Below are 111,864 nucleotides of genomic sequence, written 5' to 3'. Positions count from 1 at the left end.
TGCGTTGAAGGAGCGCATCCGCGCATTGCTCAAGCGCGAGAAAGCGGTGCTCGTCGCGCACTATTATGTCGATCCTGAATTGCAGGAGCTGGCCGACGAAACCGGCGGCTGCGTGGCCGATTCGCTCGAAATGGCGCGCTTTGGCCGCGATCACGAGGCCCAGACGCTGGTGGTTGCCGGTGTGCGCTTCATGGGCGAGACGGCGAAGATACTGAGCCCGAACAAACGCATTCTGATGCCGGACCTCGACGCGACCTGTTCGCTCGACCTCGGCTGCCCGGCCGACGAATTCTCCGCGTTCTGCGACCAGCATCCCGACCGCACCGTGGTCGTTTACGCCAACACCAGCGCCGCCGTGAAGGCACGCGCGGACTGGATGGTGACGTCGTCGATCGGTCTCGAAATCGTCGCCGATCTGCACGCGAAGGGCGAGAAGATCCTGTGGGCGCCGGACCGCCATCTGGGTAGCTACATCCAGAAGAAGACGGGCGCCGACATGCTGCTCTGGCAAGGCTCCTGCCTCGTGCACGACGAATTCAAGGGCGTCGAACTCGATCTGCTGCGCGCCGAATATCCCGATGCCAAGGTGCTCGTGCACCCGGAATCGCCCGAAGGCGTGGTGGCGCTCGCGGACGTGGTCGGCTCGACCACGCAGCTGATCGACGCCGCCGTGAAGCTAGACGCGCAGCGTTTCATCGTCGCGACCGATCTGGGCATTCTGCACAAGATGCGTCTGGCGGCGCCCGGCAAGACCTTCATCGAAGCGCCCACGGCCGGCAATAGCGCAACCTGCAAGAGCTGCGCGCATTGCCCGTGGATGGCCATGAACGGCCTCGCGAATCTGGCCGATGTGCTGGAGCGCGGCCACAACGAAATTTTCGTCGATGCCGCCATCGGCGAACGTGCGCGTCTGCCGATCGACCGCATGCTGGCGTTCGCGGCCGAGCACAAGCGTCGCGTGCAGGCGAGCGGCGATCTCGCGCGTGACACCGCGCTGTTCTCTCAAGTGGGGCCGGCGTAAATGGGTGCTCTGGAATTGATGGCAGTGAACGCGGTCTCGACCGTGCTGCCCGAAGTGCGTGCGCAATACGGCGCGGCGTTCGATGACGCGATTGTGCGCAATGTGGCCGATGCGCTGGCGGAAGACGTCGGCAGCGGCGACCAGACCGGGCGTCTCGTGCCCGCCGACGATGTGCGCGACGCGCGCATCATCGTGCGCGAAGATGCGGTGCTGTGCGGCGTGCTGTGGTTCGACGGCGTGGTGAAGCAGGTCGATCCGCGCATCGAAGTGCGCTGGCACTATCGCGAGGGCGATCGCATGACGGCGGACACGCCGGTCTGCTCGCTGCGCGGTCCGGCGCGCTCGCTGCTCACGGCCGAGCGCAACGCGATGAACTTCCTGCAGCTGCTCTCGGGCGTGGCGAGCGCGACGCGTCGTTACGTCGATGCCATCGCGCACACGAAAACCCGCATCCTCGACACGCGCAAGACGCTGCCGGGCCTGCGCCTCGCGCAGAAGTACGCGGTGCGCGTGGGCGGCGGCGCGAATCAGCGTCTGGCGCTTTATGACGGCATCCTGATCAAGGAAAACCACATCGCGGCGGCGGGCGGCGTGGGCGCGGCGATGAACGCGGCGCTCGCGCTCGACGCAGGCGTGCCGATCCAGATCGAAGTGGAAACGCTCGAACAGCTCGACACGGCGCTCGCCCACGGCGCGACCTCGGTGCTGCTCGATAACTTCTCGTTCGAGATGATGCGCGAAGCGGTGACGCGCACGGCGGGCCGCGCGGTGCTCGAAGTTTCGGGCGGCGTGAACTTCGATACCGTGCGCACGATCGCGGAAACCGGCGTGGACCGCGTGTCGATCGGCGCGCTGACGAAGGACGTGCGCGCAACCGACTACTCGATGCGGATCGTCTGAGCGGCAAGTCCCGCTTGCGCTTGAAAAGCAAAAAGGCCGTCTCGCGAGAGATGGCCTTTTCTATTGTGCCGGGCGTTTGCGCGGGCGTTGCCTGAGCGCTTACGACACCGTGCGATTGCGCACGTGCTGCGGCGACAGCACGCTCGGCAGCGCCTTGGGCAGCGAATTCGGCCAGTCGCGGCTGTAGTGCAGGCCACGGCTTTCGCGGCGCGAACGCGCGCTTTCGACGATCAGCGACGCCACTTCCACGAGGTTGCGCAGTTCCAGCAGATCGCGCGTGACGCGGAAGTTGGCGTAGTACTCCTGGATTTCGTCGCGCAGCAGCGAAATACGATGCTGCGCGCGTTCGAGACGCTTGTCCGTGCGCACGATGCCCACGTAATTCCACATCAGGCGGCGCAGTTCGTCCCAGTTGTGGGCGACCACGACTTCTTCATCCGAGTCCGAAACGCGGCTCTCGTCCCAATCGGGCAGCGGAGCGTGCGCGCCCGCTTCGAAGCCTTCGGCCTCGATCGCTTCAGCCGCCGAGCGGCCGATCACCAGGCATTCGAGCAGCGAGTTGCTGGCCAGACGGTTCGCGCCGTGCAGACCCGTGTACGACGTTTCGCCGACGGCATAGAGGCCCGCGAGATCGGTGCGGCCCGCCAGATCGGTGACGACGCCGCCGCAGGTGTAGTGTGCGGCGGGCACGACCGGAATCGGCTCTTTCGTGATGTCGATGCCGAACTCGCGGCAACGCGCCAGCACGGTGGGGAAGTGCTCTTCGAGAAACGCCGCCGGTTGATGGCTGATATCGAGATGCACGCAGTCGATGCCGTGTTTCTTGATCTCGAAGTCGATCGCGCGCGCAACGATGTCTCGCGGCGCGAGTTCGGCGCGCGCATCGTGTTCGGGCATGAAGCGCGTGCCGTCGGGCAGACGCAGCAGGCCGCCTTCGCCGCGCACGGCTTCGGTGATCAGGAAGGACTTGGCGTGCGGGTGGAACAGGCAGGTCGGGTGGAACTGGATGAATTCCATGTTCGCCACGCGGCAGCCCGCGCGCCAGGCCATGGCGATGCCGTCGCCGGTGGCCGTGTCGGGGTTGGTCGTGTAGAGATAGACCTTGCCCGCGCCGCCGGTCGCCAGTACGGTGTGCGGCGCCTGGATCGTCACCGTGCGGTCGTTTTTCAGGTCGAGCGCGTAGAGACCGTGGCAGCGGCGGCCCGGCAGGCCAAGGCGGTCGGACGTGATGACGTCGATCGCCTGGTGATCTTCGAGAATCGTGATATTCGGATGCTGGCGCGCGCGTTCGAGCAGGGTCTGCACGACGGCGTGGCCGGTGGCGTCGGCGGCGTGAATGATGCGGCGATGGCTGTGGCCGCCTTCGCGCGTGAGGTGAAAGCCCAGTTCCGCGGCGGCGTCCTTCGTGAACGGCACGTCCTGCGCGATCAGCCATTCGATGGCGGCGCGGCCGTGCTCGACGATATAGCGTGTCGCGCTTTCGTCGCAGAGTCCGCCGCCGGCGACGAGCGTGTCATCGACATGGTTTTCCACGCTGTCGGCCGAGTCGAGCACCGCGGCGATGCCGCCTTGCGCACGATCGCTCGCGCCTTCCGTCATCGCGCGTTTGGCGATGATCACCACGCGGCGCGATTCGGCAAGGTTCAGGGCGACGCTCAATCCCGCCAGCCCGCTGCCGACGATCGCTACATCGAAATTCATGGTCCTGCTTCTCCGTCTCTTTTGTTCTGCGCTGACTGCTGTCCGCTGTCATGTGCGTGCCCAGGTTGCATGGTAGGCGCGTCGGCGGCGGGTGAAGCGGCAAGCATACTCCGAGAGGGGAGCGTAGGAAAAGCCGCACTTGCGGCGAGAGGCAGAAAAGGTACGGAAAAGCGGCACGCAAAAGCCTGTTACGCGATGTGCGAAAGAGGCATGACGAAATCTGGGCCGGAAAAGGAAAAGCCCCGCTGGAAGCGGGGCTTTTCTTGTCTTCGTCAGGCTCGAAACCGGATCAATTACTTGATCTTGGTTTCCTTGTACTCGACGTGCTTACGAACAACCGGGTCGAACTTCTTGATCGACATTTTTTCCGGCATGTTGCGCTTGTTCTTCGTCGTCGTGTAGAAGTGACCCGTGCCTGCGGTCGACTCGAGCTTGATCTTGTCGCGGATACCCTTGGCCATGATTTACTCCTTACAGTTCGCCGCGTGCGCGCAGGTCTGCGAGCACGGAATCGATGCCGTTCTTGTCGATCAGGCGCAGGCCTGCGTTCGAGATGCGCAGACGCACCCAACGGTTTTCGCTTTCAACCCAGAAACGGCGATTTTGCAGATTCGGGAGGAAACGGCGCTTGGTTTTGTTGTTAGCGTGGGAAACGTTGTTGCCGCTCATCGGCGCTTTCCCAGTGACTTGGCATACACGTGCCATGAGTGCACTCCTACGGAATTCGGAGTTCGAGAGCCGCTGAAGGTTTCCCAGGCGAGAAATGGCCGGAATAAGAGCGCGCTCACGTATGGATGAGAGACAACCTCGAACCCAGGCCGTATTTCCCCTGGAACGCCTCAAAGGGCTTCAGAACAGGGTTGGAAATAGGCAAACCGCGATTCTAGCAGAAAAAATCCAGGAAAATCAAACGCAATTTGCGGATATCGTGGTGGCGGTGTCGGCTGGACGCCTCAGTCCAGGCCATGGCGGGCAAACGAAAACGTCTCCTGCGTGCCGATGATCAGGTGGTCGCCCAGCTGGACATCCACGAGTGCGAGCGTTTCGCGCAGAACCCGGGTGAGGCGCCGGTCGCTCGCGCTTGGCTGGACCGCGCCGGACGGATGGTTGTGCGCCACGATCAGGTGCGCGGCGTTGAGCATCAGCGCCCGTCGCACGATTTCACGAGGATACACCGCCATGCGGGTGAGTGTGCCGCGCGTACTTTCCTCGGTGCGGATCAGCCGGTGCCGGATATCGAGAAAGAGGCAGATGAACACCTCATGGGCGCGCCCGCCGATCAGCAGGCGCAAATAATCGTCCACCGCGCCGGGCGAATCGATCAGCGGTTTTTCCTCGATCTGCTCGGCGAGCGCGCGCCGCGCCAGTTCCAGCACGGCCACGAGCTTCGACGCCTTGGCCGGGCCGATGCCGCGCAGCCCTTCGAACTCTTCGCGCTGGGCGTCGAGCATCGCGCGCAGCGAGCCGAAGTGCTTGAGCAGCGAGCGCGCGACATCGAAGACATCGTGGCCGGGCAGGCCGGAGCCGAGCAGCAGCGCGACCAGTTCGAGGTCGGAGAGCGAGCCGGGGCCGGCTTCGCGCAGCCGCTCGCGCGGCATGGCGAGGCGGCGCGGCACGCCGGGTTCGGGCGGCGCGAACGACACCGAAGGCAAAGGCGCCTCAGACCCCACTGGCGTCGCGGGTTTCAGGCCCGGCAAGGGCGGCAACGGCGGCAGGGGATTCGCGCTCGCGGCCTCGCTGCCCCGATGCGGTTTGTCACAGGCGATTTCGAACATTCGACCTCCTCAAGACCGGCGGGGCACGCCTTGCGCGCGGCGTCCGTCGATGATCTATGTGCCTTACAATAGGCGTTTTCCGACCGCTGGAACGCCAGGCGGCCGGGCCGGCCCTTTCGGGCGCTTGGGGCGAGCACGCGCGGCGGGCGCGCCCAGACGAAAATGAGTACCGCATGAGCATCATCGACATCTCCGAGGTGAAACCCGGTTCCCACGTCACGTTGCACTACCGGCTTTCGCTCGCCGATGGCACCGAGATCGTCAACACCTTTGTCGACCGGCCCGCCACGCTGTTGCTGGGCGCCGGCCAGCTCGCGCCGCCGCTTGAAGACATTCTGCGGGGTCTGAAGGTTGGGCACCACTCCACCTTTCAGCTAGAACCGGGTGTCGCCTTCGGTCAGCGCAATCCCGACCTGATCCAGCGCATCTCGCTCAAAACGCTGCGCGACAATGCGGTGATCGGTGAAAGCTTCCGCCCTGGCGACCTCGTCGAATTCAACGCACCTAACGGCGACCGTTACGCCGGCGTGCTCAAGGAAGTCAACGAGACTTCCGCGCTCTTTGATTTCAATCACCCGCTCGCTGGCCAGGCGGTTGCGTTCGAAGTGCAAATCATTGGAATCCTGTAAAGAAAGCCCATGACCACGGATACGTCCTTTCTCGCCAACGCTGAAATTCTGCTAGCCCAGCCGCGCGGTTTCTGCGCCGGTGTCGACCGCGCCATCGAGATCGTCGAACGGGCTATCCAGATCCATGGCGCGCCGATCTACGTGCGCCACGAAATTGTCCACAACGCGTATGTCGTCGAAGACCTGCGCAAGAAAGGGGCGATTTTCATCGAGCAGCTCGATGAAGTGCCGTCCGGCAACACGGTGATCTTCAGTGCGCACGGCGTCTCCAAGGCGGTGCGCGCCGACGCCGAATCGCGCGGCCTGCGCGTCTACGACGCGACCTGTCCGCTCGTGACCAAGGTGCACGTCGAAGTCGCGAAGATGCGCGACGAAGGCCTCGACATCGTCATGATCGGCCACAAGGGCCATCCTGAAGTCGAAGGCACGATGGGCCAGGTGGGCGAGGGCATGTATCTCGTCGAAGATATCGCCGATGTCGCGGCGCTCACGCTGCGCGATCCGCAACGCGTGGCGTTCGTCACGCAGACCACGCTTTCCGTGGACGATGCGGCCGACATCATCGCCGCGCTCAAGACGCGTTTCCCGGCGATTCGCGAGCCGAAGAAGCAGGACATCTGCTACGCCACGCAAAACCGTCAGGACGCCGTCAAGTTCATGGCGCCACAGTGCGACGTCGTGATCGTGGTGGGCAGCCCGAACAGCTCGAATTCGAACCGTCTGCGCGAAGTCGCGGAAAAGCGTGGCATTCCTGCCTATATGGTGGACGCGCCCGACCAGATCGATCCGGCCTGGCTCGAAGGCAAGCGCCGTATCGGCCTGACGGCTGGCGCTTCGGCGCCCGAGGCGCTCGCGCAGCAGATCATCCAGCGTCTGAACGAGCTGGGCGTGCGCAACGTGCGCGCGCTCGATGGCATCGAAGAGAACATCGCGTTCCCGTTGCCGCGCGGCCTGGGTCAGCCTGCCTGAGGCAGGCAGATCGACAGGCGCTTTGCCGCTCCCCTAAAAGCGCGCCGATGGCGCGCTTTTTTATTGCCCGCGCACCAGGAAGGCGAAGCGCGGGCCGCTCAATAAATGGGGCTCCATCATCGGAAATGTGCGGTGAACCGCGTTGCTACACCCTGTTCGTATTAGTGTTTTCGCTATAGGGCAGGGTGGATTTCGGTGGTGTGACCCCTTTTAATGGGGTCATCGGAGTCCTGAATAATTCATCTGCACCAAAGCGGTGCTGTCACTCAATACCCATTTAAATGCTCACCCTCAGACAGGCGATGCCCGCCCCATAAGGCGTAGCGGCGCACGCCCGCAACACTTGATGCGAATTGCGGCGAATTCTGGTGCAACTGATGCACGAAAATGCGGCGCAACCAAAGGTGCAACCTCTGACGGCTTCTTCTTTCAGGGAGTGGTTGCAATGCAGGAAAACCCTGTCGGTTCAACAATATTGCCGGCTGCATAATTGGAGTTACAATGCGCGCGTTCTGAGGGCCGGACATCCGTGCGAGGCCCACCAGACAAGCATTTCGGAAGGCGCAGGAGACCTGTTTAATGCAATTCGAGTTTGCTTTTGCCGCGTCGTCGGCACCTGCGGTTGCGCCACGCCTCGCGTGGTTCTCCTGTGGTGCCCGAACGGGCATGAGTGCGACATCGATGACCGTTGCGCTCCCGGAGGAAACCGATATGCGATCCGGAAACGACGATGACAACGGACGGAAGCGCCTTGGGGAAAGGCGCTTCAGCCACATGGGCCTGAAGCAGGGCCATGCTGCCGAGCCGACCGGAATCGCAATCGCCTCTGTAGTCATGAAAACTGGCACGCATGTTGCATGTAGCAGCAGCGCCGCGAAACCCGCAAAAGTGGATTTCGTAACGGACCCAAAAGTTGTCGCCGATGTTGCCGTAAAAGGTGGCGCGGCTTCGACTCAAGATCTGTCAGCCGGTTTGCCCGCCGTACTGCGCGGCTCCACAGCGTCGCTTGACGCCGTGTCCGCAGGTGCAGTGGGCCGCCCGGGAAAGGGAGTCATGACGCATGGTGCAAACGTGGCTGGCCGCAAGGCTCGTAACGTGCGCGTCGCAGCGAACGTGACAGGTAGTTGAACCCGACGGCACCGAACCATCCGACGGTGCCGTTTTTGCATCCGCCCTGGCGAGCCTGCCGCTGCAACACAGCGGCAACGCGAACCGGAGGTGGCCAACCGTTACCGGTCTTTTACTTCAGTACCCGAGAGTGTCGTTGCGGTTCCGTAAAACATCGCCCACCGGCCGATGACAAGCGCGAATCCGGTCGCACGGGCAAAGGAGCATTAAATGGATATTTTCATCCAGCAGATCCTGAATGGGCTGGTGCTTGGCAGCATCTACGCCATCATCGCGCTGGGCTACACGATGGTGTACGGGATTCTGGGCATCATTAACTTCGCGCACGGCGACGTGCTGATGGTCGGCGCGATGGTTGCGCTGTCCGCGATCACGGTCCTCCAGAATCACTTCCCGGGCCTCGGGAACATCCCCACGCTATGTATCGCGCTGGTCATTGCCGCCGTGGTCTGTGCGTTCGTCGGGTACACGATCGAACGGATCGCCTACCGGCCGCTGCGCCGCGCGCCGCGTCTCGCGCCGCTGATCACCGCCATCGGCGTGTCGATCCTGCTGCAGACGCTCGCGATGCTGATCTGGGGCCGCAATCCGCTGCCGTTCCCGCAGCTCATCTCGACCGATCCGCTCAACGTCATCAAGCCGACCGAAACCGGCGTGGGCGCGGTGATCTCGCCGACTGAAATCGTCATCATCATCGTCGCGTTCCTGGTCATGGCCGGCCTGCTGCTGCTCGTGCACAAGACCAAGCTCGGCCGTGCGATGCGTGCGATCGCCGAGAACCCGAACAACGCTTCGCTGATGGGCGTGAACCCGAACTTCGTGATTTCGGCCACCTTCATGATCGGCTCGGCGCTCGCAGCGCTGGCTGGCGTGATGATCGCCTCGGAATACGGCAACGCGCACTTCTACATGGGCTTCATCCCCGGTATGAAGGCGTTCACCGCAGCGGTGCTGGGCGGGATCGGCAACCTCGGCGGCGCGATGGTCGGCGGCGTGGTGCTCGGTCTGATCGAGCAGCTGGGTGCGGGCTACATCGGCAATCTGACCGGTGGGGTGTTCGGCAGTAACTATCAGGACGTCTTCGCATTCGTCGTGCTGATCGTCGTGCTCGTGTTCCGTCCGTCGGGGCTGCTGGGCGAACGTGTCGCGGACCGCGCATAAGAGGGGGTAGAACAACATGACTTCCATTCAACCGATCGAGCCGTCGACGACGCTCATCCCCGAAAAGAACATGACGAAGACGCTGACCGTGGGCATTCTCACGGCGGCTTTCGTGATCGCCCTGCCGATGGTGGTGGGCGCAACGGGCGGCAACTACTGGGTGCGCGTGCTGGACTTCGCGATGCTCTATGTGATGCTCGCGCTGGGCCTGAACGTGGTGGTGGGCTTCGCCGGTCTGCTGGACCTGGGCTATATCGCGTTCTACGCGGTGGGCGCCTACGTTGCCGCGCTGCTGTCCTCGCCGCACCTGACCTCGCAGTTCGAGTGGATCGCGCACATGTTCCCGAACGGCCTGCATGCGCCGTTCTGGGTCATCATTCCGTGCGCGATGGCGCTCGCGGCCTTGTTCGGCGTGCTGCTCGGCGCACCGACCTTGCGACTGCGCGGCGACTACCTCGCGATCGTGACGCTGGGCTTCGGGGAAATCGTTCGTATCTTCATGAACAACCTCGACCGTCCGGTGAACATCACCAACGGCCCGAAGGGCATCACGGGGATCGATCCGCTGACGGTGGCGGGCTTCAATCTCTCGCAGACGCACACCTTCTTCGGCTTCTCGTTCCCGTCGGTGTACATGTACTACTACGCGTTCGTGGTGTGCGCGCTGTTCGTGATCTGGGTCTGTACGCGTCTGCAACACTCGCGTATCGGCCGCGCATGGGCCGCGATCCGCGAGGACGAAATCGCCGCCAAGGCAATGGGCATCAACACGCGTAACGTCAAGCTGCTGGCCTTCGCGATGGGCGCGTCGTTCGGCGGTCTGTCGGGCGCGATGTTCGGTTCGTTCCAGGGCTTCGTGTCGCCGGAATCGTTCACGTTCTGGGAATCGGTCGTGGTGCTGGCCTGCGTGGTGCTCGGCGGTATGGGCCACATTCCGGGTGTGATTCTGGGCGCCGTGCTGCTCGCCATCTTCCCCGAGTTCCTGCGCTCGACCATGGGTCCGCTGCAGAACGCCATCTTCGGTCACGAGATCGTCGATACGGAAGTCATTCGCCAGCTGCTCTACGGTCTCGCCATGGTCGTGATCATGCTGTACCGCTCGGAAGGCCTCTGGCCCGCGCCGAAGCACGAAGACAAGATCGCGAAGATCGCCAAACGCGGCAGCAAGAAGCCGGTGCGCGCTTAAGGGGGCCACACATATGAGCAACAAGCAAATCCGCCTCTCCGTGAGCGGCGTGAACAAGCGCTTCGGCGGCCTGCAGGCGCTGTCCGATGTGGGCCTGCAGATCGAGGAAGGCACCATTTACGGCCTGATCGGCCCGAACGGCGCCGGCAAGACCACGTTCTTCAACGTGATCACGGGTCTCTACACGCCAGATTCGGGCGAGTTCAAGCTCGACGGCACGGCCTACACGCCGACCGCCGTGTACCAGGTCGCGAAAGCCGGTATCGCGCGCACCTTCCAGAACATCCGTCTGTTCGGCGGCATGACGGCGCTCGAAAACGTGATGGTCGGCCGTCACGTGCGGACGAAGCACGGCCTGCTGGGCGCGGTGTTCCAGACGCCTTCGGAGCGCAAGGAAGAGCGCGAGATCAAGGAACGCGCGCTCGAACTGCTCGAATACGTGGGCATCGCGCAGTACGCGGATTACACCTCGCGCAATCTCTCATACGGCCACCAGCGCCGCCTGGAAATCGCGCGCGCGTTGGCCACCGATCCGAAGCTGCTCGCGCTCGACGAACCGGCCGCCGGCATGAACGCGACCGAGAAGGTCGAACTCACGCGCCTGCTCGACAAGATCCGCGCCGATGGCAAGACCATCCTGCTGATCGAGCACGACGTGAAACTGGTGATGGGCCTGTGCAACCGCATGACAGTGCTCGACTATGGCAAGGTGATCGCCGAAGGTCTGCCGCAGGACGTGCAGAAGGACCCGAAGGTTATCGAAGCATATCTGGGCGCGGGAGTTCACTGATGTCTACACCGATGTTGAAAATCAAGGGCCTGCAGGTCAATTACGGCGGCATCCAGGCAGTGAAGGGCGTGGACATGGAGGTCCAGCAGGGCGAACTCGTCACGCTGATCGGCGCGAACGGCGCCGGCAAGACCACCACCATGAAGGCCATCACGGGCCTGAAGGCTTACTCGGCCGGCGACATCGAGTACATGGGCAAGTCGATCAAGGGCATCCCCGCGCACGAGCTGCTGAAGAAAGGCCTGGCGATGGTGCCGGAAGGCCGCGGCATCTTCGCGCGCATGTCGATCGTCGAAAACATGCAGATGGGCGCGTATCTGCGCAACGACAAGGACGGCATCCAGAAGGACGTCGACCGCATGTTCGGCTTCTTCCCGCGCCTGAAGGAACGCGCCACGCAGCTCGCGGGCACGCTCTCGGGCGGCGAGCAGCAGATGCTGGCGATGTCGCGCGCGATCATCAGCCGTCCGAAGCTGCTGTTGCTGGACGAGCCGTCGATGGGTCTCTCGCCGATCATGGTCGAGAAGATCTTCGAAGTAGTGCGCACGATTTCGAGCGAAGGCATCACCGTGCTGCTGGTCGAGCAGAACGCGCGTCTGGCGCTGCAGGCGGCCAATCGCGGCTACGTGATGGACTCCGGTCTCGTCACGATGGAAGGCGACGCGAAGCAGATGCTCGACGATCCGAAGGTGCGGGCAGCGTATCTGGGTGAATGATCTGAAACGGTCTTTTTGACCCGAGCGCCAGAAGTACAAAAGCCGCATGAGCGTAATGCTCATGCGGCTTTTTTATCGCGTGCGTACTGCCGACGCTTGCCTCAGGCGATCGCTTCGGGCTCCTGCACGCCCAGCCGTTTGCCCAGACTCACGACGGCATCGGCCCGATAACCGAGCGCGTCATAGAACGCGATCACTTCGGGCTTGTCGCTGAGCACCTGGAGATTGAGCTTGAGGCAGCCCATCGCCGCCAGCGTGCTTTCGGCATGGCGCACCAGCCGTGTGCCGATGCCCAGACGCCGCGCCTGCGGCGCCACGGCCAGCGAGTAGAGCCAGCCGCGATGTCCGTCGTAACCCGCCATCGCCGTGCCGACCACCGCACCGTTGTCATCGACCGCGACGAAAAACAGCTCCGGCTGCGTGCCGAGCTTGTTCGCAATCGACAGACGCGGATTGCGATGCGGCCGGCTCGCGTCGTTGTACTCCGGGAAAGCGAGGAGCCAGAGCGCGAGCACGGCGTCGGTATCGGCCGGCTCGAACGCGCGGATCGTCATGGACGTCATCGGCGTGGCGGACATCGCGTGGATTTCCCTGGCTTACAGCGAATCGAGGATGTTGCGCAGCATCGCCATCATCTGGTCGATTTCCTCGTTCGTGACGTTGAGCGCCGGCATGAAGCGCAGCAGGTTCGGGCGCGCCGCGTTGAGCAGCAGACCGTCCGGCTGCATGACGCGTGCCTTTTCGACGATTTCCGGGCCGATGTCCTTGCCGAGCATCAGCGCGCGCAGCAGACCTTCGCCGCGCTCGCCCTGGAAGCCGCGTTCGGCCGACAGTTCGAGCAGCTTTTCGCGCAGGTATTCGCCGCGGGCGCGCACGCCTTCGAGGAAGCCCGGCGCGACCAGTTGCGAGATCACCGAGTAGCCGACCGCCGTCATCAGCGGATTGCCGTTGTAGGTGCCGCCCTGATCGCCCGCTTCGAACACGCAGACTTCCTTCTTCGCGCACAGCGCCGCGAGCGGCACGCCGCCGCCGATGCCCTTGCCGAGCGTCATGATGTCCGGCTCGATGCCCGAGAGTTCGTAGGCGAACAGGGTGCCCGCACGGCCGCAGCCGGTCTGCACTTCGTCGACGATCAGCAGGATGCCGTGCTTCTTCGTGAGCGCGCGCAGTTCCTGCATGAATTCGCGCGTGGCGGGAATCACGCCGCCTTCGCCCTGGATCGGCTCGAGCATCACGGCAACGGTCTTGCCGGTGATGAGCTTTTCGACCGAAGCGATGTCGTTCAGATCGGCCTTGGGGAAGCCCGGCACTTGCGGTGCGTAGATCGTGTCCCAGCCCGGCTTGCCGCTCGCCGACATCGTCGCGATCGTGCGGCCGTGGAAGCTGTGGTCGAACGTGATGATCTCGAACGCGCCGTCGCGATGCTTCTTGCCCCACTTGCGGGCGAGCTTGATCGCGCCTTCGTTGGCTTCCGCGCCGCTGTTGGCGAAGAACACCTTGTCGAAGCAGCTATGTTCGGTGAGCAGACCGGCGAGCTTCGCCATCGGCTCGTTGTAGAACGCCGGCGACGGGTTGATGATCAGGCGCGCCTGCTTTTCGAGCGCTTCGATCATGCCTTCGTTGCCGTGCCCCAGGCTGTTGACGGCCCAGCCCTGGATGAAGTCGAGGTAGCGCTTGCCTTCGTTGTCGTAGAGCCACGACCCCTTGCCATGCGTGAAAACGATTTCGGGCCGGTTGGTGATGTACATCAGCGACTCGATCGGGTACTCGGAAAAATTCATGGCAACGGGCTCCGCGGTGAGGCTGCAGTTGAGGCTGCAAAAAGGGGTGGATAACGATACGGCAGAAAAACAAAAAGCCACGGGCTGGCCGTGGCTTTCGTGATTCGAACTTCCTGTGCGCTGTGGGGATGAAACCCTTTGCAACGCGCGTCCGCGACTAAGCCAGGCCCTAAAGATGGGGCGAGCGGCGACGTCGGAGTTCGGACAGGATGCGGTTCATGGGCGCAAGAATACGACAAGCGGATCGGCGATGTAAACCGTCAATGTGCCGCGCGGCGAAGAAATTTTCGTGACGGCGGGGCGCGGCGGCTGGTTATTGCGGGGTATTGCCGGTTATGGCGGGGCATTGCGCGCGCAACGACCCGCCTCGCCGTGTCTTAAACCGGATTCGCCAGATCGGCGGCGCTCGTGAACGAGTCCGCGTAGAACTCGTCTTCGGGCAGGCCGTGATGCTGCGTGAAATCGCGCTGGGCCGACTCCACCATCACCGGCGCGCCGCATGCGTAGACCTGATAACCCGACAGATCGGGCAGATCCTCGATCACCGCGCGATGCACGAAGCCTGTGCGGCCGCTCCAGGCGTCGTCGGCGGCGGGCTCGGAGAGCACCGGCACAAAGCGGAAGTTCGGGATCTCCTTCGCCCATTGTTCGGCGAGTTCCATCAGGTACAGATCCTTCTTCTGGCGCGCGCCCCAGTAGAGCGTCATGGGGCGGTCGAGCTTCTTGTGGACCGCATGCTCGACGATCGCCTTGAGCGGCGCGAAACCGGTGCCCGACGCCAGCAGCACGATGGGTTTAGCCGAATCCTCGCGCAGGAAGAAGGTGCCGAGCGGCGCCTCGAAGCGCAGGATGTCGCGCTCCTTCATCTGCGTGAAGACGTGGTCGGTGAACTTGCCGCCCGGCATGTGGCGGATGTGCAATTCGAGCGGACCTTCCTCGTGCGGGGCGCTGGCCATCGAGTAGCAGCGGCGCGTGCCGTCCTTGAGGATGAATTCGAGGTACTGGCCGGCGAGGTACTGCAGACGCTCGTTGGCGGGCAGTTGCAGCTTGAGGACGACGACATCGTCGGCGCGGCGCTCGATCGCGGCGATGCGGGTGGGCAGCTTGCGCACCTGCATGTCGCCGACACCGGCGACTTCGCGGATGTCGACTTCGAGGTCGGTCTGCGCCGTCGCGCAGCACAGCAGTGCCATGCCGCGGGTTTTTTCGTCGTTCGACAATGCCGATGCCGCGTGCGCGCGCTGCTCGACTTCGCCGCTGCAGATCGAGCCCTTGCACGAGCCGCAGGCGCCGTTCTTGCAGCCGTAGGGAATGCCGACGCCCTGGCGCAGCGCAGCGTTCAGGACGGTTTCGTCGGGTTCGACCTGGAATTGCCGGCCGCTTTGCTTAAGCGTTACGTTGAAAGCCATATTCGAAAAAACGTGAGTCTGTGATTCGGGGTGAACCGGCTTGGGGCCGGTTCGGGCCGTCGCCGGTAGGGGCTCTGCAGGTCGCGGGCGTCATCGGCCGCTAAAATGGGTCCATTATGATTGCCACACGAACCTTGCGCCGTGCGCGCATCCTTATCGTCGGTTGCGGCGACGTCGGCCTGCGCTGTGTCGCGCAGTTGCAGGCGCGCCGCGCCAAACCGCGCGTATTCGCGCTGACGCGCCGCCCGGAACGCGTCGATCTGTTGCGTGCCGCAGGCGCCGTGCCGGTAACCGGCGACCTCGACCAGCGCGCGCGCATGAAGCGTCTCGCGGGTCTCGCCAATACCGTGCTGCATCTCGCGCCGCCGCAGAAAGACGGCAACGACGATCTGCGTACCCGCCGGCTGATCGCCGCGCTCAAGACGCGCCGCGGTGGCGCTTCGCGCGTGCGGGCAGGGGGCCTAACCAGCCGTCTGATGCGCCCGGCATTGCGCCCTGATCTGACGCCAAAACCCTTCGCGAAAACCTCCGCTATTGTACCCGAGCGCACCTGGCGAGCCCGGCCGGCCCACAGCGCTGCGCCGGGTCGCCCGACGCTCGTGTACGCCAGCACGACGGGCGTCTACGGCGATTGCGGCGGCGCGCGCATCGACGAAACGCGCACGCCGCGTCCCGCCAACGTGCGCGCAAAACGCCGCGTGGCCGCCGAGCGTCAACTGCGCCGCGCCACCGCGCGCGGCGCGCTCAAGGCAACCATCGCCCGCATCCCCGGCATCTACGGGGCCAGCCGCCTGCCGCTTGCGCGGCTGGAAAAGGGCACGCCCGCGCTCGCGGCCAGCGACGACGTCTACACGAGCCACATCCACGCCGACGATCTCGCCGCCATTCTGCTGCGCATGGCCACGCACGGCCGGGCCGCGCGCATCGTGCACGCAAGCGACGACAGCGAACTGAAGATGGGGGAGTATTTCGACCACGTGGCGGATGCCTTCGGCCTGAACCGCGCGCCGCGCGTGAGCCGCGACATCGCCGAGCGCGAACTCGACCCGGTCCTGCTCTCGTTCATGCGGGAATCGCGCCGGCTCGACAACACGCGGCTCAAGCGCGAATTGCGCGTGAGCCTGCGTTACCCGGATGTGGATGCGTTCTTGCGCACGCTGCCCCCGCGCCCGTAAGCCCGGGCGGGCGGCGCGGCGCAAAGCGTGCCGTTCACGTGATTGCCGGCAGCGCCTCGATAAGGAGGAAGCACAACAGCGCCCCGATGAGTGCGCCGATCAGGTTCGGATGGTATTGATGCCGAAAATGCATCGAGGCCAGCAGGCCGCCGATCAGAATCACCCCTAGACCCATGAAAGCCATCAGCACGAATGGGATCTCGAATGTGCCGTTGATGTCCATGATGCCCCTCCTTGAAACTTGTAATCGTTGTTTAAACGAGTATAGGGCGGAACGTCAGGCAGGGCATGCTGCGGCGCGGCATAAAAAGGGCGCATTCATGCGTTGAATCGGGCGCCGGCCCGGCGGGACAAGCCCGCGCGCGATGCGTGGTGGTTTACCCCGTGTTGCGCAGCGCGTCGAGGGCGGCCGCGTCGAGCCACTTCCACTGGCCCGGTTCGAGGTCCGCTGGCAGCGAATATCCGCCGATGCGCTCGCGATGCAGCGCTTCCACGCGATTGCCCGCCGCCGCGACCATGCGTTTGACCTGGTGATATTTCCCTTCGAGCATGCTCAGCTCAAGTTCGTGCTCGCCGCGTGCATTCGCCGCGAGCGCCACGCTCGGCACGCGTTCGCCGTGCAGCAGGACGCCTTCGCGCAGCGCCTGCAACTGCGTATCGTCGATGGGGTGCCGCGTGGTCGCCACGTAGATCTTCGGCACCTTGCGTTTGGGCGAGGTGAACGCGTGGACGAACTGGCCGTCGTCGGAGAGCAGCAGCAGGCCGGTGGTGTCCTGATCGAGCCGGCCGACGCACTGCACGTTGCGCTCGGCGAACTGCGGCGGCAGCAGATGAAACACGCTCAGATGATGCTGCGGATCGCGCGAGCACTCGTAGCCCGCAGGCTTGTTGAGCACCACGTAAGCGCGCTCGTGGAACGGCCAGGACGCGCCGTCGACGCTGAACACGAGAGCGGCGGTGTCGAAATCGGCGTGCGGATCGGTGCAGGTGTCGCCTGCGACGGCAACGCGCGCATCGGCGATCAGCCCGCGGCACTGGCGGCGCGTGCCGAAGCCTTGCGAGAAAAGAATACTTTCGAGATTCATGGCGGAACGCCGATGGCGTGAAAACCGCAGCATTTTAGCGAACCGCGTCGCGGCAGGCGTACGACGGCCTGGCCCGCTTGACGATCGGCTTGCTGTTTCCATCCATTCTCGTTGCGGTTAAGCGCTGTTCGCGACGTGTTTCGCGAGGATGGCGTAACGTAGCGCGATGCAGCGGCGATGGACTGTGTTCGGTGCCGCTCGCTTCCCCTTTCATCGCGCGCAGCGTCGCGTGCCGCCGCCATGCGGTGCGCGCTGCGCCTGACCGCTTACGTGGAGGACAGCATGGCGAAGACGATCGCGGATTTTCTGGCGAAAACGCTCGAAGCAGTGGGTGTCGAACGCATCTGGGGCGTGACGGGCGATAGCCTGAATGGGCTATCGGCGAGCCTGCGCAAGCTCGGCACCATTCGCTGGATGCATACGCGTCACGAGGAAGTGGCGGCCTTCGCGGCCGGTGCGGAAGCCGCGGCGACCGGCCGGCTCGCCGTCTGCGCGGGCAGTTGCGGCCCGGGCAACCTGCACCTGATCAACGGTCTCTACGATTGCCATCGCAATCACTCGCCGGTGCTGGCGATTGCCGCGCATATTCCGTCGACGGAAATCGGCCTCGGTTATTTTCAGGAAACGCATCCGACCGAACTGTTTCGCGAATGCGCGCACTACGTCGAACTGGTGACGAACGCCGCGCAGTTTCCGCGCGTGCTGGCCACGGCGCTGCGCACGGCGATCGACCAGAAGGGCGTGGCGGTGATCGTGCTGCCCGGCGACGTGGCGCTGCTCGACGCGCCCGACGAAGAGCCGGCGTGGGCGCAAGCCGCGCGCCCCGCGACGCTGCCGGCGGCGGCGGACCTCGACCGGCTGGCGGACCTGCTCAACCAGTCGAAGGCCGTGACGCTTCTGTGCGGCAGCGGCTGCAAGGGCGCCCACGACGAAGTGGTGGCATTCGCCGACACGCTCGGCGCGCCGACCGTGCATGCGCTGCGCGGCAAGCAATACGTCGAATGGGATAACCCGTTCGACGTGGGCATGACGGGGCTGATCGGCTTCAGTTCGGGCTATCACGCGATGATGTCGTGCGACACGCTGGTGATGCTCGGCACGGATTTTCCGTATCGCAATTTTTATCCCGATCACGCGAACATCGTGCAGATCGATCGCGATGCGGCGGCGCTCGGCAAACGTGCGCCGCTCGCGCTCGGTCTGATCGGCGACGTGCGCGAAACCTTGCGCGCGCTCGCGCCCAAACTCACGCGCAAGACCGATCGCCAGTTCATCATGCATGCGCGCGGGCATTACGCCGAGGCGCGCAAGGGACTCGACGATCTCGCACGCCCGGCGCCGGCGGGCAAGCCGCTGCATCCGCAATATGTGACGGCGCGCCTCGACGCGCTGGCCGCCGACGACGCGATTTTTGCCGTCGATGTCGGCACCCCCACGCTCTGGGCCGCGCGCTATCTGACGATGAACGGGCGGCGGCGTCTGCATGGCTCGTTCAACCACGGCTCGATGGCCAATGCGATGCCGCAGGCGCTCGGCGCGCAGGCTGCGCACGTGGGGCGGCAGGTGATTTCGCTATCGGGAGACGGCGGCCTTTCCATGTTGCTCGGCGATATTCTCACCGCGCGCCAGCTCGATCTGCCGATCAAGATCGTCGTCCTGAATAACGGTTCGCTCGGTTTCGTGGCGATGGAGATGAAGGCGGGCGGCTACGTGGAAACCGGCACCGATCTCGCCGCGACCAATTTCGCGGATATCGCCAAGGGCGCGGGGCTATTCAGTGTGCGGGTGGAGACCTCCGAGGAGCTGGACGATGCGCTGCGCGAAGCGTTCGCGCATCCGGGGCCGGCGCTCGTGGACGTGGTCACCGCGAAGCACGAACTGGCGATGCCGCCCAAGCTGCAATGGGCGCAGGCGAAGGGTTTCAGCCTGTATATGCTGCGCGCCGTGCTGAGCGGCCGCGGCGACGAAGTGGTGGAATTGGCAGAGACGAATTTGCGCTGACTCGGCCGCGCGGCTGGATGCGCAGAGCGTAGGAAGGACAAAGCCCCGCGAATGCGGGGCTTTGTACGTGGGGTTTGCTGGAAAGCAAAGGCTGGTGGCCCGGTTGACAGCAAAGGTCCTCGTCTGCGGGAGAGGAAACCATGGACCACTACACAGAGATCGGGCTGCAAAACGGGTGGCTGGCCAATGGCTGCTACGTCAGGAAGACATCGTGCGGCCGATCTGCTGGGCACGTCCGAGCAGACCGTGGCACTTTGGGAGAAGAGCGGCAAGATCTTCAAGACCGCTGACCGGATGTTTCGCGCTATTTATGTCGAAACGATCGACGGCAACGTCAAAATGAAAGAGCTGATCGAGCGGGTGGCCGATGTCGATCGAAAAGCTGATGAGCGTCTGGTCTTTGAAGACAAGGAAGGTGTCTGGCTGAAGGCGGCTTGAGAACGGAGACCGCTTGAGCGTCCAGAAAGCAAAAAGCCCAGCCTGTGAAGGCTGGGCTTTTTGCTTGAATTCGTTTTGGTGCCTCGGGCCGGAATCGAACCGGCACTCCTTTCGGAACCGGATTTTGAGTCCGGCGCGTCTACCAATTTCACCACCGAGGCAGCTCTCGCAACCCGTCAGACAAATGGGCGCTCGAAGTAGCCGTAAATTATGACGTAAAACCGCAGCCTCGGCAAGCCGTGCTCAGACGGTGCGCGAAAAGCGCTCGGCCTGCTGCGTGCCGAGGTAGCGGTCGAACACCATGGCGATGTTGCGCACGAACATGCGCCCGGCGGGCAGCACTTCCAGCCGGTTGGTGCTGCGCGCGACCAGCCCGTCGGCTTCGAAGGCGCGCAGGCGCTCGAGCTCGGGCGCGAACGTCGTCAGAAAGCGCACGCCATAGGCCGCCTCGAACTCGTCGAAGCGCAATTCGAGATTGCACATCAGCTCGGTGATGATGTCGCGGCGCAGGCGGTCGTCGGCGGTGAGGCGCACGCCGCGCGAGATCGCCAGCCGCCCGGCGTCGATGGCCGCGCCGTAACCCGGCAGATCCTTCGCGTTTTGCGCATAGACATCGCCGACCTTGCCGATCGACGACGCACCGAAGCCAATCAGATCGCAATCAGCGCGCGTGCTGTAGCCCTGGAAATTGCGATGCAGCGTGCGTTGCTGCTGGGCGCGCGCGAGTTCGTCGGTGGGCAGCGCGAAGTGATCCATGCCGATGTACACATAGCCGGCGTCGGTCAACTGCTCGACCACGAGTTGCAGCAGCGCAAGCCGCGTGGCGGGCGTGGGCAGCGCGCTGGCATCGATATGCCGTTGCATCTTGAAAAGCTGCGGCATGTGCGCGTATCCAAACACCGAAATGCGCTCGGGCGCGAGCAGCAGCATGGTGTCGAGCGTGCGCCGGAAACTGGTCACGTTCTGATGCGGCAAGCCGTAGATCAGATCGACGCTGATCGATTCGAAGCCTTGTTCGCGCGCGGCGTTCATCACATCGACGGTCATTTCCAGCGGCTGCACGCGGTTGACGGCGTGCTGCACGACCGGATCGAAATCCTGCACGCCCAGACTGAGCCGGTTAAAGCCGAGGCCGCGCAGATGCGCGATCGTCTCGGCCGAGGCTTCGCGCGGGTCGATTTCGATCGAGTACTCGCCTTGATCGCCGGGCAGCAGCGCGAAGTGTTCGCGCGTGGCTGCCATCAGCGTGCTCATTTCGTCGAGCGAGAGGAAGGTGGGCGTGCCGCCGCCCCAGTGCAACTGCGACACCGGGCGCTTCGTGTCGAACAGCGCCGCCTGCAATTCCATTTCGAGCACGAGTTGCTTCACGTATGGTTTCGCGCGCCCGCGGTTTTTTGTCGCGATCTTGTTGCAGCCGCAATAGAAGCAGACGGTGTCGCAGAACGGAATGTGGAAGTAGAGCGAGAGGTCGGTGTCGGCGGCGCCGGCGTCGCCCGCTGCGCGGCGGTAGTGGTCGACGTCGAAATCGTCGCGGAACTGCAGGGCGGTCGGATAGGACGTATACCGTGGGCCGTTGGTGCCGTATCTGGCGAGCAGGTCGGGGCGGAAGAGGAGGTCGGCGTCGCTCATGCGGGGCTCTCTGGGATGGGGCGCGGGCGGCGTCGCGGTACGCATCGCAATCGCATCACTTCGCATCGTGAGAGCGGGCGTGGCAGGCAGCTCCGACAGCGCCGGATAAACCCAGTGTAAGAGGCCGATGGGCCGCACCGTTTGTGTAAAAAGGTCGCAGCGGGGGCCGTGCAGCGCGAAATGGCACAATGCGGGGTGACTGGCGCCGCGCCTCCTTCGCGTTGCCGCGCGCCCTGTTTTGAATCCGTAACAGTCCCGTTTCAGGAAGCCGATGTGAGTGCCGTTTCCCCCTCCAGCGCCTCTGCGCACGCCTGCCGTCCCGGTTGCGGCGCGTGCTGTATCGCGCCCTCCATCAGCTCGCCGATCCCCGGCATGCCGAACGGCAAGCCCGCCGGCGTGCGCTGCGCACAACTCGGCGACGACCTGCAGTGCAAAATATTCGGCTCGCCGTTGCGGCCGGCCTGCTGCTCGGGCCTGCAGCCTCAGGCAGACATGTGCGGCGAAACGCGCGAAGCGGCGCTGCTCTGGCTCGACCGGCTCGAAGCCGCCACGCAGCCTGTGCCGCAAACGCCGCTTGCGCACTAGACGCGCTTCACCGTATCCCGCTGTTCTTCAAGGAGATTTCGCATGATCCGACGCGCGCCGCGCGCCCCCCAGATCTCGCGCAGCCCCGATGCGCCCCGCGCCACGCGGCGCGCTTTCCTGCTCTCGGCCTGCGCTGCGGCGGGCGCGGCCATGTCGCTCGGCGCGTGCGCGACGGGCACGTTTCCGTTCATCCCCGATCACTACACCTTCTCGCAGCAGCAGGTGCAGGACGCGGTGCAGCGCAAGTTCCCGTATCACCGCTCGGTGCAGCAGTTGTTCGAAGTCGCGCTGGCGAATCCCGTCGTCACCTTGCTGCCGGATCGCAACCGCGTGGCCGTGCATGTCGATGCGCACCTCGAAAGTCCGCTCATGCAGCAGCCCGTGAACGGCGCATTCACGCTGTCGAGCGAACTGGCCTACGATGCCGCGAGCCGTTCGGTCGTGCTGCGCTCGCCGAGTGTGGATAGCGTCGATATGACGGGCAATGCCGCCGCCTACGCGCAGCAGGTCAACGCCGTGGCCGCGCTGGCCGCCACGCAGTTGCTGACCAACTATCCCGTCTATACCTTCAAGCCCGATCAGCTTCAGTTTGCCGGCGTGAATTACGAACCCGGTACAATCACCATCCTTACAAACGGCATACGCGTGCAGATCGTCGAGAAATAGCGACATCAGCCAGGTCAGGCCCGGCACGCGCGGCGCCACTTCAGCAAGGAGCAGGGATGGACTGGATCGTGACGTGCAAGGCCCTGATTCTGGGCATTGTCGAAGGGCTGACGGAGTTTCTGCCGGTTTCCAGCACGGGGCACCTGATCGTGGCCGGCAGCGTGCTCGGTTTCGACGGCGAGTACGAAAAAACCTTCGACGTGGTGATCCAGTTCGGCGCGATCCTCGCGGTGTGCTGGGAATTTCGCCGCAAGATCGGCACGGTGGTGGGCGGCTTGCCGACCCGACCCGATGCGCGGCGCTTCGCCCTCAACGTGATCGTCGCGACGATTCCCGCCGTCGTGCTCGGGCTGATGTTCGAGAAGGCGATCAAATCGGCATTGTTCTCGCCGGTGCCGGTGGCCTGCGCGCTGGTTGTCGGCGGCTTGATCATCCTTTGGGTGGAAGGGCGCATGCGCGCGGCGGCCGGTGTTGCCGGAAGCGCGGCGGGCAGTGTCGCCGTGTCAACCGCACGCCCCGCGCGCGTGAATTCGCTCGACGAAATCACGCTGCTCGACGCCTTCAAGGTGGGCTGCGCGCAGTGCTGCGCGCTGATTCCGGGCATGTCGCGCTCGGGTTCGACGATCATCGGCGCGATGCTGTTTGGTGTCGAACGGCGCGTCGCCACCGAGTTTTCGTTCTTTCTCGCGATTCCGGTGATCTTCGGCGCGACGCTCTACGAACTGCACAAGACGTGGCAGACGCTGTCCGCCGACTGGCTCGGCCTGTTCGGCGTGGGCTTTATCGCCGCGTTCGTGAGCGCGTTCGCCTGCGTGCGCTGGCTGCTGCGCTACGTCGCCTCGCACGATTTCACTGCGTTTGCCTGGTATCGCATCGTCTTCGGCCTGGTGATCCTGCTGGTCGGCTATGGCGGCGGGCTCGACTGGGGCGATTGACGCCGGTTTTTCGATATTCCAGAAATGCAAAACGGGCGCCGCGGGGCGCCCGTTCTGTTTGCTGGCGGTGTGCGCAGACGGCTGTCAGACCACGCGACGCTTGAACACCAGATCCCACACGCCATGGCCGAGGCGCAGACCGCGGCGCTCGAACTTCGTCACCGGACGATAGTCGGGGCGCGGCGCGTAATCGGCGGCCGTGTTTTCGAGCGCGGCTTCGGCGCCGAGCACTTCGAGCATCTGTTCGGCGTAGTTCTGCCAGTCGGTCGCGCAGTGCAGATACGCGCCCGGCTTCATGCGCGAGATCAGCAACTGGACGAACTTCGGCTGGATCAGGCGGCGCTTGTGATGGCGCGCCTTGTGCCACGGGTCGGGGAAGAAGATGTGCACGCCGTCGAGGCTGTCGGGCGCGATCATCTGTTCGAGCACTTCGACCGCGTCGTGCTGGATGATGCGGATGTTCGTGAGTTCCTGCTCGCCGATCAGCTTGAGCAGCGCGCCCACGCCCGGCTCGTGCACTTCCACGCCGAGAAAGTCGTCGTTCGGACGCAGCGCGGCGATTTCCGCCGTGCTCGCGCCCATGCCGAAGCCGATTTCCAGAATACGCGGCGCCTGGCGGCCGAACGTGGTGTCCCAGTTGGCGGCTTCGGGCGTGTACGGCACCACGAAACGCGGACCGAGTTCGTCCATCGCGCGGCGCTGGCCGGTCGACACGCGGCCGGCGCGCGTCACGAAGCTGCGGATGCGGCGATGGTGCAGGGCGTTTGCTTCGGCACCTTCTTCGGTACTGTCTTCAGCACCTTCTTCGGCACTGGTTTCTGCATCGGCAGCGGCCGGTGCTTCGTGCGTCTCGTCCGCAGGGTCGGACGGCGTGCAGCCAGGACGGGCTGCGTCGTTCGGATCGTGGTTCATCTTCGAGGATGGCAGGTGAAGGCAGCGCAGGGCGGCTGAACTCGCAGGCCCGACAGGCTGGCGGTCATGCCCGGTTTATTCAGTCGCAGGCGGCGCTTGACGGACGCAATGCCGCCGATGATCGCTGTTGATCGCTGCAAGCGGGCTCAAGGCGACAAAGGCCAAAGGCCGCGGATTCGGGCAGGTCGGTGTCCACTGGCAGTCAGCGGGGCACGACCGGGCGACGCGCATTATATCAGTGCGGCCGGTGAGGCCAGGCGCGTGCGGCGTCGGCGCGAGGTCAGTCCGACGTCAGTCCGAGGAAATGGTGACGTGCATCCGCGTGGGATCTCTCAGCTCGAATTCGCCGATGCGGCCCGCGCGCACGTCGAACAACAGGCGCGTGAGATCGGCGGCGCGTGCCTGCTGACGCTGCACTTCGGCAGGCGGGCGGTCGTCTTTATTGGCGAGCAGTGACGTGCGTATTTTCACAATCAACGCAACGGCACTGCGGCGGGACATGAAGAATCGTTCCATCGATGAAGTCCTGCGCGCGGGCACGCAGGGGAAAAGCGCGGGTGATTTGCGGGTATTTTGCGGGCGGGTCGATCGCCGAGGCACAGATGCTAGCGCAACGACCCCGACCCACGCAGCGAAGCGCGCAGGCGCAACGACGGCTGAACGCACGAAGGCAGCAGCGCGACACGACAAAAGAGGGGAACGGTGCAGCGAAGGCGCGGCCAGCGTGGCGCTTGATGCCGACCTGCTGCGTGCTGACTGCGGCAGGAAACGGCGTGAAAATCAGCGTGAAATTCTGGAGCGGGCGATGGGAATCGAACCCACGTCATCAGCTTGGGAAGCTGAGGTAATGGCCATTATACGACGCCCGCAGAGCGCGCCATTTTACGCGGATTTCGCCGGGTTGCGCAAATATGGGCAACCCGGCGCAGTGATTTCACTGGGTGTTACGTCAAACCCGGACGTCAAACCCGGCTTCGATTGCGCGTCGGATCAGCCGTCAGATCCCGAACAGCGTCAGCGACACCGCCGCGCGCGTGACGACCATCAGCAGCACCTGCACGATCACGAACAGCAGGATCGGCGAGAGATCGAGGCCGCCGAGGTTCGGCAGGATGCGTCGCAGCGGGTTGAGAAACGGCGCGGTCACCTGGAACAGCACGGGCATGGCGGGCGAGCGCGGATTCAGCCACGACAGCAGCGCCATCAGAATCGTCAGCCAGATCAACAGGTTGAGCGCCCACTTCACCAGCGTGAGCACCGCAACGATCAGCAGCGTAGGCAGCAGGCCGATCGGGTCGACGCCCACGAGCCAGACCATCAGCAGCACGTACACCACGGACGCGAGCAGCGCCGCGACCACGCTCGCCCAGTCGATGCCGCGCACGCCAGGAATCACGCGGCGCAGCGGCAGCACGAGCCAGTTGGTGACCTGCTGGATGGCGTGCGTCACCGGGTTATACGGTGGCACGCGCACGTACTGGAGCCAGGCGCGCATCAGCAACGCGGCGCCGAACAAGGTGAAGACGGTATTGAGCAGAAAACGGGCGATATCGCCGAACATCGGTGTCTTTTCCTTCTTGTGGTGAATGACGGCACGCGGCGACGCGTGCGGGCGAATCAGACCTCGATCTTGATCTCGCTGATCAGGATCGTGCCGTTGCCGCCGTCGGTGTAATTGGGAATATCGTCGATGAGCACCTTGTCGTGCGCTGCGAACACCTCATAGAAGGCGTCGAGCGTTTCGAACAGGAAGTGCCCGGCCGCCACGTAGGGCGGCGGCGTGCCCGGCGGGCCCGCGTTGATGCCGATGTCGACCGACCAGCCTTTGCAGGCTGCCCCGAACAGCTGCGCAGCGAGCGGCATATGCCGCGTGGTGTAGTACTCGCTGTCGAACCGGCCGTTTTCCCGATACGGATAAAGGATGCTGACCTTGATCATTGTGCGTTCTCGTCGATGAATCCTGAAGCGTATAGCGCTGTGCGGTCCTGTGCCGGCCAATACGCGCCGGCCACTGGCGTTGCCACATTACCACGGCTTACGCCTCGTCAGTATGGGCGCAGGACGCGGCCGCCCGTGCCAGCGTATTGGCGCCGCGCACACGATTCTGACAGTGTTTTTGGTAAACCGTTACAGTGGTTCGGACGATCGCAGCGTCGCGCAATGTTCGCTGACGAACCGAAGCGATCCGCATACTGCAGTTAAAAAGAGTGCGTGGGCAAATGGCGGCGCGCCAGAACGACAGATAGCGCCGGATAGCGGCAGTCAGCCGCTGACAGAATTCATGAAAGACCCGTGGCACGGATTCTGCTGCGCGAACGTGGGCGCGCATAGTTGAGGTGACGATCGCAGGACGCAGCCGGCAGGCGCAGATCGAACGATCCGCGCGAGTGCCAGGCGCGCGCGGTCGAAGCCCCGGGGCGCGGGCGGCGAATCTCAAGGCCGCCCATGCTTGTCGGCTGTATCAAGCCGATAAGTATCCGCAAGTATCCGCCAGCACCCGCGAGCGCCAGCACGGCCGGCGCGCCACGAACAGGTGTCCAGCGATATGTCCGGTGTGCCCGGCTATCTCGCCACAGCGCGGTCGCGGTTCGCCGACCTGCGCACAATGATTTCCATGACTGCGGTTTTCCTGTTGCTGTCGTGCAATTGGGCTGTTTCCTGGCGGTAGTCCGATTCGGGAGGTCACCATGAGCATCTTCGCTTACCGTAAACATCTGCGGTTTCTCACGCCCCATCAACGCCGTCGTTGGTGGGATCAGAAGAAGCGCCTCACACCCCGCGTGCAGATCAGTGGCGCGTATGTGCCGCCAAGCGTCTCGCGTGAATTTGCCTATGTGAAGGTTGGCTAGTACGCGACAGCCCGTTTGATCGACATGCTTGAGACGCAGCCCGGCCGTTGCGCCGGGCTTCGTCGTTTCCGGGCGCCGATGCGCGTTCGCGACACGCCGGGCCGCGCTTCCCCCAGTCAATTTGTAATCAAACATTACCTGAGTATCAGACGCCTCGACGCGCGGGTCCGGTAACTCTGACCGGGCGTGCGGCCTGCGCCGTCTGGATGGCGCGATGCGGCGCCTTTTGTGTCGATTCGTAGCAGAAATTTTCCTGTTTGCCTTGATGCGTCGCACTGAACGCACTTTAAGCAATTGCAATTTGCAACAAATGCTGACCTTTGGCGACGTCCGATTTAGATAGAGTAAGGACGTGGGCACTGCCCGTTATGTGGAGCGACGCTGTCGTCGGCCGCCAGGAGAAGAGAAGTGAAAAAGACCGTTCCGTTTATCGTTGCTGCTGCGCTGGGTTTGGGGTTGGTTAGCGCGGCGCAGGCACACGTTTCGGTGGGTATCGGCATTGGCATTCCGGTCGCACCGGCTTATCCCGTCTACGCCGCGCCGGTGTATGCACCGCCGCCGCCGCCCGTGTACTACGCACCGCCGCCGCCGGTGGTCTATGCGCCGCCACCCGCCGTTGTCGTGGGCGGTTACGGTGGCTATGGCTACTACGGCCGTCCGTACTATCACCATGGCTATGGCTACCGCGGCTATCACGGCGGCTGGTATCGCCACTAAGGTTTGAGGGTGAGGCGGCGGATGGCGGGGGCCATCTGCCCGTCTTGATCACCTGATTTGCAAAGGCGCAATGCCGGTTCATACCGCGTTGCGCCTTTGTCGTTTTTGCGTCGTTTTTGCGTTGATTCAGCGTACTTCCCGCCGCCACGCTTTACGACGCGCCTGTGCCGTGCAGGATCAGATCGCGATAGCCGTGCACGATCACGCTATAAGAAAACCACGCGAACAGCAGCGCCGACAGCACGTGACACGCGCGCAGCAGCCCGGTGCCGGCGCGCTTGCGCCCATGGCTCGCCAGCCCGCACAGAAACAGCGTCCAGCCCAGCCCGCCGAGAAAAAATCCCGACAGAAATAGCGCGGCCGAACCGGCGCTCGTCGCGCCCGATTTGGCGATCAGCGCGCCGCCGACCGCCGCGAACCACAAAATCGCGCTGGGCGATGAGATCGCCAGCAGCACGCCGCGCATGAAAATGCGCCACGGGTGCGGCAGCGGCGAAGCGCTGTCTTCCTCGCCCTCGACGGGCGGCGCCTTGGCGGGATTGAGCGCCTCGCGCGCCATCTTCCAGGTGAGCATGAGCAGCACCGCCGCGCCGCCGATCCACACGATCCAGCGCACCGGCTCGAACTGCAGCAGCGCGGCCATGCCGGCCAGCGCGAGCGCGGCGTAAATCAGATCACCGAAACACGAGCCGAAGCCGAGCCAGAAGCCCGGCCGGAAACCATGCGAGAGCGTGAGCGAGAGGATCGCGACGTTGACGAGACCAATATCGAGGCACAACGAAAGCGACAGAAAAAAGCCGTCGGACAGCAGAGAAACGTGAGACATAAAACCCGGTTTGTTGTTGTCGTGCGCCGCGTGCCGTCATGGCGGTCACGCGGCGGTTGCGTCATCGTGCGGTCGCGCCTTCAGGCGCCGATGCACAGATACTTCAGTTCGACATATTCGTCGATGCCGTACTTCGAACCTTCGCGCCCGAGTCCCGACTGTTTCACGCCGCCAAACGGCGCGACTTCGTTCGAGATCAGCCCGGTATTGATGCCGACCATGCCGTATTCGAGCGCTTCGGCCACGCGCCAGATGCGGCCGATGTCGCGGCTATAGAAATAGGAGGCAAGGCCGAATTCGGTGTCGTTGGCGAGTTCGATCACCTCGGCTTCGTCCTTGAAACGGAACACGGCGGCGACCGGCCCGAAGGTTTCCTCGCGCGCGATCAGCATGTCGCGCGTGACCTCGGCGAGCACGGTCGGCTCGACGAAACGGCCCGCGCTGGCCTGGCCGCCCGCGATCAGTTTTGCGCCTTTCGCGGTGGCGTCTTCCACGTGTTTCGCGACCTTGGCGACGGCGTCGTCGTCGATCAGCGGGCCCTGATTCACGCCCGCCTCGAAGCCGTTGCCCACCTTGATCTTGCGCGTGGCCGCGGCCAGTTTGTCGACGAACGTGTCATAGACCGAATCGTGCACATAGAAGCGGTTCGTGCACACGCAGGTCTGCCCGGCATTGCGATATTTCGAGATCATCGCGCCTTCGACGGCGGCTTCGATATCGGCGTCGTCGAACACGATAAACGGCGCGTGACCGCCCAGTTCCAGCGCGATTTTCTTCACCGTCGGCGCGCATTGCTGCATCAGGATGCGGCCCACCGGCGTCGATCCCGTGAACGAAAGATGGCGCACGACATCGCTTTCGCAAAGCGTTTTGCCGATCTCGATCGAGTTCGCCGAATCGGCGGTAATCACGTTGAACACACCCTTGGGCACGCCCGCGCGCTGCGCGAGTTCGGCGAGCGCGAGCGCACACAGCGGTGTCTGTTCGGCAGGCTTGACGACGATCGTGCAGCCCGCCGCGAGCGCAGGCGCGACCTTGCGGGTGATCATCGCGATCGGGAAATTCCACGGCGTGATCGATGCGCACACACCGATCGGCTGCTTGAGCACGACGAGCTTGCGGTCGGCGGCGGGGCTCGCGAGCACGTCGCCGTTCACCCGCTTGGCTTCTTCTGCGAACCATTCGAGAAACGATGCGCCGTAGATCACTTCGCCGCGCGCTTCGGCGAGCGGCTTGCCTTGCTCGGCGGTCATGATCGCGGCGAGATCGTCGGCGTGTTCGATCACGAGGTCGTACCAGCGGCGCAGCACGGCGGCGCGTTCCTTGCCGGTCCTGGCGCGCCACGCCGGCAGCGCGGCATGCGCGGCGCCGATCGCGCGGCTTGCCTCGGCCGCGCCGAAGTCCGGCACGCGCGCGATCTCCGAGTTATCGGCGGGATCGAGCACGGCGAAGGTCGCGGCGCCGCCGCTCCACTCGCCGTCGATCCAGGCGCGCGTCTTGAAGAGGGCAGGATCGTTTAGCTGCGTCAGGCGTTCGGATGCCAACTGGCTCATCGTCGTTACTCCTCAATGCATGAGCGCTGCGGCTCACGGCGAGCCGCAGCGGGCGCGGCGTCGCAAAGGCGTCGCGGATGAAGGGCAGGGCGCGCCGCGGCCCGTTGCGGGCCACGACGCTTCGCGCCTCAGGCGCGGCCGAGTCCGAGTTCGTCGTAGAGACGGTCTACGCGCATTTTTACGTCCTGACTCATCTCGATGGCCTGGCCCCACTCGCGGTCGGTTTCGCCGGGCCATTTGTTGGTCGCGTCGAGGCCCATCTTCGAGCCGAGACCCGCCACCGGCGACGCAAAATCGAGATAGTCGATCGGCGTGTTTTCGACGAGCACTGTATCGCGCGCCGGGTCGATGCGCGTCGTAATCGCCCAGATCACTTCCTTCCAGTCGCGGATATCGACATCTTCATCGACCACGACGATGAACTTCGTATACATGAACTGGCGCAGGAAGCTCCAGACGCCGAACATCACGCGTTTGGCGTGGCCGGCGTAGCTCTTCTTCATCTGCACGATCGCCATGCGATAGCTGCAACCTTCGGGCGGCAGATAGAAGTCGGTGATCTCCGGAAACTGCTTTTGCAGCAGCGGCACGAACACTTCGTTGAGCGCGACGCCGAGCACGGCCGGCTCATCGGGCGGCTTGCCTGTATACGTAGAGTGATAGATCGCGTCGCGGCGCATCGTGATGCGCTCGACCGTGAAGACGGGGAACCACTCCTGCTCGTTGTAATAGCCGGTGTGATCGCCGTACGGACCTTCGAGCGCGTGCTCGTACGCGGCGCTCGCGCCTTTGACCGGACGCGGCGGCGCGCCGGCCGGGGCGGGCGACGGTGCGCCTTCCTGCGGATAGATGAAACCTTCGAGCACGATCTCGGCGCGCGCGGGCACCTGCAGCGTGTCGACGCCGGGCGTCAGGCACTTGGCGAGTTCGGTGCGGCCGCCGCGCAACAGGCCGGCGAACTGGTATTCGGAGAGCGTGTCGGGCACCGGCGTGACCGCGCCGAGGATCGTCGCGGGATCGGCGCCGAGCACCACGGCCACGGGGTAAGGTTTGCCAGGATTACGCAGCGCAAACTCGCGGAAATCGAGTGCGCCGCCGCGATGCGCGAGCCAGCGCATGATCAGCTTGTTACGGCCGATCAGCTGCTGGCGGTAGATGCCCAGGTTCTGGCGCGTCTTGTTCGGCCCGCGCGTGACCGTGAGACCCCAGGTGATCAGCGGACCGGCATCGCCGGGCCAGCAGGTCTGGATCGGCAGCTTCGCGAGATCGACATCGTTGCCTTCCCACACAATTTCCTGGCAGGGCGGCGCGCTCACCGTCTTCGGCGCCATGTCCCAGACGGCCTTGGCGAGCGTGAAGAGCTTGCCCGCGTCCTTCAGGCCGCGCGGCGGTTCGGGCTCTTTCAGCGCGGAGAGCAGGCGGCCCACGTCGCGCAGCGACTCGAGCGCGGCGCTGTCACCGTCGCTGCCGGAAGCCGGCGCGTCGATACCCATGCCGAGCGCAACCCGCCGCGGTGTGCCGAACAGATTGCCGAGCACGGGGAACGCATGGGTCGAGCGGTTCTCAAACAACAGGGCCGGGCCACCGGCGCGCAGCACGCGGTCGCACAGCTCGGTCATTTCCAGTACTGGAGAGACGGCCTGCGGCACGCGGCGCAGTTCGCCCATCGTCTCCAGGCGACCGACGAAGTCGCGCAAGTCTTTGTATTTCATCAGGATAGGGTCGGAGCCGCAGCGCGCGGCAGTGCAGATATCAAAGCGGGGCTTTTAAAAGGGACTTAACAGACTGAAGAGCGTCCCAAACCAGCCGGATTCGATTGTCGATTTTACCTGCGTTACCTGACGCACGTTGGCAGGCAGATCCGGCAACTGGCCGCAGACGCGCGTACCACGCGGGTCTGCCCGGATTGAACACTGTTCATTATTACAATTAGTTATAGATTTGACATTCTATAGTGTTGACGGTCTATAAATCCCTGCTAGAATTCGCCCACATTGGTTGCAGGGCTTGCAATTTTTAACCACCGTCCCGGTCCTTCAGACGCAACGCGTCACCGTTAGCCGATTCCCTGCACGGCTTTTTCACGGTCTAGATTGGCTGTCCTCGCCGGCGCCTCTGCGCCGGCTGTTCGCGTGAGAACCCCCACGCGCCGCTCACGGCGTGTCAGTTGTTCCTGAGGGGTTCCACCCACGGCGTACTTTGCCGTTTTCCCGACGTCGCTGCCGCACCAGCCAGGGCGCGCGGCGTCTTGATCCTGCGATTGGCCTTCGGCCTCGCGCCGACTTCGGTCGTCGGATCATGCACCATGGGGAGATCTGTTAGATGAATACCTGGTTATCGTGGTGGCGCGCCGATGAGCGTCTCGCTCTTGGCTTGCGTGCGCTGCTGCGGCGTGGCACGCGTCTGAGTCATCACCTGTTCAGCATCGTCGGCGGTTGCGCCGTCGTACTCGCGCTCGCTGTGTGGCTTCTGCCCACGTGGCGCGGCACGCTGGCCGCACGCATGATGCCTTTCGTTTCCGCCGCCGTGCAGGCTGGTCCCGCCCGCCTGCTGCAAGGCAATCCGCTGCCTTCGTTGATGCCCTCGGGCACGGCGTCCAGCGACGACAACAACCCAGCCGATGGCGCGACCCTGCCCACGGCGCTCGTCCCGGATACCGGCCTGCATGGCGCGGGTATCTCGCCGGCCGGCTCGAACGGCGCAGTCGCCCATGTGGCGAGCAGCGTCTCGAACGGCGGCATGGCCACGCTCGACGCGGTCACGCTCAACGGCCTCGATCCGCGTTCGCTGCCGAGCGTCGGCACGCTGGCGCGCATGATTCCGTCGCAACGCATCACGCCCGACGCTCGCGACGACCGCGTGCTGGTCTCGGCGCGTGAACAGGCGATGGTCGCCACCTATATCTCGCGCCGCTACCGCGTGGCGCAGGAGCCGGTGGGCGAACTCGTGAAGGCCGCCTTCGACACGGGCCGCGAAGTGGGTCTCGATCCGCTGCTGCTGCTCGCCGTGATGGCGATCGAATCGGGCTTCAACCCGTACGCCGAAAGCGGCGTGGGCGCGCAAGGCCTGATGCAGGTCATGTCGAAGGTGCACTCGGACAAGTTCCAGTACTTCGGCGGGCAGAGCGCGGCGCTCGATCCGCTTGCCAACATCAAGGTTGGCGCGCTGGTCCTGAAGGACTGCATCGCGCGCGGCGGTTCGCTGCCGGGCGGTCTGCGCCTGTACGTCGGCTCGACCTCGCAGGACGACGGCGGCTACGGCGCCAAGGTGATGGCCGAACGCTCGCGTCTGCGTGATGTCGCGCACGGCCGCAATGTGCCGATCAACGGGCCGCAAGCGCCCACCACGACGGCCAGCACCACGGGCACGCAGAAGGTGGCGAGCATCAACGGCACGAACGGCGACAAGCGCGTGCACATGACGCTCGAAGGCGCCCACGCGCTGATCGAAAAGACCTCGGCTTCGACTGCGCCTTCGCAGGACGATGCCAGCACCAGCGGTGCGGCGGCCCAGAAGCGCGGCCAGCCCGAGCTTGGCGCTTAAAGTCTGAGCATCAAGCCCAGCCACTGGAAAGACCGGACGTAACGAAAAAGGCACCCTTGGGTGCCTTTTTCCATTGGTGAACCGGCGGCGGATCAGCGCTCGAACAGGGTGCGCAGCCGCGCGACGGCTTCTTCCAGCCGCTCGTAGGCCGTGGCGTAGGAAAGCCGCACATATTCGCGCGGCCAGGCCACGCCGAAGTCCATGCCCGGCACCATCACCGTGCCGGCGTCGTGCAGCATCGCGCGGGTGAGCGCGTCGCTGTCGCCGGCGGCGGGATGGTTGACCTTGGTGCAATCGGCGTAGACATAGAACGCGCCGTCCGGCATCACGGGCACCGTGAAGCCGAGCGATTCGAGCGCGGGCGCGATGAAGTCGCGGCGGCGCTTGAACTCCAGCCGGCGCGCTTCGTAGATCTTGAGTGTGTCGGGCTCGAAGCAGGCGAGAGCCGCGTGCTGCGCGAGCGCCGATGCGCAGATAAACAGGTTCTGCGTGAGCTTTTCAAACGCGCCGACCAGCGAAGGCGGCACCACGAGCCAGCCCAGACGCCAGCCCGTCATATTGAAGTACTTCGAAAAGCTGTTGACCGTCACCACGTCGTCGCCGAACGAGAGGGCCGAGACCGGCGGTTCGCCGTACGACAGCCCCTGATAGATCTCGTCGACGATCGTAAAGCCGCCGCGCGCGCGTACGGCGTGCACGATGCGCTTGAGTTCGTCGGCTTCGATCGAGGTGCCGGTGGGATTGGACGGCGAGGCCAGCAGCACGCCACGGGTGCGCGGCGTCCACAGACGCTCGACATCGTCGGCGGTCAGCTGGAAACGCGCTTCGGGGCCGCTCGGCACGAGTACCGGCTTGCCTTCCGCGGCGGCCACGAAGTGGCGGTTGCACGGGTAGCACGGGTCCGGCATGAGCACTTCGTCGTCGCGATCGACGAGCGCCGTGCAGGCGAGCAGCAGCGCAGCCGATGCTCCAGCCGTCACCACAATGCGCGCCGGATCGATCGTCAGCCCATAAGCGTGCTGATAATGCGCGGCGATCGCTTCGCGTAGCGGATGAATGCCAAGCGAGTTGGTGTACTGCGTGATGCCCTGGCGCAACGCGGCGGCCGCGGCTTCTACGACAGGCTCGGGCGCCGTGAAATCCGGCTCGCCGATACCCATGTGGATGATGTCGCGTCCGGCGCGTTCGAGCTTCGCAGCTTCCTTCGCCAGTTCCATGACGTAGAAGGGCTGGATCGCGTCGACGCGCGCGGCAAGCCGCAGGAGCGGTTCGGCAACGGTGTTCATGCGGGAAATTCCAGTGCTGGCGCGCATGGCGGGCCGCTGGGCGGGCGCGGGCCTCAAGGCCCGGCACCACGCCAGCTACGCCATGTCACGCAATGACGAACTGCGACGGCTTACGACTTGCGGGCGTTCTGCGCTTCGGTGGCGCGCAGTTGCGCCGCGAGCTTGTCGAGCACGCCGTTGACGTACTTGTAGCCGTCCGAGCCGCCGAACGTCTTCGTGAGTTCGACCGCTTCGTTGATGACGACGCGATACGGGATATCGACGTGATGCTTGAACTCGTAGGTCGCCACGAGCAGCACCGCGCGTTCGACGGGCGAAAGCTGCTCGATCGGACGGTCGAGGCAAGGCGCGATCGCGGTGGACAGTTCGTCCGCTTCGCGAATCACGCCGTGCAGCAGCGCGTCCAGATGCTCGTGGTCGGCCTTGTCATAGCCCTGCGAACCGCGCAGTTGCGCATCGACTTCACCGGCGGGCACACCCGACAGTAGCCACTGATACAAGCCCTGCGTGGCCAGTTCGCGGGAGCGGCGGCGCGCGCTCTTCATTGCTGTTCCTCTTCGTCTTCTTCCTCGTCGTCGTCACCGCCGTCGAGTTGTTCCAAGGCGACCGTCAGGTTCGCCATTTCGACTGCGACGCGTGCGGCGTCACGACCCTTTTCGGTCATGCGCGCGACGGCCTGCTCGTCGTTTTCGGTCGTCAGGACCGCGTTTGCGACCGGCACGCCGAAGTCGAGGCCGATGCGCGTGATGCCCGCGCCGCTCTCGTTCGAGACCAGTTCGAAGTGGTACGTTTCGCCGCGCACGACCGCGCCAAGCGCGATCAGGGCGTCGAACTGGCCGCTTTCGGCGAGCTTTTGCAGCGCCAGCGGGATTTCGAGTGCGCCCGGCACGGTGACGAGCAGCACGTCTTCGCCCGTCACGCCGAGGCGTTCGAGTTCTTCGATGCAGGCGTCGGCCAGGCCGTTGCAAACGGGTTCGTTAAAGCGCGACTGGACGATGCCGATGCGCAGGCCGTCGCCGTCGAGGTTCGGTTGGTATTGTCCGATTTCCATGTGATATCCGTAGGTTCGGTTGAGCGTGGTGACGCGTGAAAGTGTGCGTGCGACGCGGCGTAGTGTATCGGGCTTTGCCGGCCAGGCCGATTTCGCGGCCTGACTTCGACAGACTGGGCTTGCCTTACTGCGCCGTGCGCTCGGCCGTTTCCGGCGGGCAGGGCGCTTCGGCGCCACCGCCCGGCATCGGCACGAAGCCGGTGACTTCGAGACCGTAGCCGGACATACTGCCCAGCCGGCGCGGCTTCGAGAGCACCTGCATGCGGCCCACGCCGAGTTCGCGCAGGATCTGCGCGCCGACACCGTAGGTCTTGAAGTCCACGGGCCGGCGTGCGAGCGCCTCCGCGCGCTCTTTCTGGTCGAACGCCTTGAAGACGTCGACCAGATGTTCCTTGCTCTCGCCGCAGTTGAGCATGACGATCACGCCGAGATCGCGTTCGGCGATCTCGCGCATGGCGGCGTCGAGCGTCCACGAGTGCGTGGACGAGCCCGTTTCCAGCAGATCCAGCAGCGACAGCGGTTCGTGCACGCGCACCGGCGTTTCCGTATCCGGCGAGGGCGTGCCGCGCACCAGCGCGATGTGCGGCGTGCCCGTCGGGCGATCGACATACATGATCGCGCGGAAGGCGCCGTGAGCCGTGTGCATGGTGCGTTCGGCCACGCGCTCGACGATCGATTCGGTGCGGCTGCGATAGTGGATCAGGTCGGCGATAGTGCCGATCTTGATGCCGTGTTCCTGCGCGAACTCCATCAGGTCGGGCAGGCGCGCCATCGTGCCGTCATCCTTGATGATCTCGCAGATCACCGAAGCCGGCGTCAGACCCGCGAGCGCCGTGAAGTCGCAGCCCGCTTCCGTGTGGCCCGCGCGCACCAGCACGCCGCCCGGTTGCGCCATGATCGGGAATACGTGGCCCGGCTGCACGATATGCTCGGCGCGGGCGTCGTGCGCCACGGCCGTCTGGATCGTGCGCGCGCGGTCCGCGGCGGAAATGCCCGTGGTGACGCCTTCGGCCGCCTCGATACTCACCGTGAACGCCGTGCCGTACTGCGTGCCGTTGCGCGAGGTCATCAGCGGCAGGTTCAGCAGCTTGCAGCGCTCCTGTGTGAGCGTGAGGCAGATCAGCCCGCGGCCGTACTTCGCCATGAAGTTGATGGCTTCGGGCGTGACGAATTCCGCCGCGATGACGAGGTCGCCCTCGTTTTCACGATCTTCTTCGTCAACGAGGATCACCATCTTGCCGGCTTTCAGTTCGGCGATGATCTCAAGGGTGGAGGCGAGCGTCATGGTGGGATTCTGACTGGAAAGCGCACATTTTACGCCAGGCGGGCGGGCGCGTCGCCCAGAACGGGGGCGATGCGGCGGGTTTTCGGCGCCGCGCACGCTCCCGACGGGCTGTGCCCGAGCAACGGCGGCGTGGCCTCACGGGCCGCCGCCCGCGCCAGCATTGGCCGAACGGCTAGCGCGTCGAGGCGTGGCGCGGTCGCGACAATCGTAACGTTTTGCGTTATTAACGCAGAGCGTTACTATTTATGTCGATGACATGACAGGCGGCGCGGCCTTGCAGGCGCGCTTTATCGACTATCACGAGGGAGGTTGAACATGGCTCGGGACGTTCCGCTCGCCACGCCGGGCGCGATCCTCAACGAAGACTGGCTCAAGCCTCTGGGCATCAGCCAGTACGCGCTCGCCAAGGCGATTGGCGTGCCGCCGCGCCGCATCAACGAGATCGTGCTCGGCAAGCGCGCGATCACGGCCGATACGGCGGTGCGTCTCGCCGTCTACTTCGGCACCGATGCGCATCGCTGGATGGAACTGCAGACGCACTACGACACGGAACGCGCGCGCGAGGCGCTGGCGGACGTGCTCGCCGGCATCCAGCCGCACGTGCGCGCCGAAGCCGCCTGACGTATCGCGCGGCTCCGGCTGCGCGATTAGCGCAGGATCACATCGTCGTCGGCGAGACCCTTCGTCAGCTCCAGCGCCTGGCGCTCGAACAGGCGTCGATACAGCCCGTTCTCGCGGCGCACGAGCGCGTCGTGCGTGCCTTCTTCGGCCACGCGTCCGCGCTCCAGCACCAGCAGTCTGTCGAGCGAGCGCACGGTCGACAGCCGGTGCGCCACCACCACGGTCGTGCGGCCTTCCATCAAGCGCTCCATGGCGTGCTGGATCAGCACTTCGCTTTCGCTGTCGAGGCTCGACGTGGCTTCGTCGAAGATCAGGATCGGTGCATCCGCAAGGAACGCGCGCGCAATCGCCACACGCTGGCGCTCGCCGCCGGAAAGCTTCACGCCGCGCTCGCCCACCAGCGTGTCGTAGCCGCGCGGCAGCGCCATGATGAAGTCGTGCGCGCTCGCCAGCTTCGCGGCGTTGACGATTTCGGCATGCGTCGCGCCCGGCCGCGCGTAGGCGATGTTCTCCGCGAGCGTGCGGTGGAACAGCACCGGCTCCTGCTGGACGATGGCGATCTGCGCGCGCAGCGAAGCCTGCTGCACGCGCGCGATATCCTGAGCGTCGATCGTGATGCGGCCTTCCGATGCGTCGTAGAGGCGCTGGATCAGCTTGATCAAGGTGGTCTTGCCCGAGCCCGAATGGCCGACCAGACCGACGCGTTCGCCCGGTGCGATCCGCAGATTCAGGTTCGCGTAGAGCGGCCGCTCCAGCGCGCCGTAGCGGAACGTCATGTTTTCGAAGCGGATATCGCCGCGATCGATCGCGATGGGCGGCGCGCCCGGCACATCCTCGATACCGAGCGGCTGCGCGTCGAGCATCACCAGCTCTTCCATGTCGTTGACCGAGCGCTGCAGATTGCGCACGTGCATGCCCACATCGCGCAGATAACCCTTGAGCAGGAAGAACAGCGTGAGCGCGAACGTGATGTCGCCGACGCTCGCCAGCCCGCGCGACCACAGCAGCAGCGCCGAGCCGAGAATCGCCGCCTGCATCGCCACCAGCAGCGCGCCCTGCACGCCGCCGTTGAAGGTGCCGCGCCGCCACGTGCGCCGCGTGCGGCTATCCCACTTGTCGATCACGCGCGCGAGCCGGGCTTCTTCGCGCGACTCGGCGCCGAAGGCCTTCACGACCGGATTGCACGAGACCGCATCGGCGAGCGCGCCGCCCATCTTCGTGTCCCACTGGTTCGCCAGCCGCGCGGAAGGCGCCACGTAGAACAGCGACAGCGAGACCGTAATCGCCAGATAAAGCGCCGAGCCGATCCCCACCACGAGCCCCATCAGGTGCCACTGCACCGCGAGCAGCACCGTCGATCCCACCAGCATCACGAGCGACGGGAAGAGGGCGACCAGCAGCGTGTCGTTGAGCAGATCGAGCGCCCACATGCCGCGCGTGATCTTGCGCACGGTCGAGCCCGCGAAGCTGTTGGCGTGCCAGTCGGTCGAGAAGCGCTGCACGCGATGAAACGCGTGCGTGGCGACTTCGCCCATCATGCGCAGCGTGAGCACGATGATGTTCTGGAACGCAGCCTGACGCATCAGCGTGCCGGCGAGCCCGAGCGCGGTGAGCGCCCAGAACGCGAAGACGGCCGCATGCCAGGCGACATCGTTGCCGCTGGCGGCGTCATGTGCCAGAGCATCGACGAGCTGGCCGGCGTAGTGCGGCGTGAAGACATCGGCGAGCGCGCCGAGCAGCGCGGCCAGCGCCACCGCGCTCACGCGCCACGGCTGGCGCGACCAGTGCCGGAAAGCAAAGCCGAGCACCTTGCGGAAGGTGTGCCCGCCGGAAACGGAGTGTTTGACTTGATCTGTCATGGACAGCGTGCCCCGGCCAAAAGACCCGGAGACTTCCCTGAAAGAGAGGAAAAAACGAAGAGCGACGGCAACGCATTCCGGCAGGAATGCACCGGACGCCAAGCCACAAAAAATCGCTGGAAAATGACGCGGCGGGAACAAGCCCGCTGCGCCGCGACAACCTACGGCTGCGGTCGACCCGCTCGACGGAGGATGCCGGCGCCGATAGCGCCACGAGACATCACCCAAACCGGCGGCATGACAGCAGCCATCTCGATCGTTGCCATCTGTGCCTCCTTGCGAAGTTCGGGTGAATAAGAGTGCGGCATGCTGGCGCATACCGCGAGAGGAATAGTCCGAATATTAGCAGCGCGATCGATCTTGCGCTTGCTGGCTGCGCGCCGCGTGAGACACGGCGCGCGCGCTTCAACTAACCGTCAATCAAGCACCAACCAGGCCGCGATCAATCCTGCGCCGCGCCGGTCTTCGCGCCGGCCGAGAGCATCCGCTCCACGTAGCGCGCGATCAGATCGATCTCCAGATTGACCTGGGTGCCCGCCGCGAGATGCTTGAGCGTCGTGACTTCCACCGTATGAGGAATCAGGTTGATCGAGAACTCGCAGCCGTCGCCGCGATCGTCGACGGAATTCACCGTCAGGCTCACGCCGTTCACGGTGACCGAGCCCTTGTAGGCCAGGTAACGGCCGATTTCCACCGGCGCGAGAATGCGCAGTTCGTGCGACTCGCCCACCGGCGCGAAACGCGTGACCGTGCCCAGACCGTCGACGTGGCCCGACACGATATGGCCGCCCAGGCGATCATGCGCGCGCAGCGCCTTTTCCAGATTCACCTCGCCCGTTTGCGCGAGGCCCACGGTGCGGTTCAGGCTTTCGCGCGAGACGTCGACGTCGAAGGTCGTCGCGGTCTTGGCGATCGCGGTCATGCACGCGCCCTGGATGGCGATGCTGTCGCCCATCTGCACGTCGTCGAGGTCGAGGCCGCCCGCGTTGACGGTGAGGCGCACGCCGGCATCGGCGTCGGCGCCGAGGGGCTTGATCGATTCGATGCGGCCCACGGCCGCGACGATTCCGGTAAACATCTGGCTGTCCTTTGACGGTTCGTTCAGTACGTTCAAGAGATTCATTGTGCGTCCTCGCCGGCGTCCTGCGCGGCATCGTCGGCGCCGGGGTTCGGCACGAGGCGCGCGAGAATGCGCAGATCGTCGCCGACGCGATCGATCGTGTGGAAGTTCAGGCGCGTGCGCGCGTCGAGCGAGCCCGGCGCGGCCAGATCGACCATGCCGAGCGACTGCGTGCCGAGCAGCGAAGGCGCGAGATACACCAGCAACTCGTCCACGCAGCCTTCGCGCAGCAGCGAGCCGTTGAGCTTGTAGCCCGCTTCCACGTGCAGTTCGTTCACGCCGCGTGCGGCGAGTTCGCCGAGCATCGCGGGCAGATCGACCTTGCCGTGCTCGTTGCCGAGCGCGACGATTTCCGCGCCGCGTGCGCGCAGCGCTTCGGCGCGTTCTTCGGTGCTGGCGTCGAGCTTCGAGCAGAACACCAGCGTAGGCGCGCCCACGAAGATCTGCGCGAGCGGCGAGGCGTCGAGACGGCTGTCGATCAGAATGCGGCGGGGCTGGCGCGGCGTGTCGATCGCGCGCACGGTCATGCGCGGATCGTCTTCCTTCACCGTGCCGATGCCCGTGAGAATGGCCGAAGCGCGGGCGCGCCAGGCATGACCGTCGGCGCGTGCGGCTTCGCCGGTGATCCACTGGCTTTCGCCCGAGGGCAGGCCGGTGCGGCCGTCGAGCGTGGCGGCCACTTTCATGCGCACCCACGGACGCTTGCGCGTCATGCGCGAAACGAAGCCGATGTTCAGCTCGCGCGCTTCGTTGGCGAGCAGCCCGCAGCGCACGTCGATGCCCGCATCGCGCAGGATCGACAGGCCGCGCCCGGACACCATCGGGTTCGGATCTTCCATCGCCGCAATCACGCGTGCGACTTTCGCCTCGATCAGCGCGTTCGCGCAGGGCGGCGTGCGGCCGAAGTGGCTGCACGGTTCGAGCGTCACGTAGGCGGTCGCGCCGCGCAGGTCGTGGCCGCGCGCACGGGCATCTTTCATCGCCTGGATTTCGGCGTGATCGAAACCGGCGGGCTGGGTGAAACCTTCGCCGATCACCACGCCGTCCTTCACCAGCACGCAGCCGACGCGCGGGTTGGGATCGGTCGTGTAAAGGCCGCGCACCGCGAGGGCGAGCGCGCGCTCCATATGGACGAAATCGGATTGCGAGAACATCGTCGAACTTTCTCCGCGGCGGCGGTCGGGGGGAACCGGCGAGGCACGCGCCTCGCCTGCGGCTGATTTGTTACGGCGCTTCGAGCTTGCTGTTCAGCTTACTTCTCGGCGAACGCGCGGCGTGCGGCGGCGATCGTTTCGTCGAGGATCGCGTCGTCGTGGGTGCTCGACACGAAGCCCGCTTCGTATGCCGACGGCGCGAAGTACACGCCCGCGTCCAGCATCTGATGGAAGAAGCGGTTAAAGCGCGCGACGTCGCTCTTCGTGACTTCGGCGAAGCTGCCCGGCACCTTCTCGGCGAAGTAGAGGCCGAACATCGCGCCCACGGAATCGGCGACGAACGGCACGCCGGCTTCGCGCGCGGCCTGCGACAGACCTTGCGCGAGGCGCGTGGTCTTTGCCGTCAGGTTCTCGTAGAAGCCCGGCGCCTGGATCAGTTGCAGCGTCTTCAGACCGGCGGCGACGGCGATCGGGTTGCCCGAGAGCGTGCCCGCCTGGTAGACCGTGCCGTTGGGCGCGAGATGATCCATGATTTCGCGACGACCGCCGAAGGCCGCAGCCGGCATGCCGCCGCCGATCACCTTGCCCAGACAGACGAGGTCGGCTTCGACGTTGTAGAGCGCCTGCGCGCCGCGCAGACCGACGCGGAAACCGCACATCACTTCGTCGAAAATCAGCACGCTGCCGTGCTTCGAGGTCAGCGCGCGCAGCGTGTTGATGAATTCGGGCGTGGCCTTCACGAGGTTCATGTTGCCGGCGACCGGCTCGATGATCACGGCGGCGATCTCGTCGCCGAACGCCTTGAACGCTTCTTCCAGCGCCGCGACATTGTTGTATTCGAGCACCGTGGTGTGCTTCGCGATATCGACGGGCACGCCCGCCGAAGTCGGGTTGCCGAACGTGAGCAGACCGGAACCGGCCTTCACCAGCAGGCTGTCGGCGTGACCGTGGTAGCAGCCTTCGAACTTCACGATGCGGTCGCGCTTGGTGTAGCCGCGCGCCAGACGCAGCGCGCTCATGGTCGCTTCGGTGCCGCTCGACACCATGCGCACCTGTTCCATCGACGGGACGATCTTGCAGATTTCCTCGGCGATCTCGATTTCGGCTTCGGTCGGCGCGCCGAACGAGAAGCCGTTGGCCAGCACGCGCTGCACGGCTTCGAGCACTTCCGGGTGCACGTGGCCGAGGATCATCGGGCCCCACGAGCCGATGTAGTCGATATAGCGTTTGCCTTCCGCGTCCCACATGTACGGCCCTTGCGCGCGCTCGATGAAGCGCGGCGTGCCGCCCACCGAACGGAACGCGCGCACGGGCGAGTTCACGCCGCCCGGAATGGTGCGCTGGGCGCGATCGAAGAGGGCTTGGTTCGTGGTCTGGGTGCTGGACGTGGAAGACATGAGTGCTGGACCTGCGAGAGTGGTGTCGGATGTCGGTTGCGGCGCGCGGGGCGAACGGGTCGGCGGCGTGCCGACGCCCGGCGTCGTGCGGTTGCGCTCGGGCCTGCGAGAGAGCGGGCCGGCGCGGGCCGCGGGCGAGGGGCGTTGCGTCTGAAATTGTACCGGACTCACGCCGAACGGGCCGGGGGCCGGACTGGACGGCGCGCCGCGCGTTGCCGGCTCAGGTTGCGCCGCGCGTTCGGGCGGGGGCGGCGCGTTTGCGGGGTTTCGCTGGCGGCGCTTTGGCGTGGGCTTGTGTCTGGGCTTGCGCTTCGGCCTGTTCCTGCGCCATGCGCGCGTTTTCCGCCGCATGCATCGCCGCGACCGCCAGCGCGGGCATCGGCCGCTTGCCGGTCAACTCGGCCCAGCGCTTTTCCAGCGCGCCCAGTGCGATCGGCTTGATGACGGTGCCCGAGCTTTGCGCGTCCCAGGTCTGTACCGACCACGGATGCACGCGCATCGCGTCACGCGCGATCACCACTTCAGCCGACGCATCGACCAGCCAGTCATAGACGAAGTCGATACAGAGCCGATAGCCGCGCTTATACGCCGCATCGGGCACTTCATACGGCCCGCGCGTGACGTAGCCGGAGCCGAACAGACCGCGCGGCTCGGCGGCGACGCGATGCACGAACACGCGGTCGCCCGGCAGGATGCCGCGCGCGAAGCCGCAGCCCCAGGTATCGGTGACGGTTTCGCCTGCCTGCACGCGGCGCGCGAAGTCGGGCAGTTCGGGCCAGGGCCACTTTTTGGGGCTCCAGATCAGCAGATAGGCGCTCATGGGTTTCCGATGATGTATTTCGATGCGGCGTGCCGCGAGGCAAAGCGCGCAGCTTAGCGCATGGCGGGCCTGCGCGGTCCGGCCCACGTAAGCGGGTTGAAACCCTCGGGTACAATGTTCGCGCTACGTTGGCGCCGCGCTGCGCCGGGCTTGACGGCCCGCACCGCGCGATCCGGCCAATGACATCGAACCATCCAGAGCGCGCCTCACGCGCGTTCCGCTCCCAGCCGACTCCCATGTCCCATTCCCCGCGACGCCGGCCCGATGGCCGGCTGATCCTGCTGCTCGGCGCGCTCGCCGCCTGCGGCCCGCTCGCCACCGACATGTACTTGCCGAGTCTGCCCGCCATCGCCCAGTCGTTCGGCGTGTCGGCGTCGGCGGCCGCGGCCACGCTCACGAGCTTCATGGCCGGTTTCTCGATCGGCATGCTGCTGTACGGTCCCGTTTCCGATGCCTATGGCCGCCGTCCCGTGCTGCTCGGCGGCATCGCGCTGTTCACGCTCGCGAGCATCGCGTGCTGGCTGTCGTATTCGGTGGGCGAGCTGACTTTCGTGCGCTTTTTGCAGGCGCTCGGCGCGGGCGCGGCTTCGGTGCTCGCGCGGGCCATTGCGCGCGATGCGCACGAACCGTCGGATGCGGCCAAGGTGCTCTCGATGGTGGCCATCGTCACGTCGATCGGGCCGCTGCTCGCGCCGTTGATCGGCGGACAGTTGCTGCTGCTGGGCGGCTGGCGCATCGTGTTCGTCGCGCTGACGCTGTTCGGTCTCGCGTGCGGCGCCGCCGCGTGGTGGCGCGTGCCCGAAACCTGGCCGCGCGAAAAACGCGAAAGCGCCGCCGTGCTGCGTTCGTTCGCGGCCTATGGCCGGCTGCTGCGCGATCCGCTGGTCTGGGGGCACATGCTCTGCGGCGGCATGGCGTTCGCGTCGATGTTCACCTATATCTCGGCCACGCCCTTCGTGTATATCGAGTACTTCCACGTTTCGCCGCAGCATTACGGGCTGTTCTTCGGCATGAACGTGTTCGGCATCATGCTCGGCAACTTCCTGAACACGCGCTTTATCGGCCGGCTCGGCACGCTGAAGATGATCTCGATGGCGTCGACGGTCAGCATCGTCGCGTCGTTCTTTGTCGCGCTGATGTGCGTGACGGGGTGGGGCGGGCTGTGGTCGATCGTGTTCGGGCTGTTCTTCGTGGTGAGCGTCGTCGGTTTGCTGGGCGCGAACTGCGCGACCGATCTGATGTATCGCTATCCGAAGAATGCGGGCGCGGCGGCGGCCGTGTTCGGTGCGGCGCAACTCGGGCTGGGCGCGTTTGCGAGCGCGGTGGTCGGCTGGTTTCCGGGCGTGTCGCCGCTGGGCATGGGCATCACGATCGGCAGTTGCGGCGCGCTCACGTGGGTGGGCCGCGTGCTGGTCGTGAAGTGGCACGCGCATCCGGCGCCAGGTGCGCCGGTGGCTAGTTCCACGCAGGCCTGACCGAAAACGCGTCGAGATCGGCCGGAAAGCGGCTGGAAAACAAAACGGGACGTCATGCGACGTCCCGTTTTCACAGGTGCAGCGCGAACGATTATTCGCGCGGCGAAGACGACGCCCCGTGGCTCAGCCAGTCGAGCACGGCCGATGCATCGTCGTCGGCCTGTTCGCGCGCCTGCGCGACCGCATTGCTCACGTCGTTATCCGGCGAGGCGCGACGGATCGCGACGCCCACGGCGAGAATGTCGATCATCAGCAGATGCAGGATGCGCGAGATCATCGAAAGCTGCGACTCGCGCATTTCGATGTGATCGGTTTCCAGCGCCACGGTTGCGCGCTTGGCGAGCGGCGTGTTGCTCGACGTGATGGCGATCACCTTCGCGCCCGACTGCATCGCCACATCGAGCACGCGCAGCAGTTCCGGCGCGCGGCCCGACTTCGACACGGCCACAATCACGTCGCCCTTGCCGAGCAGCGCAGCCGACGCCGCCTGCATGTACAGATCGCCATAAGCGATCGTCGGGATGCCGAAGCGGAAGAACTTGTAGTGCGCGTCCTGCGCGACGATGTGCGAGTTGCCGAGCCCATAGAACTCGATGCGTCGCGCGCCGTTGAGCAGCGTGATGGCCTGCTCGACCTGCTCGAAGTTCAGATGCTCGCGCAGCTGCAAAATGGCGGACACGGTGTTGTCCAGCACCTTCGCGCCGAAGTCGGTGGCCGTATCGCCCAGATGCACCTGGCTGTGGCTGACCGGAATCGTGCCGGTCAGGCCGGTCGCGAGCTTGAGCTTGAAGTCCGACAGACCCTGGCAGCCCAGCGAGCGGCAGAAGCGGATCACGGTCGGCTGGCTCACATCGGCCTTGCGCGCGATATCGACGATCGGATCGTTGATGATCGAGCGCGGATGATTCAGCGCGAGATCGGCCACGCGTCGCTCGGCGGGCGTGAGCGCGTCGCGCATCTGGCGGATGCGCTCGAACACCGCCGACGATCCACCGCCCGCGCGGTTCGACAACTGTTCCGCGAGAATCGCGGAAACGCCCAGAAACGCGGGGTATTCCGCGGTGATCACGTACGTGGGCACGTTCGACAGATAGACGTCGAAGCGGCCCTTGGCTTCGAAACGCTGACGGAACGACGAGCGCATGAACAGCTCGCCCAGACGTCCCACCACGCCGCCGCCAATATAGATACCGCCGAGCGCCCCGAGCGTCACGGCGATATTGCCCGCGAAGCTGCCGAGAATGCCGCAGAAGCATTCGACCGTTTCCAGCGCGAGCGCTTCGCCGTCATGCGCGCGCTTGGCGACTTCGGCGGGGTTGAGATCGGCGGGCACTTTCTTCTTGTCGCGCGCAGACAGCGCGCGATAGATCAGCTCGACGCCAGGCCCCGCGCACACGCGCTCGAACGACACATGCGGCCATTTCGTGCGCGCGTACTGCAGCACGATGTCTTCGCGTTCGTCCTGCGGCGAGAAGCTCGCGTGGCCGCCTTCGCTACCGAGCGCGATCCAGCGGTCGTCGGCGGGAATCAGACCCGACACGCCCAGACCCGTGCCCGGCCCGAGCAGGCCGATCACGCTGTTCTGGCGGCGCTGGCCGCCGCCCACCTGAACGCGCTGCGCGTCGGTGAGACCCGGCAGCGCCATGGCGAGCGCGGTGAAGTCGTTCACGACCAGCAGCGTATCGAAGCCGAGCGCGCGGCGCGTCGCTTCGATCGAGAAGGTCCAGTCATGATTGGTCATGCGCACCTGGTCGCCGTCGACCGGGTTCGCGATGGCGATCGCCGCATGGTTCACGCGGCCGATCTTCGTATCTTTCAGATACTGCTGGATCACCTCGGCGACGCCCGGATACTGCGCGCACGGATAGACGCGCACCTGGCCGATATCGCCGGGTGCGGTTTCCAGCGCAAAGCGCGCGTTGGTGCCGCCGATATCGGCGAGCAGCCGTGCTCCGTCGGCGTGCTGGCCCGCGCCAGGGGCGGATTTGTTAGGCGCACCAGTAGACATCGAGTCTCACTCCCTTGTCGTTCGCCAGCTTCGAGATGGCGTTGTTTTGTTCTGTTGCAGCAGCCTGTTGCAGCACGTCGAGCTTGCGTTGTCCCGCGATCAGCAGGAACAGGCGATCGACCTGGCGCAGCGCCTGCATCGACCACGACACGCGCGCGTGCGGCGCGGCCTGCGGATGCACGGCCACGAACGGGCGCGCGGTGGTGATGGCTTCGTGCCACTCGGGGGCATCGGCGAAAATCGAGGCCGTGTGGCCGTCCTCGCCCATGCCCAGCACGGCCACGTTCGGCACAAAGCGCCGCGGATCGGCGTTGAGCGCGGCGACGTGCGCGTCGAGATCCTGATTCACGTCGACGAGCGGCAGGAAGTGCGCATGCGCAGCTTCGTGCTGCAGCAGCGTGTCGCGCACGAGACGCGCGTTGCTGGCGGCATCGCTTTGCGGCACCCAGCGGTCGTCGACCAGCGTGACGTCGGTATGCGCCCAGTCGAAGCGATGCGTCGACAGATTCTCGAGAAACGGACGCGGGCTCGTGCCGCCGGAGACGGCGAGCGTCGCACGGCGCGCACCGGTGCCGGGCGCGGCTGCAAGAGCGGTGAGCGACGCATGTAACGCGTCGCCCACGGCTCGCGCCAGCGCGTCGGATTGGACGCGCGGGTCGTCGAATACGTGAAGCTCGATCACTTCTCCTCCAGGCTGCTTTTTTGTAGGTCTTCGGGGTCGTTCATCTGTCCGTTACGGTGTGCGCCGATGTCCTGCATCGATCCATCCTGGCGCGGCTAACGCCTACGAAAACCTGCCGCGCCTTGCGCACTTACCGCTGCGTCTGCATCAAGGCGTCAATTCTCTTCTTCGAGCCAGCAGGTGCCGTGCTGCGCGAGCATCGCGCTCGCCGCCGCCGGTCCCCACGTGCCCGCCGCGTACGGCTTGGGCGGTCTCGTGGACGCGTTCCATTCGTTGAGAATGGGCTCGACCCATTTCCACGCGGCTTCCTGTTCGTCGCGGCGCACGAACAGCGCCAGGCGACCGTTGATGACGTCGAGCAGCAGACGCTGGTACGCCTCCATCTGCCCTTCGCGGAAGAAGCGATCGAAGGCGAGATCCAGATGCACGCTCGCGAGGTTCATGCCTTCGCCGGGCTGTTTGGCGAGGCAATAGAGGCGAATCGTTTCGTTCGGCTGCAGGCGGATCACGAGGCGGTTGGAGCCCGGACGCAGCGCCGTGGGCCCAAGCGCCGAATGCGGCACCGGACGGAAGTTCACGACGATTTCCGCGACGCGGTCGGCCAGACGCTTGCCCGTGCGCAGGAAGAAGGGCACACCGGCCCAGCGCCAGTTTTCGATTTCCACCTTCAGCGCGACGAAGGTGTCCGTGCGGCTGTCGGGCTTGACGCCTTTTTCGGTGGCGTAGGCGGGCACCGGCGTGCCGCGGATCACGCCCGCGTGATACTGGCCGCGCACCGCGACCTTGCTGATTTCGTTGGGATCGATGGGCTTGAGCGCGCGCAGCACGCGCAGCTTTTCGTCGCGCACCGAATCCGAATCCATCGAGTGCGGCGGCTCCATCGCGACGATGGAAAGCAGCTGCAGCAAGTGGTTCTGCACCATGTCGCGCAGCGCGCCGGTGTTGTCGTAGAAGTCGCCGCGCGCTTCCACGCCCAGTTCTTCGGCGATGGTGATCTGGATGCTTTCGACCCATTCGCGGCGCCACAGCGGCTCGAACAGTGCATTGCCGAAGCGCAGCGCCAGCAGATTCTGCACCGGCTCTTTACCGAGGTAGTGGTCGATGCGGTAGATCTGTTCTTCCGCGAAGATTTCGCCGACCGCATCGTTGATCGCATTCGACGACTTCAGGTCGTAGCCCAGCGGCTTTTCCAGCACGATGCGCGAGTTCTCGTTCAGGCCGACCGCGGCGAGCGCGCGGCAGATCGGCACGAACAGCGACGGGCCGGTGGCCAGATAGAACACGCGGATGCCGGGCAGCCCGGCGATGCCGTCGCGCAGCGTGCCGAAGTCTTCGGCGCGCGACAGATCGAGCTTCACATAGACGATGCGTTCCAGAAAGCTCGCCCACGCGGCTTCGTCCAGACCGTTCTTCGAGACGTGCGGCTTGACGTGTTCCTCGACCCACTGGAGATAGTGATTGCGGTCGTCTTCATGACGCGCGACGCCCACGATCTTGCCGGACTCGGCGAGCATGCCCGAGCGGTGCGCTTCGAACAGTGCCGGAAGGATCTTGCGCATCGCCAGGTCGCCGGTGGCGCCGAACAGCACGAACGTGAAGCCTGAATCGGTAGGGAATTGCATAGTCTCCGTCACAGTCCAGATGGGCCGGAAGCGGTCCGCGGAAGCCGCGCCAGCCAGGCGCGGGCGAGGGTCCGTCGAGCGGCCGTAGTCCGATAAAATTTTTTTTGACACTGAATTGTAGTTTAACTACAATCCAAATCAAGAGGTAACGTTCATTCGATGAAAAAAGCGTGGGGAAGCGCGGCCCGGTGAGGGTTTGCGGCGGTCTTCAGGCGAATTTCGAGAGTGGGACGGAACGTCTCCCATGTTAATGGACAATGAAACCGTCCATCGGCGAGCCCGGCGAACCACGCGGGCAAGCGGCAGGGAAACGTTGGGCTGCACGCGCATGAAAAATGCGGGCGGCACCTCGACTGGTCGCGCATCAACCTGGCGGGCGCGACCGGAGAAAATCAAAAGAGGAGACAGTCAGTTGCATCCCGAACCACTCATCTCTTGAGCGTCCAGCGGCCGGACACCGGCCCGCGGCCCGCGCGCATCCAAAGACAACACGCGCGCGTGGTACTCCGGCGCCAGTCCGTCCAGTGTTTTGCCTGTTTGAACTACACCGCACCCTGGGTATCAGGGGCCAACCGTCTTTTTTGTTCAGGTGTCTGGAGGAGATAAGCAATGAAATTCCGAGCGATCATGGGCGCCCTGTGCGCAGCAGGTCTGATGGGCGGCGTTGCCACGGCGCAAGCTGCCGAGTCGATCGAAGTGCTGCACTGGTGGACGTCGGGCGGCGAATCGAAGGCCGTCGGCGTGCTCAAGGACGACATGCAGAAGCAGGGCTACACCTGGAAGGACTTCGCCGTTGCCGGTGGCGCGGGTGCGGCTGCAATGACCGCACTGAAGACCCAGGTGATCTCGGGCAATGCGCCGAGCGCAGCCCAGATCAAGGGTCCGCTGATCCAGGAATGGGCGGAGCAGGGCGTGCTGGTGCCGATCGACTCGGTCGCCGGCGACTGGAAGGCCAATCTGCCGCCGCAGATCGACAAGATCATCCACGCAGACGGTCACTATGTTGCCGCGCCGTTCTCGGTGCACCGCGTGAACTGGCTGTGGATCAACAAGGCTGCACTCGACAAGGTTGGCGCCAAGCCGCCTGCAACGTGGCCGGAATTCTTCGCACTGGCTGACAAGCTCAAGGCCGCTGGCATCCAGCCGGTCGCCGCTGGCGGCCAGCCGTGGCAGGACCTGACGCTGTGGGAAGACGTGGTGCTCTCGCAAGGCGCGGACTTCTACAAGAAGGCCATCGTCGATCTGGACCAGAAGACGCTCACGTCCGCGCAGATGGTCGGCGTGTTCGACACGGTCCGCAAGATCGAGTCGTACATGGATAACGGCCGCACGGGTCGCGACTGGAACCTCGCCACGGCCATGGTCATCAACGGCAAGGCCGGCATGCAGTTCATGGGCGACTGGGCCAAGGGCGAGTTCGCCAACGCGAACAAGAAGCCGGGCGCGGACTACATCTGCGCACCGGTGCCGGGCACCTCGAAGGGCTACACCTTCAACGTCGACTCGTTCGTGTTCTTCCAGCAGAAGGGCCAGAAGACGGCGACGCCGGGTCAGCTCGCGCTCGCCAAGACCATCATGAGCCCGGCTTTCCAGGAACAGTTCAGCCTGTACAAGGGCTCGATCCCGGTGCGTCTGGGCGTCGATATGAGCAAGTTCGACGATTGCGGCAAGCAGTCGTACGCGGATGAGCAGACGGCCATCAAGGCCGGCGGCTACGTGCCGTCGCTGGCTCACGGCATGGCGCAAGCCGATGCCACGGCCGGTGCGATCACCGACGTCGTCACGAAGTTCATGAACTCGACGCAGGATTCGAAGAGCGCGGTCGAAGCGCTCGCGAAGGCTGCGAAGACGAAGTAAGAACGCAGTGAGCGTGTGAAGCAAGACGGGGTGGGCCGCTCAGGCGGCGCACCCCGGGCATGACGGTTCAACCCGAACCCCATCATCGTGCGCAGAATCCCCTTCGATTTTTCGCACCGTAACAGGAGTTGCGCAGTGACTGCTTCTCTTAGCGGCAACGGCAAGGCGGCATCGCCTGCTGAATCGCGCCGCGCGTCGCCGATGGCGGCGCTTGCAGACCGCTGGATTCCGAAGCTGGTGCTTTCGCCCAGCATTCTGATCAGCCTTGTGTTCGTCTACGGGTTCATCGCCATCACCGGCTATATATCGCTGTCCAATTCGCGATTGATGCCGCGTTACGATTTCGCAGGCTTCGACCGTTACAGCGAGCTGTTCTCGAACGACGTGTGGTGGACGTCGGCGCAGAACCTCGGCTGGTTCGGCATTCCGTTTATCGCCATCTGCGTGTTTCTCGGGCTTTTTCTCGCGATCCTGCTCGACCAGCAGATTCGTCAGGAAGGCGCGCTGCGCGCGGTGTTCCTCTATCCGATGGCGCTCTCGTACATCGTGACGGGCACGGCCTGGCAATGGATCTTCAATCCCGATCTGGGCATCCAGCAGGTGCTGCACGACTGGGGCTGGACGAGCTTCCAGCTCGGCTGGCTCAACGACCCGGACAAAGCCATTTTCTGTATCGTGGTCGCGGCCGCATGGCAGTCCACGGGCTTTTGCATGGCGCTGTTCCTCGCGGGCCTGCGCGGCGTGGATAGCGAAATTTTCAAGGCCGCCCAGGTGGACGGCGCGACGCTGCCCACGATCTATCGCAAGATCGTGATTCCGAGCATGCGTCCGGTGTTCTTCTCGGTGCTGCTGATTCTCTGCCACATCACGATCAAGACGTTCGACCTGGTGGTGGCGCTCACCGCGGGCGGCCCGGGCACGTCGTCGTCGCTGCCGGCCATCTTCATGTACACGTTTTCGTTCAACCGCGGGCAGCTTGGCGTCGGCGCAGCGTCGTCGATGATGATGCTCGCCACCGTCGTGGCCGTGCTCGTGCCGCTGATGTACCTGGAATCGAGGAGCACGCGCAATGCAGCCTAAGATGACGGTGAGCCGCGTGTTTATCTACGCGGTGCTGATCCTGTTCGCGTTGTACTTCCTGTTCCCGCTCTACGTGATGCTGTCGACGTCGTTCAAGACGCTCGACGAACTGCACACGGGCAACATGCTCACGCTGCCCGCGCACCCGAGTTTCGCGCCGTGGGTGAAGGCGTGGAGCGAAGCCTGTACCGGCGTGCGTTGCGACGGCATGCAGCCGTTCTTCATGAACTCCGTGAAGATGGTGATTCCGGCCGTGCTGATCTCGTCGATCATCGGCGCGTTCAACGGTTATGTGCTCACGCACTGGCGCTTCCGTGGCGCGGACGCCCTGTTCACGATGCTGCTGGTGGGCTGCTTCATCCCGTTCCAGGCGATCCTGCTGCCGATGGCGCGTCTCGAAGGCATGCTCGGCCTGTCGAACACGATCGGCGGTCTGGTGGTCGTGCACGTCGTCTACGGGATTGCGTTCACCACGATGTTCTTCCGCAACTTCTACGTGAGCGTGCCGGCTGAACTCGTGAAGGCCGCGCGCATCGACGGCGCCGGCTTCTTCATGATCTTCACGCGCATCATGATGCCGATCTCGCTGCCGATTTTCATGGTGTGCCTGATCTGGCAATTCACGCAGATCTGGAATGACTTCCTGTTCGGTATCGTGTTCTCGGGTGTCGATTCGATGCCGATCACGGTGGCGCTGAACAATCTCGTGAACACGTCCACGGGCGTGAAGGAATACAACGTCGACATGGCCGGCGCGATCATCGCCGCGCTGCCCACGCTGCTCGTCTACGTGATCGCCGGCCGCTACTTCGTGCGCGGCCTCACGGCGGGCGCGGTGAAGGGCTAAGAAGCTCTATTCGATTAAAAGGATTCATAGCATGGCAAGCCTTTCCATTCGCGACGTCTACAAGACCTACCCGAACGGGGTGCCCGTCCTCAAGGGCGTGAACATCGACATCGAAGACGGCCAGTTCCTGATTCTGGTCGGCGGCTCGGGCTGCGGTAAGTCGACGCTGCTCAACATGATCGCGGGTCTCGAAACCGTGACCAAGGGCGAAATCATGATGGACGGCAAGGTGGTGAACAACCTCTCGCCGAAAGATCGTGACATCGCCATGGTGTTCCAGTCGTACGCGCTCTATCCGTCGATGACGGTGCGCGAGAACATCTCGTTCGGCCTGAACATCCGCAAGGTGCCGAAGCAGGAACAGGCGCAGATCGTCGATCGCGTGTCCAGCATGCTGCAGATCCAGCATCTGCTCGATCGCAAGCCGGGCCAGCTGTCGGGCGGCCAGCGCCAGCGTGTGGCGATGGGCCGCGCGCTTGCACGCGACCCGATCATGTTCCTGTTCGACGAACCGCTCTCGAACCTCGACGCCAAGCTGCGTATCGAGATGCGTTCGGAAATCAAGCTGCTGCATCAGCGTGTGGGCAAGACCATCGTCTACGTGACGCACGACCAGATCGAGGCGATGACGCTCGGCGACCGCATCGCGGTCATGAAGGACGGCATCGTGCAGCAGTTCGGCGCACCGCAGGAGATCTACGATTCGCCGTCGAACCTGTTCGTGGCGGGCTTTATCGGCGCGCCGCCGATGAACTTCATCAACGGCCGGCTGGTGGAGCAGGGCTCGGGCGTCGGTCTCGAACTCGACACGGGCGTGGCGCGCAACGTGCTGAACCTGCCGTTCGAGGCGAACAAGGTGCGCGGCCATATCGGCCAGGAAGTGGTGCTGGGCCTGCGCCCGGAACGCATCACCGACGCGCGCAGCTCGCACGACGGTCACGGCCACGAACTGCAACGTCACACGGTCAAGGTCGATGTGATCGAGCCGACCGGCCCGGACACGCTGGTGTTCGCGCAGGTCAACGGCAAGCGCGTGGTGAGCCGCGTGCACCCGGGCGCGAATCCGCAGCCGCTGAACAACATGGAACTGCTGTTCGACGTGTCGAAGGCCGTGCTGTTCGATCCGAAGACGGAAGAGCGGATTGCCTGATCGCGCTTGATCGCGATCGATCCGGCTTGATCCAGCGGTTGCTGTAATAGAAAAACCCGTTCGCTGCGCAAGCAGGCACGGGTTTTTTGTCGGGCTGACGTCAGGTCGAACGTCGAACGTCGAAGATCAGGGATGACCGTGCTGGCCGTGCCCATGCGTGTGCGGCTGCAGCAGCACGAGCACCGCGCCGGCGCCGCCGTCATGCGGACGCGCCTGGCAGAACGCGATCACTTCTTCCTTCTGCACGAGCCACGCGCGCACCTTGCCCTTGAGCACCGGTTCCTTGCCCGCGGAGCCCAGCCCCTTGCCGTGAATCACGCGCACGCAGCGCAGCCCGCGCTTGCCGGCTTCGCGGATGAAATTCTGCAGTGCCTCGCGCGCTTCTTCCCGGCGCATGCCGTGCAGGTCGAGTTGCGCCTGCACGATCCACGTGCCGCGGCGCAGCTTCTTGACCACTTCCTCGCTGATGCCGGGGCGGTGGTAGTACAGCGAATCGTCGGTTTCGAGCAGCGCTTCGGGATCGAATTCGTCGGAAATCGCTTCGTGCAGGACCGCTTGCTCGTCGAGTTGCGTCTGCAACGGCAGCGGCACGGGCGCCTGGCGGCGCGGCTGGGCGCGCGGCGGCGCGTTGAGCGGCGCGACCGAGCCGATCTCGCGGCGGAACAGATCGCTGTCGGCGGCGGCTTCGACGCGCGCGGCCTGGGCGACGACGCGTTCGCGCTCGCGCTGGCGCGTCTGGGTCTTGAGCGCGTCGCGCAGGCTGCCGAGGCCCGAAAAGCCGCTGGCCGGCTTGCCGGGTTCGAGCACGGGCGCGGGCGCGACGGGCGCCGCGACCGGACGGGCAGAAGCGGGGCGCTTGGGTTCGCCCGGATGGGGGACGTTCTTGGGCATGACGAATGAAACGCGAGGCGCTGGTTGAATCGGACCGTCGAGCGTGTCCATGCACGCTCGCGGCAAATGAAAAAGGGCCGCCGGCTGGCTGGCCGCGGCCCTCTTGCGAAGCGCCGCCGGGCTAGATCTAGCCGCAGCGCGCTATTTTACCGGTTGACTGGCGAGTGGCCAGGCGACTGGCTGAACGGCTTAACGATCCGCTTCGGCGCTCATCACGTGCGCCTGGCCCAGTTCGTTCACCGTTTCGAGGTAACGCTGCGCGTCGAGTGCGGCCATGCAGCCCGTGCCGGCGCTGGTGATCGCCTGGCGATAGACGTGATCCTGCACGTCGCCTGCCGCGAACACGCCCGCCACGCTCGTGCCGGTGGCGTTGCCGTTCAGGCCGCCATTCGTGATGATGTAGCCGTTCTTCATCTCCAGCTGGCCTTCGAAGATGTCGGTGTTCGGCTTGTGGCCGATCGCGACGAACACGCCTTGCAGATCGAGATCGGTCGTTTCGCCCGTCTTCGTGCTCTTGATGCGCAGGCCGTTCACGCCGCCTTCGTTACCCTTGACTTCGTCGAGCACGTGATCCCACTTGATCTCGACCACGCCTTCCTTTTCCTTCTCCAGCAGACGGTCGATCAGGATCGGTTCGGCGCGGAACTTGTCGCGGCGATGGATCACCGTGACCTTCTTCGCGATGCCCGAGAGGTACAGCGCTTCTTCGACTGCCGTATTGCCGCCGCCGATCACGGCGACGTGCTGGTTACGGTAGAAGAAGCCGTCGCAGGTCGCGCAGGCCGACACGCCGCGGCCCATGAACAGCTCTTCGCTGGGCAGGCCGAGGTATTGCGCCGATGCGCCGGTGGCGATGATCAGCGAATCGCAGGTGTACTCGCCCGAATCGCCGATCAGGCGGATCGGCTTTTCGTCCAGCTTGGCCGTGTGGATGTGATCGAACACGATTTCCGTGTTGAAGCGCTCAGCGTGTTCGAGAAAACGCTGCATCAGTTCCGGGCCCTGGACGCCGTTCGGGTCGGCGGGCCAGTTTTCCACGTCGGTCGTGGTCATCAGCTGGCCGCCCTGGGCGAGACCGGTGACGAGCAGCGGCGAGAGGTTCGCGCGTGCCGCATAAACGGCTGCCGTGTAGCCGGCGGGGCCGGAACCGAGAATCAGGACTTTGGCGTGTTTGGTTGCGGACATGGTCGAATTCCGTAGAAGGCGCTGCGCGGCGGGTAAGCCTGCGCGGCTGCCGGGGTTCGCGTGGGCCGCCCGCAGTGCGGCGGGGCTCAGGCAAGGTAGTTGGGTATCAGCCCGCAATTATAAAGGCCGGGGGAGTTCGATGCGTCATGAGGGTTTCTCATCGCGGCGATAGCCTGGCGGGGCCGCGCCTGCGTCGTAAAGCCCGCGCCCACGCCGTTGTCAGTTACCGTCATTTACAGCGTGGGGCCGCCGGGGCCGAAACAACGCGTTTACAATAGGCCGCATCGGACGGCCGCCGCGCCCGTCTGCCGGGGCGTTCCGGCAGCGCGCCCGCGCCGCGCAAGCATCAAGAATCACCGGGATTCAATGGCCAAAGCTCCCTTTTCCGCGCAGGCGCAGGCATTGCCTCACCGCATGTCGCGTCTTTTCACCGAAATCCGCTGGATCCTGCAGGTCGCGCTAGGCGTGTTCCTGCTGATGGCGCTCATCAGCTACAGCCGGCGCGATCCGAGCTGGACCCATGCCGCCCAGGTCGACCATATCTCGAACTGGGCCGGGCGCGTCGGCGCCTGGACTTCGGACATCCTGCTGCTGCTGTTCGGCCTGTCCGCCTATTGGTGGGTGGTGATTCTCGCGCGCCACATCTCGAAGAACTACCGGCGCATCACGCGCCACGAAGCGCTGCCCGACGACGATGAAGACAAGCCGCGCGACCATAGCTGGGTCGCCGAAGCCTTCGCCTTCGTGCTGGTGCTGCTCGCCTGCGATGGCATCGAAGCGCTGCGGATGTGGTCGCTCAAGGTGCAGTTGCCGCGCGCGCCCGGCGGCGTGGTGGGCGAGGCCGTCGCGCGCGGCGTCTCGCATGCGCTCGGCTTTACGGGCGGCACGCTCGCACTGCTGCTGGCGCTGGGCATCGGCCTGTCGCTGTACTTCCGTTTCTCCTGGCTTTCCGTTTCCGAGAAAGTCGGCGAATCGATCATCAATGCCGTGACGATGGCGCGTCTGCGCCGCGAAGCGCGCAGCGACCGCAAGCTCGGCGAAGCCGCGGCGGTCAAGCGCGAAGGCAAGGTCGAGCGCGGCCGCGTGAAGATCGAGGAGCACGAGCCGGTCACGATCGTGCCGCCGGTGGTCACGCCGCAGCGCTCAGAGCGCGTCGAGAAAGAGCGCCAGGTGCCGCTTTTCACCGACCTGCCGGGCGATTCCACGCTGCCGCCGATCTCGCTGCTCGACCCCGCGCCGGCCGCCCAGGAAACCATTTCGGACGACACGCTCGAATTCACCTCGCGCCTGATCGAGAAGAAGCTCAAGGACTTCGGCGTCGATGTCGCGGTGATGGCGGCTTATCCCGGCCCGGTCGTGACGCGCTACGAAATCGAACCCGCGACCGGCGTGAAGGGCAGCCAGATCGTCAATCTGGCCAAGGATCTGGCGCGCTCGCTGTCGCTGGTGTCGATCCGCGTGGTGGAGACGATTCCGGGCAAGAACTGCATGGCGCTCGAACTGCCGAACCAGCGCCGCCAGACCGTGCGCCTGTCGGAAATCCTCGGCTCGGCGGTGTATGCCGATGCGTCTTCGGCGCTCACCATGGGGCTGGGCAAGGACATCGGCGGCAAGCCGGTGTGCGCCGATCTCGCCAAGATGCCTCACCTGCTGGTGGCCGGCACGACCGGCTCGGGCAAGTCGGTGGGTATCAACGCGATGATTCTCTCGCTGCTCTACAAAGCCAGCGCCGACCAGGTGCGCATGATCCTGATCGATCCGAAGATGCTCGAAATGAGCGTCTACGAAGGCATTCCGCATCTGCTTTGCCCGGTCGTGACCGACATGCGCCAGGCCGGCAACGCGCTGAACTGGACCGTCGCCGAGATGGAGCGCCGCTACAAGCTCATGAGCAAGATGGGCGTGCGCAATCTCGCGGGCTACAACAACAAGATCGAGGAAGCGAACAAGCGCGAGGAGAAGATTCCGAACCCGTTCAGCCTCACGCCGGACGACCCGGAACCGCTCCAGAAGCTGCCGAATATCGTCGTCGTGATCGACGAACTGGCCGATCTGATGATGGTGGTCGGCAAGAAGGTCGAAGAGTTGATCGCGCGTATCGCGCAGAAGGCGCGCGCGTCCGGCATTCACCTGATTCTGGCGACGCAGCGGCCTTCCGTGGACGTCATCACCGGTCTGATCAAGGCCAACGTGCCGACGCGGATGGCCTTCCAGGTGTCGTCGAAGATCGACTCGCGCACGATTCTCGACCAGATGGGCGCGGAATCGCTGCTCGGCATGGGCGACATGCTCTATCTGCCGCCGGGCAGCGGCCTGCCGGTGCGCGTGCACGGCGCGTTCGTCGGCGACGATGAAGTGCATCGCGTGGTCGACAAGCTCAAGGAGCAGGGCGAGCCGAACTATATCGAAGGCATCCTCGAAGGCGGCGTGTCGGGCGAGGGCGACGAGGGCACGGCAAGTGCTTCCGGTACGGGCGACGAGTCCGATCCGCTCTACGATCAGGCCGTCGAGGTGGTTATCAAGAACAAGCGCGCGTCGATCTCGCTTGTGCAGCGGCATCTGCGCATCGGGTATAACCGTGCTGCGCGGCTGCTCGAACAGATGGAGCAGTCGGGGCTGGTTTCGGCGATGTCGTCGAGCGGCAACCGTGAAATCCTCGCGCCCACGCGCGACGCCGACTGAAGACGCCCCCTATTTCGCTATTGGAGAACGATAGATGCAGTTTTTCGCAGGACATACGGCTCGTTTGAATGTTTCGACGCTGGGCCGCGCGGCGCGTGCCGTGACCGTCGCGCTGGGCACGACGCTCGTGATGGCGGGCCACGCCTACGCCAGCGGCACCGATCAACTCAAGCAGTTCGTCAGCCAGGTGCACGCCGCGCGCGGCGCGTTCGTGCAGCGCGAACTCAAGACGCCGTCGAACGCCAAAAACACCAGCGACGCCATCGCCACGGCCACGCTCAACGCCAAGGTGTCGAGCGGCACCTTCGTGTTCTCGCGTCCGGGCAAGTTCGTCTGGTCGTACGAGAAGCCGTACCAGCAACTGCTGCAGTCGGACGGCGACAATCTCTACGTCTACGACAAGGACCTGAACCAGGTCACCGAGCGCAAGCTGGGCGGCGCGCTGGGCGCGAGCCCGGCGGCGATCCTGTTCGGCAGCAACGATCTGGACAAGAACTTCACGCTGTCGGATGCGGGCGTGAAGAACGGCATCGACTGGCTGCAACTGATTCCGAAGTCGAAGGACACGCAGTTCAAGAGCGTCGGCATTGGTTTTCGTGACGGCAATCTCGAAGCGATGGAACTGCACGACGTATTCGGCAACGTGACGCTGCTGACTTTCTCGAACATCGAAAAGAACCCGTCGCTGCCGGCTTCGACGTTCAAGTTCGTGCGTCCCAAGGGCGCCGATCTGATCACGGGCGGCGCGAACTGATACGCGTAACCTGCGGATGACATGCAGAGGGGCGGCTCGAAACGAGTCGCCCCTTTGTTTTTAGCCGCCGTGAATCAAGCGGAAAAACGGATCACGCCGTCTTCGCCGATACGGCGCGTGAGCTGGCCTTCGAACCACAGCAGATGCAGATGCGCGAGCGCTTCCCCCATCGCAAAGGTGAGCTGGTGCATGTCGAGCTTGCGCTTGAACATCAGCGGCACGATATCGGCGGCGCTTTGCGGCGCGTTCGTGCAGGCTTCCAGCACTTCGGCCAGCCGCGCCACGTGGTGCTCGCGCAATTGCGCGATACGCGTGCGCACGCCGCGGAACGGCTTGCCGTGCGAGGGCAGCACGAGCGTGTCGGCGGCCATCGTTTCGTAACGGCCCAGCGATTCGAGGTAGAGGCCGAGCGGATTGCCTTCCGGCTCCATGTCGAACACGGACACATTGGTCGAGATGCGCGGCAGCACCATATCGCCGGAAATCAGCACGCCGGTTTCCTCGCACAGCAGCGCGCAATGCTCGGGCGAATGGCCGAAGCCCGTCACCACGCGCCAGTCGCGCCCGCCGATCTTCACGACATCGGCTTCGCGCAGACGGCGATATTGCGACGGCAGCGCCGGCACGAGATTCGAGTAGTAGTTGCGGCGCGTGCGCAGTTGATCGAGCGAGGCTTCGTCGGTGACGCCGTGGCGCGCGAAGTGGCGCGCCGCGCCTTCGCCGCCCGCGTTCGAGCCGTTGCCCGATGCCAGCACCGCCGCGCTCATGTATTCGCCGAGCGTCGTCCACAGGCGCACGTCCCAGCGCTTTTTGTCGCCGCCCGCGCAGATCCAGTGCGCCAGCCCGATGTGGTCGGGATGGCTGTGCGTGACCAGCACGCGCAGCACCGGCAAGCCTTCGAGCTGGCTGTCGAACACCTTTTCCCAATGCGCCTTGATGGTGTCGTCGGTGATGCCGCAGTCCACCACGGTCCAGCCCGGCTGACCGTCGATCTCATCGCGCAGCAGCCACAGATTGATGTGATCGAGCACGAACGGCAGCGGCATGCGCAGCCATTTCACGCCGGGCGCGACATCGAAGGCGATGCCCGAATCGGGCAGGGTATCGGCGAAAGGGTAGTCGAGCTGGTGTTCGAGGGCGTTCATCGTGGAGGGTGTCTCGTGTCGTTATGTGGGTTCGGCTGTCATTGTCGCCGCATTGAGCCATTTCTGCTGGCGGACCGGCGGACTGTTCCGGCTGGCGGAACAAAGGCCGGCGCGCGGGCGCTTTTCATCGACGGTTGCACAAGCTTGCGCTTGACGATAACGTAAACGTCGATTCCAACGAAATAAAGCCAGGCTGCCCGGCCAGAATCTCTGGCCCGCGCGAGCTGCGCCTCCCGACATGAACCAGTACACGATTACCGAACTCGCCCGCGAATTCGACGTGACGCCGCGTGCGATCCGTTTCTACGAAGACCAGGGCCTGCTCGCGCCGAGCCGCGAAGGCGCCGGCGGCCTCAAGCGCGTGTTCTCGGGCCGCGACCGCACGCGCCTGCGGCTCACGCTGCGCGGCAAGCGCCTGGGCTTCACGCTCAACGAGATTCGCGCGCTGCTCGATCTCTACGAATCGCCCACGGATACCTTGCCGCAGCTTCAGGCCTTCCTCGACACCGTCGTGCGCCACCGCGAAATCCTGGAGCGCCAGCGCGACGACCTCGACGCCACGCTCGAAGATCTCGCGCAGTACGAAGCGCAGGCGCGCGTGCTGCTGGAAAAGAACGCGCCGGGCGATCCGCGCAAGGCCGCCGAAGCCGTGCCGGCCAGCACCGCCGACACGAAGTAAGCGACCCCGCACGCCATCGACACACGAAGCCAGGATCGCGCCATGAGACATTTCCCGAAACTGCTCTCTTCGCAGATCGGCTTCGACGTGGCGCAGACCATCCTCGACGGTTTCAACCTGCATTACCGCAGCTTCGGTGCGGTCGCCGTGCAGGCGCAGGCGTGTTTCGAAGCGGCGGACTGGCGCGGCCAGCAGCAACTCGCGCGCGAGCGTATCGCCTCGTATGACCAGCGCGTGCGCGAATGCGTGCATGCGCTCGAAGACGAATACGACGCCGAAAGCATCGACGACGACGTCTGGGAGCAGATCAAGCTGCACTACATCGGCCTGCTGACCACGCACCGTCAACCCGAATGCGCCGAGACGTTTTTCAATTCGGTGTGCTGCAAGATCCTGCATCGTTCGTACTTCAAGAACGCGTTCATTTTCGTGCGGCCCGCGATCTCGACCGAATATATCGAGAACGACGAACCGGCCGCGCGGCCGACCTATCGCGCGGATTACCCGGCCAAAGACGGGATGGCTGTCACGCTTGCGCGCATCGTCACGAACTTCCAGCTGGAGACGCCGTTCGAAGATCTCGAACGCGATGTCGCCTGCGTGATGCAGAGCATGCGCGACACCTTCGGCGTGGTCGAGCCCAAGGCCAATCTGCAGATTCACACGCTGGCTTCGCTGTTCTTTCGCAACCAGTCGGCGTATATCGTCGGGCGCATCATCAACGGCGATATCGTCGTGCCCTTTGTCGTGCCGATCCGGCATGTCGCCGAAGGTGCCGGGAAGGGCAAGCTCGCGCTCGATACCGTGCTGCTGCGCTCGGACCCGGTGCTGATCATGTTCAGCTTCGCGCACTCGTATTTTTTCGTCGATATGGAAGTGCCGTCGGCGTATGTGGCGTTTCTGCGCAGCATCATGCCGCGCAAGGCGAAGGGCGAAATCTATACCTCGCTCGGGCTGCAAAAGCAGGGCAAGAATCTGTTCTATCGCGATCTGCTGCATCACCTTTCGCATTCGAGCGATCTGTTCGAGGCGGCGCCCGGCATTCGCGGCATGGTGATGATCGTGTTCACGCTGCCGTCGTTTCCCTATGTGTTCAAGGTCATCAAGGACCGTTTTCCCGCGCCGAAGGAAACCACGCGCGAGCAGGTGGTGGCGAAGTATCAACTGGTGAAGCGGCACGATCGCCTCGGGCGTCTGGCCGATACGCTCGAATATTCGAGCGTCGCGCTGCCCATCGCGCGGCTGGACGCAGCGCTCGTGAAGGAGCTGGAAACGCACGCGCCTTCGATGATCGAGTACGACGGCGACAAGCTCGTGATCCGCCATCTCTACATCGAGCGGCGCATGGTGCCGCTCAATCTCTGGCTGCAGAACGGCAGCGACGAGCAGGTGGAGCACGGCATCCGCGAATACGGCAACGCGGTGAAAGACCTGATGCGCGCGAATATTTTTCCGGGCGACATGCTCTACAAGAATTTCGGCGTGACGCGCCATGGCCGCGTGGTGTTCTACGACTACGACGAAATCGAATATCTCACCGACTGCAACGTGCGCGCCGTGCCCGCGCCACGTTATGAGGACGACGAACTATCGGATGAGCCGTGGTACGCCGTCGGACCGCGCGATATTTTTCCGGAAACGTACGGCACGTTTTTGCTCGGCGATCCGCGTGTAAAGCGCTATTTCCTCGCGCATCACGCGGATTTTTTCGAGCCCGCGATCTGGCAGGACAGCAAGACGCGGCTGCTCGCGGGCGATGTGCCCGACTGTTTGCCTTATGAAGAAACGGAGCGTTTTTGTATGCGCTTTCCGGAGCGGTTTTTGAGCGCATAGCGGGCGGCAACCGATCATCGAACCGAATACAAGGAGGATGGACATGAGCGAGACAAACACACAGACGCAGACACAGACGCAGCAGGACGCAATCGTGATCGTCGCGGCGGCACGTACGCCGATGGCTGGTTTTCAGGGCGAACTCGCTGCATTGACGGCGCCGCAACTCGGCGCGGCGGCGATTGCGGCCGCTGTCGAGCGCGCGGGCCTCAAGCCCGAACAGATCGAAGAAGTGGTGATGGGCTGCGTGTTGCCCGCGGGCCAGGGACAGGCGCCCGCGCGCCAGGCGGCTCTGGGCGCGGGCTTACCGCTCGCCGCGGGTGCGACCACGGTGAACAAGATGTGCGGCTCGGGCATGCGCGCGGCGATGTTCGCGCACGACATGCTGCTGGCCGGTTCCGCCGATGTGATCGTCGCGGGCGGCATGGAGAGCATGTCGAATGCGCCGTATCTGTTGCCGAAAGCGCGTGCGGGCATGCGCATGGGCCACGGCCAGGTGCTCGATCATTTGTTCCTCGACGGTCTGGAAGACGCCTACGACAAGGGCCGTCTGATGGGCACGTTCGCCGAGGAATGCGCGGGCGAATACGACTTCTCGCGCGAACGCCAGGACGCCTTCGCCATCGAATCGCTCAGGCGCGCAAAACGCGCCAACGAAGACGGCTCGTTCGGCTGGGAAATCGCGCCGGTGAAAGTGGCCTCGCGCGCGGGCGAGACGACCATCGAACGCGACGAGCAACCGTTCAAGGCCAACATCGACAAAATCCCCACGCTCAAGCCCGCGTTCAGCAAAACGGGCACGGTGACGGCGGCGAATGCATCGTCGATTTCGGATGGCGCGGCGGCGCTCGTGATGATGCGCGAATCGACGGCGAAGCGCCTGGGCGTGCAGCCGATCGCGCGCGTGACCGGCCACACGACCTTCGCGCAGGAACCCGCGAAGTTCACGACCGCGCCGGTGGGCGCGATTGCGAAGCTGTTCGACAAGACCGGCTGGAAAGCCGAAGACGTCGATCTTTTCGAAATCAACGAAGCCTTCGCCGTGGTCACGATGGCGGCGATGAAAGCGCACGATCTGCCGCACGAGAAGGTCAACGTGAACGGCGGCGCGTGCGCGCTCGGCCATCCGATCGGCGCTTCGGGCGCGCGCATTCTCGTCACGCTGATCGGCGCGTTGCGCGCGCGCGGCGGCCGGCGCGGCGTGGCGAGCCTGTGTATCGGCGGCGGCGAGGCGACGGCAATGGGCGTCGAACTCATGTAGGCTCATGCCTGACGTGCGCCGCAGGGAGGCGGCGCATCGCAACACCCGCATGCGGCGCTGGGCAAAGGCCGCGGCACACCAGACAGGTGCAAGATGAAGACAGCGTTGATCGTGGGTGCGTCGCGCGGGCTCGGGCTCGAGTTCGCGCGCCAGTATGTGAAAGCCGGTTGGCGCGTGCTGGCCACGGCCCGTTCGGAACAGGCGCTCGCGGATTTGCGCGCGCTCGGCGCGCAGACTTATCCGTGCGATATCGCGCGGCCCGAGGACATCGCGGCGCTCGGCTGGAAGCTCGACGGCGAGCGGCTGGATGTGGCGCTGATCGTCTCGGGCGTTTACGGGCCGCGTACCGAAGGCGTGGAAACCATCACGGCCGAAGACTTCGAATACGTGATGAACACCAATGTGCGCGGGCCGATGCAACTGATCCCGATCCTGCTGCCGCTCGTCGATGCGGCGCATGGCGTGCTGGGCGTGCTGTCGAGCCGCATGGGCAGCATCACGCAGACCACCGGCACGACCGGCTGGCTCTATCGCGCGAGCAAGGCCGCCGTGAACGACGTGCTCAAGATCACGTCGCTGCAGACGCGCCGCGCCACCTGCATCGCGCTGCATCCGGGCTGGGTGCGCACCGAGATGGGCGGCGCGCATGCGGCCATCGATCCGCAGGCGAGCGTGGCGGGCATGCGCGAAGTGGTGGCGGAAGCCGCTGCCGCGCGCGAAGTGTTCAACGGCCGCTTCTTCCAGTACGACGGCACCGAACTCGACTGGTAAGCCGGGCAGTGGATAATCAGGGCCGCCTCGCGTGAGCGGGCGGCTTTTTTATTTTGTAGAAGGAATGGTTTTTCCATGAGCGCAGACAACACACGTCCCCTCGAATGTCCGTGCGGCGGCGCGGTGCCCAATCAAAAATCGGGCGCAAAGACGCCGCGTTTTGCCGACTGCTGCGGCCGCTTTATCGACGGTGGGGCGCTGCCGGCGAGCGCGCTCGAATTGATGCGCTCGCGCTATTCGGCTTACGTGCTGGGCGATGTCGCCTATCTGCGCGCGACGTGGGCCAGCGAGACCTGTCCCGCCGATCTCGATGTCGATCCCAACGAGCCGGGCGCGCCGCGCTGGCTCGGTCTTGCGGTGAAGCGCCATGAGCCGCTCGACGAAACGCATGCGCGCGTGGAATTCGTCGCGCGTTACAAGAGTGCGGGGCGCGCGTACCGGCTGCATGAATTGAGCCGTTTCACGCGCGGCGACGATGGCCGCTGGCGTTATGTGGACGGCGACATCATCGAAGGCTGAATGCGTGGGCGCCGAAGCAAAAGCGCGCCGGATGGCCTGAATCCGCGCTTTTGCAAACACGCGCTTACTGAAAAAGCACCGCGAAAACCCTGCAATCACGCCGCAAAAAACGGGGACGTTGGCGCTGCGCGACACGTCGCATCCGTCATTATTTTCGCCTTCCGTTACCTCGCATTACCTCGAAATCCGCCGATCCGCCGTGGCTCAAGGGCTGCGCGCGCCTGGCACGTGTTATGCCGGGTTACCCCTGAATTGCACAACAATTATTTGTCGTGCGAGTATCCAATCACGGTGTCCGTTTCACCATTAAGAGCTTGTTGAAAAACATCTTCACGGCGACTTCAAAAGCGGATGCTGGCGGCGAGTCTGATCGATGACAGAAAGGCGCCGCTAAGGTGTTCCGATCGGTTTTACTTCCCTGCAACGGGTCATGCCACGCCAGGCTTTCGGGCCAGGCGCGCCAGTGTTCCGTTGTGTCCGCAAAGGACGGGGACAGTTGCTCGGTAGTCAGATTCACAGCGGGATTTTCGCAGGCGGGTGTAGCGCATGGCGTTCAGGAAGCTTCTTACCGGATTTGCGGTGGCCAGCACGGCATGTGTGCTGTCGGTGGCACACGCAGCCTCACTTTCGGATCAGGCCGCTGTGGCGGGTGCTCAGGTTCCCGCTCAGGTTTCCACGCAGATTTCAAACGCTGCGGCGCGCGCCAGCACCGCTTCGCAATCCTCGCTCGCCAGCAACGCAAGCGGCCCGCTCGGCAGCGCACGCGTGCCGCGCCTCGCGCTCGACGACGCGTATCTGCCCATGGTGCACGCGGGCATGAACGCCCAGATCATCCAGATTCCGGTTCCCGGCGAATCGGACGTCACGCTCGAAACCACCGTGTATCGCCCGGACGGCCCAGGCCCGTTCCCGATGGTGATCTTCAACCACGGCAAGATTCCCGGCGATCCGCGCATGCAGCCGCGTAGCGACCCGATGTCGTTCGCACGCGAATTCGTGCGTCGCGGTTACGTCGTGGTCGCGCCGAATCGCCGCGGCTTCGCGGGCTCGGGCGGCACCTACGAACAGGACGGCTGCGATGTGGCGAGCAACGGCATGGGCCAGGCCGCCGATGTCGCCACGACGGTCGATTACATGTCGAAGCAGCCGTATGTGGACGCGAACCACATCGCCGTGGCGGGCACCTCGCACGGCGGCCTCGCGACCATGGCCTACGGCACCGAAGCCGCGCATGGCGTGCGCGCGCTCATCAACTTCTCGGGCGGACTGCGTCAGGACGCCTGCACGGGCTGGCAGGACAACCTGAGCCAGGCGTTCGGCGATTACGGCGGCAAGGCCCGCGTGGCCTCGCTCTGGCTCTACGGCGACAACGATTCCGTGTGGACGCCGGAACTCGTCACGAAGATGTACGCGGCGTTCCGCACCGCTCAGGCGGGCGACGCGCATACGGGCTCGGCTGCAAAGCTGGTCGATTTCGGCGCCTACAAGAACGACGCGCATCGCCTCGTGGGCGACCGCGACGGCGTGCAGGTCTGGTGGCCGCAGGTCGAAGCCTTCCTCGCGAATCAGGGCATGCCCACTTCGGTGCAGTACCGCGTGGAAACGCCGGCCGCGCCGCGTGCGAGCGGCTATGCGTCGATCGATTCGGTGGGTGCGGTGCCGTTCCTCGATCAGTCGGGCCGCGACGGTTATCGCAACTTCCTCAAGCAGTACCCGAGCCGCGCGTTCGCGGTGTCCGATTCGGGCGCCTGGTCGTGGGCCGAAGGCGGCGACAACCCGATGGACGTGGCGATTGCGAACTGCCAGAAGCACAGTTCCGATCCGTGCCGCCTCTACGCGGTGAACGGCAACGTGGTGTGGGCGAACGAGAACGCCACGACCGCACAGAACGATGCTCGCGACGAAGGCCATGCCGTGGCCGACAACAACGGCAGCGGCGCCAGCAACGCAATCAACGCCGCCGATACCGCGCACTCGTTGGCGAGCCGCTAAGCGCGTCCGGCTCGTTCGCGATCACCTCGAAAGGCGCCACGCGGCGCCTTTTTTCATGCCCGATCCTGCGGCGATCTCATGTTCAATCCCCAATTAATCAGGTCGATGCCGCCCGCGAACCGCTGGTTCGCCCGCGCGAGCGCATATTTTTTTGCATAAGCGCGCGTCACTTTGTCGTCGTCATCTACGCGCATTTCCGCACTTTGCAAACGAAGTGCGCGTAGCTGCCGCAAACCCCGCCGAACCCCGCTGCCACGGGCCTCGAAAGCCCATTTTGGGGGTAGTGCATTGCGCGAACGAACGCGCTAAATTCGGCTGCGCTGTCGTATCGGGAGCCGTAATTGGACTCGCAAAACAAGAACTTGCAAAACAAACCAGGCAACGATGACTGGATCGCGCGCAGCCTGCGCGCCGTCTGGCACCCTTGCACCCAGATGAAACACCACGAGCGTCTGCCGCTCGTCGCCGTCTCGCGCGGTGAAGGCCCGTGGCTCTACGACCACGAAGGCCGGCGCTATCTCGACGCGATCAGCTCGTGGTGGGTGAATCTGTTCGGCCATGCCAATCCGGCCATCAACGCCGCGCTCAAGGCGCAGCTGGACATGCTCGAGCACGTGATGCTCGCGGGCTGCACGCACGAGCCCGCCGTCGAACTGGCGGAACATCTCCAGGCGCTCACCGACAATGTGCTCGGCCACGCGTTCTTCGCTTCGGACGGCGCGTCGGCGGTCGAGATCGCGCTGAAGATGAGCTTCCACGCCTGGCGTAATCAGGGCGCGAGCGACAAGCGCGAATTCGTCTGCCTCGCCAACAGCTATCACGGCGAGACCATCGGCGCGCTCGGCGTGACGGATGTGAAGCTCTTCAGGGATGCTTACGATCCGCTGCTCACGCACGCGCACGTAGTCGGTTCGCCCGACGCGCGCCTCGCGCGCGAAGGCGAAAGCGCCGCCGATGTCGCCCGCCGCGCGCTCGCCGATGTCGAAAAACTCTTCGCCGAACGCGAAGGCCGTATCGCCGCGCTGATCGTCGAGCCGCTGGTGCAGTGCGCCGCCGGCATGGCGATGCATGATCCCTCGTATCTGCGCGGCCTGCGCGCGCTGTGCGACCAGTACAAGGTGCACCTGATCGCCGATGAAATCGCCGTCGGCTGCGGGCGCACCGGCACGTTTTTCGCCTGCGAGCTGGCCGGCATCTGGCCCGATCTGCTGACGCTCTCGAAGGGCATCAGCGGCGGCTATCTGCCTTTGTCGATCGTGCTTTCGCGCGACGAAATCTACGCGGCGTTCTACGACGACGACACCACGCGCGGCTTCCTGCATTCGCACTCGTACACCGGCAATCCGCTCGCGTGCCGCGCGGCGCTCGCCACGCTCGACCTGTTCGCGCGCGAAGGCGTGCTGGAGTCGAACGCGCGCAAATCCGCGCAACTGCGCGCGGCGTTCGCGCCGCTCGAAACGCATCCGCTCGTGCGCAATCTGCGCCAGTGCGGCACGATTCTCGCGTTCGACGTGGCGCTCGACGATCCCGCACGCGCGAGCACGTTCTCGCGCCGCTTCTTCGAAAACGCCTTGCAGCGCGAGTTGCTGTTGCGCCCGATCGGCACCACGGTCTACGTGATGCCGCCATATATTCTGGACACCGAAACGCAGGCGCTGCTCGCGGCGCGCACGCGCGAGACTTTCGACGCGACCGTCGCGGAGGACCTCTGATGCATTTGCTGGACACGCTCGAAGCGAGCCTGCGCGAGATCGACGCGCACGGCCTGCGCCGCCGCCGCCGCACCATCGATACGCCGTGCGACGCGCACATGACCGTCGATGGCCGCGAGACGATCGGCTTCGCGAGCAACGATTACCTGGGCCTCGCCGCCCATCCGCAACTGGTTGCCGCGCTGGCCGAAGGCGCGCAGCGCTACGGCGCGGGCAGCGGCGGCTCGCATCTGCTGGGCGGCCATTCGCGCGCGCACGCGCGACTCGAAGACGATCTGGCCGCGTTTGCGGGCGGTTTCGTCGACGCGCCGCGCGCGCTGTATTTCAGCACCGGCTATATGGCGAACCTCGCCGTGCTCACCGCGCTCGCGGGCCGCGGCACGACGATCTTTTCCGATTCGCTGAACCACGCTTCGCTGATCGACGGCGCACGTCTGTCGCGCGCCGAAATCCAGATCTATCCGCATTCGGATATGGACGCGCTCAGCGCGATGCTCGACGCCAGCGACGCTAGCGCCAAGCTGATCGTGAGCGACACCGTGTTCAGCATGGACGGCGATGTCGCGCCGCTCGCGCGTCTGGTCGAACTGGCGGAGCAACACGGCGCATGGCTGGTTGTCGACGATGCACACGGTCTGGGCGTGCTCGGCCCGCAAGGGCGCGGCGCGATTGCCGAAGCCGCGTTGCGCTCGCCGTATCTCGTGATGGTGGGCACGCTCGGCAAGGCGGCGGGCGTGTCGGGCGCATTCGTCTGCGCGCATGCCACTGTGATCGAATGGCTCGTGCAGCGCGCGCGTCCGTATATCTTCACGACGGCGTCGTCGCCGGCGGTGGCGCATGCGGTGTCTGCGAGCCTGCGCCTGATCGCCAGCGAAGAGGGCGACGCGCGGCGCGCGCATCTGAATCATCTGATCGCGCGCACGCGTGCGATGCTCAAGGCCACCTGCTGGATGCCGGTCGATTCGATCAGCGCCGTGCAGCCGCTCGTGATCGGCTCGAACGATGCGACGCTGGCGCTGCAGGCCACGCTCGAAAGCGATGGCCTGTGGGTGCCGGCCATTCGTCCGCCGACCGTGCCGGTGGGCACGTCGCGGCTGCGCATTTCGCTTTCGGCCGCGCATGCGGATGGCGATCTCGACCGACTCAACGAATCGCTGCAACGCGCAAGCCGCGCGGCACAGGAGGGCGCGTAATGAGCCAGGCCAAGGTTTCTTTCTTCGTCACCGGCACCGATACCGAGATCGGCAAGACCTTCGTGAGCGCGGCGCTCTTGCGCGGCCTCACGCACGCGGGCCTGCGCGCCGCGGCGCTCAAGCCGGTCGCGGCAGGCGCGTATGAACGCGACGGCGTCTGGCACAACGAAGACGCCGATCAGCTCGACGCCGCCGCCAGTGTGCTGCTGCCGCCCGACATGCGCACGCCTTTCCTGCTCAAGGAGCCGGCCGCGCCGCATATTGCCGCCGCGCTGGAAGGCGTGACGCTCGATATGGCGCGCATCGTCGATTGCCATCGCGCCGCCTGCGAGCGCGCCGATGCGGTCGTGGTCGAAGGCGTCGGCGGATTCCGCGTGCCGCTCACGCCGCGCGAGGATACGGCCGATCTGGCCGTCGCGCTCGGTCTGCCGGTCGTGCTGGTGGTCGGCATGCGGCTGGGCTGCATCAGCCACGCATTGCTCACGGCCGAAGCCGTTGCCGCGCGCGGGCTGAAGATCGCGGGCTGGGTCGCGAACCGCATCGACCCGAACATGACTTTCCCCGAGGAAAACATCGATACCTTGCGCACGCTGCTGGCGGCGCAATTCGACGCGCCGCTGCTCGGCGTCGTGCCGCATATGCGCGGCGCGAGCGCCGACGACGCGGCCGGACATCTGAACATCGATCTGTTGCTTGCACGCCTGTCCGCTGTGGCGGCGCGCTAAAAAAGCAGCAAGACGAAGCGAACAACACAGTCAAACGTCACGAAGGACTTCGACACCATGACGCAAACCCACATCGACCTCACCTCGCTGAAGGCCACCGCGCCGAGCGCCCACGCCGCCGCTGAAGACGCTGCACGCTGGAAAGTCGCCGACGTCGCGGCGCTTTACGAGCTGCCGTTCAACGACCTGATGTTCCGCGCCCAGCAGGTCCATCGCGAGCACTTCGACGCCAACGCCGTGCAGCTTTCCACGCTGCTGTCGATCAAGACCGGCGGCTGCGAGGAAGATTGCGCGTACTGCCCGCAGTCGTCGCATTACGAAACCGAACTCGAAGCCGGCAAGCTGATGGCGGTCGACGCCGTGCTCGACGCGGCCCGCGCCGCCAAGTCCAACGGCGCGACGCGCTTTTGCATGGGCGCGGCGTGGCGCAATCCGAAGGATCGCCACCTCGAGCCGATCAAGGACATGATCCGCGGCGTGAAGGCGATGGGTCTGGAAACCTGCGTGACGCTCGGCATGCTGGAAGATCACCAGGCGAAGGAACTCGCCGATGCGGGCCTCGACTACTACAACCACAACCTCGATACCTCGCCGGAGTACTACGGCAAGATCATCACCACGCGCACGTACGAAGACCGTCTGGAGACGCTCGAGCGCGTGCGCGACGCGGGCATCAACGTGTGCTGCGGCGGTATCGTCGGCATGGGCGAGTCGCGCCGCGAGCGCGCGGGCCTGATCGCGCAGCTGGCGAACATGGAGCCGTACCCGGAATCGGTGCCGATCAACAATCTCGTGCAGGTCACCGGCACGCCGCTCGAAGGCACGGAGCCGATCGATCCGTTCGAATTCGTGCGCACGATCGCGGTCGCGCGTATCACGATGCCCACGGCGATGGTGCGTCTGTCGGCGGGCCGCGAGCAGATGGACGACGCGCTGCAGGCAATGTGCTTCATGGCTGGCGCGAACTCGATTTTCTACGGCGACCAACTGCTGACGACCAGCAATCCGCAAGCCGAAGCCGACCGCAAGCTGCTGCAACGTCTGGGGATCTCGGCGCAGGCTGCGCAGCATCTGCCGTCGGACGATCATGGTCACGCGCATGGTCACGCGCATGGTCACGATCACTCGCACGGCGGCTGCGGCCACTGCGAATGAAGCGCGAATAAGCCTTCGTTTAAGGCCTGAAAGCAAAAACGCCACGCTGGTTGTCTCAGCGTGGCGTTTTTTATTGCGCTTTTAAAGCGTGCGCATCAAGCGTAAGCCGCGCGGCTGCGCCCCGCGAGCACGAGATAGCAAAGCGCGCCGATCACGAGCGAAGGCAGCGTCGCGCCCAGATTCGGCAGCCACTGGTTGAGTGCCTGATACGCGCCGAAGCCCACCACCCACGCGGCGAACGCGCTCACGTGCCAGCCGCCCGAGTAGCCGTAGACGCCGTTGATATCGGCGAGCGCCTGGGTGTCGATGCGGCGGCGGCGCACGATGAAGTGATCGGCGAGCACCACGCCAAACAGCGGCGCAAACACCGAGCCGATAAACAGCAGGAAGTTTTCGTACTTCGCCATCGGCACGATCAGGGCGATCAGCGTGCAGATCGCGCCGAACGCAGCCGAGAGAAACGGCACGCCCGCGCGCGTCCAGACCGTGCCGGTCGACACAGCCGCCGAGTGGATATCGGCGAAAGCGTTGTCGATTTCGTCGATCAGCACCAGCAGCAGCGCAAGGCCGCCACCGGCTTGCGCGAGCGCCGTGGTCAGCAGCGCATCGCCGCCACCGGCCGCGAGACCGTAGATCGCGCCCAGCGCGTAGAACCACAGATTCGCGATGCCATAGCCGAACAGCGTGCCGCGGAAGGTTTCGCCGGCTTTGCGGCCGAAGCGCGTGTAGTCCGCGATCAGCGGCAGCCACGAGAGCGGCATCGCGACCACGAGGTCGATGGCGCTGCCGAACGGCATGTCGCCGGTGCCGGGACGCTTCATCAGCGCGCCGATGTCGTGCTGCGCCAGCAGGCTCCACGTGAGCCAGGCGGCGCCCGCGAGCAGCAGCCAGATGCCCCAGGTGCGCAGGAAGCGGCGCACGAACGAGAGCGGGCCGCTCACGGCCAGCAGCGTCGCCAGCACGCCGAAGATCACGGTCCAGACCAGCGGCATCGAGAGATTGAAGGCCTGTTTGGCGAGCGCATCGGCGGAATCGCGCATCACGATGATCTCGAACGAGCCCCAGCCCACCAGCTGCACCATGTTGATGACGGCGGGCACCGAAGCGCCGCGAATGCCCAGCGTCGGGCGCAGCGAGGACATCGCGGCGAGACCCGTGTCCGTGCCGATCACGCCCGCGAGCGAGAGCAGCACCACGCCGATCACGCTGCCGATGCCGATGGCGAGCAGCGCGTGCGGCAGCGACAGGCCCGGCACGAGCAGGGCGCCCGCCTGCGCGACCAGCAGGCCGATGCCGAGGGAGAACCAGAGCGCGAAGGCGTCGCCGGTGCGGAACTGGCGGCGCGCGTCGGGCACCGGCACATTGGGCGCGTAGGCCGAACCGGCTTGCGTGTTTTCAGTCATGGGAAAAGCTGTCCTCTGCGTTGTCTATATTGAATCTGTATTGAATTCGTATGGTGTGCGTAGGGTTCACGCAAAGTTCGAGCTGACCCCAGACATCGCGCGGCGGCGCGGACTGTCATAATGCACGACTACATCCGGCGCGGCGGGCCGTTTTCAGGGGCGCGAACAGGCTGTTCATGGCGCTGCCCAGACCCACCCGCCGGAAAAGCCGACATTATCGCGAAAACGACATGTTTGAAGAAACCCGTGGCAACGTTCCGCTCGCCGAACGGTTGCGTCCGCGCACCATCGACGAAGTCATCGGCCAGAAGCATCTGCTTGGGCCCAACAAGCCGCTGCGCGTCGCCTTCGAGTCGGGCGAGGCGCATTCGATGATCCTGTGGGGGCCGCCGGGCGTGGGCAAGACCACGCTCGCGCGCCTCATGGCCGACGCGTTCCACGCCGAATTCATCGCGCTTTCCGCCGTGCTGTCGGGCGTGAAGGATATCCGCGAGGCCGTCGAGCAGGCGCAGATGCACCGCGCGCATGGGCATCAGACGCTGGTGTTCGTCGACGAGGTGCATCGCTTCAACAAGAGCCAGCAGGACGCCTTCCTGCCGCACGTGGAGTCGGGCCTGTTCGTGTTTATCGGCGCGACCACGGAAAATCCGTCGTTCGAGGTGAACAGCGCCTTGCTCTCGCGCGCGGCGGTCTACGTGCTGCGCAGTCTCGACGAAGACGAGCAGGGCGAACTGCTCGCGCGCGCCGCGCAAGAACTGGGCGGTCTGACGTTCACCGACGAAGCGAAAGCCGCGCTGATCGGTTCCGCCGATGGCGACGGGCGCAAGCTGCTCAACAATCTGGAGATCGTCGCGCGTGCGGCGGCCCAGCAGAAAAAGACCGAAATCGACGGCGAACTGCTCGGCAGCGCGCTCGCCGAGAATCTGCGCCGCTTCGACAAAGGCGGCGACGCCTTCTACGACCAGATCAGCGCGCTGCATAAATCGGTGCGCGGCAGTAACCCGGACGGCGCGCTCTACTGGTTCTGCCGCATGCTCGACGGCGGCGCCGACCCGCGCTATCTGGCGCGCCGCATCGTGCGCATGGCGTGGGAAGACATCGGTCTGGCCGATCCGCGCGCGGCGCGCATCACGCTCGACGCTTCGGAAACCTACGAGCGGCTGGGCTCGCCCGAAGGCGAACTGGCGCTCGCGCAGGCCGTGATCTATCTGGCCGTCGCGCCCAAGTCGAACGCCGGCTACAACGCCTATAACGAGGCGCGTCGCTTTGTCGGCAAGGACCAGTCGCGCGCGGTGCCGATCCATCTGCGCAACGCGCCCACCAAACTCATGAAGGAACTGGGCTACGGCCACGAGTACCGCTACGCGCACGACGAACCGGACGCCTATGCCGCCGGCGAGACCTATATTCCCGATGGCATGCGCGAGCCGAACTGGTATCGGCCCACGCCGCGCGGGCTCGAGGGCAAGATCGGCGAGAAGCTTGCGCGGCTGGCTGAGCTCGACGCGCAATGGCGCGAGGAGCATCGCGACGAAATCCGCGAGCGCAAGCGCAAAGGTTAGCGGCGGGCTGACGGCGGCAGCCTAAAACCGCCACGGCGCACGGGCCGCCCGCGCCGGTGCGCTAAAATCGACACTTCACACAACGAAACTGCGTCTCACAATCCCATGCTCGACATCCAGCTGCTGCGCAAAGACCTCGACGGCGTCGCCAAGCGCCTCGCCGACCGCGGCTACACCCTCGACGTCGCGGCTTTCTCCGCGCTCGAAGCGGAACGCCGTGACATCCAGACCCGCACCGAAGAACTCCAGGCACGCCGCAACAGCCTGTCGAAGCAGATCGGCGCGATGAAGGGCCGCGGCGAGGACACCTCGGCGGTCATGGCCGAAGTGGGCGGCATCGGCGACGAAATGAAGGCGTCGGCCGCCAAGCTCGACGAGATCCAGGCGAAGCTCTCGGATCTGCTGCTCGGCGTGCCGAACCTGCCGCACGAAAGCGTGCCGCTGGGCCGCGACGAATCCGGCAATATGGAAGTGCGCCGCTGGGGCACGCCGCGCACGTTCGAATTCGAAGTGAAGGATCACGTCGATGTCGGCACGCCGCTGGGTCTGGACTTCGAGACGGGCGCGAAGCTCTCGGGCGCGCGCTTCACGATGCTGCGCGGCCAGATCGCGCGCCTGCATCGCGCGCTCGCGCAGTTCATGATCGACACGCACACGCTCAATCACGGCTACACGGAAACCTACACGCCGTACATCGTGAACCCGGAAATCCTCTACGGCACGGGCCAGCTGCCCAAGTTCGCCGAGGACATGTTCCGCGTGGAGAAGGGCGGCGCGGAAAACACCGTCACGCAATATCTGATCTCGACGTCGGAAATTTCGCTGACGAACACGGTGCGCGAAAGCATCGTCGAAGGCAACGCGCTGCCGATCAAGCTGACCGCGCATTCGCCGTGCTTCCGCTCGGAAGCGGGCTCGTATGGCCGCGACACGCGCGGCATGATCCGCCAGCATCAGTTCGACAAGGTCGAAATGGTGCAGATCACGTCGCCGGAAACGTCGTACAACGCGCTCGAAGAGATGGTCGTCCACGCCGAGACGATTCTCCAGAAGCTCGGCCTGCCGTATCGCCTGATGTCGCTGTGCACGGGCGACATGGGCTTCTCGGCCGCCAAGACCTACGACCTCGAAGTCTGGCTGCCGGCGCAGAACACGTATCGCGAAATTTCGAGCTGCTCGAATACCGAAGCGTTCCAGGCGCGCCGCATGCAGGCGCGCTTCCGCAACGCCCAGGGCAAGCCGGAACTCGTGCACACGCTCAACGGTTCGGGTCTGGCCGTGGGCCGCACGCTGGTGGCCGTGCTGGAGAACTATCAGGAAGCCGATGGCTCGATCACCGTGCCCGAAGCGCTGCGTCCGTATATGAACGGTGTGGCTCGCCTGTCGGTGGCTGGCTAAGGTTCAGATCGGTTGCGAAGGTTGCTGGAACAAGGATTGCGCAGCCCTCGAAATTTTTTTCGAAAAAGGGCTTGCAAGATCTGATTTATGTTCTATAATCTTCGCTTCTCCGGTCGACGACCAAGACCGAAGAAGCAGTAACCAGCAGTACCCCGGAGAGGTGGCAGAGTGGTCGAATGTACCTGACTCGAAATCAGGCGTACGGTAACCCCGTACCGTGGGTTCGAATCCCACCCTCTCCGCCAAATTTAGAAAACCCCGTAAGCCGCAAGGCCTACGGGGTTTTTGCTTTTCAGCGCCTGTTTTCAGGCGCTTTTGCACACATTTGCATTCACGCGCCATCAGCCCGGCACATGTCCGCGCCGTTCCAGCGAACGCATGAAGGTGCCCGAAATCGCCGAGGCGCCGTGATGAACGATCTTCTCGTCGATCAGCGCCCACACGCTCATTCCGGCTGCCCGCACGCGCTGGCAGAACGACAGATCCTCCGAGAGATACACGCCTTTTTCGCCGACGGTGTCGAAGAACGCGTAGAAGCGCCCGTCGGGCAGATAGCCGGCGTATTGCGCAGGCGGCCGGTAAAGCTGCGTGAGCGGCGCCATCGCCTCCATGGCGTCGCGGCGCACGAGAAAAATACCCGTGCCGATGTGGTTCACCTCGACCCAGCCCTGATCGACGCTGCTATTGCCGTTCGCATCGGTGCGGATCGCCGTGTTGTAGTCCACGGTCTTTTCCTGCCACTCGCGCAGCGAGAGGCCCGCGTCGTCGGCCGTGATCTTCTTTTCCACGTCGAAGTAGCGATACGGGCAGGCGATGCCCGCTACCGGCTTGTCGCCGGCCAGCAGGCGCGGAATGGCCTCGCGCGAGAAGTCCATGTCGGTGTCGAGGAACAACACGTGCGTGAATTGCGGATGGCTCAGGAAATAGTTTGCAAAGAAGTTGCGCGCGCGGATGATGTGCGACGACGCCGTATGGATGTACTCGAAGCCGATGCCGCGCGCCTTGAAGGTTTCCATCAGGCCGGCCAGCGCCATGGCGAAGTCGAAGTGCACCGAGTTGTCGTAGGTCGGCAGCGCGATGAGGATGTTCAGCGGCGCTTGAACCGGCGCGGCGATGCCGGCATCGGCGCTGGAAGAAAGGGGTAAGGAAGAGGGCGATTGGGTCATGATCTGGCGTTCTGCTCACGTCGTTGTAAGATATTTCCCATTCTTGTTGCCGGTTTGCGCCCGGACAATCGGACGTATCTGAATATTCGCGGTCCGGCCCGCGCGGGTCGCCCGGTACAATGGCGCCTTCGAGCGGCGCTCCCATGAATTCGCGGCGAGGCGCTACGCGCGCCGTCGCGCCCACTTTGGTTCTCAGATGGCTATCACCTACAAATCCGCCGACGACATCGAGCGTCTGCGCATTTCCGGCCGGCTTGCCGCCGATGTGCTCGCCATGATCGGCGAACACGTCAAGCCCGGCGTCTCCACCGACGATCTCGACGCAATCTGCAACGACTACATCGTCAAGACGCTCAAGGCGGTGCCCGCCAACGTCGGCTACCTCGGCTTTCCCAAGACGATCTGCACCTCGGTCAATTCCGTGGTCTGCCACGGCATTCCGAGCCGCAACGAGGTGCTCAAGGACGGCGACATCATCAACATCGACGTGGCCGTGATCAAGGACGGCTATTTCGGCGACACGAGCCGCATGTACGCGGTCGGCACGCCGAGCTCGGTGGGCCGTCAACTGATCGACACGACCTACGAGGCGATGCTCGCGGGCATCCGCGAAGTGAAGCCCGGCGCGACGCTCGGCGACGTCGGCCACGCGATCCAGAAGCGCGCGCAGGCCGACGGCTTCTCGATCGTGCGCGAGTACTGCGGCCACGGCATCGGCAAGGTCTATCACGAAGAGCCGCAGGTGCTGCACTACGGCCAGCCGGGGCAGGGCGTGCGCCTGAAGCCCGGCATGGTCTTCACGATCGAACCGATGGTCAATGCGGGGCGTGCGGGCACGGCTGTGCAGCGCGACGGCTGGACCGTCGTGACGAAGGACCGCTCGCTGTCCGCGCAGTGGGAACACATGGTCGCCGTCACCGACGACGGCTACGAACTGCTCACGCCCTGGCCGGACGGCACAGGTGCGTACGAGGCTCCGTGAGTGACCTGAGCGGCGTGAGTGCCGCGATACAGCGGCCTGTGCGGCGCATCGACCAGTCTGTCAAGTCCTGCGCGCGCGGCGTGCACGGAACTTTTTTGTCAAATAAGGATTTGACTCTCTGGCCAGTTCGGTTAAAGCTACGCGTTAGTGCTTTATTGGGGTTTACGACTGCATGAGTCCGTCACTGACCGTTCGCCGTATCGTTGCCGATCAGGGTGCCGTGCTCCGCGAGCTTCGAACTGCTTCGCTGCGCGACGCACCTTACGCGTTCGGCGACTCGCTCGAAGACGCCTTGTCTGCCGATGCAGCCGTCTTTGACGCCGCGGCCGCCCGTCATGCGGATTCGCATACCGCCACCACGTTCATCCTCTACACGGAAGGCCATCCGGCCGGCCTGATCGGCGCGAACTTCGAGAGCGCGCCTGCGCGCCGGGCGTTCGTGTTCGCGTTGTGGGTGGCGCCGGCGGTGCGGCATCTGCGTGGCGGCGAGCTGCTCGTCAATGCGGCCATCGACTGGCTCGCGAGCGAAAATGCCACCCAGGTCTATGCGTGGGTGACCGATACCAACATCACCGCGATGCGTTTCTACGAGCGTCTCGGCTTTGTCGCCACCGGCGACCACGCGCGCAGCGCGCAGACGCCCGAGCAATGGGAAACGCTGCTGATGCGCGATCTCGCCGGTGCGGCGCCGCGTGCTTCGGCACAGTAGGCGCGCGGCATTTTTTTCGCGCTGATTCCCGCTTTGCCTCGCCGGGTTTTGCTGCCCTGATGCGCGCACCGCGCGTCATGCGGCGGCTTCTCCTGGCGGTTCGCACGCTGTTCCTTCATCATTCCCTTCGCTGCAGCATTTTGCGCCATTAAAAATAATGGCCGTGCGCGTCGACGCCTGTAAAATACGCAAAATTTTTCGCCGATCGCCATGTCGCCCAAGAAATCGCCATATTTTGAACTGAAGAGCGGTTCAGTCGATACGCTCCTGTTCGTCGTCAAAACGACGGAACTCGATGCGATGCGCGCCGAACTCACGCGGCGCTTCGAGGCGACGCCGGAGTTCTTCGCCAATGACACGGTAGCCATCGACCTGCGCCGTCTCGCCGATGGCGAGCAGGTTGCGCTGGGCGACATCGCGCGCCTGCTCGAAAGCGTGCGCATGCGCCCGATAGGCGTGGTGGCTCATCCCGAACAGCATGGCTGGGCCGCGGAAGCGGGCCTGCCGTTTCTCGAAGCGCGCGACAAGCGCGTGACGGGCGGCGCGGCCAAAGCCGAAGCGCAGATCGAAGAGATCGCCTCCGACGCCGCTGGTAAGTCTGCAGGCGCGCCCAGCGCCGCCACCCAACCCGAACTGTTCGACCAGGACACACTCGAGCGCGTGCCGCAAGCCGGCAACGACGATGCCGATGCCGACACGCGCGGCGGCGCGCCGCGCGAAGCCACGCTGGTGGTCGACCGTCCGCTGCGTTCGGGCCAGCGCGTCTACGCGAAGGGCGATCTGGTGGTGCTCGGCATGGTGTCGAATGGCGCGGAAGTGATCGCCGAAGGCAACATCCATATTTATGCGCCGTTGCGTGGCCGCGCCCTCGCGGGTGTGCACGGCAACCACGACGCACGCATTTTTTGCACGAGCCTCGAAGCGGAACTGATTTCGATTGCGGGCATCTACCGTACCACTGAAGTTCCTCTCTCAGACGACGTGCGTGGCAAGCCGGCGCAGATCCGGCTCGACGAAGAAAAGCTGTTGATCGAACCGTTGAGGCTCACCTGAGTCGCCGCTGACGCGTTGCGAACTGCGCGCGCGTGCGAGCGGCACGCGATGAGACCAAACTGGGAAACTGACGAACGCAAGGTAAGGGAATGGCAAAAATCATTGTGGTGACTTCGGGCAAGGGTGGCGTTGGCAAAACGACCACGAGCGCGAGTTTCGCATCGGGCCTCGCGTTGCGTGGCCATAAGACCGCGGTCATCGACTTCGACGTCGGCCTGCGCAATCTCGACCTGATCATGGGTTGCGAGCGCCGCGTCGTGTACGACCTGATCAACGTGATCCAGGGTGAAGCGAACCTGAACCAGGCGCTCATCAAGGACAAGAAGTGCGAAAACCTCTTCATCCTGCCGGCCTCGCAGACGCGCGACAAAGACGCGCTGACGAAGGAAGGCGTGGAGAAGGTGATCGAAGACCTGCGCAAGATGGACTTCGAATACATCGTCTGCGATTCGCCGGCGGGTATCGAATCGGGCGCGATGCTGGCGATGCATTTCGCCGACGAAGCGCTGATCGTGACGAATCCGGAAGTGTCGTCGGTGCGCGACTCGGACCGCATTCTGGGCATGCTGTCGTCGAAGACCAAGCGCGCGATCGACGGCAAGGACCCGATCAAGGAACATCTGCTCATTACGCGCTACAGCCCGAAACGCGTGAACGAAGGCGAAATGCTTTCGCTCGCCGATATCTCGGAAATCCTGCGCATCGAGCTGATCGGCGTGATTCCGGAATCGGAAGCGGTGCTGCACGCATCGAACCAGGGCCTGCCCGCCGTTCATCTGGACGGCACCGACGTCGCCGAAGCCTATAAGGACGTCGTTGCGCGCTTTCTCGGCGAAGACAAGACGCTTCGCTTCACCGATTACCAGAAACCGGGGCTCCTGCAGCGCCTGTTCGGTAGCAAGTAAGGGAGGCGCACGTCATGTCGTTTCTTTCGTTTTTTATCGGCGAGAAGAAGAAGTCCGCCTCGGTAGCGAAGGAACGCCTGCAGCTCATCATCGCTCACGAGCGCGCAGGCGGTCACCCGCCCGCCGATTATCTGCCGGCCCTGCAACGCGAACTGGTTGCGGTGATCTCGAAGTACGTGAAGATCTCCGATGAAGACATCCGCGTGAGCCTGGAGCGTCAGGACGATCTCGAAGTGCTCGAGGTCAAGATCGAAATTCCGCAGGCCTGAGCCTCGCGGCGAGCGCGGCGCCGATGTTTCCGGTGCGCCGCGTTCCTGCGCTGCGCGCGTTCCCGCCTTCGTTCGAAGGCCCGCGCGCAGCATTCCTTACCTTACCGAAATATTCAGTTTCACTTGACCCGCAGCGGTTACACGGCCGTTGTCAGCCCAGGTGCGCGCTCGCGCATTGATCGGGTAACGCCACTGATGGCGTCCAACTCGAAGGGTGATCAACATGAATAATTCCATCCGCCTGCTGATTGCGAAGGCCGCTATCGTCGCTGCCGGCACGTGCGCCGTCGCCGCTCCCGCTTTCGCTGAAATCGTCGTGGTCGAGCCGAGCGCGCCGCCGCCCGTCGAGCGCGTCGAAGTTGTGCCCGCACCGCGTGTCGGCTATGCCTGGGACAAGGGCCACTGGCGCTGGGACCACGGCCGCTATGTGTGGATCGCCGGCCACTGGCAGGCCGAGCGCGTCGGCTATCACTGGGTACCGGGCCACTGGATCGCACACGGCCCGAACTGGCGCTGGGTCGAAGGGCACTGGGCCGCTTGAGTTCGAGATCGCTTGAGATCGCTTGAATCCGCTTGAGCGTGCATAAGCGGTTCCATCGGCAAGGAGAAACACCATGAGCAGAAAACTGCTCGCTGCGGCGGCGCTGGCCATCGTGCTGGCGGGTTGCGTCGTCGTTCCGGCGCGGCCGATGTATATGCGGCCCGCGCCCGTCGTGATCTATTGATTCTGGTGCAAGGCGCGCTGGCGTAGATCAGCCATGCCACACCCGGCCCGGCGCATGTTGGCGGTTCGAGCAATCGGCTGTCGACATGTCGCCGGGCTTTTTTTCGTCCTCGCCAAAGCGGGGTCCGATGAAATACGCAAACGTTCGCAGATTTCGCCTCTGACGGACGCCCCGGTCCGCTAAAATCTCGGGAAAAATGCCGGCAAATCATCGAAATCGGATCTCGCGGTCCGCAGCACAATGAAACGAGTTTTGATAGTCAAGGTGACCTCGCTTGGCGATGTCGTCGAGGCCCTTCCCGTCGTGGCCGATGTCCAGCGCAAATTCCCCGGCGCCAAGGTCGATTGGGCCGTGGACGACGCTTTCGCGGAGATCGTGCACTGGAATGCGGGGATCGACCGCGTGCTCTGCGCGCCGCTGCGCCGCTTCAAGAAGGCGCGCCGCTGGAGCGATTTCAAGGCGATCTGGGATTCGATCGCCGAACTGCGCGCCGAACGTTACGACGCCATCATCGATATTCACGGCGTCTACAAGAGCGCGATCATCGCCTTCATTGCGCGCGGCAAGCGGCGTTTTGGCTATCTCGCGCAGGATCTGGGCGAGCAGGGCGCGGCGTTCGCGTACAACGGCCGTTTCGGGCCGCGTCCGAAGTGCGATGCGTGGCTGGGCATGCGCATCAGCACGGGCGAGGCGCTCGGCTACACCATCGATACGCCGCCCGATTTCCAGATGCGCATTCCGCGCGACGGCAACGCGCTGCCCGCGCCCGACGCGCCCACCGCGCTGATCTTCCACGCGACGTCGAAGGAAGAGAAAAAATGGCCGGTCGAGCACTGGGGCGAGCTGTGCAATGAACTCGTCAAGCGCGGCCTGCGTATCGAGCTGCCGTGGGGCTCGGATGCCGAACACGAGACGGCGAAGCAGATCGCCGCGCTCGTGCCCGGCGCGACGATCCTGCCGCGCCTGAGTGTGACGCAGGTGGCGCAGCGCATCGAAGACAGCGCGCTCGTGGTGGGCACGGACACCGGCTTCGTGCATCTGGGCCACGCGCTGCTCAAGCCTACGGTGATGATCTTTATCGCGACCAACGCCGAGCATCTGGGCGTGCGCGCGCCCAACCGCTCGATTTCGATCGGCGACGGCCATCACGTGCCGCCGGTTTCCGTGGCGCTCGATGCGGTCGATCGCGTGTATCCCGCGCGTACCGGCGACGACGCACAAGGACCGCTCGATTCGGTGCATTGATCGGCTCGAATCGCTATTCGTACGCCGAACGGCCCGCTCGTCTGATGCAGACGGCGGGCCGTTTTCTTTGGGCACGAGCGATCTCTAAGTGCTTGCTCGTGCAGTCACTCGCGCCGTAACTCGCGCCGTAACTCGATTACGAAGTTGTTAAAAGTGTCGCCGTTGCGTGCAGCATGCGGCGTGAATAGCTCGTAGCGGCGGGCTGGCGCGCGCGGGCTGTAACACAGGCCACACTGCTGCTTACAAATTGCAACGCCTCAGGGGATCGCCGTCGTGTTCAATCTGAACTGTCCGCAGCCCGCAACGCCAATCACGGCCGGGCAGGACACCAGACATTGACTCGATGGGAGAACGAAGTGAAACGATTGACGCTTACCCTGATTGCGGGTGCAGTGCTTGCAGCGTCGCTGGCCGGATGCATCGTTGTTCCGGGCGGCCCCGGCTACTACGGCGGCGGCTATCACCACGGCTACTACTATCGATGAGCGCCTGCCGGGATGCGGCTGGCAATGACTGTTACGCCAGCAGCATCTCGACGGCGACGACCGCTGCGACAGCCGCGACGTTAGCCACCAGCGCTTCCAGCACCACGGCGCGCCAGCTGGTGGTGCGCAAACGGAAGGCGAGGAACAGGGAGATGCCCAGCGCAAGGGCGATCATCAGAACGACATCGGCGTTGCTCAGATGCAGGTTCATCGTCGGCCCCCCGTGCGCAGATGCGCTGACCTCGTTGAATCGAGTATAGCCACGCCGCGCGCGCGTCCCTAGTGATCAAAAAGATCAAAAAAAAGCGGAGTCTGCCGATGCGGACTCCGCTTTTTCGTTTCTGCGATGCAGCGAATCAGGTCAGCGAGGTATGACGCGTCTCGCGCATGCAGAGCACGCCCACGAGGCTCACGCAGGCCGCGATCGACACATACGCGCCGACCCACGACAGACCGCCGCGTGCGGCCAGTTGCTGGGCGATATACGGCGCCACCGACGCGCCCAGAATGCCGCCCAGGTTGTAGGCCACGCCCGCGCCCGTGTAGCGCACGCTGGTGGGGAACAGCTCCGGCAGCAGCGCGCCCATCGGGGCGAAGGTCGCGCCCATCAGGAACAGCTCGATCACGAGGAACAGCAGCACCAGCGGCAGCGAGCCGCTACCGAGCAGCGGCTGCATCGTGAAGCCGGAGAGAATCGCCAGAATGCAGCCGACGATCAGCACCGGGCGGCGGCCGAAGCGATCGCTCAACGCCGCCGAGATCGGCGTGGCGATGCCCATGAACACCACCGCGATACACAGCATGCCGAGGAAAGTCGGACGCGGAATATGCAGCGCCGTTACGCCGTGCGAAAGCGAAAACACCGTGGCGTTGTAGAACAGCGTGTAGCAGACCACCATCGCCAGCGCGCCGAGAATCGTCGGCCACCAGTAGCTGCCGAGCAGCGTCGCGACCGGCACCTTGACGCGTTCTTCGCGCTCGATCGCGGCCTTGAACGCGGGCGTTTCGGCGATCTTCAGGCGCACGTAGAGCCCGAGCGCGACGAGCACCGCCGAGACGATGAACGGCACGCGCCAGCCCCAGTCGCGGAACTGCTGGTCGGAGAGCGTGGAGGCGAGGCCGAAGAACAGGCCGTTCGAGGCCAGAAAGCCCACCGACGGCCCAAGCTGCGGAAACATGCCGAACCAGCCGCGCTTGCCCTGCGGCGCGTATTCGGTGGCGAGTAGCGCCGCGCCGCCCCATTCGCCGCCCAGACCGATGCCCTGGCCGAAGCGCAGCACGCAGAGAAGGATCGGCGCGAGGCTGCCGATCGAGTCGTAGCCGGGCACGAAGCCGATCAGCGTGGTGGAGAGGCCCATCACGAGCAGCGAAGCCACCAGCGTCGATTTACGGCCGATACGGTCGCCGAAATGGCCGAACAGGAACGAGCCGATCGGCCGCGCGATAAAGGCGATGCCGAAGGTCACGAACGCCGAGAGCGCCTGCGCCGTGGCCGAACCGTGCGGGAAGAACACCGGGCCGATCACGAGCGCGGCGGCCGTTGCGTACACATAGAAGTCGTAAAACTCGATCGCGGTGCCGATAAAGCTCGCGAAGATCACGCGTGCGGTGCTCTGCTGGCGGGCGGCGTCGGGCTGATCGGCGCTCGCCGACGAAAGCGGTGAGGTGGACATCGAAGGGTCTCCAGTCGTTGTGACGCGCGCTGACGTGCCGGGCGTCGCCGTTTGATGAGGCGGCGGCGGGCGCGGTGGGTGCGCTTTGCGCAATCGGCACGGCGCGGGCGTCTTTGTTCATGACTCGAAGCGGCAGGGCGGGCGAGGCGCAGCGTGCGCGACGGCGGCATCCTTGATCCGGCAACGATTCGTCAGTATGCATCGCACAGCGGCAACTGTGCGCGCGAAAGCGGGACCGGCTGGCGCGCGCGCCGGATAGGCGCAAGGCTCGCGCAAGGCGAGCGGGAACCAGCTTTACATCACGGTCGGGAGGCGCTGCGCCGCCACGCGGATGGGCGCGGCACACAGGCAAAGCCGGCGCGAAGCCGGCAGGGGTAGCGAAAAATTATAACGATCGGATGCGGCCCGCAGCAAGGCGGCTGCAAGCCTGCGCGTTGCGCGGATCGACGCCGGTTCAGTTGTAGTTCTGCGCCTGCGGCGAGGCGAGCGTGCGCAACTGGAACTTGCCATCGTCGTTGAAGAGCCAGTCTTCGAACAACTCGATCTGGCCGACCGAGTTGAGCAGACGCGGCGGCGGCGCGGGCAGCGGCTGCGCGTGGCGCAGCGTGGCGAGCGCGGTGGTTTCGGCATCGTCGTCGCCGTTGGTGCGATAGACCGATGACTTCACAACCTGTCCCTCGCGGTTCACGGTGAACGACACCACCACGAGCGAGCGCAGCATCGCTTGAGGCGAGCCGCGCAGCACGCGGGACGGATTGCGCTCGACGATGCGCTTCGCAACCTGTGCGCGATAGTCGTCGAGTGTCGTGCTGTTGATCGCTTGCGGCGGAATGATGAGCAACGGCCGAGGCGGCGGCGTGACCGTGCAGGCGCTTGCGAGCGCGAACAGCAGGGCCGGGCCAAGGCGGCGGAAGGCGGCGCTCACGGCCACAAGGCCGCTGCGCGTACGGACGCGGATGAGCATGTCGACCAGGCTCGGAGGCGAAACCAGATTCGAGCTTAGTCGATACGGGAAGGGAATCAATCCCGAGTCACCCGCGGGCTGCGCTGCGAGCGCGAAGGCGGGCAGGCGCATTGGCCTGGAAGCGCGGCGCCGTGGGCGCGCGCGGCGAATTCAGCGCGGTGTCTGAAGTCGCGTGTTACTGCATTTCGAAAACTTACTCGACCGGGAATTGCGCGCAGGGATCGGCCGTCACGGTCGAACAGGCGTAGGTGTATTCGCCGCTCTTGAGAAACAGTTCCTTGCCCACCTGGACGTTCTCGCGCAGATCGGGCGAGCTTTCCCACGCGATGTAGCTCGAGCACATCACGGCAAACATGACGACGATGGAAAAGGCAAACTTTTCAAGTAGTTGGAAACGGTGCGGCATAGCGGTTGATCCCTTCGAAGGTTGGGATTTTACCGCAATCCTAGGGTTTTCACCTACTTAAATACTGTGGAGCAGGTATGGCGTATGAACGCTAAAAATCGCTTGCGACCCCTGACGTGAGAGGCGTGCGTATCGATGTCGTGCTCGGGGGCCGCCATTGCTGCCGCCGGGTGAAAGACGAATGCGGAGGTTGCGGCGCGAGACAGTGCTTTAGCTGCGACGTTGTGTCGCTAACCGGGATGCGGGAAGGGGAGTCGGACAGACCGCCAGGACGGCGTCGGCTGAAAGCAGGGAGAGGTACTGGCCAACGCGCGGTGTGGACGTTGCGCGATGCTGGCGGAGGCGGTGAGATTCGAACTCACGGAAGGGTTACCCCTTCGCCGGTTTTCAAGACCGGTGCATTCAACCACTCTGCCACACCTCCGGAGGCGCGCATTGTAACCTGGAATATGCGCACACCGGCAGCGTTGCCAATGGCGCACATCAAAAGATCACATCGGGATCACGCAAAGATCATCGAATGATCACTGCGCGTCCTTCAAGAACAGCTCCTGCAGATCGTTGAGGAAGCGCTGCCCCAGCTCCGTCGGCACGATCTTCTCGTAATCGCGCGTGATGAGCCCGCGCTTTTCCGCTTCCTGCAGTTGCGGCTCGATCGTCGTGATCGGCAGACCGGTGCGCTCCGCGAAGCGATAAACCGGGAAACCTTCCACCAGCCGCAGCGCATTGAGCATGAACTCGAAGGGCAGATCCTTCGCGCTGACTTCGTGCTCTTCCTGGATCGGCTTGCCCGCACGCGCTTCTTCGATGAACGTCGCCGGATGCTTGTAGCGCATCTGGCGCACGATGCGGTTCGGGAGCGACAGCTTCGTATGCGCGCCCGCGCCGATGCCCAGGTAATCGCCAAAACGCCAGTAGTTGAGGTTGTGGCGGCTCTGGCGGCCCGGCTGCGCGTACGCCGAAACCTCATAGCGCCCATAACCGGCTTCGGTCGTGCGTGCGTGAATCCATTCCTGCATGTCCGCCGACTGGTCGTCGTCGGGCAGCACGGGCGGAAACTTCGCGAACATCGTGTTCGGTTCGAGCGTGAGGTGATAGAGCGACAGATGCGGCGGCGCGAAGGCGAGCGCCGTTTCGATATCGGCCTGACATTCGGCGAGCGTCTGTTGCGGCAGCGCGAACATCAGATCGAGATTGAAGTTGTCGAAGGTGTTCGCCGCCACTTCCACCGCATGGCGCGCCTGCGCTGCATCGTGAATCCGTCCGAGCGCCTTCAGATGCGCCTCGTTGAAACTCTGGATGCCGATCGACAGGCGGTTCACGCCGCTCGCGCGAAACTGCGCGAATTTATCGGCTTCGAAGGTGCCGGGGTTGGCTTCGAGCGTGATCTCCGCATCGGCGTCGAGTGGCAGCAGCGCGCGCACGTCCGACAGCAGGCGATCGAGCCCCTTCGCCGACAGCAAGCTGGGCGTGCCCCCGCCGATGAAGATCGTGTGCACCTGGCGGCCCCACACGAGCGGCAGCGACTGTTCGAGGTCGGCGCGTAGCGCGTCGAGGTAATCGTCCTCGGGAAAGCGCTCGCCTTTCCATTCGTGCGAGTTGAAGTCGCAGTACGGGCACTTGCGCACGCACCACGGAAAATGCACGTAAAGCGAGAGCGGCGGCAGCGCGTTCAGGCGAATGCTGCCCGGCATCGTGAACGACTGCACGACGTCGAGGCCGGTCTGGTGCTGCTGGCTCACGCTTCTTCCTCCAGCCGTGCGAGCAGATGTCGCAAGGCGATGGCGCGATGGCTCGACGCGTTCTTGAGCGCCGGATCGAGTTCCGCAGCCGTGGCTTCGAGACCCGGAATGTAGAAGTACGGATCGTAGCCAAAGCCGTTGTCGCCGCGCGGCGTGTCGATCACTTCGCCGTGCCAGCGGCCTTCGGCGATCAGCGGTTCGGGGTCGTCGGCGTGACGCACGAGCGCCAGCACGCAGAAGTAATACGCGCGGCGATCGGCGTGTTCCTGCAGGTTCTGCACGAGCAGCGCGTTGTTCGCCGCGTCGCTCTTTTCGCCGCCCGCGAGTTGCGCGTAGCGCGCCGAATACACGCCCGGCGCGCCGCGCAGCGCGCGCACGCACAGGCCGGAATCGTCGGCGATGGCGGGCAGGCCGGTGAGTCTCGACGCATGGCGCGCCTTGGCCAGCGCGTTTTCGACGAAGGTGACGTGCGGCTCTTCCGCTTCGGGCACGTTCAGCGCGCCTTGCGGCACGAGTTCGATCCCCGCGGCTGCGAGCAGCGCTGCGAATTCGCGCAGCTTGCCCGCGTTGTTCGAGGCCAGCACGACGCGGCCGAGCGCCGCGCCGTTGCCGGTGATATCAGGCGTAGCGGCCATTACGCGACTCCCAGCGCGGCCTTCTGCATGCCGATCAGCGTGGCGATGCCGCCTTGCGCGAGGTCGAGCAGCGCGTTGAGTTCGTTGCGCGAGAACGGCGCGCCTTCGGCCGTGCCCTGGACTTCGACCATGCCGCCCGAACCCGTCATGACGACGTTCATGTCGGTGTCGCATTGCGAATCTTCGGCGTAATCGAGGTCGAGTACCGGCAGGCCTTCGTAGACGCCCACGGAGATGGCGGCGACGTAATCGGTGATCGGCGAGCGTGCGATGCGGCCATCGGCCAGCAGTTTCGACACGGCGTCGTGAGCCGCGACGAACGCGCCCGTGATGCTGGCCGTGCGCGTGCCGCCATCGGCTTGCAGCACGTCGCAGTCGAGGTTGATGGTGCGCGCGCCGAGCGCTTCGAGATCGAACACCGCGCGCATCGCACGGCCGATCAGGCGCTGGATTTCCTGGGTGCGGCCCGTCTGCTTGCCGCGCGCGGCTTCGCGGTCGCTGCGCGTGTGCGTGGCGCGCGGCAGCATGCCGTATTCGGCGGTGAGCCAGCCCTGGCCCTTGTCGCGCAGGAACGGCGGCACGCTTTCGGACACGCTCGCGGTGCACAGCACCTTGGTATCGCCGAATTCGACCAGCACCGAGCCTTCGGCGTGCTTCGTGAAATGGCGGGTGATGCGGACGTCGCGAAGCTGGTCGGCGGCACGGCCGGAGGGGCGCAGGGTGGTCTGGGTCATCGTCGGATGTGCGCGAGGGCACGGCAAGGAAGGAGAAAACGCAATCTTACCGCCTTCGCGCGACGGGCGAGATGCACGGGCGATGGCCGCGCCATCGCGTGAATCAGGCGCTAATTGCGCGGGCGGCTGCAGGACAGCCGTGCATTGTGCGCCGGCGCGTTCGTCAGCGCGCAGAGCGAGACCGCTGCTGCGGCGGGCGCGCGGCCAAAAATGGGATAATACGGTTTCTCCGCCCCGCGTCATTGCGCGTCATCGATAACGCGCGTACACGCCGGGCGCCTCGAATACCTTCGCCGTGACCCGCGCCCATGAAGCGCGCCGCCGCGGCTTTATCGCGAGACGAACCATGATTTACAGCATGACCGGCTATGCCAGCGCCACGCGCGAACTGGTTGCGGCATCGGGCACGGGCGGCGCCAGTGTCTCCGTCGAATTGCGTACCGTGAACTCGCGCTTTCTCGACCTGAATTTCCGCATGCCCGAAGACGTGCGCGTGATCGAACCCACGCTGCGCGAAATGCTGATGACCAAACTCTCGCGCGGCAAGGTCGACATCCGCATCAACATCCAGCGCAGCGAGCAGGCCGCCAACGCCGGTTCGCTCAACCGCGATGCGCTCGAACAGCTCGCCGTGCTCGAACGTGCGGTGCTCGAAGCGTTCCCGGAATCGGGTCGTCTGCGTACCGGCGAAATCCTGCGCTGGCCCGGCGTGCTGGCGGAAAGCGGCGTTGCGCCCGAAGTGCTGCGCGATGCGGTGCTCGGTTGCGGCAAGCAGGCGATTGCCGATCTGATCGACGTGCGTGCGCGCGAAGGCGCGCAACTCGCCAACATGCTGCTCGCCAATGTCGCGGAGATGGAAGCGATCGTCACGAAGATCACGCCGCTCGTACCGGACCTGATCGTCAAGCATCAGCAGAAGATCGTCGAGCGTCTGCAGGAAGCGCTGGGCATTGCCGCGCCGGATGCCGCGAACGGCAACATCGGCAATGTGTCGCGCGAGGAAATCGCCGAGCGCATTCGCCAGGAAGTGACGATGTACGGGATCCGCATCGACATCGCCGAAGAACTCTCGCGCCTCACCGCGCATCTGAACGAAACGCGCCATGTGATCGAGAAGGGCGGGCGCGTCGGCAAGCGTCTGGACTTCATGATGCAGGAGCTGAACCGCGAAGCGAACACGCTCGGTTCGAAGGCCGCGGCGAAGGAACTCGCCGATGCGTCGATGACGCTCAAGCTGCTCATCGAGCAGATGCGCGAGCAGGTGCAGAACCTCGAATAAATGCGTGTGCGCATGCACCCATGCGCACACCGATGAAGGCATTTAACGCTGTAAAAAAGCAGTAAAACAGGAAGCAACGAACATGACCGACCAGACCAGCGCACCCGGTGCGCACAAGGCTGAAACGAAACCGCGCAATCCGTACGCGGGCGTTTATCCGGGCAATCTTTTCATGGTGGTCGCGCCTTCGGGTGCGGGCAAGTCCACGCTCGTGAACGCGCTGCTCGCCGAAGACAACGCGATCCTGCTGTCGATTTCGTACACCACGCGCGCGCCGCGTTCGAAGGAACGTGACGGCGAGCACTATCACTTCACGACCGTCGACGATTTCCTCGCGCGTCATGCAGAAGGCGAGTTCCTCGAAAGCGCGGAAGTGCACGGCAACTACTACGCGACCTCGCGCGTGTGGATCGAAGACCAGATGAAACAGGGCCACGACGTACTGCTCGAAATCGACTGGCAAGGCGCGCAGCAGGTGAAGAAGCAGTTCCGCAACGCCGTGGAAATCTTCATCCTGCCGCCGTCGCTCGACGCCCTCGCGGATCGCCTGCGCAAGCGCGGCGAAGACGAGCCGAACGTCATCACGCGACGCCTGCTTGCCGCCGGTAGCGAGATGGCGCACGCGAGCGAATCGGAGTACGTCGTCATCAACGAAAATTTCGATACTGCGCTGCAGGAGCTGCGCAATATCGTTAGCGCCACGCGTATGCGCTTCGCTTCGCAATACGCGCGACACACCGAGCTCTTCGTACAGCTCGGCATCCACCTGCCGCAGCCCGGCGCATCGGGCACATAAGGTAGAATAAGAACCTGCTGAGAATGAGAAGGAACCGACATGGCCCGCATCACCGTCGAAGATTGTCTGAAACAGATTCCGAACCGCTTTGAACTGGCGCTCGCCGCAACGTATCGCGCACGTCAGCTCGCCCAAGGTCACACGCCGAAGATCGAAAGCCGCGACAAGCCGACCGTCGTCGCGCTTCGCGAAATCGCGTCTGGCCAGGTAGGTCTGGAAATGCTGAAGAAGGTGCCCGTTTAACGGCGCCTTGTAGTCCCGTAGTAGTTGAAGCTTGAGTTTTACTCGTCGTGTAATTCGTGCTGGGCGTCACACCTCGTGCGCCAAACGTCAACGCCTGACCTGAAACGGAGGGGAACATGAGCACTACGCCCTCGCCGGCCACGGATGTGGACCAGGAAGCGGAGACCGCGAGCCCTGCGCGCAATTACATCGACGCGGTTCTCGAACAGTCGTTTCGCCATCTGTTCGGACCGACCGCCACACCGGAACAGCCCCGCAAACACGGGGTCGTCTCCATCGCCAATCTGACCGCTGCGCTTTCCGGTTACCTCACACCTGAGGAAATCAAGGAGATCAAGGCGGCGTTTCACTTCAGCGACGAAGCCCACCTCGGGCAATATCGTCAGAGTGGCGAACCCTATATTACGCATCCCGTCGCCGTCGCAGAGATCTGCGCCGGCTGGAAGCTCGACGCCCAGGCCATCGAGGCGGCGCTGCTTCATGACGTGATCGAAGACCAGGGCGTGACCAAGGCGGAAATCGCCGAGCGCTTCGGCGCCAAAGTCGCGGAACTGGTCGATGGCCTGTCGAAACTCGACAAGATGGAGTTTCGCAATCGCGAAGAGGCTCAAGCGGAAAACTTCCGCAAGATGCTGCTCGCGATGGCGCGCGATGTCCGCGTGATTCTCGTCAAGCTCGCCGACCGCCTGCACAACATGCGCACGCTCGGCGCGGTGCCGCCCGAAAAGCGCCGCCGTGTGGCCCGCGAGACGATCGACATCTACGCGCCCATTGCGCACCGTCTTGGCCTGAACAATACCTATCGCGAGCTGCAGGATCTCAGCTTCCAGAACTTCAACCCGAACCGCTACGCCACGCTCGAAAAGGCGGTGAAGGCGGCGCGCGGCAATCGCCGCGAAGTGGTCAGCAAGATTCTGGAATCGGTGCAGCGCGCGCTCGCCGACGCGAAGCTCGACGCCGAAGTCACCGGCCGCGAAAAAACCATCTTCAGCATCTACAAGAAGATGCGCGACAAGCAGTTGTCGTTTTCGCAGGTGCTCGACGTTTATGGTTTTCGCGTGGTGGTGGATTCGGCGCTCGAGTGCTACACCTGCATCGGCGCGCTGCATGCGCTTTACAAGCCCGTGCCCGGCAAGTTCAAGGACTACATCGCCATTCCGAAAGTGAACGGCTATCAGTCCCTGCACACGACGCTCGTGGGCCCGTTCGGCGCACCGATCGAATTCCAGGTGCGCACGCGCAAGATGCACGAGATCGCCGAAGCGGGCGTGGCCGCGCACTGGCTCTACAAGAACGGCGGCGCCGATCTGAACGACGTGCAAAAGCGCGCGCATCAGTGGCTCAAGTCGCTGCTCGACATTCAGAGCGAGGCGGGCGACTCCAGCGAATTCCTCGAACACGTCAAGATCGACCTGTTCCCGGACGCCGTCTATGTCTTCACGCCGAAGGCGAAGATCATGGCGCTGCCGCGCGGCGCCACGGCGCTCGACTTCGCGTATTCGATCCACAGCGACCTGGGCAACCAGTGCGTCGCCGTGAAGATCAACAACGAACTCCTGCCGCTGCGCACGGAGCTCAAGAGCGGCGACATCGTCGAAGTGATCACCGCGCCGTACTCCAAGCCGAATCCCGCGTGGCTCGGCTTCGTGCGTACCGGCAAGGCGCGCTCGGCGATTCGTCACTATCTGAAGACGATGCGTCTCACGGAATCCGTGCAGCTTGGCGAGCGTCTGGTCGATCAGGCGCTCAAGGGCTATGGCTACCAGCTTTCGGAAGTCACGCCGGAAACGTGGGAAAAGCTGGTTCAGTGGACCGGCAACAAGAATCGTCAGGAAATCTTCGCCGATATCGGTCTCGGCCGGCGCGTGGCGGCGGTGATGGCCAAGCGCATCGAAGTGCTCATGAAGGGTCTCGACGCCGACGACGAGGAACATCATTCGCAGCGTGACCCGAACGCGCCGCATGCGCCGCCGGTTGTCATCACGGGCACCGAGGGCATGTCGGTGCAGCTCTCGGCATGCTGCCGTCCGATTCCGGGCGACGACATCATGGGCTATATCGGCATCGGCTTGGGTATGGCGATTCATACGACCGATTGCCGCGTGGCGCAGCGTATTCATCGCCGTGATCCGGGTCGCTGGATCGACGTCGCGTGGGCGCCGCAGCCGGGCCGTCTGTTCGACGTGGCCGTGAAGGTGCTGGTGAAGAACACCAAGGGCGTGTTCGCGCGTGTGGCCGCCGACATTACCTCCGCCGATGCCAACATCGTGCACATCGCCATGGACGACGATCTCGCGCAGGAGTCGAACATGCTGCGTTTCGTGATCCAGGTGAGCGATCGCGTGCACCTCGCGAACGTCATGCGCCGCGTGCGCACGAATCCCGACGTCATGCGCATCACACGCGAGCGGCCGAGCGAGGAGGGGCATCATCGCCATGACGGCGGCATGCGCATCGATCGCGAGCGCGCCGACTATTGATAGCGGTTTGACGGGCGGCACCCTTGCGGGCCGCCCTTGTTGTATCTGGCATCTCTCTGCGGCCCGACTTTCTGCGGCCATCTCCGGCGTTGCCCGTGTCTGCCGGGTTTCCTGACACTCTTCTGGCTTTCGTCAGGCATCGGCACGCTCCCTCGAAACCTTTTCAGGCACAAACGAGGACAAGCCATGAACGTAGCTGAACTGAGCGGCTTCGCGCTCGATTACTGGGTGGCGCGCAGCCTGCCCGATTTCGTGCGCGAGATCTACTTCACCGATAGCGGCGAGACCGTCGCCGTGCGCGGCAACGACCGTGGCAAGCCCTGGGACGGCCGCTTCGAGCCATCGACATCGTGGGAAGCCGCCGGCGTCGTGCTCGATCGCGCACAGCGCTTCGAATTGCGCGAACGTCGTGTGGGCGAGCCTGCGGTTTGCGTGGCCGAATTCGAGGGCGGCCACCGTGCGGCGCAGGCGCATGGCGCCACGACGCGCGAGGCGCTATTGCGTGCGTTCGTGCAGAGCCGCTTTGGCGAGACGGTGGAGGAGGTGCTGCGTCAACCGCAGGCATTGACGGGCGTGCTCACGGAACTCGTTGCCGAGCCGGGCGATATTGGCGATGTGGAGGATTTGCCGCGCCCGGACGCGCAGATCGGCGATATCGGAACCGCGCCGCGTTGAATCGCGGATTGCAGAAGAAAGAAGCGGGCGCGCAAAAATCGACGCTAGAAAGACAAAGGGCCTTCCTGAATCAGGAAGGCCCTTCGAGAGGTGGCGCGGCTGGCAGGATTCGAACCCACGACCCCTTGGTTCGTAGCCAAGTACTCTATCCAACTGAGCTACAGCCGCACGCTAAAACGATACTACATACTGCAGTGTTACTGGAGACTTGCGCCGATCAAACTAACGCAAAACTCTTAATAGGTGGCGCGGCTGGCAGGATTCGAACCCACGACCCCTTGGTTCGTAGCCAAGTACTCTATCCAACTGAGCTACAGCCGCACACAGAAAGGAGAGTATAGCAGGGATTTCGGAAAAAGGAAGCCCCTTATCGCGATTTGTTTGAAAGCGTGCTTCGTGTAACCTCGTGGGAAGGGCGCTGGAATCTTTATAGGCCCCGGTTGCGGTTGCATCAAAGCTGCAGCGGCGCCATTTCGAAGTCACGTAGTGACAAGCAAACGCAGTCAATCGAACCATCATGAACAAGGCCTTTGTCAAAGAATCGACCGACAACGACGATGACGATCTCGAAGCCGGTCAACCCGCCATTCCTGCCGGCGCCAAGAACTACATCACGCCGGCCGGCTACGAACGCATGCGCAACGAACTGCTGCATCTGATCGACGAGGCGCGGCCCGAGGTGGTCAAGCTCGTTTCGTGGGCGGCGTCGAACGGCGACCGCTCCGAGAACGGCGACTACATCTACGGTAAGCGGCGGTTGCGGGAGATCGACCGGCGTATCCGCTTTCTGACCAAGCGGCTGGATCTGGCCGAGGTCGTGGATAGCAGCCGTCAGGAGAGCGTGGATCAGGTGTTCTTCGGTGCGACGGTCGAATACGGCACCGAGGACGGCGAGGTGCACACCGTCACGATCGTGGGCGTGGACGAGGTCGATCTGGATCGCGGCTTCGTGAGCTGGGTGTCGCCGGTTGCGCGGGCGCTCATCAAGGCGAAGATCGGCGATCAGGTGATTCTGCACACGCCTGCGGGCCCGGCGCCGATCGACGTGCTCGATGTGCAATATCCGCCGCGAAGCGCCTGAGCGCACTCGGGAAGCGTTCAGGACGCATGCAGGCGCGGTAGAAATGAAAAAAGGCGCCGCAAGCGGCGCCTTTTCAGCTGCACAGCTGGCCGCAAGGGCCAGCGAGGTGCATCTTAGAAGCGGTGACGCATACCAACCGTCACAGCAACCTGGTCTTGACGGGTCGAAGCCGAACCCGTGCCCAGACCGTTCAGGTTTGCGCCGACTTCCGAGTTCGACGACACGTGTTGCCAGTCGCCTTGCAGGTAGACGTCCGTGCGCTTCGACAGTGCGTAGTCCGACTGCAGAGCGACCGTGTTGTAGTTCGGGTTCACGCCGCCGCCGAAGTTTGCGCGGGTGTACGTGTACGCGCCAGCCAGGCTCAGAGCCGGCGTCAGAGCGTAACGGACATTGCCTTCAAAGTTCTGGAAGCGTGCGCTGTTAGCACCGAAGCCGAGCGTCGAGCTGCGGCCCGATTGAGCTGCCGAGATGCCGACTGCGTCGGTCAGGTTCGTCTGCGTGTAGACGAAGCCAGCCGTTGCCGGGCCGAACGTGTAGTTCACGCCGCCGCCGAACGTGCGTTGACGGCCAGCTGCGAACGTCCATTCGCCCGTCTGTGCGCCCGAACCCGAAACCGTGTTCGCCAGGTTGTTGACGTCGTTGTTCATCTGCAGGTAGCCCGCAGCAACGTTCAGGCCGCCCCAGTTGTACGATGCGCCGATGCTATATGCACGGTTGTTCGCGAATTCGGTGCTGTTCGAGAACGAGTACGTACCGCCGAACTTGAAGCCAGCGTAGTTGACGCTCGAGTACTTGACCGTGTTGTTGAAACGAACCGAGTTGTTCAGGTTGTCGTTATCGAACGGGTGAGCAGCGATCGTGCCACCGTATTGCGAGCCGGTGTTCGACAGCGGTGCCAGGTAGTCGACGACGGAGTCGTACTGACGGCCGAGGGTGACAGCACCGTACTGGTTGCTTGCCAGACCGACGAAAGCTTGACGGCCGAACATGCGGCTCGACTGACCTGCCGTGCCGTTCATGATGTTGAAGCCGCTTTCCAGGGTGAAGATTGCCTTCAGGCCGCCACCGAGGTCTTCAGCACCGCGCAGGCCCCAACGGCTGCCGTTGACCGTGCCGCTCGAAGCCTTCCACAGGCTGTGGCCGCCCGAGTTGTTCACGTAGGTCAGACCAGCGTCGACCAGGCCGTACAGCGTAACGCTGCTTTGTGCGTGAGCAGCCGTTGCAAAAACGCCCGTGAGGGCAGCGACCATGAGAGTCTTTTTCATCTTTGTAAACTCCGAGAACAGAGGTGGGTTTCGTCGAACCCTGTTTGGGAAACCGTCCACGCGAATCGCAGCGAGAGGCAAAGCCCGCGTGGCGCGTTAAATCCATCGCAGTCGGTTTCCGGACAGGCAGAGTGTAGAAGAGGGTGCCTGCGATCAAGGTATTCCGATTTGCGCAATAAAGTATTGCGAATTCGGAAATGATATTTGGGCCGGCTTCAAGCCTTACTGGTCAAGGCTTTCAGCGGATTTACATGCGTGGGTGAAAGAAGTGTCAACCGAATGGCGTTGTGCGATCGCTACAATAATCGATTGCACAAAACGGTGGTAATCCGTGTCAACCTGGATTATTGCGTCTCACGTAACAGATGATTGTGTGCCGCAGAGTTAATGGGCCAGAACCCTGCGGCTATACTGAACTCGCTGCTTTCCGAAGCAGACTTTTTCGTTGACGAAAAAGATCTCCAAACCTTTGTCGGCGCGGCCTTGGCTGCGCTTTTTTTTTGCCTGCCGCGCATGCACGACAGGCCGCCCGCTCCGCTTTCTGCCCGCCCGGTCTTACCTGGCGTGGTCTTCCGGCGGTTCAGGTTGCAGGCTCCAGTCTTCCATTACGTAATGCCGGGCGTCCATTGGGGAACACAGCAGGTTCTGCCAGTGATCGCCATGCCATGACCCGTAAGTCTCAATATCGTTTGTGGATTCAGGGCCGTCGATTTCGACGAGCCAATGAAACCAGCGTCGCAGTAACGTCAGCATGATTGCCTCCCATTGCACGCGAACTCTATTCATCATGGGTCGATTGGTTTACGCGAACAACCGGTAAAAACACTTACGTTTGACACTGATTGTTACATTTGCGGTAGCTTTTCCCGATTCAATCCAAAGGCACCCATTAAATGTGTAAAAAACGGTGTGCGCCCACGTCCATTTACTTTGCATATGTTTTTGCGGGTTTTTTGATGCACGCCGGTTTATCTCGGAAACGGGAATGCTGTTATAAAAAATTCGCTTGACTGCCGATTGGCGTTCCCCGTATAACGGCAATTCTGAATTGGCCTTTCAGCTTCAATTGCATTGACATAGCGGTGAGGGCGAGTCAGTTTGAATTCGGCGTGAGGGTATTGCCCGCGTCATTTAATTTCGAGGGAAACGGAAACATGGAAACCGGTATTGTCAAATGGTTCAATGATGCTAAGGGCTTTGGCTTCATCACGTCGGATGCCGGCGGCGACGACCTCTTCGCGCACTTCTCCGAGATCCGCTCGGAAGGCTTCAAGTCGCTGAAGGAGAACCAGCGCGTCTCGTTCGACGTCAAGGTTGGCCCGAAGGGCAAGCAGGCCGCGAACATCCAGCCGCTGTAAATTCTTGCAGCAGCACCTGGCCGCGTCGTGCGGACAGATCAGGCAAGCGGCAGTGTTGCCCGCTGTCTGAAGCAGGCCCTGGTTATCCAGGGCTTTTTTATTTTCTGGCGTAAAACAATCATCGTGGTCATTGCCTGAAAATATCAGGCGGCTTTATAAAGGCAGTCGTTTTAACGGGGAAAACCCCAATTAAAAAATCCGTCAATTGCGCCATTAAAATGCAATCCCGATGCAATATTGACGCAACCTCGCCGTAACCCAATCGCCACTTCAAAAAAGGCGTCGCGCCGCGAAAGCGCTGCGCGCTTTGCCCAAACGGTGCATACTTGGGCCGATTTCTTCTCTTTGTCTTGCCGTTTCTCCATGTCCGACACCCTCTTGAGCGCCGAACCCACGTCCGGCGGCGTCCCCCTCGTCTTTGTTGATCTGGAAACGACGGGGGGCTCGGTGGGCGAACACCGTATCACCGAAGTCGGTATCGTCGAGGTGACGGATGGGCAGGCCACGCGCTGGAGCTCGCTGGTCGATCCGCAGCAACCGATCCCGCCCTTTATCCAGCAGTTGACTGGCATCAGCAATGCCATGGTGCGCGGCGCGCCCACCTTCGCCGAGATTGCCCCCGCGCTGTTCGAGCGCCTCGCGGGCAAGCTCTTCATCGCGCACAACGCGAGTTTCGATCGGGGCTTTCTGCGCGCCGAGTTCGAACGCGCCGGGCTCTCGTTCAATCCCGATGTGCTGTGTACGGTGCGGCTTTCGCGCGCGCTCTTTCCTGCCGAAAAGCGTCACGGCCTGGATGCGCTGGTCGAGCGCCATGCCCTTGTGGCGGCCGATCGCCACCGCGCGCTCGCCGATGCCGATCTGCTCTGGCAATTCTGGCAGCGCCTGCCGGGTCTCGTGCCCGAGGACATGCTGGCGACGCAGATCGAGCGTCTGACGCGCCGCCATCGCCTCGCGGGCGATATCACCGACGATCTGATCGAAACCGCGCCCGCCGGCCACGGCGTCTACGCGTTCTTCGGCGAAAACGACGCGCCTCTATATGTAGGACGTAGTGTGCGCGTGCGTCAGCGTGTGCGTTCGCATCTGTCAGGCGAGCGCCGTTCGTCGCGCGAGCAGCGGATGGCGCAGCAGATCCGCCGCGTCGAATGGCAGGCGACGGGTGGCGAGCTTGGCGCCTTGCTGGTCGAGGCGCGCTGGCTCGCACAACTGCGGCCGTCGTTCAATCGCGCGCAGAAGGTGTCGAAGCAGGACCCCGTTTCGATGCCCTGGCCGTTTGGCGCAGCGGTGCTGGTGGAAGAGCAGGACGCCGCGCGCGGCACGGCGGTGTTTCATGTGATCGACCGCTGGTGTTATCTCGGTGCGGCGGCGAGTGTGGTCGAGGCGGGCACGCTGGCCGCAGCGGCAATGGCAGCCGACGCGCCGTTCGAGCTTTCCACGTGGCGCATCCTGCAGACGCGTATCGAGCGCGGTCTGCGCGTGCTGCCGCTCGAGCCGTCGGTGGCTGACGGCGTAGCTAGCGCGATCTGATCGCGCTTTAATTCGAGCTTTAATCCGCGCTTTAATCCGCGCTTTCGGCGTTCAGGCCATGCCGCCCACGCCGCCCGCCTCGCAGACGTGCCCGAGCGCGCGCGTCATCGCGTCCGCGCGGGTGGAGTCGTAGCGCGTCAACTCTTTCCAGTTTGCGACGGCCCGCGCGACCCGCGCCGGGCAGTCGTCGGCTGCGCGCGTCGTTTGTACGCGTGCGAGTGCGCCGATCAGTTGCCCCGTCAGACGATCGAGTTGCGGACGCGTGACGCTCGCCAGATCCGGCGCAGGATTCGCCGGCGGCTGCGAGTTGCGCCAGTTCGCGAACAGCGCCTGTTGCACCTGAGTGCTCGCATCGATCTGATCGCGGAAGAACTCGCGCGCGAACACCGGATCGACGCCCGCGGTTGCGGCGCGCTTTTGCACATCGGCGAGCAGCGCATTTTCGCGTGGCGTATCGGTGATCGGCTTGTGGTTGAGCCACTTCCAGTGCGCGACGGGCTCGGCCAGCGCGAGACGCTGCGAAACGAGGGCGACAAGATTGGTCAGGGCGGTATCGTCGCCGTCGGCGTGCGCCGTAACGGCAGGCAAGGCGAAGAGCAGGGCGGCGGCGCAGGACGCGAGCGCGCGAAAGCGAAAAGTCATTGCGTGATAAGAGGCCGGCTGGCCGAAAAGGCAAAAGCAGAGGATAGCCGGTTATCTGGCAGACGTTGCGTGATGGCGGTTCATCGGCTTGAGGCGCGCGCAGCTACGCTTCTCACGCAGCGCCGCGGCCGGGCGCGCGTTGAAGCGCTCAGCCGTTCCCACGCGCCATGACTGCATGGCGCGCAATTGAAGCAAGCGTGCGTAAGTGGTCCTGTAGACGGCGCTAAAAAACCGCGGCAGCTGGTCGGTCTGCCGATTTTTCTGGTCCGTCAGCGCCGTAGCGCGTCCCCATTACTTCTGTTCGTGTGACTTGCGTTGCTCGTCGAGAAATGCGCGCACATGCGAGGGCAATTCGTCGCCGAGAAACTCGACGGCCACCGGTTCCGGATCCGGGCTAAAAACTTGGTCCGGGGTCGGAATCCTTGGCGGTTTGGCATCCATGATCTTTCTCCTGTGTAAGACGATTATCCGGCTCGCTCCTTCACGCGCGCTAGTGGTGCCCAACGTAAAAGTGCTTTTCAGGTCCGTGTGTTGCTTTATTTGCACAGCGCACAGATTTATTAAGCGAGCAGGAATATACTTATTCGGTTGATCGCTAAACCGATGAAAGCCCTCGCATTCCGTCGAGGGCTTTTTTACGTCTGACGAGTTGTGCATCGCAGCAATGCGCTGCGGTGCGCAAAGCCCGCCAGTCGGGCGTTTCCGGTGCCAGTTCGAGAACACCTGCTTCGCTCGAACCGCTTGCCCGCGCCGATGTGGGCACTGCCGCAATCCGTCCTTCCGTTCGTTGCCGCTCGTAAAACATCACCATTCCACTAGAACGGACGATTATGCGCATCCGTTGACCGCTGTGTGGTTAGCATAATTGAACGAATGTAAGCGAGCGTTTCTTTCTAAATCACTGATTAAAAGTGGACGAAAGCGTTCGGGCTCAGATTTAACTGAAAGTGCGAGTCGCCAAAAGAATGAGAATGCTTCGCACATCACGACAGAATCACCTTCCAGCGCGCGCGGCTTTTCGGAACCGTCCGATTCGATCGGACCGGGCATTTCGCTATCTTTAAAAGATCGTGCGGTATCAGGCAGGCCAGATCGCCTGGTCGCCATCCTGCACATGCCCCTTTCTTCCAGTCGCTCCGACGATGAACCCATCCGATACCGCGCCGATCTCCGCCGTCTCCGATCCCACCGACGATCTGCTAACGCTTGCCGATCGACACCTCGCCGCCGGCCGCGCAGACGACGCGATCCAGCAATACGCGCAGTGTCTGGCGCGCGATCCGCGGCATTCCGGTGCTTTGCATCGTGCCGCGCTGGCCTGCATGCAGGCAGGGCGCGCCGACGACGCGCGTGCTTATCTCGATCGGGCGATCCACGTCGAGCCGACGAACGCCGCGCTCTGGGAGCATCGCGGTCTGATGGCGGCCTTGGCGCGCGAACATGTCGTGGCGGAAGCGGCCTACCATCGCGCGCTTGCTCTCGCGGGCAGCACGTCCACGCTGCATCGCAATCTCGCCGATGTGCTGAAACTCACGGGCCGCCAGGACGAAGCGCGCCACCACTATGAGCAAGCGCTCGCGCTCGATCCTGATCTGCATCATGCGGCGCGCCGGTTGGGCGATCTGGGCATCGAAGCCGGCCGGGACGAGGACGCCGTCCGCTATTTCGAGCACGCCTGGCGTCTGGGGAATGCGCGCCTCACCGATGGACTGAGCTTGCTGGAGCTTCACTCGCGGCTTGGTCATCGCGCGCAGTCTGAAGCGGTGATTGCGCAACTACGTGCCGAATTCGCCGCCGATGCCTACGCGCTCAAGGAACTCGCTTTCGCGCTGAACAAGCTCGATCGGTTCGATCTCGCGCTCGACGTGGCGAAGCAGGGCCTGGCGGTCGATCCGTCGATGTGGCTGCTGCATCACAACGCCGCGTACGCATCGCACATGCGCGGCGATTTCGCGAGCATGCACCGATACAACGTCGAGGCCGCGCGCGTCGCGCCCGATAACGCGCCCATCCAGTTCAACCTGGCCGTTTCGCTATTGCGCGAGGGGGCGTTCGAAGCGGGCTGGAAACAATACGCGTGGCACGAGCAGTTGCCGGAAAACAGCACGCTCGCGCGTCCGCCGTTTGCCGAATGGCGCGGCGAGCCGGTGGTGGGCAAGCGCTTTCTGTTGCTGGGCGAGCAGGGCCTCGCCGATCAGATCCAGTTGCTGCGTTGCGCCGCGTGGCTGCATCGCGCGGGCGCACACGTCGATGTCTGGGTCGATAAGGCGCTGGTTGGCGTAGCGCGGTGTGCGAGCGGCGTGCATCAAGTATTCGAGACATTGCCGCGCGGCGATTACGACTTCTGGTGCCGCATGTTTCGCATGCCCGAGCATATGAAACTCGTGTTGAGCGATCTTCCGCTCGAGATGCCGTATCTGCGCGCGCTGCAGCCGGAAATCGCGCGCTGGCGTGAGCAGCTGGAAAAGAGCGGCCGCCTGCGCGTGGGACTGGTGTGGAGCGGCAATCCGCAATATCACCTCGACCGCTATCGATCGGTGACGCTGGATGGCTTGCTGCCGATGCTCGAACAACCGGGCGTGTCGTGGTTCTCGCTGCAAAAGGGCGACGCGCAACATGCGCTCGAAGGCTTGCCCGCCGGGATCGACATGACGCCGCTCAGCACGCGTATCTCGACTTTCGAAGACCCCCTGGCGATCGTGCATTCGCTCGATCTGGTGGTGACGGTCGATACCTCGGTGGCGCATCTGGCCGGGGCCGCGGGCGTGCCGGTCTGGGTGTTGCTGCCGGCGTGCACCGACTGGCGCTGGATGGCGCAGCGCGCGGACAGTCCGTGGTATCCGTCGGCGCGGCTTTTCAGGCAGCGTGAACTGGGGCAGTGGGGACCGGTGCTGGAGGACGTGAAGGCAGCGCTGGCGCTGGAAGCCGCCCGCTGAGCTGCCTCAAGTTGCGGGTGATTTCGTTCGCCATGTCGAAGCGATGAACGAAATTCTCGCTGCAAAGCAAAAAGCCCAGTCCGAAGACTGGGCTTTTTGTTGAATCGTTGGTGCCGGAAAGAGGAATCGAACCCCCGACCTTCGCATTACGAATGCGCTGCTCTACCGTCTGAGCTATTCCGGCCGCACATCAGAGAAGAAAGATTATAGGAAAGTGCTCAGAAGAATGCAAGCCCTTTCCTCATCTTTTTTTATTTTTTCGCTTCGTGGTGATAACGGGTGACGCGCTCGACCTCGTTCTTCGAGCCGAGGAACACCGCGACGCGCTCGTGCAGGCTCGTCGGCTGGATGTCGAGGATGCGGTCTTCGCCGTTGGTCGCCACGCCGCCGGCCTGCTCGACGATGAACGACATCGGGTTCGCTTCGTACATCAGACGCAGCTTGCCCGGCTTCGACGGATCGCGCTTGTCGGCCGGATACATGAAGATGCCGCCGCGATTCAGGATACGGTGCACGTCCGCGACCATCGAGGCGATCCAGCGCATATTGAAGTTCTCGCCGCGCGGGCCGTCCTTGCCTTCGGTGAGCTCGCCGATGTACTTCTGGACCGGCTCATACCAGTGGCGCGCGTTCGAGGCGTTGATCGCGTATTCGCGCGTGTCTTCCGGGATACGCATATTGCTTTGCGTGAGCACCCACGAACCCAGTTCGCGGTCGAGCGTGAAGCAGTTCACGCCGTTGCCGGTGGTCAGCACGAGCACGGTTTGCGGGCCGTACACGGCATAACCGGCGGCAACCTGCTGCGTGCCCGGCTGCAGGAACGATTCTTCGGTGGCCTGCTTGCCGTCCGGGCAGCGCAGCACCGAGAAGATCGTGCCGATCGACACGTTCACGTCGATGTTCGACGAGCCGTCGAGCGGATCGAACACCAGCAGATATTCGCCCTTCGGATAGTTGGCCGGGATCGGGAAGAAGGTTTCCATTTCCTCGGAGGCCATGGCTGCGAGGTTGCCGCCCCATTCGTTGGCGTCGAGCAGGATTTCGTTCGACAGGATGTCGAGGTTCTTCTGCACTTCGCCCTGAACGTTCTCGCTGCCGGCGGTGCCCAGCGCATCGCCGAGCGCGCCCTTGCTGACGTTGAAGCTGATCGCTTTGCACGCACGCGCGACGACTTCGATCAACAGACGCAGATCGGCGGGCAGGTTCTTGTGTTCGCGCTGCTGCTCGATCAGGTATTTCGTGAGAGTGGTACGACGTTGCAATGCCATTGCAGTACTCCGGGGAGCTTGGGGAATAGCGCAATTCTACCCGCTGGGCCGTGTCAGCCCGCGGCGCGAAGCTGCAAAAAAGCCGTGGACGCGCGCGCTGGCGGGCCGGGCAGGGAATGTGGCGCGGAAAAATAATCGGAAAAAAGCGCAAAAAAATCGAGCAGAAAAAAGCCGGCCCATCGGGGCCGGCTTGCGGTGCGACACGCTCAGGCGCGCTGGACGCGTCAGGCGAGCGCTTTTTCCACGATCTCGCGCACATCGCGCGACTTCACGCGTGCGGCGACCTGTTCGAGCGCGGCGCGCATCTTGTCGCGCAGGGCAGGCGTAAAGCGGCGCCACAGTTCGAGATTGCGCGCCAGACGGGCGGCCACTTGCGGGTTGATGGCGTCGAGCGCGATCACCTGTTCGGCCCAGAACGCGTAGCCCGAGCCATCGGCGGCGTGGAATTGCGCCGGATTGGCCGCGCAGAAGCTGAAAATCAGCGAGCGCGCGCGGTTCGGATTCTTCAGATTGAAGGCCGGATGGCGCATCAGCGCGCGCACCGTGTCGATCACCGGACGCTGCGCCGTGCCGCGCTGCGTGGCCTGCAGCGAGAACCACTTGTCGATCACGAGCGGTTCCTGCTCGAAGCGCACGTAGAAGTCTTCGAGCGCCTTCTTCGCGTAGCCCGCGCCCGTGGCCGCCGACGCGTTCATCAGCGCCGACAGCGCCGCCGCGCGATCCGTCATGTTGTTGGCGTCGTCGTACTGCGCGGTGGCCAGACGCACGGCATCGGCGGGATCGTCGAGTTCGCTCAGATACGAAAGCGCGAGATTCTTCAGACCGCGATGACCGGCGGCTTCCGGCGTCGGCTCATAGGCGCCCGGCGTCAGGTTGGCCTGATACGCCGCCAGCCATTCGGCCTTGAGCGCGTTGGCCAGACGCTTGCGCACGAACTGGCGCGCGGCATGCACGGCGGCCGGATCGGATTGCGCCATCTGCTCGGCGAGATAGGTTTCCGACGGCAGCATCAGCGCGAGTTCGCGGAACGAGGGCGAGAGCGTCGAGTCGGTCAGCACGCGGCTGAAGGCCTGCACCAGCGCGTCGCTGGTTTCGAGCGGCTGGCCCGCCGATGCGCGCGCCGCCAGCGAAAGCAGTTCGCGCGTGGCAAGGCGCTGGCCCGCTTCCCAGCGGTTGAACGGATCGCTGTCGTGGGCGATCAGGAAAGCCAGTTCGTCGTTGCCGTAGTCGTACTCGACGATCACCGGCGCCGAGAAGTTGCGCAGCAGCGAGGGCAGCGGCCGGGCATCGACGTCGACGAAGGTGAAGGTCTGCTGCGTTTCGGTGACTTCGAGCACGCGCGTGGTCGCGCCCGCTTGCGCTTCGCCTTCGAGCTTGAGCGGCAGATCGCGGCCGTCCGGGCCGATCAGGCCGATCGCGAACGGAATCAGCAGCGGGCCCTGCTGGGTTTCGCGCGCGGCGGGCGAGCCGTTCGCATAGCCTTGCGAGAGCGTCACGCTGTAACGCTTCGCGGCGGCGTCGTACTGCGTCGTCACGCTCACGCGCGGCGTGCCGGCCTGGCTGTACCAGCGCTCGAACTGCGCGAGGTCGCGGCCGTTGGCATCGGCCATGGCGGCGCGGAAATCGTCGCAGGTCACGGCCTGGCCGTCGTGGCGCTTGAAGTACAGATCCATGCCCTTGCGGAAGCCGTCGCGGCCGAACAGCGTCTGATACATCCGCACGACTTCCGAGCCTTTCTCGTAGACCGTCATCGTGTAGAAGTTGTTGATCTCGACGTAGCTTTCGGGGCGCACCGGATGCGCCATCGGGCCCGCGTCTTCGGCGAACTGCATCTGGCGCAGCACGCGCACGTCTTCGATACGCTTGGTCGCGCGCGCGGCTTCGTTTTCGTCGCCGCCCGACATCGCCGCCGAGAACTCCTGGTCGCGGAACACCGTGAGGCCTTCCTTCAGGCTCAGCTGGAACCAGTCGCGGCAGGTCACGCGGTTGCCGGTCCAGTTGTGGAAGTACTCGTGGCCGACCACGGCTTCGATGTTGGCGAAGTCGACGTCGGTGGCCGTTTCGGGGTTCGCCAGCACGTACTTCGTGTTGAAGATGTTGAGCCCCTTGTTCTCCATCGCGCCCATGTTGAAGTCGCTCACGGCGACGATCATGAAGCGGTCGAGGTCGAGTTCGAGGCCGAAGCGCTGCTCGTCCCAGCGGATCGAGTGGATCAGCGAGTCCATCGCGTGGCGCGTCTTGTCGAGATCGTGCGGCTCGACCCACACCTGCAGCAGTTTTTCCTTGCCCGAACCGCTCTTGATGCGCTCTTCCAGCGCAACCAGCTTGCCCGCGACCAGCGCGAACAGATAGCTCGGCTTGCGGAACGGGTCTTCCCACTTCGCATAATGGCGGCCATCGGGCAGGTCGCCTTCGGCGATCAGGTTGCCGTTCGAGAGCAGCACGGGGTAGGAGGTTTTGTCGGCGCGCAGGGTGACCGTGTAGGTGGACATCACGTCCGGGCGGTCGAGGAACCACGTGATACGGCGGAAACCTTCGGCTTCGCACTGCGTAAAGAAGTTGCCGCTCGATACATAGAGGCCGGAGAGCGTGGTGTTCGCCGCCGGATCGCACGCGCCGGTGAGCGTGAGCGTGAAGCGCTCGGGCACGTTTTCGATCGTCAGGCCGTGTTCGTGCGCGCGCACCTGTTCCCACGGCTGGCCGTCGATGGTCGCGCCGATGAACTCCAGCTGCTCGCCCATCAGGTCGAGGTGGGCGGCGGGCGTCGTGCTGGAATGGGCGTCGGGATTGCGGCGCACGGCGAGCGTGCTCTTGACGATGGTGCGCTCGGGCACGAGATCGAATTCGAGATCGACGGTATCGATCAGGAAGGCGGGCGGCGCGTAGTCTTCGCGGCGGATCACGGTGGGCGTGGCGGTATCGGACATGGTCTCGTGCGGGGGAACGTCGGTCGGAGAGTCGGATGAGGTGGCCGCCGGCTGGCGGCCGATCGTCCCATTGTACAAAGGCGCGGGCGGCTTGTCCGAAGCGTGGGCGCTGGCCGGCTCCGGTCGGGCGAAGGCGGCGAACTTTCACGCTGCCGCGCGAGTCAGTATGATCGGGCCTGCCGCGATGCATTGCGCGTGCCCGGGTAGCCGGGCGGAGCACGTGTGGAGTACGCCGATAGCGTAGAAGATCGCCGCAATCGCAGGGCGACGCCCGCTCGACGGAATAAACGCCGCGGCAGATACGTATCAGCCTTATGCCCGATATGTACGAGAAGGAGCGGCCCCCACGACTGCGCTTTCACAACCACTGGCAAGACTGCAAGAGAAGACCATGATTTCCGACCGATGGACCCGCCGCGCCCTGCTGATGCTGGCCGCGCTTGCCGTGACGCTGTCCGGCTGTACGACCTACGTGACGAGCCAGGTGACCGCGTTCTCCGCGTGGGATGGCGGCAGCGACGCCACGCGCACCTACGCGTTCACCCGCAACCCGGACCAGCAGCACAGCATCGAGCAATCGACCTATGAAAACCTGGTCGCCGATGGCCTGTCGGCCCAGGCGTTCCGTCAGGTGCCGCAACCGCAGGCGCACTATCTCGTGGGCCTCGCGTACGGCAGCCGCATGGATACGGTGACGGTCGCCCAGCCGGTGTTCTACAACCCGTGGCCGAGCCCGTACTGGGGGCCGTTCAATCCCTGGGGCCCGTGGGGTCCGTACGGGCCGGCCTATGTGAACCAGAGCTATCCGGTCTATTCGCACGTGCTGGCGGTGCGCATTACGGACAAGGTGTCGGGCAAGGAGCTCTATAACGTCTCCGCGCGCGCTTCGGGCGACGATCCTTCGCTCGTGCGCGTGATGCCGTATCTGGTGCGCAGCGCGCTGGCGAACTTCCCGCTGCAGAACGGCACGGTCACGCAGGTGAAACTGCCGGTCGACAAGAACGGCGGCGCGCCGAACGAAGCGCCAGCCGCGCCAGCGTCCGCGGCATCGATGCCGGCGGCTGCGCAGGCCAAATAAGCGGCGTTAGCAAAGCGGCGTTAGCGTCGAAGAGGGACAAAAAAGCGCGCCGGACCTTCGCGGTCCGGCGCGCTTTGCTTTGGTATCGACACTAACGACGATCGGATACAACGTTACGCAGCCTCGCGGCTATGCACGCGTGCGCCTGCTGCGTAGGTCTCGAACACGGCGCGATCGTCGCCGAGCAGGGCGAACGCAAACAGCAGTTCTTCGAGCGATTCCGCGCGCGCCGTGCGGCGGGCGAGCAGCGGCGTGGCCTTCGGATCGAGCACGACGAAGTCGGCTTCGGTCTGCGGCGCGAGCGTGCCGATCTTGTCGGCGAGATCGAGTGCCTGCGCGGCGCCCGCCGTCGCCAGCCAGAA

General features: G+C 64.3%; 104 protein-coding genes and 7 tRNA genes (2 of these 111 cut by a window edge). 56 read left to right on the top strand and 55 right to left on the bottom strand.

Going from position 1 to position 111,864, the window contains the following annotated elements:
* On the top strand, positions 1 to 1,021 hold the 3' portion of the coding sequence (gene nadA / locus U5A67_RS27830; protein ID WP_205984645.1) for a quinolinate synthase NadA. Its footprint begins 110 nt before the window's first position; only the last 1,021 of its 1,131 coding nucleotides appear in the window; its start codon lies beyond the left edge, outside the window; its stop codon occupies positions 1,019 to 1,021.
* Positions 1,022 to 1,921, top strand: a complete 900-nt coding sequence (gene nadC, locus U5A67_RS27825; protein WP_321816747.1) for a carboxylating nicotinate-nucleotide diphosphorylase — start codon at positions 1,022 to 1,024, stop codon at positions 1,919 to 1,921.
* Between the two features lie 99 nt (positions 1,922 to 2,020).
* Here the strand turns inward: nadC and nadB are convergent, their stop codons facing one another.
* From nadB to radC, 4 genes are all read right to left on the bottom strand, one after another.
* Positions 2,021 to 3,622, bottom strand: a complete 1,602-nt coding sequence (gene nadB / locus U5A67_RS27820; protein ID WP_205984647.1) for an L-aspartate oxidase — start codon at positions 3,620 to 3,622, stop codon at positions 2,021 to 2,023.
* Between the two features lie 293 nt (positions 3,623 to 3,915).
* Positions 3,916 to 4,083: a 50S ribosomal protein L33 gene (rpmG, locus tag U5A67_RS27815; RefSeq protein ID WP_027817504.1), complete on the bottom strand. Its 168-nt coding sequence runs from the start codon at positions 4,081 to 4,083 to the stop codon at positions 3,916 to 3,918.
* A 10-nt stretch (positions 4,084 to 4,093) separates the two neighbouring features.
* Complete coding sequence (rpmB, locus tag U5A67_RS27810; protein WP_027794135.1) at positions 4,094 to 4,327, bottom strand: 50S ribosomal protein L28; 234 nt, start codon at positions 4,325 to 4,327, stop codon at positions 4,094 to 4,096.
* 248 nt (positions 4,328 to 4,575) lie between these two features.
* Positions 4,576 to 5,397: a RadC family protein gene (radC, locus tag U5A67_RS27805; RefSeq protein ID WP_321816748.1), complete on the bottom strand. Its 822-nt coding sequence runs from the start codon at positions 5,395 to 5,397 to the stop codon at positions 4,576 to 4,578.
* Between the two features lie 173 nt (positions 5,398 to 5,570).
* Here radC and U5A67_RS27800 point away from each other — a divergent pair, with 173 nt between their 5' ends.
* From U5A67_RS27800 to U5A67_RS27770, 7 genes are all read left to right on the top strand, one after another.
* A complete protein-coding gene (locus U5A67_RS27800) occupies positions 5,571 to 6,026 on the top strand; it encodes an FKBP-type peptidyl-prolyl cis-trans isomerase (RefSeq protein WP_183720364.1) in 456 nt (151 codons plus the stop codon).
* Positions 6,027 to 6,035: 9 nt separating this feature from the next.
* The gene (ispH, locus tag U5A67_RS27795; protein ID WP_205984649.1) at positions 6,036 to 6,995 is read left to right on the top strand and encodes a 4-hydroxy-3-methylbut-2-enyl diphosphate reductase; all 960 of its coding nucleotides are present in this window, start codon (positions 6,036 to 6,038) and stop codon (positions 6,993 to 6,995) included.
* A gap of 579 nt (positions 6,996 to 7,574) precedes the next feature.
* On the top strand, positions 7,575 to 8,123 hold the full coding sequence (locus U5A67_RS27790) for a hypothetical protein (RefSeq protein ID WP_321816749.1): 549 nt from the start codon (positions 7,575 to 7,577) through the stop codon (positions 8,121 to 8,123).
* Between the two features lie 210 nt (positions 8,124 to 8,333).
* A complete protein-coding gene (locus tag U5A67_RS27785; RefSeq protein WP_205984651.1) occupies positions 8,334 to 9,284 on the top strand; it encodes a branched-chain amino acid ABC transporter permease in 951 nt (316 codons plus the stop codon).
* Between the two features lie 16 nt (positions 9,285 to 9,300).
* The gene (locus tag U5A67_RS27780) at positions 9,301 to 10,470 is read left to right on the top strand and encodes an ABC transporter permease subunit (RefSeq protein ID WP_205984652.1); all 1,170 of its coding nucleotides are present in this window, start codon (positions 9,301 to 9,303) and stop codon (positions 10,468 to 10,470) included.
* 13 nt (positions 10,471 to 10,483) lie between these two features.
* Positions 10,484 to 11,260 carry an ABC transporter ATP-binding protein gene (locus tag U5A67_RS27775; RefSeq protein WP_321816750.1) on the top strand — a complete coding sequence of 259 codons (777 nt, stop codon included), beginning with the start codon at positions 10,484 to 10,486 and terminating at the stop codon, positions 11,258 to 11,260.
* Complete coding sequence (locus tag U5A67_RS27770; protein WP_205984654.1) at positions 11,260 to 11,976, top strand: ABC transporter ATP-binding protein; 717 nt, start codon at positions 11,260 to 11,262, stop codon at positions 11,974 to 11,976. The genes U5A67_RS27775 and U5A67_RS27770 overlap by 1 nt, the downstream gene beginning before the upstream one ends.
* A gap of 101 nt (positions 11,977 to 12,077) precedes the next feature.
* On the opposite strand, the gene U5A67_RS27765 is transcribed toward U5A67_RS27770, so the two are convergent.
* The 3 genes from U5A67_RS27765 to U5A67_RS27755 form a co-directional block, all read right to left on the bottom strand.
* A complete protein-coding gene (locus tag U5A67_RS27765) occupies positions 12,078 to 12,554 on the bottom strand; it encodes a GNAT family acetyltransferase (RefSeq protein ID WP_321816751.1) in 477 nt (158 codons plus the stop codon).
* Between the two features lie 18 nt (positions 12,555 to 12,572).
* Positions 12,573 to 13,757 carry an acetylornithine transaminase gene (locus U5A67_RS27760; RefSeq protein WP_205984656.1) on the bottom strand — a complete coding sequence of 395 codons (1,185 nt, stop codon included), beginning with the start codon at positions 13,755 to 13,757 and terminating at the stop codon, positions 12,573 to 12,575.
* Between the two features lie 377 nt (positions 13,758 to 14,134).
* Positions 14,135 to 15,166 carry a CDP-6-deoxy-delta-3,4-glucoseen reductase gene (locus tag U5A67_RS27755; protein ID WP_321816752.1) on the bottom strand — a complete coding sequence of 344 codons (1,032 nt, stop codon included), beginning with the start codon at positions 15,164 to 15,166 and terminating at the stop codon, positions 14,135 to 14,137.
* Between the two features lie 116 nt (positions 15,167 to 15,282).
* Here U5A67_RS27755 and U5A67_RS27750 point away from each other — a divergent pair, with 116 nt between their 5' ends.
* Positions 15,283 to 16,341 (top strand): NAD-dependent epimerase/dehydratase family protein, encoded by a 1,059-nt coding sequence (locus U5A67_RS27750; protein WP_321816753.1) that lies wholly within the window; start codon positions 15,283 to 15,285, stop codon positions 16,339 to 16,341.
* A gap of 34 nt (positions 16,342 to 16,375) precedes the next feature.
* Here U5A67_RS27750 and U5A67_RS27745 read toward each other — a convergent pair whose 3' ends face one another.
* Together U5A67_RS27745 and U5A67_RS27740 are read right to left on the bottom strand one after the other, a co-directional pair.
* The gene (locus U5A67_RS27745; protein ID WP_205984659.1) at positions 16,376 to 16,564 is read right to left on the bottom strand and encodes a hypothetical protein; all 189 of its coding nucleotides are present in this window, start codon (positions 16,562 to 16,564) and stop codon (positions 16,376 to 16,378) included.
* 154 nt (positions 16,565 to 16,718) lie between these two features.
* Positions 16,719 to 17,426 carry a 16S rRNA pseudouridine(516) synthase gene (locus U5A67_RS27740; protein WP_321816754.1) on the bottom strand — a complete coding sequence of 236 codons (708 nt, stop codon included), beginning with the start codon at positions 17,424 to 17,426 and terminating at the stop codon, positions 16,719 to 16,721.
* A gap of 282 nt (positions 17,427 to 17,708) precedes the next feature.
* Between U5A67_RS27740 and poxB the strand changes: the two genes are divergently transcribed.
* On the top strand, positions 17,709 to 19,427 hold the full coding sequence (gene poxB, locus U5A67_RS27735) for a ubiquinone-dependent pyruvate dehydrogenase (protein ID WP_205984661.1): 1,719 nt from the start codon (positions 17,709 to 17,711) through the stop codon (positions 19,425 to 19,427).
* 186 nt (positions 19,428 to 19,613) lie between these two features.
* On the top strand, positions 19,614 to 19,865 hold the full coding sequence (locus U5A67_RS27730) for a hypothetical protein (protein WP_321816755.1): 252 nt from the start codon (positions 19,614 to 19,616) through the stop codon (positions 19,863 to 19,865).
* Positions 19,866 to 19,941: 76 nt separating this feature from the next.
* Here U5A67_RS27730 and U5A67_RS27725 read toward each other — a convergent pair.
* Together U5A67_RS27725 and hemN are read right to left on the bottom strand one after the other, a co-directional pair.
* A tRNA-Leu gene (locus tag U5A67_RS27725) sits at positions 19,942 to 20,026 on the bottom strand.
* An 82-nt stretch (positions 20,027 to 20,108) separates the two neighbouring features.
* Positions 20,109 to 21,494: an oxygen-independent coproporphyrinogen III oxidase gene (gene hemN / locus U5A67_RS27720; RefSeq protein WP_321816756.1), complete on the bottom strand. Its 1,386-nt coding sequence runs from the start codon at positions 21,492 to 21,494 to the stop codon at positions 20,109 to 20,111.
* 273 nt (positions 21,495 to 21,767) lie between these two features.
* Here hemN and U5A67_RS27715 point away from each other — a divergent pair, with 273 nt between their 5' ends.
* From U5A67_RS27715 to U5A67_RS27705, 3 genes are all read left to right on the top strand, one after another.
* On the top strand, positions 21,768 to 22,079 hold the full coding sequence (locus tag U5A67_RS27715) for a YkgJ family cysteine cluster protein (RefSeq protein ID WP_321816757.1): 312 nt from the start codon (positions 21,768 to 21,770) through the stop codon (positions 22,077 to 22,079).
* Positions 22,080 to 22,229: 150 nt separating this feature from the next.
* Positions 22,230 to 22,745, top strand: coding sequence for a DUF1439 domain-containing protein (locus U5A67_RS27710; protein WP_321816821.1), 516 nt, complete (start codon positions 22,230 to 22,232; stop codon positions 22,743 to 22,745).
* A 56-nt stretch (positions 22,746 to 22,801) separates the two neighbouring features.
* A complete protein-coding gene (locus tag U5A67_RS27705; protein ID WP_205984666.1) occupies positions 22,802 to 23,680 on the top strand; it encodes an undecaprenyl-diphosphate phosphatase in 879 nt (292 codons plus the stop codon).
* Between the two features lie 84 nt (positions 23,681 to 23,764).
* Here the strand turns inward: U5A67_RS27705 and trmB are convergent, their stop codons facing one another.
* The 5 genes from trmB to U5A67_RS27680 form a co-directional block, all read right to left on the bottom strand.
* Positions 23,765 to 24,592, bottom strand: coding sequence for a tRNA (guanosine(46)-N7)-methyltransferase TrmB (trmB, locus tag U5A67_RS27700; RefSeq protein WP_321816758.1), 828 nt, complete (start codon positions 24,590 to 24,592; stop codon positions 23,765 to 23,767).
* A 291-nt stretch (positions 24,593 to 24,883) separates the two neighbouring features.
* A complete protein-coding gene (locus U5A67_RS27695) occupies positions 24,884 to 25,093 on the bottom strand; it encodes a hypothetical protein (protein ID WP_241023712.1) in 210 nt (69 codons plus the stop codon).
* Between the two features lie 293 nt (positions 25,094 to 25,386).
* Positions 25,387 to 25,461: transfer RNA gene (locus U5A67_RS27690), tRNA-Gly, on the bottom strand.
* A 128-nt stretch (positions 25,462 to 25,589) separates the two neighbouring features.
* Positions 25,590 to 26,153 (bottom strand): YggT family protein, encoded by a 564-nt coding sequence (locus U5A67_RS27685; protein ID WP_321816759.1) that lies wholly within the window; start codon positions 26,151 to 26,153, stop codon positions 25,590 to 25,592.
* Between the two features lie 56 nt (positions 26,154 to 26,209).
* Complete coding sequence (locus U5A67_RS27680) at positions 26,210 to 26,530, bottom strand: EthD family reductase (RefSeq protein WP_205984670.1); 321 nt, start codon at positions 26,528 to 26,530, stop codon at positions 26,210 to 26,212.
* Positions 26,531 to 27,279: 749 nt separating this feature from the next.
* Between U5A67_RS27680 and U5A67_RS27675 the strand changes: the two genes are divergently transcribed.
* Positions 27,280 to 27,441 carry a hypothetical protein gene (locus tag U5A67_RS27675; RefSeq protein ID WP_167336019.1) on the top strand — a complete coding sequence of 54 codons (162 nt, stop codon included), beginning with the start codon at positions 27,280 to 27,282 and terminating at the stop codon, positions 27,439 to 27,441.
* A gap of 408 nt (positions 27,442 to 27,849) precedes the next feature.
* On the top strand, positions 27,850 to 28,158 hold the full coding sequence (locus tag U5A67_RS27670) for a hypothetical protein (RefSeq protein WP_205984671.1): 309 nt from the start codon (positions 27,850 to 27,852) through the stop codon (positions 28,156 to 28,158).
* Positions 28,159 to 28,309: 151 nt separating this feature from the next.
* Here the strand turns inward: U5A67_RS27670 and U5A67_RS27665 are convergent, their stop codons facing one another.
* The 3 genes from U5A67_RS27665 to U5A67_RS27655 all read right to left on the bottom strand — a co-directional run bounded on the left by U5A67_RS27665 (position 28,310) and on the right by U5A67_RS27655 (position 32,249).
* The gene (locus U5A67_RS27665) at positions 28,310 to 28,984 is read right to left on the bottom strand and encodes a LysE family translocator (protein WP_321816760.1); all 675 of its coding nucleotides are present in this window, start codon (positions 28,982 to 28,984) and stop codon (positions 28,310 to 28,312) included.
* Positions 28,985 to 29,064: 80 nt separating this feature from the next.
* Positions 29,065 to 30,537 carry an NAD-dependent succinate-semialdehyde dehydrogenase gene (locus U5A67_RS27660; RefSeq protein WP_321816761.1) on the bottom strand — a complete coding sequence of 491 codons (1,473 nt, stop codon included), beginning with the start codon at positions 30,535 to 30,537 and terminating at the stop codon, positions 29,065 to 29,067.
* A 128-nt stretch (positions 30,538 to 30,665) separates the two neighbouring features.
* Positions 30,666 to 32,249: a UbiD family decarboxylase gene (locus U5A67_RS27655; protein ID WP_205984674.1), complete on the bottom strand. Its 1,584-nt coding sequence runs from the start codon at positions 32,247 to 32,249 to the stop codon at positions 30,666 to 30,668.
* 610 nt (positions 32,250 to 32,859) lie between these two features.
* On the opposite strand from U5A67_RS27655, the gene U5A67_RS27650 reads away from it, so the two are divergent.
* Positions 32,860 to 34,080 (top strand): transglycosylase SLT domain-containing protein, encoded by a 1,221-nt coding sequence (locus U5A67_RS27650; protein WP_321816762.1) that lies wholly within the window; start codon positions 32,860 to 32,862, stop codon positions 34,078 to 34,080.
* Between the two features lie 92 nt (positions 34,081 to 34,172).
* Here U5A67_RS27650 and U5A67_RS27645 read toward each other — a convergent pair whose 3' ends face one another.
* The 4 genes from U5A67_RS27645 to ribBA all read right to left on the bottom strand — a co-directional run bounded on the left by U5A67_RS27645 (position 34,173) and on the right by ribBA (position 37,702).
* The gene (locus tag U5A67_RS27645) at positions 34,173 to 35,366 is read right to left on the bottom strand and encodes a pyridoxal phosphate-dependent aminotransferase (RefSeq protein WP_321816763.1); all 1,194 of its coding nucleotides are present in this window, start codon (positions 35,364 to 35,366) and stop codon (positions 34,173 to 34,175) included.
* 110 nt (positions 35,367 to 35,476) lie between these two features.
* Positions 35,477 to 35,911: a transcription antitermination factor NusB gene (gene nusB, locus U5A67_RS27640; protein WP_205984677.1), complete on the bottom strand. Its 435-nt coding sequence runs from the start codon at positions 35,909 to 35,911 to the stop codon at positions 35,477 to 35,479.
* Complete coding sequence (gene ribH, locus U5A67_RS27635; protein WP_205984678.1) at positions 35,908 to 36,417, bottom strand: 6,7-dimethyl-8-ribityllumazine synthase; 510 nt, start codon at positions 36,415 to 36,417, stop codon at positions 35,908 to 35,910. Before ribH ends, nusB begins: the two co-directional genes overlap by 4 nt.
* Positions 36,418 to 36,541: 124 nt before the next feature.
* Entirely contained in the window at positions 36,542 to 37,702 is a 1,161-nt protein-coding gene (gene ribBA, locus U5A67_RS27630; protein WP_205984679.1) for a bifunctional 3,4-dihydroxy-2-butanone-4-phosphate synthase/GTP cyclohydrolase II, read from the bottom strand.
* A 315-nt stretch (positions 37,703 to 38,017) separates the two neighbouring features.
* Here ribBA and U5A67_RS27625 point away from each other — a divergent pair, with 315 nt between their 5' ends.
* Positions 38,018 to 38,323 (top strand): HigA family addiction module antitoxin, encoded by a 306-nt coding sequence (locus U5A67_RS27625; RefSeq protein WP_321816764.1) that lies wholly within the window; start codon positions 38,018 to 38,020, stop codon positions 38,321 to 38,323.
* 26 nt (positions 38,324 to 38,349) lie between these two features.
* On the opposite strand, the gene U5A67_RS27620 is transcribed toward U5A67_RS27625, so the two are convergent.
* From U5A67_RS27620 to U5A67_RS27600, 5 genes are all read right to left on the bottom strand, one after another.
* A complete protein-coding gene (locus U5A67_RS27620; protein ID WP_321816765.1) occupies positions 38,350 to 40,182 on the bottom strand; it encodes an ABC transporter ATP-binding protein in 1,833 nt (610 codons plus the stop codon).
* A gap of 442 nt (positions 40,183 to 40,624) precedes the next feature.
* Positions 40,625 to 41,260, bottom strand: coding sequence for a riboflavin synthase (locus tag U5A67_RS27615; protein WP_205984763.1), 636 nt, complete (start codon positions 41,258 to 41,260; stop codon positions 40,625 to 40,627).
* 41 nt (positions 41,261 to 41,301) lie between these two features.
* Positions 41,302 to 42,456, bottom strand: a complete 1,155-nt coding sequence (gene ribD / locus U5A67_RS27610; protein WP_321816766.1) for a bifunctional diaminohydroxyphosphoribosylaminopyrimidine deaminase/5-amino-6-(5-phosphoribosylamino)uracil reductase RibD — start codon at positions 42,454 to 42,456, stop codon at positions 41,302 to 41,304.
* A 98-nt stretch (positions 42,457 to 42,554) separates the two neighbouring features.
* Complete coding sequence (hemL, locus tag U5A67_RS27605) at positions 42,555 to 43,853, bottom strand: glutamate-1-semialdehyde 2,1-aminomutase (RefSeq protein ID WP_205984683.1); 1,299 nt, start codon at positions 43,851 to 43,853, stop codon at positions 42,555 to 42,557.
* Between the two features lie 220 nt (positions 43,854 to 44,073).
* A complete protein-coding gene (locus tag U5A67_RS27600) occupies positions 44,074 to 44,673 on the bottom strand; it encodes a hypothetical protein (protein ID WP_321816767.1) in 600 nt (199 codons plus the stop codon).
* 236 nt (positions 44,674 to 44,909) lie between these two features.
* Here U5A67_RS27600 and U5A67_RS27595 point away from each other — a divergent pair, with 236 nt between their 5' ends.
* On the top strand, positions 44,910 to 46,148 hold the full coding sequence (locus U5A67_RS27595; RefSeq protein ID WP_205984685.1) for a Bcr/CflA family multidrug efflux MFS transporter: 1,239 nt from the start codon (positions 44,910 to 44,912) through the stop codon (positions 46,146 to 46,148).
* 91 nt (positions 46,149 to 46,239) lie between these two features.
* On the opposite strand, the gene U5A67_RS27590 is transcribed toward U5A67_RS27595, so the two are convergent.
* The 3 genes from U5A67_RS27590 to zwf all read right to left on the bottom strand — a co-directional run bounded on the left by U5A67_RS27590 (position 46,240) and on the right by zwf (position 50,460).
* The gene (locus tag U5A67_RS27590; RefSeq protein ID WP_321816768.1) at positions 46,240 to 48,156 is read right to left on the bottom strand and encodes a bifunctional transcriptional regulator/glucokinase; all 1,917 of its coding nucleotides are present in this window, start codon (positions 48,154 to 48,156) and stop codon (positions 46,240 to 46,242) included.
* Positions 48,137 to 48,838 (bottom strand): 6-phosphogluconolactonase, encoded by a 702-nt coding sequence (pgl, locus tag U5A67_RS27585; protein WP_205984687.1) that lies wholly within the window; start codon positions 48,836 to 48,838, stop codon positions 48,137 to 48,139. Before pgl ends, U5A67_RS27590 begins: the two co-directional genes overlap by 20 nt.
* Before the next feature lie 155 nt (positions 48,839 to 48,993).
* Positions 48,994 to 50,460: a glucose-6-phosphate dehydrogenase gene (gene zwf / locus U5A67_RS27580; RefSeq protein ID WP_205984688.1), complete on the bottom strand. Its 1,467-nt coding sequence runs from the start codon at positions 50,458 to 50,460 to the stop codon at positions 48,994 to 48,996.
* Positions 50,461 to 51,069: 609 nt separating this feature from the next.
* On the opposite strand from zwf, the gene U5A67_RS27575 reads away from it, so the two are divergent.
* The 4 genes from U5A67_RS27575 (at position 51,070) to U5A67_RS27560 (ending at position 55,394) form a co-directional block, all read left to right on the top strand.
* A complete protein-coding gene (locus U5A67_RS27575; RefSeq protein WP_205984689.1) occupies positions 51,070 to 52,317 on the top strand; it encodes an ABC transporter substrate-binding protein in 1,248 nt (415 codons plus the stop codon).
* A gap of 135 nt (positions 52,318 to 52,452) precedes the next feature.
* Positions 52,453 to 53,397 (top strand): carbohydrate ABC transporter permease, encoded by a 945-nt coding sequence (locus U5A67_RS27570; RefSeq protein WP_205984690.1) that lies wholly within the window; start codon positions 52,453 to 52,455, stop codon positions 53,395 to 53,397.
* Positions 53,387 to 54,244 (top strand): carbohydrate ABC transporter permease, encoded by an 858-nt coding sequence (locus U5A67_RS27565; protein WP_205984691.1) that lies wholly within the window; start codon positions 53,387 to 53,389, stop codon positions 54,242 to 54,244. The genes U5A67_RS27570 and U5A67_RS27565 overlap by 11 nt, the downstream gene beginning before the upstream one ends.
* A gap of 31 nt (positions 54,245 to 54,275) precedes the next feature.
* On the top strand, positions 54,276 to 55,394 hold the full coding sequence (locus tag U5A67_RS27560; RefSeq protein WP_321816769.1) for a sn-glycerol-3-phosphate ABC transporter ATP-binding protein UgpC: 1,119 nt from the start codon (positions 54,276 to 54,278) through the stop codon (positions 55,392 to 55,394).
* A gap of 126 nt (positions 55,395 to 55,520) precedes the next feature.
* Here U5A67_RS27560 and U5A67_RS27555 read toward each other — a convergent pair whose 3' ends face one another.
* Together U5A67_RS27555 and trxB are read right to left on the bottom strand one after the other, a co-directional pair.
* Complete coding sequence (locus tag U5A67_RS27555; RefSeq protein WP_205984693.1) at positions 55,521 to 56,285, bottom strand: Smr/MutS family protein; 765 nt, start codon at positions 56,283 to 56,285, stop codon at positions 55,521 to 55,523.
* A gap of 189 nt (positions 56,286 to 56,474) precedes the next feature.
* Entirely contained in the window at positions 56,475 to 57,470 is a 996-nt protein-coding gene (gene trxB, locus U5A67_RS27550; RefSeq protein WP_205984694.1) for a thioredoxin-disulfide reductase, read from the bottom strand.
* A 366-nt stretch (positions 57,471 to 57,836) separates the two neighbouring features.
* Between trxB and U5A67_RS27545 the strand changes: the two genes are divergently transcribed.
* Together U5A67_RS27545 and lolA are read left to right on the top strand one after the other, a co-directional pair.
* Positions 57,837 to 60,152: a DNA translocase FtsK gene (locus U5A67_RS27545; RefSeq protein WP_321816770.1), complete on the top strand. Its 2,316-nt coding sequence runs from the start codon at positions 57,837 to 57,839 to the stop codon at positions 60,150 to 60,152.
* Positions 60,153 to 60,186: 34 nt separating this feature from the next.
* On the top strand, positions 60,187 to 60,906 hold the full coding sequence (gene lolA, locus U5A67_RS27540; protein WP_321816771.1) for an outer membrane lipoprotein chaperone LolA: 720 nt from the start codon (positions 60,187 to 60,189) through the stop codon (positions 60,904 to 60,906).
* A gap of 74 nt (positions 60,907 to 60,980) precedes the next feature.
* On the opposite strand, the gene U5A67_RS27535 is transcribed toward lolA, so the two are convergent.
* Positions 60,981 to 62,051 (bottom strand): MBL fold metallo-hydrolase, encoded by a 1,071-nt coding sequence (locus U5A67_RS27535; protein ID WP_321816772.1) that lies wholly within the window; start codon positions 62,049 to 62,051, stop codon positions 60,981 to 60,983.
* 238 nt (positions 62,052 to 62,289) lie between these two features.
* Between U5A67_RS27535 and U5A67_RS27530 the strand changes: the two genes are divergently transcribed.
* The 10 genes from U5A67_RS27530 (at position 62,290) to bioB (ending at position 73,891) form a co-directional block, all read left to right on the top strand.
* The gene (locus U5A67_RS27530) at positions 62,290 to 62,730 is read left to right on the top strand and encodes a MerR family DNA-binding transcriptional regulator (protein WP_321816773.1); all 441 of its coding nucleotides are present in this window, start codon (positions 62,290 to 62,292) and stop codon (positions 62,728 to 62,730) included.
* 42 nt (positions 62,731 to 62,772) lie between these two features.
* Positions 62,773 to 64,563 (top strand): bifunctional isocitrate dehydrogenase kinase/phosphatase, encoded by a 1,791-nt coding sequence (aceK, locus tag U5A67_RS27525; RefSeq protein ID WP_321816774.1) that lies wholly within the window; start codon positions 62,773 to 62,775, stop codon positions 64,561 to 64,563.
* A 43-nt stretch (positions 64,564 to 64,606) separates the two neighbouring features.
* Positions 64,607 to 65,824 (top strand): acetyl-CoA C-acetyltransferase, encoded by a 1,218-nt coding sequence (locus U5A67_RS27520; protein ID WP_321816775.1) that lies wholly within the window; start codon positions 64,607 to 64,609, stop codon positions 65,822 to 65,824.
* 93 nt (positions 65,825 to 65,917) lie between these two features.
* A complete protein-coding gene (locus U5A67_RS27515; RefSeq protein ID WP_205984701.1) occupies positions 65,918 to 66,595 on the top strand; it encodes an SDR family oxidoreductase in 678 nt (225 codons plus the stop codon).
* A gap of 75 nt (positions 66,596 to 66,670) precedes the next feature.
* Positions 66,671 to 67,114: a YchJ family protein gene (locus U5A67_RS27510; protein WP_205984702.1), complete on the top strand. Its 444-nt coding sequence runs from the start codon at positions 66,671 to 66,673 to the stop codon at positions 67,112 to 67,114.
* 546 nt (positions 67,115 to 67,660) lie between these two features.
* Entirely contained in the window at positions 67,661 to 69,106 is a 1,446-nt protein-coding gene (locus U5A67_RS27505; protein WP_321816776.1) for a dienelactone hydrolase family protein, read from the top strand.
* Positions 69,107 to 69,468: 362 nt separating this feature from the next.
* Entirely contained in the window at positions 69,469 to 70,818 is a 1,350-nt protein-coding gene (gene bioA / locus U5A67_RS27500; RefSeq protein WP_321816777.1) for an adenosylmethionine--8-amino-7-oxononanoate transaminase, read from the top strand.
* Positions 70,818 to 72,011 (top strand): 8-amino-7-oxononanoate synthase, encoded by a 1,194-nt coding sequence (gene bioF, locus U5A67_RS27495; RefSeq protein ID WP_321816778.1) that lies wholly within the window; start codon positions 70,818 to 70,820, stop codon positions 72,009 to 72,011. Before bioA ends, bioF begins: the two co-directional genes overlap by 1 nt.
* On the top strand, positions 72,011 to 72,736 hold the full coding sequence (bioD, locus tag U5A67_RS27490; RefSeq protein WP_205984707.1) for a dethiobiotin synthase: 726 nt from the start codon (positions 72,011 to 72,013) through the stop codon (positions 72,734 to 72,736). The genes bioF and bioD overlap by 1 nt, the downstream gene beginning before the upstream one ends.
* A 57-nt stretch (positions 72,737 to 72,793) precedes the next feature.
* Positions 72,794 to 73,891, top strand: a complete 1,098-nt coding sequence (gene bioB, locus U5A67_RS27485; protein ID WP_321816779.1) for a biotin synthase BioB — start codon at positions 72,794 to 72,796, stop codon at positions 73,889 to 73,891.
* Positions 73,892 to 73,986: 95 nt separating this feature from the next.
* Here the strand turns inward: bioB and cytX are convergent, their stop codons facing one another.
* Positions 73,987 to 75,294 carry a putative hydroxymethylpyrimidine transporter CytX gene (gene cytX / locus U5A67_RS27480; protein WP_321816780.1) on the bottom strand — a complete coding sequence of 436 codons (1,308 nt, stop codon included), beginning with the start codon at positions 75,292 to 75,294 and terminating at the stop codon, positions 73,987 to 73,989.
* Positions 75,295 to 75,524: 230 nt separating this feature from the next.
* Here cytX and U5A67_RS27475 point away from each other — a divergent pair, with 230 nt between their 5' ends.
* From U5A67_RS27475 to U5A67_RS27465, 3 genes are all read left to right on the top strand, one after another.
* Positions 75,525 to 76,856 carry a replication-associated recombination protein A gene (locus U5A67_RS27475; protein ID WP_205984710.1) on the top strand — a complete coding sequence of 444 codons (1,332 nt, stop codon included), beginning with the start codon at positions 75,525 to 75,527 and terminating at the stop codon, positions 76,854 to 76,856.
* Between the two features lie 105 nt (positions 76,857 to 76,961).
* Positions 76,962 to 78,254, top strand: a complete 1,293-nt coding sequence (gene serS / locus U5A67_RS27470) for a serine--tRNA ligase (RefSeq protein WP_321816781.1) — start codon at positions 76,962 to 76,964, stop codon at positions 78,252 to 78,254.
* 154 nt (positions 78,255 to 78,408) lie between these two features.
* Positions 78,409 to 78,499 (top strand) — tRNA-Ser (locus tag U5A67_RS27465).
* Between the two features lie 96 nt (positions 78,500 to 78,595).
* On the opposite strand, the gene U5A67_RS27460 is transcribed toward U5A67_RS27465, so the two are convergent.
* Positions 78,596 to 79,420 (bottom strand): hypothetical protein, encoded by an 825-nt coding sequence (locus U5A67_RS27460; RefSeq protein WP_321816782.1) that lies wholly within the window; start codon positions 79,418 to 79,420, stop codon positions 78,596 to 78,598.
* Between the two features lie 196 nt (positions 79,421 to 79,616).
* Here U5A67_RS27460 and map point away from each other — a divergent pair, with 196 nt between their 5' ends.
* From map to waaC, 7 genes are all read left to right on the top strand, one after another.
* Complete coding sequence (gene map / locus U5A67_RS27455) at positions 79,617 to 80,402, top strand: type I methionyl aminopeptidase (protein ID WP_205984712.1); 786 nt, start codon at positions 79,617 to 79,619, stop codon at positions 80,400 to 80,402.
* Between the two features lie 172 nt (positions 80,403 to 80,574).
* Positions 80,575 to 81,111, top strand: coding sequence for a GNAT family N-acetyltransferase (locus U5A67_RS27450; RefSeq protein ID WP_205984713.1), 537 nt, complete (start codon positions 80,575 to 80,577; stop codon positions 81,109 to 81,111).
* 210 nt (positions 81,112 to 81,321) lie between these two features.
* Positions 81,322 to 82,164 (top strand): septum site-determining protein MinC, encoded by an 843-nt coding sequence (minC, locus tag U5A67_RS27445; protein ID WP_321816783.1) that lies wholly within the window; start codon positions 81,322 to 81,324, stop codon positions 82,162 to 82,164.
* A gap of 89 nt (positions 82,165 to 82,253) precedes the next feature.
* Complete coding sequence (gene minD / locus U5A67_RS27440; protein WP_205984715.1) at positions 82,254 to 83,069, top strand: septum site-determining protein MinD; 816 nt, start codon at positions 82,254 to 82,256, stop codon at positions 83,067 to 83,069.
* Positions 83,070 to 83,083: 14 nt separating this feature from the next.
* Positions 83,084 to 83,338, top strand: coding sequence for a cell division topological specificity factor MinE (gene minE / locus U5A67_RS27435; RefSeq protein ID WP_205984716.1), 255 nt, complete (start codon positions 83,084 to 83,086; stop codon positions 83,336 to 83,338).
* Between the two features lie 223 nt (positions 83,339 to 83,561).
* Positions 83,562 to 83,879, top strand: a complete 318-nt coding sequence (locus U5A67_RS27430) for a YXWGXW repeat-containing protein (protein ID WP_205984717.1) — start codon at positions 83,562 to 83,564, stop codon at positions 83,877 to 83,879.
* Positions 83,880 to 84,303: 424 nt separating this feature from the next.
* Entirely contained in the window at positions 84,304 to 85,308 is a 1,005-nt protein-coding gene (gene waaC, locus U5A67_RS27425) for a lipopolysaccharide heptosyltransferase I (RefSeq protein ID WP_321816784.1), read from the top strand.
* Between the two features lie 516 nt (positions 85,309 to 85,824).
* Here the strand turns inward: waaC and U5A67_RS27420 are convergent.
* The 8 genes from U5A67_RS27420 to rph form a co-directional block, all read right to left on the bottom strand.
* Positions 85,825 to 86,004: a hypothetical protein gene (locus U5A67_RS27420; RefSeq protein ID WP_321816785.1), complete on the bottom strand. Its 180-nt coding sequence runs from the start codon at positions 86,002 to 86,004 to the stop codon at positions 85,825 to 85,827.
* Between the two features lie 145 nt (positions 86,005 to 86,149).
* Positions 86,150 to 87,466, bottom strand: a complete 1,317-nt coding sequence (locus U5A67_RS27415; protein ID WP_205984720.1) for an MFS transporter — start codon at positions 87,464 to 87,466, stop codon at positions 86,150 to 86,152.
* 454 nt (positions 87,467 to 87,920) lie between these two features.
* Positions 87,921 to 88,430: a TonB family protein gene (locus U5A67_RS27410; RefSeq protein ID WP_321816786.1), complete on the bottom strand. Its 510-nt coding sequence runs from the start codon at positions 88,428 to 88,430 to the stop codon at positions 87,921 to 87,923.
* Between the two features lie 193 nt (positions 88,431 to 88,623).
* Positions 88,624 to 88,836, bottom strand: coding sequence for a hypothetical protein (locus tag U5A67_RS27405; protein ID WP_205984722.1), 213 nt, complete (start codon positions 88,834 to 88,836; stop codon positions 88,624 to 88,626).
* A 334-nt stretch (positions 88,837 to 89,170) separates the two neighbouring features.
* Positions 89,171 to 89,260, bottom strand: a tRNA-Ser gene (locus tag U5A67_RS27400).
* Between the two features lie 100 nt (positions 89,261 to 89,360).
* A complete protein-coding gene (gene hemW / locus U5A67_RS27395; RefSeq protein ID WP_415767954.1) occupies positions 89,361 to 90,530 on the bottom strand; it encodes a radical SAM family heme chaperone HemW in 1,170 nt (389 codons plus the stop codon).
* Between the two features lie 44 nt (positions 90,531 to 90,574).
* Positions 90,575 to 91,213: an RdgB/HAM1 family non-canonical purine NTP pyrophosphatase gene (gene rdgB / locus U5A67_RS27390; RefSeq protein ID WP_205984737.1), complete on the bottom strand. Its 639-nt coding sequence runs from the start codon at positions 91,211 to 91,213 to the stop codon at positions 90,575 to 90,577.
* Positions 91,213 to 91,947, bottom strand: a complete 735-nt coding sequence (gene rph, locus U5A67_RS27385) for a ribonuclease PH (RefSeq protein ID WP_321816788.1) — start codon at positions 91,945 to 91,947, stop codon at positions 91,213 to 91,215. The genes rdgB and rph overlap by 1 nt, the downstream gene beginning before the upstream one ends.
* A 346-nt stretch (positions 91,948 to 92,293) precedes the next feature.
* Between rph and U5A67_RS27380 the strand changes: the two genes are divergently transcribed.
* The 5 genes from U5A67_RS27380 (at position 92,294) to U5A67_RS27360 (ending at position 97,420) form a co-directional block, all read left to right on the top strand.
* Positions 92,294 to 93,226, top strand: a complete 933-nt coding sequence (locus U5A67_RS27380; RefSeq protein ID WP_205984739.1) for a YicC/YloC family endoribonuclease — start codon at positions 92,294 to 92,296, stop codon at positions 93,224 to 93,226.
* A gap of 82 nt (positions 93,227 to 93,308) precedes the next feature.
* Positions 93,309 to 94,022: a guanylate kinase gene (gene gmk, locus U5A67_RS27375; RefSeq protein WP_205984740.1), complete on the top strand. Its 714-nt coding sequence runs from the start codon at positions 93,309 to 93,311 to the stop codon at positions 94,020 to 94,022.
* Between the two features lie 39 nt (positions 94,023 to 94,061).
* Positions 94,062 to 94,265: a DNA-directed RNA polymerase subunit omega gene (gene rpoZ / locus U5A67_RS27370; protein ID WP_027817423.1), complete on the top strand. Its 204-nt coding sequence runs from the start codon at positions 94,062 to 94,064 to the stop codon at positions 94,263 to 94,265.
* A 116-nt stretch (positions 94,266 to 94,381) separates the two neighbouring features.
* Positions 94,382 to 96,745, top strand: a complete 2,364-nt coding sequence (locus U5A67_RS27365; RefSeq protein ID WP_205984741.1) for a RelA/SpoT family protein — start codon at positions 94,382 to 94,384, stop codon at positions 96,743 to 96,745.
* Between the two features lie 186 nt (positions 96,746 to 96,931).
* Positions 96,932 to 97,420 carry a phage protein NinX family protein gene (locus tag U5A67_RS27360; protein WP_321816789.1) on the top strand — a complete coding sequence of 163 codons (489 nt, stop codon included), beginning with the start codon at positions 96,932 to 96,934 and terminating at the stop codon, positions 97,418 to 97,420.
* Between the two features lie 91 nt (positions 97,421 to 97,511).
* Here the strand turns inward: U5A67_RS27360 and U5A67_RS27355 are convergent.
* A tRNA-Arg gene (locus U5A67_RS27355) sits at positions 97,512 to 97,588 on the bottom strand.
* Positions 97,589 to 97,664: 76 nt separating this feature from the next.
* Positions 97,665 to 97,741, bottom strand: a tRNA-Arg gene (locus tag U5A67_RS27350).
* A 196-nt stretch (positions 97,742 to 97,937) separates the two neighbouring features.
* On the opposite strand from U5A67_RS27350, the gene greB reads away from it, so the two are divergent.
* Entirely contained in the window at positions 97,938 to 98,501 is a 564-nt protein-coding gene (greB, locus tag U5A67_RS27345) for a transcription elongation factor GreB (protein ID WP_321816790.1), read from the top strand.
* A 113-nt stretch (positions 98,502 to 98,614) separates the two neighbouring features.
* On the opposite strand, the gene U5A67_RS27340 is transcribed toward greB, so the two are convergent.
* Positions 98,615 to 99,766: a porin gene (locus tag U5A67_RS27340; protein WP_205984744.1), complete on the bottom strand. Its 1,152-nt coding sequence runs from the start codon at positions 99,764 to 99,766 to the stop codon at positions 98,615 to 98,617.
* 555 nt (positions 99,767 to 100,321) lie between these two features.
* Positions 100,322 to 100,519, bottom strand: a complete 198-nt coding sequence (locus U5A67_RS27335) for a hypothetical protein (RefSeq protein WP_321959761.1) — start codon at positions 100,517 to 100,519, stop codon at positions 100,322 to 100,324.
* A gap of 401 nt (positions 100,520 to 100,920) precedes the next feature.
* Here U5A67_RS27335 and U5A67_RS27330 point away from each other — a divergent pair, with 401 nt between their 5' ends.
* A complete protein-coding gene (locus U5A67_RS27330; RefSeq protein WP_027817418.1) occupies positions 100,921 to 101,124 on the top strand; it encodes a cold-shock protein in 204 nt (67 codons plus the stop codon).
* A gap of 170 nt (positions 101,125 to 101,294) precedes the next feature.
* Here U5A67_RS27330 and U5A67_RS27325 read toward each other — a convergent pair whose 3' ends face one another.
* Positions 101,295 to 101,489, bottom strand: coding sequence for a hypothetical protein (locus tag U5A67_RS27325; RefSeq protein ID WP_321959759.1), 195 nt, complete (start codon positions 101,487 to 101,489; stop codon positions 101,295 to 101,297).
* On the opposite strand from U5A67_RS27325, the gene U5A67_RS27320 reads away from it, so the two are divergent.
* Positions 101,488 to 102,651, top strand: a complete 1,164-nt coding sequence (locus tag U5A67_RS27320; RefSeq protein ID WP_321816791.1) for an exonuclease domain-containing protein — start codon at positions 101,488 to 101,490, stop codon at positions 102,649 to 102,651. The two genes, U5A67_RS27325 and U5A67_RS27320, sit on opposite strands and share 2 nt — an antisense overlap.
* Positions 102,652 to 102,702: 51 nt before the next feature.
* Here U5A67_RS27320 and U5A67_RS27315 read toward each other — a convergent pair whose 3' ends face one another.
* On the bottom strand, positions 102,703 to 103,293 hold the full coding sequence (locus tag U5A67_RS27315) for a chorismate mutase (RefSeq protein WP_321816792.1): 591 nt from the start codon (positions 103,291 to 103,293) through the stop codon (positions 102,703 to 102,705).
* A gap of 291 nt (positions 103,294 to 103,584) precedes the next feature.
* Complete coding sequence (locus tag U5A67_RS27310; RefSeq protein WP_205984749.1) at positions 103,585 to 103,734, bottom strand: hypothetical protein; 150 nt, start codon at positions 103,732 to 103,734, stop codon at positions 103,585 to 103,587.
* A 701-nt stretch (positions 103,735 to 104,435) separates the two neighbouring features.
* Between U5A67_RS27310 and U5A67_RS27305 the strand changes: the two genes are divergently transcribed.
* On the top strand, positions 104,436 to 106,229 hold the full coding sequence (locus U5A67_RS27305; protein WP_321816793.1) for a tetratricopeptide repeat protein: 1,794 nt from the start codon (positions 104,436 to 104,438) through the stop codon (positions 106,227 to 106,229).
* Between the two features lie 108 nt (positions 106,230 to 106,337).
* On the opposite strand, the gene U5A67_RS27300 is transcribed toward U5A67_RS27305, so the two are convergent.
* The 3 genes from U5A67_RS27300 to pepN all read right to left on the bottom strand — a co-directional run bounded on the left by U5A67_RS27300 (position 106,338) and on the right by pepN (position 110,424).
* Positions 106,338 to 106,413, bottom strand: a tRNA-Thr gene (locus U5A67_RS27300).
* Between the two features lie 67 nt (positions 106,414 to 106,480).
* Positions 106,481 to 107,497 (bottom strand): class 1 fructose-bisphosphatase, encoded by a 1,017-nt coding sequence (locus U5A67_RS27295; RefSeq protein ID WP_321816794.1) that lies wholly within the window; start codon positions 107,495 to 107,497, stop codon positions 106,481 to 106,483.
* A 224-nt stretch (positions 107,498 to 107,721) separates the two neighbouring features.
* Entirely contained in the window at positions 107,722 to 110,424 is a 2,703-nt protein-coding gene (pepN, locus tag U5A67_RS27290) for an aminopeptidase N (RefSeq protein WP_321816795.1), read from the bottom strand.
* 391 nt (positions 110,425 to 110,815) lie between these two features.
* Between pepN and U5A67_RS27285 the strand changes: the two genes are divergently transcribed.
* Positions 110,816 to 111,502: a DUF4136 domain-containing protein gene (locus U5A67_RS27285; protein ID WP_205984753.1), complete on the top strand. Its 687-nt coding sequence runs from the start codon at positions 110,816 to 110,818 to the stop codon at positions 111,500 to 111,502.
* Between the two features lie 113 nt (positions 111,503 to 111,615).
* On the opposite strand, the gene guaD is transcribed toward U5A67_RS27285, so the two are convergent.
* On the bottom strand, positions 111,616 to 111,864 hold the final stretch of the coding sequence (gene guaD, locus U5A67_RS27280; RefSeq protein WP_321816796.1) for a guanine deaminase. 1,053 nt of this gene lie beyond the right edge of the window; 249 of the gene's 1,302 nt are visible here — the last part of the coding sequence; its start codon lies off the right edge, out of view; its stop codon occupies positions 111,616 to 111,618.

It is taken from the genome of Paraburkholderia sp. J69-1 (assembly GCF_905220255.1).
Lineage (GTDB): Bacteria > Pseudomonadota > Gammaproteobacteria > Burkholderiales > Burkholderiaceae > Paraburkholderia.
This window is presented reverse-complemented; position numbering and strand designations above follow the sequence as displayed.

Excerpts from the sequence above, each read along its gene's own strand:
- U5A67_RS27730 (WP_321816755.1), top strand. The coding sequence starts at position 19,614 with ATGGCTGCTACGTCAGGAAGACATCGTGCGGCCGATCTGCTGGGCACG.
- U5A67_RS27600 (WP_321816767.1), bottom strand. The coding sequence starts at position 44,673 with ATGAGCGCCTATCTGCTGATCTGGAGCCCCAAAAAGTGGCCCTGGCCC.
- U5A67_RS27775 (WP_321816750.1), top strand. The coding sequence starts at position 10,484 with ATGAGCAACAAGCAAATCCGCCTCTCCGTGAGCGGCGTGAACAAGCGC.
- U5A67_RS27755 (WP_321816752.1), bottom strand. The coding sequence starts at position 15,166 with ATGGCTTTCAACGTAACGCTTAAGCAAAGCGGCCGGCAATTCCAGGTC.
- U5A67_RS27765 (WP_321816751.1), bottom strand. The coding sequence starts at position 12,554 with ATGTCCGCCACGCCGATGACGTCCATGACGATCCGCGCGTTCGAGCCG.
- U5A67_RS27710 (WP_321816821.1), top strand. The coding sequence starts at position 22,230 with ATGTCGCTCGGCGCGTGCGCGACGGGCACGTTTCCGTTCATCCCCGAT.
- U5A67_RS27340 (WP_205984744.1), bottom strand. The coding sequence starts at position 99,766 with ATGAAAAAGACTCTCATGGTCGCTGCCCTCACGGGCGTTTTTGCAACG.
- U5A67_RS27655 (WP_205984674.1), bottom strand. The coding sequence starts at position 32,249 with ATGAAATACAAAGACTTGCGCGACTTCGTCGGTCGCCTGGAGACGATG.
- minC (WP_321816783.1), top strand. The coding sequence starts at position 81,322 with ATGTCGCCCAAGAAATCGCCATATTTTGAACTGAAGAGCGGTTCAGTC.
- minE (WP_205984716.1), top strand. The coding sequence starts at position 83,084 with ATGTCGTTTCTTTCGTTTTTTATCGGCGAGAAGAAGAAGTCCGCCTCG.
- bioB (WP_321816779.1), top strand. The coding sequence starts at position 72,794 with ATGACGCAAACCCACATCGACCTCACCTCGCTGAAGGCCACCGCGCCG.
- serS (WP_321816781.1), top strand. The coding sequence starts at position 76,962 with ATGCTCGACATCCAGCTGCTGCGCAAAGACCTCGACGGCGTCGCCAAG.
- U5A67_RS27330 (WP_027817418.1), top strand. The coding sequence starts at position 100,921 with ATGGAAACCGGTATTGTCAAATGGTTCAATGATGCTAAGGGCTTTGGC.
- U5A67_RS27665 (WP_321816760.1), bottom strand. The coding sequence starts at position 28,984 with ATGTCTCACGTTTCTCTGCTGTCCGACGGCTTTTTTCTGTCGCTTTCG.
- U5A67_RS27770 (WP_205984654.1), top strand. The coding sequence starts at position 11,260 with ATGTCTACACCGATGTTGAAAATCAAGGGCCTGCAGGTCAATTACGGC.
- gmk (WP_205984740.1), top strand. The coding sequence starts at position 93,309 with ATGACCGACCAGACCAGCGCACCCGGTGCGCACAAGGCTGAAACGAAA.
- rpmB (WP_027794135.1), bottom strand. The coding sequence starts at position 4,327 with ATGGCACGTGTATGCCAAGTCACTGGGAAAGCGCCGATGAGCGGCAAC.
- U5A67_RS27545 (WP_321816770.1), top strand. The coding sequence starts at position 57,837 with ATGGCCAAAGCTCCCTTTTCCGCGCAGGCGCAGGCATTGCCTCACCGC.
- U5A67_RS27660 (WP_321816761.1), bottom strand. The coding sequence starts at position 30,537 with ATGAGCCAGTTGGCATCCGAACGCCTGACGCAGCTAAACGATCCTGCC.
- trxB (WP_205984694.1), bottom strand. The coding sequence starts at position 57,470 with ATGTCCGCAACCAAACACGCCAAAGTCCTGATTCTCGGTTCCGGCCCC.
- U5A67_RS27555 (WP_205984693.1), bottom strand. The coding sequence starts at position 56,285 with ATGCCCAAGAACGTCCCCCATCCGGGCGAACCCAAGCGCCCCGCTTCT.
- U5A67_RS27760 (WP_205984656.1), bottom strand. The coding sequence starts at position 13,757 with ATGAATTTTTCCGAGTACCCGATCGAGTCGCTGATGTACATCACCAAC.
- U5A67_RS27380 (WP_205984739.1), top strand. The coding sequence starts at position 92,294 with ATGATTTACAGCATGACCGGCTATGCCAGCGCCACGCGCGAACTGGTT.
- bioD (WP_205984707.1), top strand. The coding sequence starts at position 72,011 with ATGAGCCAGGCCAAGGTTTCTTTCTTCGTCACCGGCACCGATACCGAG.
- U5A67_RS27745 (WP_205984659.1), bottom strand. The coding sequence starts at position 16,564 with ATGGACATCAACGGCACATTCGAGATCCCATTCGTGCTGATGGCTTTC.
- U5A67_RS27325 (WP_321959759.1), bottom strand. The coding sequence starts at position 101,489 with ATGGAGAAACGGCAAGACAAAGAGAAGAAATCGGCCCAAGTATGCACC.
- nadC (WP_321816747.1), top strand. The coding sequence starts at position 1,022 with ATGGGTGCTCTGGAATTGATGGCAGTGAACGCGGTCTCGACCGTGCTG.
- U5A67_RS27450 (WP_205984713.1), top strand. The coding sequence starts at position 80,575 with ATGAGTCCGTCACTGACCGTTCGCCGTATCGTTGCCGATCAGGGTGCC.
- U5A67_RS27520 (WP_321816775.1), top strand. The coding sequence starts at position 64,607 with ATGAGCGAGACAAACACACAGACGCAGACACAGACGCAGCAGGACGCA.
- aceK (WP_321816774.1), top strand. The coding sequence starts at position 62,773 with ATGAGACATTTCCCGAAACTGCTCTCTTCGCAGATCGGCTTCGACGTG.
- pepN (WP_321816795.1), bottom strand. The coding sequence starts at position 110,424 with ATGTCCGATACCGCCACGCCCACCGTGATCCGCCGCGAAGACTACGCG.
- rph (WP_321816788.1), bottom strand. The coding sequence starts at position 91,947 with ATGACCCAGACCACCCTGCGCCCCTCCGGCCGTGCCGCCGACCAGCTT.
- cytX (WP_321816780.1), bottom strand. The coding sequence starts at position 75,294 with ATGACTGAAAACACGCAAGCCGGTTCGGCCTACGCGCCCAATGTGCCG.
- trmB (WP_321816758.1), bottom strand. The coding sequence starts at position 24,592 with ATGAACCACGATCCGAACGACGCAGCCCGTCCTGGCTGCACGCCGTCC.
- hemL (WP_205984683.1), bottom strand. The coding sequence starts at position 43,853 with ATGTCTTCCACGTCCAGCACCCAGACCACGAACCAAGCCCTCTTCGAT.
- U5A67_RS27530 (WP_321816773.1), top strand. The coding sequence starts at position 62,290 with ATGAACCAGTACACGATTACCGAACTCGCCCGCGAATTCGACGTGACG.
- U5A67_RS27595 (WP_205984685.1), top strand. The coding sequence starts at position 44,910 with ATGTCCCATTCCCCGCGACGCCGGCCCGATGGCCGGCTGATCCTGCTG.
- U5A67_RS27625 (WP_321816764.1), top strand. The coding sequence starts at position 38,018 with ATGGCTCGGGACGTTCCGCTCGCCACGCCGGGCGCGATCCTCAACGAA.
- U5A67_RS27575 (WP_205984689.1), top strand. The coding sequence starts at position 51,070 with ATGAAATTCCGAGCGATCATGGGCGCCCTGTGCGCAGCAGGTCTGATG.
- U5A67_RS27415 (WP_205984720.1), bottom strand. The coding sequence starts at position 87,466 with ATGTCCACCTCACCGCTTTCGTCGGCGAGCGCCGATCAGCCCGACGCC.
- U5A67_RS27780 (WP_205984652.1), top strand. The coding sequence starts at position 9,301 with ATGACTTCCATTCAACCGATCGAGCCGTCGACGACGCTCATCCCCGAA.
- U5A67_RS27405 (WP_205984722.1), bottom strand. The coding sequence starts at position 88,836 with ATGCCGCACCGTTTCCAACTACTTGAAAAGTTTGCCTTTTCCATCGTC.
- greB (WP_321816790.1), top strand. The coding sequence starts at position 97,938 with ATGAACAAGGCCTTTGTCAAAGAATCGACCGACAACGACGATGACGAT.
- nadB (WP_205984647.1), bottom strand. The coding sequence starts at position 3,622 with ATGAATTTCGATGTAGCGATCGTCGGCAGCGGGCTGGCGGGATTGAGC.
- U5A67_RS27785 (WP_205984651.1), top strand. The coding sequence starts at position 8,334 with ATGGATATTTTCATCCAGCAGATCCTGAATGGGCTGGTGCTTGGCAGC.
- hemN (WP_321816756.1), bottom strand. The coding sequence starts at position 21,494 with ATGAGCGACGCCGACCTCCTCTTCCGCCCCGACCTGCTCGCCAGATAC.
- U5A67_RS27565 (WP_205984691.1), top strand. The coding sequence starts at position 53,387 with ATGCAGCCTAAGATGACGGTGAGCCGCGTGTTTATCTACGCGGTGCTG.
- U5A67_RS27560 (WP_321816769.1), top strand. The coding sequence starts at position 54,276 with ATGGCAAGCCTTTCCATTCGCGACGTCTACAAGACCTACCCGAACGGG.
- U5A67_RS27430 (WP_205984717.1), top strand. The coding sequence starts at position 83,562 with ATGAATAATTCCATCCGCCTGCTGATTGCGAAGGCCGCTATCGTCGCT.
- U5A67_RS27645 (WP_321816763.1), bottom strand. The coding sequence starts at position 35,366 with ATGAACACCGTTGCCGAACCGCTCCTGCGGCTTGCCGCGCGCGTCGAC.
- U5A67_RS27315 (WP_321816792.1), bottom strand. The coding sequence starts at position 103,293 with ATGACTTTTCGCTTTCGCGCGCTCGCGTCCTGCGCCGCCGCCCTGCTC.
- rpoZ (WP_027817423.1), top strand. The coding sequence starts at position 94,062 with ATGGCCCGCATCACCGTCGAAGATTGTCTGAAACAGATTCCGAACCGC.
- zwf (WP_205984688.1), bottom strand. The coding sequence starts at position 50,460 with ATGCAATTCCCTACCGATTCAGGCTTCACGTTCGTGCTGTTCGGCGCC.
- U5A67_RS27460 (WP_321816782.1), bottom strand. The coding sequence starts at position 79,420 with ATGACCCAATCGCCCTCTTCCTTACCCCTTTCTTCCAGCGCCGATGCC.
- U5A67_RS27365 (WP_205984741.1), top strand. The coding sequence starts at position 94,382 with ATGAGCACTACGCCCTCGCCGGCCACGGATGTGGACCAGGAAGCGGAG.
- U5A67_RS27750 (WP_321816753.1), top strand. The coding sequence starts at position 15,283 with ATGATTGCCACACGAACCTTGCGCCGTGCGCGCATCCTTATCGTCGGT.
- ribH (WP_205984678.1), bottom strand. The coding sequence starts at position 36,417 with ATGGAAATCGGACAATACCAACCGAACCTCGACGGCGACGGCCTGCGC.
- poxB (WP_205984661.1), top strand. The coding sequence starts at position 17,709 with ATGGCGAAGACGATCGCGGATTTTCTGGCGAAAACGCTCGAAGCAGTG.
- minD (WP_205984715.1), top strand. The coding sequence starts at position 82,254 with ATGGCAAAAATCATTGTGGTGACTTCGGGCAAGGGTGGCGTTGGCAAA.
- bioF (WP_321816778.1), top strand. The coding sequence starts at position 70,818 with ATGCATTTGCTGGACACGCTCGAAGCGAGCCTGCGCGAGATCGACGCG.
- U5A67_RS27695 (WP_241023712.1), bottom strand. The coding sequence starts at position 25,093 with ATGTCCCGCCGCAGTGCCGTTGCGTTGATTGTGAAAATACGCACGTCA.
- map (WP_205984712.1), top strand. The coding sequence starts at position 79,617 with ATGGCTATCACCTACAAATCCGCCGACGACATCGAGCGTCTGCGCATT.
- ribBA (WP_205984679.1), bottom strand. The coding sequence starts at position 37,702 with ATGACGCTCGCCTCCACCCTTGAGATCATCGCCGAACTGAAAGCCGGC.
- U5A67_RS27285 (WP_205984753.1), top strand. The coding sequence starts at position 110,816 with ATGATTTCCGACCGATGGACCCGCCGCGCCCTGCTGATGCTGGCCGCG.
- U5A67_RS27675 (WP_167336019.1), top strand. The coding sequence starts at position 27,280 with ATGAGCATCTTCGCTTACCGTAAACATCTGCGGTTTCTCACGCCCCAT.
- U5A67_RS27740 (WP_321816754.1), bottom strand. The coding sequence starts at position 17,426 with ATGAATCTCGAAAGTATTCTTTTCTCGCAAGGCTTCGGCACGCGCCGC.
- U5A67_RS27295 (WP_321816794.1), bottom strand. The coding sequence starts at position 107,497 with ATGGCATTGCAACGTCGTACCACTCTCACGAAATACCTGATCGAGCAG.
- U5A67_RS27515 (WP_205984701.1), top strand. The coding sequence starts at position 65,918 with ATGAAGACAGCGTTGATCGTGGGTGCGTCGCGCGGGCTCGGGCTCGAG.
- U5A67_RS27535 (WP_321816772.1), bottom strand. The coding sequence starts at position 62,051 with ATGAACGCCCTCGAACACCAGCTCGACTACCCTTTCGCCGATACCCTG.
- U5A67_RS27310 (WP_205984749.1), bottom strand. The coding sequence starts at position 103,734 with ATGGATGCCAAACCGCCAAGGATTCCGACCCCGGACCAAGTTTTTAGC.
- U5A67_RS27800 (WP_183720364.1), top strand. The coding sequence starts at position 5,571 with ATGAGCATCATCGACATCTCCGAGGTGAAACCCGGTTCCCACGTCACG.
- nusB (WP_205984677.1), bottom strand. The coding sequence starts at position 35,911 with ATGAAGAGCGCGCGCCGCCGCTCCCGCGAACTGGCCACGCAGGGCTTG.
- waaC (WP_321816784.1), top strand. The coding sequence starts at position 84,304 with ATGAAACGAGTTTTGATAGTCAAGGTGACCTCGCTTGGCGATGTCGTC.
- U5A67_RS27790 (WP_321816749.1), top strand. The coding sequence starts at position 7,575 with ATGCAATTCGAGTTTGCTTTTGCCGCGTCGTCGGCACCTGCGGTTGCG.
- U5A67_RS27360 (WP_321816789.1), top strand. The coding sequence starts at position 96,932 with ATGAACGTAGCTGAACTGAGCGGCTTCGCGCTCGATTACTGGGTGGCG.
- U5A67_RS27615 (WP_205984763.1), bottom strand. The coding sequence starts at position 41,260 with ATGTTTACCGGAATCGTCGCGGCCGTGGGCCGCATCGAATCGATCAAG.
- U5A67_RS27685 (WP_321816759.1), bottom strand. The coding sequence starts at position 26,153 with ATGTTCGGCGATATCGCCCGTTTTCTGCTCAATACCGTCTTCACCTTG.
- U5A67_RS27620 (WP_321816765.1), bottom strand. The coding sequence starts at position 40,182 with ATGACAGATCAAGTCAAACACTCCGTTTCCGGCGGGCACACCTTCCGC.
- lolA (WP_321816771.1), top strand. The coding sequence starts at position 60,187 with ATGCAGTTTTTCGCAGGACATACGGCTCGTTTGAATGTTTCGACGCTG.
- rpmG (WP_027817504.1), bottom strand. The coding sequence starts at position 4,083 with ATGGCCAAGGGTATCCGCGACAAGATCAAGCTCGAGTCGACCGCAGGC.
- U5A67_RS27410 (WP_321816786.1), bottom strand. The coding sequence starts at position 88,430 with ATGCTCATCCGCGTCCGTACGCGCAGCGGCCTTGTGGCCGTGAGCGCC.
- rdgB (WP_205984737.1), bottom strand. The coding sequence starts at position 91,213 with ATGGCCGCTACGCCTGATATCACCGGCAACGGCGCGGCGCTCGGCCGC.
- U5A67_RS27475 (WP_205984710.1), top strand. The coding sequence starts at position 75,525 with ATGTTTGAAGAAACCCGTGGCAACGTTCCGCTCGCCGAACGGTTGCGT.
- ispH (WP_205984649.1), top strand. The coding sequence starts at position 6,036 with ATGACCACGGATACGTCCTTTCTCGCCAACGCTGAAATTCTGCTAGCC.
- U5A67_RS27335 (WP_321959761.1), bottom strand. The coding sequence starts at position 100,519 with ATGCTGACGTTACTGCGACGCTGGTTTCATTGGCTCGTCGAAATCGAC.
- U5A67_RS27650 (WP_321816762.1), top strand. The coding sequence starts at position 32,860 with ATGAATACCTGGTTATCGTGGTGGCGCGCCGATGAGCGTCTCGCTCTT.
- U5A67_RS27680 (WP_205984670.1), bottom strand. The coding sequence starts at position 26,530 with ATGATCAAGGTCAGCATCCTTTATCCGTATCGGGAAAACGGCCGGTTC.
- U5A67_RS27305 (WP_321816793.1), top strand. The coding sequence starts at position 104,436 with ATGAACCCATCCGATACCGCGCCGATCTCCGCCGTCTCCGATCCCACC.
- U5A67_RS27590 (WP_321816768.1), bottom strand. The coding sequence starts at position 48,156 with ATGTCTACTGGTGCGCCTAACAAATCCGCCCCTGGCGCGGGCCAGCAC.
- U5A67_RS27705 (WP_205984666.1), top strand. The coding sequence starts at position 22,802 with ATGGACTGGATCGTGACGTGCAAGGCCCTGATTCTGGGCATTGTCGAA.
- radC (WP_321816748.1), bottom strand. The coding sequence starts at position 5,397 with ATGTTCGAAATCGCCTGTGACAAACCGCATCGGGGCAGCGAGGCCGCG.
- hemW (WP_415767954.1), bottom strand. The coding sequence starts at position 90,530 with ATGCCGGGCAGCATTCGCCTGAACGCGCTGCCGCCGCTCTCGCTTTAC.
- U5A67_RS27510 (WP_205984702.1), top strand. The coding sequence starts at position 66,671 with ATGAGCGCAGACAACACACGTCCCCTCGAATGTCCGTGCGGCGGCGCG.
- ribD (WP_321816766.1), bottom strand. The coding sequence starts at position 42,456 with ATGTTCTCGCAATCCGATTTCGTCCATATGGAGCGCGCGCTCGCCCTC.
- U5A67_RS27505 (WP_321816776.1), top strand. The coding sequence starts at position 67,661 with ATGGCGTTCAGGAAGCTTCTTACCGGATTTGCGGTGGCCAGCACGGCA.
- U5A67_RS27320 (WP_321816791.1), top strand. The coding sequence starts at position 101,488 with ATGTCCGACACCCTCTTGAGCGCCGAACCCACGTCCGGCGGCGTCCCC.
- U5A67_RS27420 (WP_321816785.1), bottom strand. The coding sequence starts at position 86,004 with ATGAACCTGCATCTGAGCAACGCCGATGTCGTTCTGATGATCGCCCTT.